Genomic DNA, 115,343 nt, shown 5'->3' on the forward strand with positions numbered 1-115,343 from the left:
TGCGGGCCAGCACATTGAAGTACTCGGGCCAGTAGGCCTGCCCCACCGCTTCAAACATCTCGATCGACACAATGGCGTCATACGGGCCGTCGTCGATGTCGCGATAATCTTGAAGACGCAGGTCGGTGAGTTGCGCCAGCCCGGCATCGCGTAAACGCTGCTGGCCAAATACCAGTTGTTCGGTCGACAAGGTCACCCCGGTAAGACTGGCGCGACGCTCGGCGGCAACGGTTTCGGCAACAGCGCCCCAGCCACAGCCAATTTCCAGTACGCGCTGGCCCGGCTGCACCCGCACCTCGTCGAGGGCACGACGAATTTTGGCGCGCTGGGCGTCGGCCAGCGACTGCTGGGTGTTGCCATTGAACCAGGCCGACGAGTAGTTCATGGTGGCATCAAGCCAATGGCAGTAAAACGCATTGCCCAGGTCGTAATGCGCATGAATATTGCGACGACTGCCGCTACGACTATTGCGGTTAAACAGGTGACGGAAACGGTAAAGCAAACTGCCCCACCACGAGCCATACATGACGCGCTCCATGTGGTCGCGATTCAGGATGAACAGCCGGATAAGGCCCGGCAGATCGTGGGTACTCCAGTCACCGTTGATGAACGTTTCGGCAAAACCAATGTCACCCGACTTAAGCGCCGCAGAAAAAACCGCCCAATTATTTAACCGGACCGCGGCATGAGGCTGCTTGCCGTTACCAAAGCGCCGCTGGCTGCCGTCGGGCAAGGTCAGTTCCAGGGTGCCATGGGCCAGGTTGTTGAGCATGCGCAAAATAGTACGGGCAGCCGCGGGGCCGCGTGTTTTATCCACGGGCGTTTGCGACAACCCGGGCGTACGGGGGTTCAGGGTGTCAGTCATGAGGGGCACTCTTCAGGGGTTTGGTCGAGAACGGCACACGTTTCCAGAATAGCTTGGCAGCCTGCCAATGAATACGGGCAATGATGGCCAAAGTCAGCAACGGCATGGACATCACCGTGCGCCACAGGCTGTTTGGCGTCAGCGGCGTCAGTACGCCGCTGACACTCGTTTGCAGTAAAGGGCCGGCGTCATCGTCGTAATCGATGCGCGCCACCGTACGGGGCGCTTGTGACGGGCCACCTGTGGTTTGCATAAAGCGAAACCGGTAGCCGCCATTGACCTGACAAAACGGCGACACATGAAAGGTTTTTTTGGCGTGAAGCTCTTGCCCCCAGCGCAAATCGGGGCCGGTAAGCAAGTAACAGTGGCGCTGCCCGAATGTGTTGTTGACCTCGGCAACAATGGCCTTAAGGGTACCGTCGGCATCGTGGGCATACCAGAAGCTGACCGGGTTGAATACGTAACCCAGGACCCTGGGATACGTGTGCAGCCAGACTTCGCCATCGGCCTGTATTCCGACTTGCAACAGCACATCTTCCAGCCAGGCCAGGGCATCGGGGCCACCGTCACCATGATCGGTGTCGTAGAAACTTACCCACCCGCGCTGGTTGCGCTTTAACCCGGCCACCGGCGTGTGGCGCCAGCTGCGCATGGGCAGCATCAAGAACCAGGTTTTGTAAGCAAACGCGTTGCGCGCGGGCCGCAAGCGGGTATGACGCACCACGCCTTTACCGATTTTTGCCACCGACGGCGGTATCGCGGCCGCTGCCATGGCGGCGGTGCCGGGGGACACCGATTGAAGGGGCGAGGTCGCGGCGCGCACGATGTTAAGCCGCCTGCAAAAGGTTGGCAGCGGCCCGCCAGCGCGCCTGCAGGGCCTGCGCTACGGCCAACCCCGATTTCAGGCCGTCTTCGTGAAAGCCATAGCCTGTCCAGGCGCCGCAGAACCAGGTGTGGTTCTCACCCTGAATGCCTGGCAGCTTTTCTTGGGCGTCGCGCGCAGCCAGGTCAAACGCGGGATGCGCATAGTTAATGTGGGCAATAACCTTGGCCGGATCGGGTTGACGAATCGGGTTAAGCGACACAATAACGTCTTGCGCAAACGGCAACGGCTGCAGCCGGTTAAGCAAATAGTGCAAACAAACCCCGCCCTGACCCTCGCCGTCGGCGGTATCCCGATGTTCGTAGTTCCAGGCAGCCCAGGCCAAACGCCGCTTGGGCAACAAGGCCGTATCGGTGTGCAGCACCGCATGGTTATCTTGGTACGGGATCGCCGACAAAACGGCTTGCTCTGAAGCACGCGCGTCTTGACCCAGGATGCGCAACGCCTGGTCAGAGTGACAGGCAAAAATCACTTCGTCGAAATGCTCGGCATGTGCCGGGCTGAAAACCGTTACCCCGGCGCCCGGACCATTACGACGCACCGCCGTCACCGGCGTATTAAGCCGAACATCGGGAATCGACGTCAGCATGCGCTGCACATACTGACGCGCGCCCCCGCTAACGGTGTACCACTGCGGGCGATCGTTAACCTGAAGCAGACCGTGATTGTGGCAAAAGCGAATCAAGGTAGACACCGGAAATTGCAGCATTTGCCCGGCCGGGCACGACCAGATGCTGCTGATCATGGGCAGCAAATACCAGCGACGGAATGATTCGGTGTAACCCCGATTGTCCAGAAAGTGCCCGATGCTCTGGGTGAGCTCGACCTCGTTGCCGGTTTCGGCCAGTCGCGTAGCTTCTTTATTAAAGCGCAAAATTTCGCGCAGCATAAGCCAGAACGATGGCTTGAATATATTGCTTCGTTGGGCGAACACGCCGTTAAGGTCAGTTCCGCACCACTCCAGCCCGCCCTGCTCGGCCTGAACCGAAAACGACATGTCAGACGGCGCCGTTGGCACATCGAGCGTTTTGAAGAGTTCGACAAGCTGCGGGTACGTCCGGTGATTAAAAACCAGAAACCCGGTGTCGACCCCGTGCGTGACAGGCTTGCCGTTGGCATCGTTAAGCGTGACATCAACAGTATGTGTATGCCCGCCGGCATAGTCGGCGGCCTCAAACAGGGTGACGCGGGCGCCCTCGCCGGCCTGGGCAAGCGACCAGGCGGCACTTAGGCCGGATATGCCGGAACCAATGACGGCAACATGCTTCATACAAGACTCCTGTCCCTGGACAAAACCATAAATGTCCTAGTCAAAGTTAAATGTCTTCACTATATTAACGATAAAATTCGCTTTTAACAATATTTTGTCCAAGACAATATTAATTGATATCATATATGTCCAAGACAAACCTGCGCACAGACCCGAATCCGCCATGAGCCCACCAGACAACACCAATCAGTTGATGCTTAACATCACCGCCGTCGAACGCGACACCCGCATCGGCAAAGACGCTTTGCGGGTCTGGGAAAAGCGCTACGGCTTCCCGACGCCCAAGCGCGATATCAATGGCGAGCGCCTGTACCCGCCCGATCAGGTTGAGAAGCTTCGGGTCATCAAACGACTGCTCGACGCCGGGCATCGCCCCGGGCGCATCGTTTCATTAACGCTGGAAGACCTGCATCGCCTGGGTGAAGAACTGCGGGAAAGCGACGTTGCAAAGCCCGCCGCGGCCAACGTCGCCCCCGAACAGCAGAACGAAATCCAGGACATCATCACGCTGCTCAAATCGCACGACCCGGCACAAATCCGGCGTCGGTTCTCTCAAACCATCATGCGGACCGGGCTGTCGCAGTTTGTGCTCAAGGTGGCGATCCCCCTTATGCACGAAATCGGGGAGGCCTGGGCCAGCGGCGAGCTGCACATTTTTGAAGAGCACCTATGTAGCGAAATGCTGGAAACCAGCTTGCGTACAGCCATGGCCTCGGCCCCCGAGGCTAACCAGCACAGCCGCCCTCGCGTATTGCTGTCTACATTCCCCGGAGAGAGCCACAGCCTGGGCCTGCTGATGGCCGAAGCCATCTTCCAGGTCGAGGGCTGCGCCTGCATGAGTCTGGGTGCGCAGACCCCACTGCACGACCTGGTCAACGCAGCACGCGCACACCGTGCAGACATCATCGCCATCAGTTTTTCAGCCGCCAGCAATCCTGGTCATGCCACCGACGGGCTAACTGAACTGCGCACCATGCTGCCGGCCAACATCGAGCTATGGGCCGGCAGCCCCCACCCTGTCTTGCATCGTCGCGGGGTGCCCGGTGTGCAACTGCTTGCCGATCTGGAACACATCCCCGTGCAACTACAACGCTGGCGCGCCCAAGACCCAATCCGGCCCGATATACTGTCAGACTGACATGACTCGGGTTTCGCACGGTGGCTAAACATTCTTCACGCTGGAAGTTGTTCCTGGGGCTTGGCCTGGTCACAGCCGTTGGGCTATGGGGCTGGCGGGCATGGCAAGGCCCCGTGGTCAATGGCTATCAGGTCGAAGCCGCCCCGTTGGTACAACAGGTTGTGGCCACCGGGCGTGTCGTGGCCAACTCGCGAGCACAGGTAGGCAGCGAAATAACCGCCGTTGTTGTCGAACGCCGGGTGCGCGAAGGCGACCGCGTGGGTCGCGGTGATGTCTTGCTGGTGCTGCGTGCCGACGCCCTGAAGGCCCGCGCCGAAGAGGCCCGGGCTGCGCTGGACTTGCTGCGCACCGCACAACGTCCGCAGGCCCAGGCCAGCCTGGCGCGCACCGAATCTCAGCTTGCCCAGGCAAAACGCGAACTCGACCGCCGCAAAAAACTGCTCGATACACGCGCCGTCACCAAAGAAGATGTTGAACAGGCCGAGAACGCCGTGGCCATTGCGCTTGCGGCGGCGCGCCAGGCGCGCATCGACGCCCAGGCGCTTGCACCTGATGGCCTGCAAGAATCTATTTTGCAAGAACGCCTGCGGGCTGCCGAAGCCGACCTGGCTAAAACCATTGTGCGCGCGCAATTCGACGGCACCGTACTGACACGCAACGTCGAACCCGGAGACCTCGTCCAGCCAGGTAAAACCTTGCTGGAAATCGGTACCGACACCAACGCAGAATTGCTGGTCCCCATCGACGAGCGCAATCTGGGTGTTTTAAAGGTCGGCCAGCCGGCCACCGTGATTGCCGACGCCTACCCGGATAACCCCTTCCCTGCACGCATCAGCACCATTGCACCCGCGGTCGACCCCGAACGCGGTACCGTCGATGTCCGCCTGCAGGCCACACCAGAGCCTGACTTCTTGCGCCAGGACATGACCATCACGGTCACCATTACCACCGGCGAACGCGACGCTGCCATTGTCGTGCCCAACGATGCGCTGTTCCGGTCGGTCAATGGCACGACGGCGGTATGGCGTTATGAAGACGGAAAGCTGGCACCAGTTGACGTAACAACAGGCTTGCGGGGGCAGTCGTTAACCGAAGTTACCGAAGGCCTGGCGCCCAAAGACTTGATTGCCCGGGCCGGGGCCGCCTTTGAACCGGGCCAACGTGTGCGCCTGAACATCACACCGCTACCCGACACAGCATCGACCCGGCCGGCGTCTACGGCAGGCGAAACCCCCATGAAATTCAACTAGGCGCCGACATGCACTGGCTGGAAACCACGGTCGCCATCAAGTTCCTGCGTCAGAACATGACTCAGACCTTGCTGATCCTGGTGGGCATTGCCGTTGGGGTCTCGGTCATTGTGTTCATCACCACCCTCATCAATGGCTTGCAAGAAAACATCATCGATCGCACATTGGGTACCCAGTCACATATCAGGGTCGAGCCGCCCGACGAGCGCAACCTGATTGCACCGCTGGGCAACAACACACGCCGTCTGCTGCTCGAAGACCCTCGCGCCCAGCGGCTGCGCTCTGTCAATAACTGGCTGGCCGTCCAGCAAACCCTCGACACCCTGCCCGAAGTCACAGCCGTCTCCCCCGTCATTTCCGGGCCCGCCTTTGCGCGACGCGGCAACGTACTGAAGTCGGTTTCACTGGTCGGTATCGACCCGCAGCGCTATCAAAAAATCATTCCGGTACAAGACGACATCATCGACGGCGAATTTCGGGTGGGTGCCGGTGACGCCGTCATTGGCGCGTTACTGGCCCGCGACCTGGGCATGCGAACCGGCGGGAAATTGCGCATCGAATCGGGAGACGGCCGCACGGCGACCGTCACCATTGCAGGTATTTTCGAACTGGGCGTACGCGAACTCGATCTGCGCTACGTCTATCTCGACCTTAAACAAACGCAATCGCTGCTCGACCTGCCCGGCGCCGTCACCGTTATTGATGTGACCGTCAACGACCTGTTCCAGGCCGACCAAATTGCCGTGCGTATCGGCCGCCTGACCGGGTTAAAAGCAGAAAGCTGGATCGAAACCAATGCCCAGCTCATGAACGCCCTAAGCTCGCAACGGTTGTCGACCACCATGATCAGTTTCTTTGTGGCCATGTCGGTTGCATTCGGCATTGCCAGCGTTCTGGCCATCAGTGTGACGCAGCGCACGCGCGAAATCGGTATTTTGCGAGCCATGGGCATGCAGCGCGGCCAGATGCTGCAGGTATTTTTGGTGCAAGGTGCCGTGCTGGGGTTGGCCGGCTCTGCCGCCGGGTCGGCCGCAGGCTACGCGCTGGTGTGGTCATTCAACACCTTCGGCCCCAAGCTGTTTTATATCCCGCTCATGCCCAGCCTGATTCCAACCACCATGCTGGCGGCCATGGTTACCGGCGTACTGGCAGCCATGGTGCCGGCGTGGCGGGCCGCGCGACTAGACCCCGTCGAGGCGATACGGTATGTCTGACATGGCCCAACCCGTACTGGCCCTTGAGGCCCTGAAAAAGTCGTACAACATTGGCAAACCCAACGAGCTCGAGGTATTGCACGGCATCGACCTGAGCATCAAGCGAGGCGAGTTTACTGCGCTGGTTGGCCCGTCCGGGTCGGGTAAAAGCACACTGCTTAACCTGCTGGGCCTGCTCGACCAGCCCACCGCGGGCGAGCTGTACCTGATGGGCCAACCCACGCGCACCATGGACGACGAAACCCTGACTGCCATGCGCAGCCGCCATATCGGGTTTGTTTTTCAGTTTCACCATTTAATACCCGCGTTTAATGTGCTGGATAACGTGCTGATGCCGATGATGATCCGGCATGGTCGACCGAATGCCGAGATGCGCGAGCGCGCCTTACAACTGCTTGACCAGGTAGGCTTGCTTAAGTTTACCGACCGCAAGCCGGGCGATTTATCCGGCGGTCAGCAACAGCGCGTGGCCATTGCGCGTGCCCTGATGACACGCCCCGACTTGATTTTGGCTGACGAGCCCACCGGCAACCTCGATACGCAAACCGCGGCCGGCGTGTTTGACGTCTTCAGGCAATTTAACGAAGCCTATGGGTGCGCGGTACTGATCGTCACGCACGACCCGCGGTTATCGGCCACTTGCGACCGAACCATTACGCTCATTGACGGAAACATCGCTTCGGATGTACACGAGCCAGGAAACACCGCCCAGACTAGCAAACCAGGTTAACCCGACGGGGTTAAGCCACAGGCCACTGAACGCCGTTGCGCTGAGCGCAAGACTCGAACAAAGGCTTGCTGAACAAGTAACCCTGCATCAAGTTAATGCCTAAATCGCGCAGACATTTGTACTCGTCAACAACCTCAACCCCTTCGGCCACCAGCGCAATATCGAGTTCGGCGGCAATGTCGGCAATGCCCCGCACAATGGCGCGACGCGCCTTGCTTTCGTGAATATTACGCACCAGGCCCATGTCGAGCTTGATGATATCGGGGTGGAAATCGGCCAACAAGTTAAGGCCCGCATAACCCGCACCGAAGTCATCAATAGCCGTTTTAAACCCAATGCGTTGGTATTCGGACAACACCTGGGCAAGCCACTTGCCATCGTTCACCTGTTCGCCCTCGACCGTTTCGAAAATAATGCGGTCGATGGGAAAATTGAACTGCCGCGCAGCCTCGAGTGTAGTGCGTATGCACAGTTCGGGCTTGTAGATGGCATTGGGCATGAAGTTGATAGACAGCTTTGACGGCAAACCAATACTGGCAGCTGTTTTAATGGCCTTGACCCGGCAGGCCTGGTCGAACTGATAGCGGTTGTCTTCGTTGACCTTGGACAACACCGAAAACGCCGACTCGCCCGCCGCCCCGCGCACCAGGGCTTCGTGTGCATAAACGTCTTGTTTACCAACGTCGAGAATGGGCTGATAGGCGTAACTGAACTCGAAGTCTAGGGGTTTGCCATCTCGGCAGGCGGAACAGGGGCGTACGGTCATGGGCGCGGTGCTTCCTTAAGCGGGCAATATTATGAAACCGATGATAACAAAAGACCGCGTCCCGTCACGACTGTTACACCGGTTGATATGTAACCATAGCGGGCCCTTGACGCCCGCCCAGGTTAAACACCCCCATCACATCCAGCAAATGCCCGGCCTGGTGGCTCAGGCCGCCGGCAGCCGCCGCCGATGCTTCAACCAGTGTGGCATTTTGCTGCGTCAATTGCGTCAGGCCCGCCACGGCCACATTCACCTGGGCAATACCGTCGGTTTGCTCTTGCGTCGCACGGCTGATCTCCTGGATCAGGTCAGCCACCTGGCTAACCTCGTGAACGATGTCCGACATGGCGCGGCCGGCCTGCTCGACCATATGACTGCCTTCATCGACTTTTTGTCTGCTGTCCAGAATAAGCTGCTTGATATCGCGGGCCGCCGCCGCGCTTTTCTGGGCCAACCCGCGCACCTCGCTGGCCACTACAGCAAAACCACGTCCTTGTTCGCCGGCACGGGCGGCTTCGACCGCCGCATTCAAGGCCAAAATATTCGTCTGAAAAGCAATCGTGTCGATCACCCCGATGATATCGACTACCCGGCGTGAGGCCTGGCTGATGTCGCTCATGGTTTGCACCACTGCATTGACCACCTCACCGCCATGCTGTGCCGACTGCCGCGCCGTGAGCGCCATATTGGCGGCCTGCTGAGCCACGCCGGCATTGCTGGCCACCGTACTGGCCAGTTGCTCCATGGCGGCGGCCGTTTGTGTCAGGCTGGCGACTTGCTCGTCGGTGCGCCGTGCCAAATCGGTGTTGCCACCAGCAATTTGGTGGGCCCCCTGGGCAATACTGTTGCTACTGGCATGCACCTGCCCCACAGCCGCGCTTAGCGCCAAACGCATGCGTTCCATGGCCAGCATCACGCTGCCCGACCGGGCCCGCCGCACATCCACCTCGGTGGCCAGGTCGCCATGGGCCACGGCGTTAACAACGCGCACGACGTCGGCGGGTTCGCCCCCCAACTGCCGCACCAGACCGCGCGTCAGCAACATCCCCAAAACAATCGCCAGCAAAGCACCCAGGGCCGTCAGCGCACCCAATCGCACAACCGCATCGTCGTACACGACCGTTGTTTGGTCGGCCAGAGCGGCAGACGTATTCTGCTTGTTCATGACCACCATGTTGACCATCATTTCGGCTATTTCGCCTTGCATGACGGCATTCGCCATTGCCGCCTCGTAGGCCGCCACCGACGACACGTCCATTTCCGCCGCCTCAAGCTGACGGGCAAAGGCCTCGAGTGCGTCGGCATAACCGGCGACGGCTTTCGTCGCATCTACCACCGTGGTCTGCTCGTCGGGCGTACGCGCCAGCTCGGCCAGCTTCTCTATTTCTACAGCGGCGCCCTGCAGGTGGTCGCGCATAGCGTACACCTGACCAATACGCGCCCCTTTGTCGGATGCCAGCAACGCCGCGCGTGCGGCACTGCCCGCCGCCACCAGACGCAACTGGGTTTGCGACGCATGACGAATACCCGCAACTTCTTGCGAATACATGAGCATGGCCATTTGATTGACCTGACTGGTGGCCTGCAAACCCAACGCGCCGATAAGCGCAGCGATAGCCGCCACGGCCAGAAAACCTGCAATTAACTTGACGCCAACGCGCCAACCTCGAAACCAACGCATAAAAAGCCCGTACGCCTTTGAACTAAAACGGGCTTGATACTAGCGGGCCTAGGTTGCAGGAATTTGACGGCCGGACAAAGAACCGGCCAACAGGGCAAAATTGGACAAAAAAAGGCCGACGGGGCAAAGACGGCTAACGCAGCACCAGCATGGACACCGGGCTGGTGCGCAACAGCGTAGACGTAGTGCTGCCCATAATGAGGTGACGGATACGCGAATGACCATAGGCACCCATGACCAACACATCGGCCTGACACTCAACGACATAATCGCGGATGACCTGCTCGGCCTCGCCTGGCCGAACGGCTTCGGTGACGGCAAAGCCTTCGCTTTCAAGGGTTTCGCGGGCCAAGGCCAGGCTGTCACGCACCGACGCGCCCGGGTCACCGGCAACCAGCAAATGGCAGTCCAGCCCTTTAAGCAACGGGCTGCCCGCCACCATTTGCACCATCTTCGTGGCGGTCGCGCTTGCGTCGAAAGCAATTACAAAGCGTTCTGGCGCCTTGTAGGCCCCGTTAACGACCATCACCGGACGTTGCAGGCTGCGCACCACCCGCTCGGCATTCTGGTCAAGGTACCAACGCGACACCCCTGCATGTTCGTGCTGGCCCATCACGACCAGACGGGTTTCGGGCTCCAGGTCGAGCAAGGTTTCGGCCAGCGCCCCGTGACGCTGCAAGGTATCGACTGCCGACACGCCCGCACTTTCGGCGCGCTGACGCGCCGCCTGCAAAATCTGGCGGCCATGCTCCTGGGCCAATTTGCTGCGCTCTTCATCGAGTGCGCTAAGCTGTTCCAGCAGGCTTTCGTGGCTGTCAATGCCAATGGCGCCGCTGTAATCACTCACGCTGGCGCGCTCGGGGTGGCGGTCAAGCACATGCAGAAACTCGAGCTTGACGTCCAGCAAGCGCGACGCCCAGATCGCAAAATCGCAAACCACCGCCGCACGGGGCGAATCATCAATACACGCTACAACTTTGTTCATGGTGTTCTCCTTAGTGCCCCATCAGGCGATCTATGGCGCCGGGCTTGTCGTGAATGGCAAACTGGTCGACCAGCGTTGCCGAGGCCGCGTCAAGCCCGATGACCCCGACGTCGGCCCCCTCGCGGCGAAACTTCAGGACAACGGCATCGAGAGCGCTGACAGCAGTGATATCCCAGAAACAGGCCCGACTGACGTCGATACGCACGCTTTCGATGGCCTCTTTAAAATCGAACGACTTGCCGAAAGTATCGGCTGACGCAAAAAACACCTGCCCGACCACCTGATAAACACGAGTACGGCCTTCGTTTTCGGTACGGGACTCGACCCGTAAGACACGGCCCACTTTGTGCGCAAAGAATATGCCGCTAAGCAACACCCCGACAAAAACGCCTTTGGCCAGATCGTGCGTTGCCACCACGACCGCAACCGTTGCCACCATCACGATACTGGACGTTTTAGGATGCGTAAACAGTTCGCGTAACGACGACCACTTAAAGGTACCGATAGAGACCATGATCATCACGGCCACCAGCGCCGCCATGGGAATCTGGCTGACCCACTCGTCGAGAAACACCACCAGAATCAGCAAGACCACACCTGCGACAAACGCCGACAGGCGCCCACGCCCGCCGGACTTTACGTTAATGACAGACTGACCAATCATGGCGCAGCCGGCCATACCCCCCATCAACCCCGACGCGATATTGGCAAGGCCTTGCCCCGTACACTCGCGATTCTTGTTGCTGGCAGTATCGGTCAGTTCGTCAACAATCGACGCCGTCATCATGGACTCGAGCAAACCGACAACGGCCAGCGTCAGCGCATACGGGAAAATAATCTGCAAGGTTTCCAGCGTTAGCGGCACATCCGGCAGCAGGAACACCGGCAAACTATCGGGTAGCTCGCCCATATCGCCCACGGTTCGAATGTCGAAACCAAAATACATTGACACGGCCGTCAGCAGCACAATGCACACCAAGGGCGATGGCACCGCCCGCGTCAACAAGGGGAACAGATAAATAATGGCCAGGCCAGCCGCCACCATGGGGTAGACCATCCAGTTCACATTGATCAGTTCCGGCAACTGGGCCATAAATATCAGTATGGCCAAGGCGTTAACAAACCCCGTCACCACCGACTTCGACACAAAGCGCATGAGCGCCCCCAGGCGCAACCACCCGGCAAAAATTTGTAATACGCCGGTTAATAACGTGGCCGCCAGCAAATACTCCAACCCATGCGATTTGACCAGCGTCACCATCACCAGCGCCATCGCGCCCGTCGCCGCCGAGATCATGCCCGGGCGACCGCCAGCAAACGCAATAACCACCGCAATACAGAACGAAGCGTACAAACCGACCTTGGGGTCGACACCGGCAATAATAGAAAACGCAATAGCTTCGGGAATAAGCGCCAGTGCAACAACCAGCCCGGACAGCACATCACCACGAATGTTCGAGAACCATTCGTCTCGCATTTTTTGGAACGACATTGGAAACAGCCTGAAAAAGCAGCACGCCGCGGCGCACACGCGCCATGCGGTCGGCAAAGAAAATGGGAATATGCCCACAAAAAGCAGGGGCCTGAAGCTGGAAGAAAAGCGCCGTAAAAATGACGGCGGAGTCGTGCGTTACATGGGTAGACGACGTGACTGGAAGTTATGCAGAGCAAAAATTGTACACGACGCAGCTTTGGGGCTTCCCACGCGCAGCTTTCCCAACCTAGCGCTGCGTATCGTCGGTTTCGTAGTCGGGCAATGCATGACCGCAGCTTTTGCAAAACTTTGCATCAGCATCAAGCCCACTGGCCAGGCACTCGGGGCAGGTACGTGTGTTGACGTGCGGCCAGAAACGCTGCGCAGTCAGTTCCGACGAAATAATGCCGGTAGGTACGGCCAAAATGCTCCAGCCAATAAGCATGGTAAACGACGTAATAGCGCGGCCCACATCGGTTTGCGGCGTAATGTCGCCAAAACCAACCGTTGTCAGGGTTGTAATGGCGAAGTAGATAGACGTAGGAATGCTGCTGAAGGGGGTGCCCGGGCCGCCCTCAATAACATAAAGCAGCGTACCGTTCACGGTAACCACAATGGCCACCACCGACAAAAAAATAATGATTTTCCGGCGGCTGGCCAACAACGCCTGCCCCAACAACGAATACTCGCGCACATAAGACGCCAGTTTCAAGAGCCGGAAAATGCGTAACAGCCTGAGCAGGCGCAGGTCGAACAAGGCGTGCAACTCGGGCACAAACACGGCGGCATAACTGGGCAAAATGGCCAGCAAGTCGACCACGCCATAAAAACTGCGCGCGTAGCGCACGGGCTGTTTAACACAGGCCAGACGCGCCACATACTCAATCGTAAACAGCGCCGTAAAGAGCCACTCGATTGTGGTCAGCGCCCCGCCGTATTTCAGCCGCACGGCTTCGATGCTGTCGAGCATGACCACAGCAACACTTAACAAAATGGCCGCAATCAGTAAAAAATCGAACCAGCGCCCGAGCCGGGTATCAGCCTCGAAAATAACGATAAACAATCGATGACGAAAGCCATCTTCATACCCCTCGAACTGCGGGGCCAGATGTGAACGCGACGACGTGTTTTGGGAAACTGGAGTGTGTTTAGTCATGAGTCATGCAGCAAAACAGGGTCGGCAAACAGGCCGCACTTTATTGCGGTTGCAACGTCAGTTTGCGCTGAACGTCTAGCGCCTGTTTGGGCCAGTATGTTTTGATATAAGCCAGACTGGCACGGATTTCGTCATCGGACAAAATACCTGCATAAGCGGGCATATCGCTTTCGTAGCGCGGCGGCGCGGTAACACCGGGCACGAGCCCGTTTTTGACAATATCGAACAGCACGGCGTCGGGGTGATGCCAGGTATGGCCGGAGATATCGTGCGGCGGCGCGGGCAGGCGGCCATTGGCCAGGCGCGTACGCCAATTGGGCTGGCCTTCGAGTTTTGCCCCATGGCAGGCGGCGCACTGCGCATGGTAAACGCGTCGGCCCAGGTCGACCATCGCGTCGTCAGACGGGTCGATATAGCCGGCAGACGCCGGCTTGAGCCACACGCCATACGCCCACACAGCCGCCAGCACCATTAAGGCCAAAACAACCAGCCCGGCCCCCATTTTCCTGATAGACACCCACACCCCCTACGATTTTGAACCGACCACACCAAAGCGCTCGGCAATGACTTGCAGGCTTTCAGCCACATCATCTTCAACCTGGATGGCAGCCTTGATGAATGACTCGATAAAGTCGAAAGCACGCTGCCGCCCGGCATTATCGACGCCCGCCAGTAGATCGGGCAAGGTGTCCAGCGCCTGCGGGGTATCGATGAGCACCAGAAAGCCCTGCTTGCGCACCATGCGTTTAAAGTCGGGCAACGGCATGTCGGACAGCGCGTGCGCGCGGCGCAAGCGGCGCGCCATATTGAAACTGCGCTCGTCGAAACTGCCCACATGGCGGCTGATATAGACGATGGAACGCACGATGGCCTCGTTGACGCCCCCTTCGGACATTTGCCGGCACAAGGATTCGACCTGTTCGCGAACCATGCGACGATGCTCTGCCGAGGTGCCCGGATGCGGCCGGGGGTGCGCATCGCGCGCCACACCCTGACCAAACACGGCCTGCATCCAGGGCGAGCCATACACTTGCATGAAGGTCTGCTCTATGGCCTGATCGCGCACGTCGCGCCACGTATCCAGGGCGGACTCAATCGCCGCAGAGGCGGCTTCTTGCCACTGCCAGAACAGGTTATCGGCAGACACGGGCTTGCGCTCGGCGCGCACCCATTCGGCCTGACGCGCCACATCCCGGGCCCAAGGGTTTTCGTCGGAGGACATTTCGTAGGATACGCGCAGCGGGTGGCGCGCGGCCAGCGCACCAGCGCGCGCCGGCGTGGCCCAGGCCTTGACCCAGGGCTGCACAAAGCTGCGATACAAGCCCAGATTAAGACGCGACACGTTATCGACCGCCGCAAACTTCCAGTCATCTTCGGGGTTGTTGTCGACAATGCGCCGCACATCGTCGAGATGACGGCGCTGAAACGACAATACATAGTTGCCAAACGCCAGATCAGGGTTCAGTGTGTTGTCGTCTTTGTCATGAATGACCGCTTCATATATGCCCGACGGCAAGATATCGATAAGATCGACATTGGCAGCGAATTCTTGATGCTCTTTGGCGGCCACTTTACCCGAAACAAAAATGCCCAAATGCCCGATGCTGTCGTGCACGGCATAAATAATAGTCTGGTTGTGCGCGTAAATTTCTTCGTCGGCCTGGTACAGGTCGGGGATCCAGCCCAAGGCTTGCGGCGGTGGGGTAATGTTGTCGCCGCGCGAGCAAAACACCACAATCGGCGAACGGATATTACGCAGATCGATGCGAACGCCTTCGTCGGTCACGATACCTGCGGTGGCCAGCCGGTTGCCCACAAACAGGTTGTCGACAATAAACTGGATTTCTTCCTCGGTCAGGTAAACATACCCGCCCCAGTACTTTTCAAAGCCCAGATAGCGTTTAACCTCGGTGTCGATTTGAGCATACAAATGGTGCTGCTTGCTCCATAACGTGTTGGCCGGGTTCAGGTTTTCGAAGTTTTGCACCAGCCAGGCGCCGTCGAACTTGCCCGCGCCCAGGTCGCTGGTTAATGCGGCCAGCCACGTACCCCCCAACATGCCGCCGGTATAGCGCATGGGGTTTTGCCCGCGCCAGCCTGCCCAGTACGACACGGGTGCGCCAGCCACAATAATAGGGCCAAAAAGTTCGGGGTATAACGCCGCCGTCATGAGCACCTGCCAGCCCGCCTGGCAGTTGCCAATGACTACCGGCCTGCCTTCGGCCTGGGGCTGCAGCGCGATAACTTTGCGTAAAAAAGCCGCTTCGGCACGCACCACATCGAACACAGTTTGGCCTGGCACCGGGTCGGGCAGGAAACCAATGAAGTAGCACGGATGCCCTGCCCGCATGGCCACGCCAATTTCACTTTCGGCCTTGAAACCACCAATGCCCGGGCCATGCCCGGCGCGCGGATCGACCACCACGAACGGCCTTTTTTTAGGGTCGATGACCATGCCGGGCTCGGGCAAAATGCGGCACAAGCCGTAATTGACCGGGTCGGGCAAGTCGCGCCCGTCCATCACGAACTCGAAGGGCACACTAAGCACATGTGGTGTTTTTTCTTGCATGTGGGCGCGATACTGGTTGCCGCGCTGACGCATGACATCGGCGTACAACACCGAACGCTGCCAGGCGTCGGTAAAGTAATCGGTGGCTTGCTGGAACAGATCGTTGGCTAGCATATGAACAGGTCTCCGGCCTTTTGGGCGAGTAAGGGTGTCATGCCATCTGGCTTAGGGTACGCCGGAATCGGCCCAGGGCAATGACAAAGAACAGTGTACCAATGGCGGCCAGGGCCAGAAACTGTGGCCAGACCACATCGAGCCCTGCGCCACGAAACAAAATAGCCTGGCCCAACTGCACAAAATGGGTGGTGGGCGCCGCCAGCATGATGTCCTGCACCAACACGGGCATGCTTTCGCGGGGTGTCGTGCCGCCCGACAACATTTCAAGCGGCAACAACACCAGCACAAATAGCAAGCCGAACTGCGGCATGCTGCGGGCTAACGTCGCCATGAAAATGCCCATAGACGTCATGGCAAACAAGTGCAGTGCCGAACCGGCCAGAAATAGCGCAACTGAACCGCCCACCGGCACCTGCAACGCCCCTTGCACCACAAACACCAGCGACAGCGCCGACGCCACCAACACAACCAGGCCCATGGACCATATTTTGGACAGCATAATCTGCGCCGGTGTCACCGGCATGACAAGCAAATGCTCAATCGTGCCGTGTTCGCGCTCGCGTATTAGGGCCGCGCCGGTCAAAATAATCGACAGCATCGTAATAATGTTGATGATCTCGTTCAGGGCGCCAAACCAAGCCCGCTCCAGCGTGGGGTTGAACCGCATGCGCAAGGCCAGGTCAACAGGCAACGTCGATACCGTGCGATAACGCTGTACGAATGCGTTCACTTCGTCTGACACGATTTGCTGAATATAGCCGCTACCGGTAAAGGCCTGCGACATGCGGGTCGCATCAACGTTAAGCTGCACAACCGGCTGACGGCCGGCCAGCACATCGCGCTGAAAGTCGGGCGGAATATTCAGGACAAAGGTGTACCGGCCCGCATCCAGCCCGGGGTCAACTTCATTGATGTCGATCCGCTGGGGCGGCGCAAACTGCGGGGGGTAAAACGCGGCAAAAAGTCGCCCCGACAAGGGGGACTGGTCTTCATCGACAATGGCAACAGGCGCATTGTGCAAGGTGTCGGGCATGGCCGTAGCCGCGGTATAAATAGAAAAAGTAAACGTGTAGACGATTAAAACCAGCATGACCGGGTCACGCCAAAGACTCCACAATTCTTTAACGCCCAGCCGGTAGATCGTCTTTATGCCGTTCATGCCCGGCGCCCCTTGTACACACACCCGCCCGAATAACAGTGCCTCATGTCAACGCTCCTGCTTGCGCAACAAGGCAATAGCCAGCAACAAAATAACGGGCACCGACAACGCCAATGGCCACAAGGCATACCAAACGTCGACAAACCCCAACCCCTTGCTGAAAACACCCCGGCTGATCAGCAGAAAATGGGTGGCCGGGTAGACCTGGCCAATCAGGGCGCCCGGCCCCTCGAGTGAAGACACCGGATTCAGCAACCCGGCAAACTGGATGGCGGGCAGTATGGTGCCAATCATGGTTAAAAACATGGCGGCTATTTGCGAGCGCGTAAAGCTCGAGGCAAACAGCCCGAACCCGGTCGCAAACGTCACATACACCAGCGCCGCCAGGGCCAGCACCCAGAAGCTGCCGGTCACCGGCACACCAAACAGTGTCACAGCCAGCGCGACCATCAGTAGAAAATTAAACATCCCCAACACAATGTAGGGCAGTTGCTTTCCCAGCAAAAATTCGCTGCGTCGAACGGGCGTAACGTAAAAATTAATCATCGAACCCAGCTCTTTTTCACGCACCACCGCCAGCGCCGTCAACATGGCCGGAATCATCAGCAGCAAAAGCGGGATAATGGCCGGCACCATGGCCGGCAAGCTTTTAACGTCGGGGTTATAGCGAAAGCGGGTCTCGATGGAAAACGGTGCCAGGGAGGCAGCACTTTGCCCCATTTGCTGACGCGCCTGCTCAACCAGCCAGCCTTGATGCAACCCCTGGACATAGCCGCGCACGGTTTCGGCCCGCTGAGGGTTGGCGCCATCTACCCACGCGCCAATATCCACTGTATCGCCGCGCTTCAGGTCTCGTGCAAAGCCGGTGGGGATTTCGACCGCCAGGGCCAGCTCGCCGCTGCGCATTCGACGGTCGAGCTCGTCATAATCGGTAATGGGGGGCCGTTCGATAAAGTATCTCGAACCGGCCATATTCAGATGATAGTCGCGACTTAACGAGGTCTGGTCGCGGTCAAGCACCGCAAAGGTCAGGTCTTCGACATCCATACTGATGCCGTAACCCATGATCAGCATCAGTATCAAAGTACCTGCCAGGGCCAGCAACCGCCGCACGGGGTCGCGCTGCAATTGCAATGACTCCAGGCGTGCATACGTGAGCAGGCGCGACATACTGAAGCCCGGCGCCCCGGCCTGGTCTTGCGACTGCAGCGGCTGATTTGCCGCGGCGCTGCCCATAGCGGCATCGGCGGCCGGCACCGCTTCGGCCGAGGGCGCCGAAGCCTTTTCAAGCGAGGACTCACTGCGCTTTACGGGTGAAACAGGCGAATCCGGCACTGGACTTTTTGCCGCCGCCTCGGCCTGAACCGCCGCCTCAAGGTAATGAATAAAGGCCCCTTCCAGCGACGCCGTCCCGCTGCGCTCAACCAACACCGCCGGCGTGTCACTGACCAGCACCTTACCGGCATGCATGAATGACATACGATCGCAGCGCACGGCCTCATTCATGAAGTGTGTAGAAATAAACAACGTGACGCCGTCGTCTCTGGCCAGGTCAATCATCAGCTGCCAGAACATGTCGCGGGCGATGGGGTCGACGCCAGATGTGGGCTCGTCGAGAATCAACAATTCGGGGCCATGCACCACCGCCACGGCCAACGACAACCGCTGACGCACCCCCAGCGGCAATGACGCCGGCAACGCATGCAGCACGTCATTAAGCCCGAATCGGTCGGCCATGACTTGCACGCGCCCGGCTATATCGGCCTCGGGCACGCTGAACAAGCGCGCGTGCAGTACCAGGTTCTGGGCAACCGTCAGTTCGCTGTACAGCGAAAACGACTGCGACATATACCCCACCCGACGACGCGTGGCGACATCGTTTGAGTCGATTTCACGCCCAAACAACCAGGCCTGGCCTTCAGTGGCCGGCAGTAGCCCCGTCAGCATTTTCATGGTGGTCGACTTGCCGCAGCCGTTGGACCCCAGAAACCCGAAGATCTCACCGCGACGAATGGTAAAACTGACATGGTCAACAGCGACGAAGTCACCAAATTTCATGGTCAGGTCGCGGGCTTCGATGGCGACCTGGGTCGGCTGGCCCTGCGCGGCCGGCCGCAATACAACGGGGGCATAACCCCGGCGGCGATCTTCAGGCAACAACGCAACAAATGCTGCCTCAAGCGCGTCTGTCGATGTCATTCTTTTAATCTCGGCCGGCGCACCCGTGGCCAGAATGCGCCCGCCATCCATCGCTACCAGCCAGTCAAATCGCTCGGCCTCTTCCATATAGGCCGTGGCCACCACCACGCTCATGCCGGGGCGGTCGTTGCGAATCCGATCGATCAGATCCCAAAACTGGCGTCGCGCCAGCGGGTCTACGCCGGTGGTGGGTTCGTCAAGCACCAGCAGGTCGGGGTCGTGAATCAGGGCGCAGCATAACCCCAGCTTTTGTTTCATGCCGCCCGACAGCTTGCCCGCCGGACGCGTCAAGAAAGGAAACAGCCCGGTGTCGCGCGTCAGCGCATCGATGCGGCGGCGACGCTCGGCCGCATCGTGACCAAAAAGACGGCCAAAGAATTGAAGATTCTCTTCGACCGACAACGTGGGATACAGGTTTTTGCCCAGACCCTGCGGCATATAAGCAATGCGCGGGCAGACTTGATCGCGATGGGCAGCATTGGCCATATTGCCGCCCAATACCATCACGTCGCCGGTCTGGATAATGCGGGCGCCAGCCAAAAGCGCCAGCAAACTGGATTTTCCAACGCCATCCGGGCCGATCAGCCCCACCATCTTCCCGGCCGGAATGTCGAGCTGGATATTATCGAGCGCCACCACTTTGGCATAGCGCAAAGAAACGCCTTGCAGCCGGGCCAGCGTCATGATGTCGGCCTTACTGAACGTTAACCGTCAGCGCCTCAGGCCAAGGCGTGTCGGCATCAATTTTGAGCCATGCAACGCCCGGCAAACCTGTTTTGACTTGCTCGAGATGGCGACGCAACAGCCCCGGATCGATCTGGGCCTTGACCCGGAACATCAGTTTTTGCCGCTCGCTGGCCGTTTCGACGGTTTTGGGGGTGAACTGCGCGACGCTGGATACATACGACACTTTGGCCGGAATGACATAGTCCGGCGCGGCGTCGAGCACCAGGCGAACGTCGGCGCCAAGCGCCACGCGGCCGGCAACGGTTTCGGGCAGAAAAAAGGTCATATAGACGTCGGCCAGGTCAACCAGGTTAAGCACCTTGCCCCCTGCCGCCAAAACTTCGCCGGGCTGGGCAATGCGGTACTGAACGCGGCCATCGCGAGGGGCCTTCAACACACTGTCGTCGATATCGGCCTGGATGCGTTTGATGGTGGCTTGCGCCGCCGCAACCGCCGAACCCGAACTGATGACCTGTGATTGCGCCGCATGTACAGCGGCTTGTGCTGCCGCGACCTGGGCGCGCGCGGCTTCGAGGACCGCCTGTGCGCCCACAACGGCGGCGCGATGTTCGTCGAGGGTTTGACGCGAAGTGGCGCCGCCTGCCACCAGTTTTTCGGTACGCGCCAGGCTTTGTCGGGCAAGGCCAAGCTCGCTCTCGCGTTGGGCCACCAGCGCCAATGCTGCCGTGCGGTCGCTTTCGCGCGCCGCCACTTGCGCCTGCGCCGTTTGCACATTATTGACGGCTTGGTCGTGCAAAGCCTGCGCTTCGGCACGCTGGGCCAGCAAGGTGTCAGTTTGCATATGGGCCAGCGCATCGCCCGCCTGCACAAAACTGCCTTCGTTCACCAGAATATCAACCACGCGGCCGGGCTGCCGGGTGGCAACGTCGACCTCGGTGGCTTCGATGCGACCATTGCCACTGACGAAAGCCTCGCCATAACCTGCCGCCTGCAATGAGCGCCAGTAATATGCGCCTGCGACTGCCACGAGCAGAGCGGCCATCACCCACGCCCACAATTTGTTGAGCAAACCTCGAAGCGCCATATACGTTTCCCCATGTGTTAGCGCGTAGTATGGCGCAAGGTGCGCAGACAAAACAATCGATCAAATCACCCCGATGTGATGCACGTCAAACAACACAACATTGGGTGCCTGCCGCAGCTATGCAAAGGTAGCAAATGTCTGCTGTCGAAGACCATATAAAAACCCCCGGGGCGTGCCCGGGGGTTTTTATTGACTGGCTAAGCGCAGCATTTAAAACAGCTTAAAACTGATGGCTTAACAATACCTGGAAGACATCTAGGCCGGGATTGGGACGTTTAATGCCGGCGTTTGAAAAGTGCGAATAACGCAGACCCAAACGGGTGTTGTCGCCCAAATAGGCGCCAAACCCGACGTGTTCGCCAAACTGGAACTTGGTTGACATGTCTTTATCGGCAAAACGGCTACGCGAGAATAGGTTGGCGCTTACGCCGGCTTCGATATAAAACGCGTTGTTGACGCTCCAACGCACAAACGGCGCGGCGCCCAACTGCCACATGCTTGAAGGCTCGCGTGAACCGCTGGCGCGCCATAACGAACCGCTGACTTCGGCCAACAGATCTAGACGACTATTATTGCCTTCGAACTGATAGGTATAAAACGAGGGAGATTCCCAAGCCACTTCGTACCGCTGGTAATGGTTGCCTGCGCCGGCGCGCACACTAATACCGTTACCCGACATTGGCTCGGCAACCGCCGGCAAACACAATACAGAAGTAGCAACCCCGGCCAGCAGGGCTTTGGCACCATGGCGCACGAATTTACGCATGAGCTATCCTTGAAAGCATACACAAAACAGAAATCGGGCCGAAGCACGGCCGCAGACTGGAACGGCCGATCTTAGCATGCACAACAAGAAAAACGGGGTGTAAGCAGGGGTTACAGACCTGATCCCGGGCTTTCCCTAGGGATAGGTGTCGGGAAAATCTGACGGTTTCATGACCCGGTCGAGGAGCGCGTCGGGCGCCATGGGACGCCCGAGCAAATAGCCCTGCAGGTAATCGCACCCCAACTGCGAGAGCACCTCGAATTGGGTTTGGGTTTCGACGCCTTCGGCCACCACTTCGAGGCCCAGCGTTTGAGCCAAAGCCGCAACCGCACCCACAATGGCGCGATCTTCAGTTTCGGGCGCCAGGTCGCGCACAAACCCCCGATCAATTTTGAGCTCGTCAACGGGCAAACGCTTTAAGTACAGCAGGCTTGAATAGCCCGTACCGAAATCGTCGATGGCAATACGTACGCCCAAGTCGCATAAACGCTGCAAAATCACGATACTGGATTCGGTATCGTGCATGGCCGTGGACTCGGTGATTTCGAGGGTGAGCGACTGCGGTTTAAGCCCGTAACGATTCAGTAAGGTACGAACCGTTGCCACCAGACCGCTATGACGAAACTGCATGGGTGACAAATTGACCGCCACCGAGGCCTCGACCCAGCCGTCGTCTTGCCATTCGCGCACCTGACGGCAGGCGCGGTCGAGCACCCATTCGCCAATGGGCACAATAAGGCCAGTGCGCTCGGCTAACGGAATGAACCGGTCGGGCGCCACCTGGCCGTGTTCGTCGTGCCACCAGCGCAGCAAAGCCTCGGCCCCGGATATTTTTCCGGACGCCACATGCAACTTGGGTTGATACGCCAGACTGAGTTCGTTGTTTTCGAGGGCCTTGCGAAAATCTTGCAACAGGCTAAGCTGCTGCTGCACATTGGCATGCATGGACGCTTCGAAGAAACTGTAGGTATTACGCCCTGCGTTTTTGGCATGATGGCGCGCGGCATCGGCCTGCGCAAGCAGGTCGTGACGTTCGTTGCCATCGTCGGGGCACAAGGTAATACCTACGCTAGCCGACACATGGATTTCCTGGCCGGCCACATGAAACGGCTTTTTAATGAAAGACAGTACCTTGTGCGCCTGGGTGGCGGCATCGGCCGGCTCGACAATTTCCATCAGCAAAACGAACTCGTCGCCGGCCAGGCGTGCCAGGGTATCTTGCCCCCGAATATGCGACTGCACCCGGCGCGCGACCTCGAGCAGCAGGCGATCGCCCACATGATGACCATAAGCGTCGTTCACCACCCGGAAGCCGTCGAGGTCCATCATGAGCAAGGCAAAGCGCCCGCCGTCGCGCCGCACATTAACCAGTGCACGGTCTATGCGGTCTTCGAGCAAGGTGCGGTTGGGCAAACCGGTAAGGCTGTCGTGAAGCGCCAGATATTTAAGTTCGCGCGTGGCCTGGCTAAGAGAGTGCGTTTGCGACTGCGCGCGCATGTCGAACAACGACACCAGCAATGCGCCCCCCAGCACAATGACCGTGATGACGATTGTCATGCCGGCCAAACCTTGCGTATTAAAGCCCGACACCCCTGCGGCAGACTGGACATGGGCCGGAAACTGCGCCGCCGCCATACCGACGTAATGCATACCGGCAATAGCCATGCCCATGATGGCAGCCGCACCAACGCGTTGCAGCCAGACTTTCCGGCCGTCGCCTCGCAATTTGAAGGCCGCCCACAGTGCGGCGACCGACGCCCCGTAGGCAATAAGCAACGACGCAACGAACCATCCTGGGTGATACTGAATAGCCGGGTGCATGTGCATGGCCGCCATACCCAGGTAGTGCATACCGGCAATACCTGCCCCCAAAAACAACCCGCCCACCAACAGACGCGGTAGTGGCAACGACGGGCGGCAGACGATCCAGAGCGCAAAACCCGACGCCACGATGGCCAACAGCAAAGACAGGGCGGTAAGCAAAGGGTCGTAGCCCACCGGGATAGGCAAACTGAACGCCAGCATGCCCACAAAATGCATGGCCCAAATACCCAGCCCCATAGCCAGCGCACCACCCACCAGCCAGCCCCCCGCCTGGGCACCACGCGCAGAGGCGACCCGCGCCGCCATATCGAGCGCGGTATAAGCCGCCAATACGGCGACAAACAACGACCAGAGCACCAATGAAAAGTTATAACTACTTACGAGCATGGGACCTGCACTTGGGTAGATGCCCTGCATAAGCGCAGGAGCAAATAACTTGTTTACGGATTGGGCTGCAAAAACTTAAGACAAAACGCGTTGCCCGTTACAATATTTTGATAGATTCTGACAAGATACGGGCCCGGGTCGCCCATACGTGCCCTTAAATGCATACGCCCCAGAAGAGGCTGTTTAACCTGTTCTGGGGCGTAAAAAATTTGGTGCCAAGCGTGTGCCAGCTGCCTATAAGCAAAGGCAAAATATTTTCATACGGGGTAACTACTACCTGGGTGTGGGTAGCGACTACCTAATTGGCCAAATGCCGCGATTAGGCAACTGCGTGCAAACGCGTACCCACCGCACCCGACGTAGCCAGCTTGGGCTCGAGCGGCGCCATAATTTGCTGCATGACCTGGGTTTGCGATTCGAGTGTTTTACGCAGCAACAACATTTGCTGGTTTTGCTGGGCTGTAGCGCCTTCGAGGGCCAACGCCGTATTTACGACGGCTTCAACAGACAGATCCATTACCGGTATCCTTTAGGAGGTATTTGGAACCCATTGTAGGTAAAACGGCCTATAAGGTAAAGCCATAACCGGACAAACATCCAAACTTCATGAACATTTCTACCCAACAGGTACTGGCCGGCCCTATCCTCAGGCGCGTTGAAACACAACGCCTTGTGTTCTGGATGGCCACCCAGGCATCGTGCCGGCTTCGCCTGCAGCTGCATAGCCCCCAAAACAAAACACTGACCCTTGAGCCGCAACGCCAGCAGAACGAAGTGCAAGTGGGCACCCATTGCTTCATACAACTGCTTGATATTGAACTGGATACGCCGCTTGCCGAAGACCAGTTCATTGCCTACGACATTGAATGGTGCCGTGCCGACGACGACCACTGGCACAGTACAGTCGCCGAAGACCCGGAACTCTGCATGCCGGGGGAACCCTTCCCGAAGTTTGTACTACGCAGCCGACTGGACCGCATTTTGCACGGGTCGTGCCGCAAGCCGCACCACCCCGTAGACGACGGGCTGCTGGCGGCCGAAAGCTGGTTGCGCGAACGCGGCGACACACCCGAGCGCTGGCCCGCAGCACTCATGATGACCGGCGACCAGGTGTATGTGGACGACGTTGCCGGCCCGATGCTGACAGCTATTCATCAATTAATTGACACACTGGGGCTTTTTCACGAGACCATCGAAGGGGCTCTGGTTTCCGACAGCGAAGCCCTTTTCGCCAGCCAATACAACTACTACCACCGCAACGACCTGCTGCCCGACGTCCGCAGTAACGAACCGCTTCAGAAGCACTTCTTCGAGGGCGCCAGAAAGCCGGTGTTTACGACCAGCAATGCCGATAATCACCTGGTTACCCTGGCCGAAGTCATTGCCATGTATTTGCTGGTGTGGTCGCCCGAAACCTGGAAACCGCTGGCCCACGGCGCACCCGAAGGGCTGACCCCCGAAGAAGCCGAACGTTACCAGCGCGAGCGTGAACCCCTGGCCAGATTCGTGGCCGGCCTGCCCAAGGTCAGACGCCTGCTGGCGCACGTCCCTACGCTCATGATCTTTGACGATCACGACATTACTGACGACTGGAACCTGACCGCAGACTGGGAGCAAACAGCTTACGGGCACCCGTTTTCGAAGCGCATTATTGGCAACGCCCTGATCGGCTACCTGCTGTGCCAGGGCTGGGGCAACAACCCCGACGCTTTCGAAGGCCTGACGCTAAAGCGCGTAAAGCAATGGTCTGCAGCCCCCGAGGCAGCACAACAAGACGCACTGATTGACCACTTGCTGCATTTGCACCGATGGGACTACACCCTGCCTACCAGCCCGAAGCTTGTCGTGATGGACACACGCACGCGACGCTGGCGCTCGGAACGCGACCTGCGCCGGCCTTCGGGCCTGATGGATTGGGAGGCGTTGTCGGAACTGCAAAACGAACTGCTGCACCACGATGCTGTCGTCATGGTGTCGCCGGCCCCCGTGTTTGGCGTCAAGCTGATCGAAGTCATACAAAAAGTATTTACCTGGATTCGCAAGCCGTTGCTGGTCGACGCCGAAAACTGGATGGCCCATCGGGGGACGGCCAACGCGATTTTGAATATTTTCGGGCATACCCGCACACCCGCCAACTTTGTGATTTTGTCGGGCGATGTGCACTATTCGTTCGTGTACGGCGTAAAGCTGCGTTCGCAACGCGGCGAGCCGCATTTATGGCAAGTGACCAGCAGCGGCATTAAAAACGAGTTTCCGCGTAAATTGCTCGATACGCTCGACCGCTTAAGTCGCTGGCTCTATTCGCCCAGGTCCCCGTTAAACTGGTTTACCAAACGCCGTCGCATGAAGGTTTCGCCCTTCAAGCCGAAGACGGCATCGCACGGCGAGCGATTGCTGAACCAGGCCGGCATCGGGTATGTGCGCTTCGACGAAGCGGGCCGCCCGACCAAAGTGGTTCAGATCAGCCACGACAAGCGCACACCATTTTGTCTTGACCCCGGTGATTGAGAGACGCACCATCCGTAGGACAGACGACTCAAAGCAAAAAGGCAACGCAAATTAGGAACTTTCGACAGCACCAGTCCCAATCGCCGCGTCAGTCACAGTCGCAGTCGCAGTCGCAGTCGCAGTCGCAGTCGCAGTCGCAGTCGCAGTCGCAGTCGCAGTCGCAGTCGCAGTCGCAGTCGGCATTGATATTGTCACGCTTTTTAACAGGGCAAAGCTTACAAACACCTTTATTATTCAAAACTGTTTGACGTGCTTCATAGACCTTTTCCTTGCGGAGACCTGCATGAACCGTATTCCAGACGCCGACCTGAACAGCCTGCTGCCGCCACTGACGCTCAACCGTCGCGGTTTTATTGCCACCGCCCTGGCCACGGGCTTTACCCTGGCCGCCGGCCCGATTATGGCCAAGACCGCGATTACCACCGATACCAACGGCCTGACCGCAGGCGAGATCAGCATTCCGGTCAGCGATGGCAACATGCCCGCCTACCGTGCGATGCCGGCCAATGCACAAAATGCTCCAGTCATTCTGGTGGTCCAGGAAATTTTCGGGGTTCACGAATACATTAAAGATGTGTGCCGCAGGCTTGCCAAAGCGGGCTACATGGCCATTGCACCAGAACTGTACGCCCGCCAGGGCGACCCCTCAACGTACACCGAAGTCCCCAAACTGTTTGCCGAAATTGTCAGCAAGGTTCCCGATGCCCAGGTCATGAGCGACCTCGACGCCGCGGCGGCGTGGGCGGGTAAAAATGGCGGCAACACGCAAGCCCTGGGCATTACCGGTTTTTGCTGGGGTGGGCGCATTGTGTGGCTGTACAGCGCGCACAGCCCGTCGGTGAAAGCCGGCGTGGCATGGTACGGCCGCCTGGTCGGCGATAAAACCAACCTCACGCCCAGCCACCCCACCGACGTTGCGGCCAAACTGAATGGCCCCGTGCTTGGGTTGTACGGCGGCGCAGACGCCGGCATCCCGCAGGACACGGTAGACGCCATGAAAGCAGCCCTTGCCCAGGGAGATGCTGCCGCCAAGGCCTCGAAATTTATTGTGTACCCCGATGCCCCGCACGCGTTTCACGCCGACTACCGCCCCAGCTACCGCGAGGCGGCGGCCAAAGATGGCTGGCAACAGGCCCTGGCCTGGTTCGATCAGCAGCTTAAATAGCAACCGCAGCACACCCATTGCCGCAGCACCGCCCCTGACACAAGGGGCGGCCTGCCCCCGAGTGCCATGCCGGCAAACGCCAGGCGCTTGTTATATCGATAGCCGCAACGCCAATGTCGCCAGGGTAACCAGCAATACCGGCACGGTTAGCACGGCCCCTACCCTGAAATAATAGCCCCAGCTGATCAGCACCCCGCGACGCGCCAGCACATGCAACCACAGCAACGTGGCCAGGCTGCCAATTGGCGTCATTTTCGGGCCCAGGTCACTTCCCACCACATTGGCAAACACCATGGCCTCGCGAATGGCGCCCTGTGCCTGACTGGCGTCGATAAACAACGCACCAATCAAGACCGTGGGCAGGTTGTTCATCAGGGCCGACAACACAGCACTCAATAACCCCGTACCCAGCGTGGCCACCCACAACCCTTGCCCCGCCAGGATATTCTGGACGTCGGTGACCCATTGCGTCAGGCCGGCATTACGCAGCCCATAAACAACCAGATACATCCCCATGGAAAACACCACAATGTGCCACGGTGCCGTGCGTAATATGTGGCGGGTGCTGATGACCCGGCTGCGCCCCGCCACCAGCAATAACAGAAAAGCGCCCACCGCCGCCACGGCACTGACCGGTACGCCCAAGGGCTCAAGCCAGAAAAACCCCACCAGCAGAAACACCAGCACGAGCCAACCTGCCATGAACACCGGCCGGTCGCGTACCGCTGAAGCGGGCGAGTGCAGATGCGTCAGATCGTATTGCCGGGGGATATCTTTGCGAAACACCAGCATCAGAACAAGCAGGGATACCGCGACAGACACCACATTGACCGGCACCATGACAGAAGCATAGCGTCCGAAGCCGATATTGAAATAATCGGCTGAAACAATATTGACCAGATTTGAAACCACCAAGGGCAAACTGGCGGCATCGGCAATAAAGCCCGCAGCCATGACGTACGCCAGCGTTGCAGCAGGCGAAAACCCCAACGCCATCAGCATGGCCACGACGATGGGGGTAAGAATCAAGGCAGCGCCATCGTTGTTGAAAAAAGCGGTAACGACGGCGCCCAGCAACACTATCAGCACAAAAAGGTAGCGGCCGTTGCCGCGCCCCCGGCGCGCCATATGCAGCGCAGCCCACTCGAAGAACCCGGCGGCGTCGAGCAACAGGCTGATAATGACCACAGCAATAAAACTACCCGTAGCGTTCCAGACAATGGCCCAGACGGTGACGATGTCGTTCAGCGACACCACGCCAGCCAGCAGCGCCAGGACAGCCCCCAGGCTTGCCCCCCAACCAATCCCCAGCCCACGTGGTTGCCAGATAACGAGCACCAGCGTCACAACAAAAATAAGTGCGGCGGGCCACATGGCTCAGGCGTAATGCCCACGCAAATACTCGACCACATCGACCTGGGAGCCGCTGAACACAATACGTGCGCTTTTGCGTTCGCGTTGCGAGGCATACATAGGGTCGTAGTAGTCGTGCAGCAACCCGGCGATCCAGACCCGGTGCAAGTCAATCGTGCCCCGGGCGTGCTGGGCGGCCAGGGCCTCATCCATTTGCCCGGCCAGCCGCTGATAGCGCTCGTGCCCCAGCCGCTTGACGATATTGCCCAGACTTTGGCGCATGCGCTGCGAAAACGCCTCAAACCCATGCTCGGGGCCATGCGCAGCAATAAATTCGTCCGCCAGGCTCACCACGTAATCGCGCAAAATGCGTTCAACCCGCGACTCAAAAGTGTCTTCCAGCCACACCACCGGAAACGCCTGCATGGCCTGATGCAACGGCAGCGGCAACGCACAACTGCCGATCAGCCTGCTTTCGTCTTCAAGCACAAACGTATGCTGCCCGCGCGCCTGACGCTTTAACAGGTCAATTGACAGGGCATTTTCGAAACTGATTTGCGCCGGTTGTGGCGCCACCCGTTTGCCAAAGCTCGACCCCCGATGATTGGCCAGGCCTTCGAGGTCGACCGCGTTATCCAACTGACAGAGGACATCGGTTTTGCCCGACCCCGTCATGCCGCCCACCACAACAAAACGACACTGAGCAATGGCTTGTTCCAGCACGCCCATAAGATAGGCGCGCATGGCCTTATAACCCCCCACAACGCGAGGGTAATTAATGCCGGCCTCGGTCGCCAGCCATTCTTGGCTGATACGCGAGCGCAACCCGCCCCGAAAACAATACAAGTAACCGTCGGGATTGGCCCTGGCAAACGCCGCCCATTGTTCAATGCGCTGCGCCTTGACCTTGCCTGACACCAGTTGATGACCTAGCTTGATAGCCTCATCTTGACCTTTAAGCTTGTAGCAGGTGCCTACTTTCTGGCGCTCGATGTCATTCATGAGCGGCAGGTTAACGGCTCCGGGGAAGGCACCACGCCCGAACTCCACCGGTGCGCGTACGTCCATCAGGGGGACGCCACTTAGGAATAACGCCCTGAAATCATCGATATTGGCGCGCGTCACTTAAGCACTACCCCATGACTGGCCCGCGCGACGAAACGGCCCAAAGGGGATAGCGACAAACCCAGCCCGGCGGCGACATCAAGAAAGGCCGCATTGGCATCTGGCGAGACTGCCACCAATAGGCCGCCGCTGGTTTGCGGGTCGCACAACAAATGCTTTTGATCGTCGGTAAGCGCCGCCACACCATGGCCATAGCTGTCGAAGTTGCGCAGCGTACCGCCTGGCACGCAGCCCTGCCCAAGATAGTGGTCAATGCCTTCGATACGAGGTACGAGAGTGGCGTCAATTTCTGCGGTCAGCCCACTGCCATCGGCCATTTCAAGCAAGTGCCCCAACAGCCCGAAACCGGTCACGTCGGTCATTGCCTTGACGCCGTCGAGCTGGCCAAAGTAGTAACCGGCGCTGTTCAACGTACACATCAGGTCGCGCGCACGGCCCACGTCTTGCGGGCGCAACTTGCCTTGTTTTTCGGCCGTGGTCAAAATGCCAATACCCAGCGGCTTGGTCAGATAAAGCAGACAACCTTCGGTAGCGGTGTCGTTACGCTTAAGCTGAAGCTTGTTGACCAGCCCGGTCACCGCAAGCCCGAATATCGGTTCGGGCGCGTCGATGGAGTGACCACCCGCCAGCGGGATACCCGCGTCGTCGCACACCGCGCGCCCACCGCGCACCACTTCGCGCGCCACTTCGGGGGGCAACACATTAACCGGCCAACCCAAAATAGCAATGGCCATAATGGGCTTGCCGCCCATGGCATAAATATCGCTGATGGCATTGGTGGCCGCGACGCGGCCAAAGTCGAACGGGTCATCGACAATAGGCATAAAAAAGTCGGTCGTCGACACTACCCCTTGCTCGTCGTCTATGCCATACACGGCTGCATCATCGCGCGATGCATTACCCACCCATAGGCGCGGGTCGAGGTTTTGCGCACCACTACCCGCCAGAATGACGTCGAGAACTTTAGGTGAAATTTTGCAGCCGCAACCAGCACCATGGCTGTATTGGGTAAGACGAACGGGATTTGACATGGCACACCTGAGCAGTAAAACCGGGGCTATTTAGCCGAAGCCCCGATTTTACAAGCTTGGATATGCAAGCGGGTGTCGTCTGCCGACGCGAACGCAGCGCCGGCAGACCAGGTTGGCACAAGCCTTGCCTGATAACGCGCTTGCTAGTGCGACCCCAGGTATGCCCGTTGCACCGCCGGGTCATCGCGTAGCTGTTCGGCCGTGCCCTCGCCTACGATGCGACCGGTTTCGATCAGGTAACCCCGGTCGGCAATTTCGAGACTGAGCTTGGCATTTTGCTCGACCATCAAAATACCCACACCCAGCTCTCGAACGCGGTCGATAGCCCGGAAAAGCTCTTGGCACATGAGCGGTGACAAACCCAACGAGGGTTCGTCGAGCAACAACACCTTTGGCGCAGACATGAGTGCGCGCCCCACGGCCACCATTTGCTGCTCGCCGCCGCTCATGGTGCCCACGCGCTGCGCCAGGCGCTCGGCCAGGCGCGGAAACAATTCGAGCACGCGTTGCAAGTTCTGGGCCTCGGCCGATCGGGCTCGACGCGTCAGCGCCCCCAGTTGCAGATTTTCGCGAACGGTCAGGTCGACAAACACACCGCGCCCTTCGGGCACAAGGGCCAGACCGTGTTCGACAATATGATGGGCAGGCACCGACAGCAGCTCGGTGCCATCGAGCCTGGCGCTGGCGCCGGGCAAGGGCTTGAGCATGCCGCCCAAGGCCCGCAACATAGAAGATTTGCCGGCGCCATTGGCGCCCAAAATGACGACCAGCTCGCCCGCGTTGACCGTAATGGCTGCGTTATCGAGGGCCTGATGCTTGCCGTAACGCACCGACAACTGACTGACTTCAAACATGAGGCGCTCCGAGGTAGGCGGTAATGACTTCTTCTTGCGCAAGCACGGTTGCCGTTTCGCCTTCGGCCAGCTTGCTGCCCGCAAACATAACCACGCAGCGATCGCACAAAGCACGAACGGCATCCATCACGTGCTCGACCAGAATAATGGTGAGCCCCTTGGCGCGCAGGTCGCGAATAAGCTGAATGCCTACCTGAAGTTCGGTGGGGTTCAAGCCCGCCAGCCACTCGTCAAGCAACAACAACCTGGGCTTGAGGGCCAGCGCACGCGCCAGCTCGAGCCGCTTCTGGTCGATGTAAGTCAGGTCGCCTGCGGGCGTTTCGGCAAACTCGCGCAGGCCGACGGTGTCTAGCAAGGCCATGGCCTCGTCGTAGGCTGCGGCCCCAAACTTGTGGTCGGGCCGGAACGCCATGCCGGCCTCGACGTTCTCGCGACAGCTCATGCCGCCCAGCACCCGCACCAGCTGAAAGGTGCGCGCCACGCCCAGCCGGGCAATTTGATGCGGCGCCATACCAACCAGCTCGTCGGAGCCCAGCAAAATACTGCCGGAATCGGCCCGGAGCGCGCCGGAGATGAGGTTCATGGCAGTAGTTTTGCCCGAACCGTTAGGGCCCAGCAACCCCAGAACTTCGCCTTGTTGAACGTCAAAGCTCAACCCGTCGACGGCTTTCAGCCCGCCAAATGATTTTCTTAAATCGCGAATTTTCAGCAAGGTCATGCCTGCCCCCCTTTTCCGCCCCGGCGCGACGCGCGCAACCAGCCGCGAACCAGTTCAAGTAAGCCATTGGGCACCAGGTAAACAATGACCAGGAACGTGACCCCAAGCAAGACTGCGAAGTGATTGGGGAACTTGGCGGACAAGACCTCGAACAAGGCAGTAAGCGGTATGACACCGGCCAATGGCCCCAGCAGATGCCCCACGCCCCCGAGCAGCGACATAATGAGCACCTGGAACGACACAATGGGGTTAAACACAATGGCGGGGTCGATGTATGTCCAGCGTGGCGACATGACGGCACCGACAAGGGTCATGAAGGTGGCGCTGATCACAAACAGCAAAACCTTGGCCCGCGTGGTGTTGATGCCCAGATGCCGCGCAACGTGCTCGTCTTCGCCGATAACGCGCAGCGCCAGGCCCAGGCGCGAACGGCGAATCAGCCAGCCGGCAAACAACGCCAGCGACAGCAACGCCAGCAACTGCCAGTAAATTTGCTCTTGGGTGATGTCGAGAAAGATATACCGGCCGATAGACTTGGTGATGTTGACCTCGTACCAGGTGACCAACTGGCGGATCAGCTCGGACAAACCGAAGGTGAAAATCACAAAGTGCACGCCCGACAGGCGCAACGTAGACAGCCCGACAATAAGCGCCAGCACAATGCCCACCAGCGCAGCGACCAATAGCACGCCGCCCCAGGGCAGGACTTCGGACAACACGGCGACGGTATAGGCGCCAATACCAAAGAAGGCTGTGGTGGCCAATGAAATATAACGCGTGGGGCCCGAGAACAGCGTCCAGGCCGTGGCCAATGCACCGTACTGCAGCACATTGATGGTGTACGACAAGAAATACCCGCTTTCTACAAACAGCGGCAATGCGGCGACCACCAGCAGCACCAGTGCCACCGCCACAAACCCGGGCGAAAAGACTGTGGGTGCGCGACTCATTTACCGGCCCTCCCGAAAATACCCTGGGGACGCAGCAACAGCACCAACAGGAAAATACCAAAGGTTGCGGCCATGGTCAGCCCCGGATCGACGAAGCGAGAGACCAGGGTTTCGACAAACCCCAGCAAAAAGCCGGCCAGCAGGCAGCCCAGCAAATTGCCAACGCCACCCATAATGACAATAACCAGCGCTTTCATGGTGAACGCTACACCCATGGACGCACTGAACGGCAAGAACATACTGACCAGCACACCAGCCCCGACCACCAGCGCGCCGCCCAGCGCAAATGCAAAAGCCGCCATGGCGCGCGGGTCGATGCCGACCAAATGCGCGAACCGTGGCGCATTGGCCATGGCACGCAACGCCGTACCCCAGCGCGACCGCACCAGCACGGTATACACCAGCAACCCGATAACGACGGCCGCACACGCAGCCAGCAAACGGTTAGCCGCCACGGCCGTGCCCAGCACATTGACCGGCATGGCCAGATATTCGTAGCTGTAATAGCTGCCGCCAAAAAGAATAAGCACAATGCCCTGCATCACGAACAAAATGCCAAACGTGGCCAGAATGCTGTCGACCTCGAGTGCGTCGGCATTGGGCGCCCGCTTGACCAGCGGCGTCAGCAAAATTTGGTACACCAGCCACTGCACCACGAAACCAGCCGGCACCACCATGGCCAGCGCGTATAACGGATTGACGCCCAGGCTGGTCACAAACCAGTAAGCCAGAAACGCAGCGCCGATCATGAATTCGCCATGCGACAAATTCATGATGCGCGCAACGCCGTACTGTAGCGTCAGCCCCATCGCGATGAGCGCATACAGCCCACCCAGCATCAGCGATGTGAGAACGATTTCAACAAACAACATAGGATTCACCTGTAAAACAGCCGGGCCAGGCCGGCCCCGCTGTTTTTATGGAATGACAGGAAACATAGGCACCGGGCCACGCCCGATGCCTATGACCGCACTACCCGATTACTTCTTCCATTCGGGTTTGGGGATGATGACCGGCTTGGCGCCAGGCAAGTTTGCAGGACCAACACCCTGGAAAACGCCGTTTTGCCATTGGCCCACTGTAAAGATGCCGCGCAGTTGGTTGTTTTCGAGTTTGATGGGCCCGAGAATGGTATCGAACGTGCCGGTTTTCAGCTCTTTCTGGATGGCCGCGCGGTCGATTTTGCCGGTACGCTCGATGGCTTGCTGCAGCATTTGCAAGCTGGCGTAGGTAACCTGGCTACCCCAGTAGTCGGCGTCTTTGCCCTGCATTTCTTTGTGGCGGGCACGGTAGTCCATAACGGCTTTCGAGTCGCCGTTGATGCCGCCCACGCTCATTTGGCCCTCAATGGCTTCGGCGCCATACTTGCCCTTGAAGAACGGGAACTGTGTACCCACGCCGGTGTAGAACACTTTAGGGTTCAGACCAACAACACGTGCCTGGTCGCTGATCAGGACGGTATCGGGCGGGTAAGAATGGGCAATAAAGCTATCGGCGCCGCTGGACTTCACCTCGTTCAGGAGCGATGAGAGGTCGGAGCTGCCGACAGGGTAGGTTTTATCGAGCACGATCTCGAAGCCATGTTTGGCCGCAGCCTTGCGGGTCGCAGCAGCCGAGTCGACGCCAAAGCCGTCGGCAACGCTGATCATGGCGATTTTCTTGCCGATTTTGCCATCTTTGTTGGCATTGGCCAGAACATCGAGGAGCGCGTCAGCATACATGCTGGCCGAGCCCAACAGGAAGAAGTGACCGGGCCAGCGCTTGGCGAACTGATCGGCCTTGTCGGTAAGGTTGGTCGTACCCACCTGCGGATAGCCGTGCTTGTCGAACAATGGCGCAACCGCCAGGTTGACTGCCGTACCCCACGGCGGCAGCAACAAGTCAACCTTGTCTTGCGTAATTAAGCGTTCGATGCGCGCACGGCCTCTTCGGTGCTGGAGCGATCATCGTATTCGACGACTTCAATAGGTACTTTTTTGCCATAGGCGCTAAGCATGATGCCGCCATTGGCATTGACCTCTTTGACCCACATTTCGTAGTTGGGGCGCACGGTGGTGTCGCCGCCGGGGGCATTGGGGCCGCTTTTAGCCAGCGAATACCCGATACGAATGGATTTGGGCGCTTCTTCGGCGAATGACGGTGCCGCCATGCCGACCATTGAAAGGCTGGCCGCAAGGGCCAACCGGGTTGTCCATTTTCTTACTGTCATTGTTGTCTCCGGGTTGTGGGCATAGTTGTAACCTGACGCCTGGCGCTGCCCCTGGCTGGCCCAGGCGTTGAAACCACAAAGCTTAAGCAGCAGCCGTGTGAGACTGACCGACAAGGCGCAAAACCTCGTTGACCACCGCATCGGCAAATTGCTCGTCGTTAAGATGGCAGTCGAGCTTTTCGACGGTGACATTTGACGGCATTGCCGCTTTGACCGCGTCATAAAAGACAGGACATAAAGAAGTGTCATGCAGGTATCCCTCGGGACTGTCATGATGGGAAAAACCCTGTAAAGGCACCAGTACAGACACTGGACCTTTGGCTTCGGTTTTGACCAGGCCGGCCAAGTGATTGGCGAGTTTTTGCAACTCTTCGGCTTCGGTTCGTACTGCCGTCAGTGCACGGTTGTGAATGTGATAGCGCTTGCCCGGAAACTGGCGCTCGGCCATGTCGATAGGGCCGGACACCATGAAGTCGGCATTACCGGGGGCAAAGACCACCGGCACCCCTTTGCGCAACCCTGCCTTCGAACGCTCTGGGCCGGCACTGCACAAGCCATTGTTCAGGAAGTCGTTATGTTCAACCACCGAGGTTTCAAGTACGGCCACGATGTCGCGCTCGGCCGCCAGTTTATCGAGCGCCTGACCGCCGGTGCCCAAGGTGTGAAACACCAGAACTTCGTAGCCTTTGTCTTCAAGCTGCTTGCGGATGCGTACCGTACAACGGTCGATCGTGCCCAAAGTACCCATCAGCACCACAGGCTTGTCGGACGCGGCCTTGGGCGTGTAAGCCTTGGCCATGGCGGCCACTGAAATGGCGGCATTGCGGAAGACTTCGCGGGTGATGCTGTTGAGCCCGGCAATGTCGCACACCGGGTTGAACATATTGATGTCCATAGCGCCCACAAACGGCTGTGTAAAGCCCGAGGCCATGGTGGACACCAGCACTTTGGGCAAGCCGTAGGGCAGCGCTTGCATGACCGCGCTACCCAGCGTCGAGCCCATGGAACCGCCAATGGCAATGACGCCACTGATAGGCGTGGCCGCGTGCAGGGCGAGTGTCGACTTGATAGCCCCTTCGATCATCACTGCCTGGCACCTGCCTTCGTGTTTCACGTCGCGCACTTCCTGTATGGTTTTACCGGCGGCACCGGCAACCTGCTCGGGGGTGATTTCGGCGCCCGGCGTGACCGAGCGACGAATACTGGCGTCGAGGTGAATGACGTCAACACCCTGCGACTCGAGTGTTTGACGTACAAATTGCGCTTCGGTCGCCTTGGTGTCGAGGGTGGCGATCAAAAGGACTTTCGGTTTCGTGGTCATCGTTGTCTCCTGTTCCACATTTACCTGAATGGCCGCCCTGGCTGTTTTTATGCTCTTGGGCCGCCACGTTTGAACTATTCCGTATTTAACGTTTTGGCTAATTCAATAAAGAACCCCATGCTTTGCGGGTTGGCCATGGCATCTGGATGCGCCACTTTTTCGGCCGGCGACCCCAGCAGCAAGCGGCGTACCGGAACTTCCATTTTTTTACCTGTCAGGGTGCGCGGGATATCGCTGACCTGATAGATTTTGTTGGGCACGTGACGCGGCGACGCCTTGGTACGAATTTGCTCGGCAATGCGCGCACTCAGTTCATCGGTCAGGGTCTCGCCGTCGTGAAGCACCACAAATAGCGGCATGAACGATGGGCGCCCCAGGTATTCGAGGTCGACGACCAGGCTGTCGCGCACTTCGGGAACCGCCTCGACCACACGGTAAATTTCGGCCGTCCCCATACGGATGCCAAACCGGTTGATGGTGGAGTCGGACCGGCCGTAAATAATGCTGGTGCCGCGCGGCGTAAAACGAATCCAGTCGCCGTGCCGCCACTTGCCGGGGAACACGTCGAAATAGCTGTCGAGGTAACGGGTGTTGCCCGGGTCATTCCAAAAGTACACCGGCATCGAGGGCATGGGCTGGGTGATGACCAGCTCGCCGACCTCATCAACAACAGGCTCGCCCTGCTCATTAAAGGCATAGGCTGCTACGCCAAGTTCGCGGCATTGAATTTCGCCCGAATACACCGGCAGGGTTGGCGCACAAGCCACAAAGCCGGAAGCAATATCGGTACCGCCGCTGATGGACGCCAGCCATAGGTCGGACTTGATGTTGGCATAAGCCCACTCGAACGCATCGGTGGGCAACGGCGAGCCGGTGGCGTTAATTGACCGCAGGGCAGCAAGACGGGCAAACGTATTGGGCTGCAGGTTGTCTTTCATGCAGTTGATCAAATACGCCGCACCACAACCAAACAAAGTAACGCCGTAATCGTCGATAAACCGCCACAACGACGGGTTGTCGGGCCATGCCGGGTTGCCGTCATACAAAATCACGGTCGCGCCCACCAGCAAACCACCCACCTGCAGATTCCAGACAATCCACCCCGTGCCGCCCAAAAACAGCAAGCGGTCGCCTTCGCGCAGGTCGTGCTGCAACGCCATGGTTTTATGGTGGGTCAGGATAATGCCGCCATGACTGTGCACGATGGCTTTGGGCAGACCCGTGGTGCCCGACGAATACACAATCCATAGCGGATGCGAAAACGGCACGCGCTCGAACTGCAATGGCGCAGGTTGGGCGACCATATCGGCCCAACTAATGCGGCCGGGCCACGAAACACCGCCTTCGCGATCAGCCATAGGGCCGGGCACATGCACCACTTGCTTGACAGTGGGCAATGACTCAAGCAACTCGGACACCAACGCCGCGCGGTCGTGCTGCTTGCCGTTGTAGCTGTAGCTGTCGATCACAAAAATCAGCTTGGGCTCAATTTGCTGAAAGCGGTCGGTGACAACACGTACACCCATATCGGGCGCGCAGCTGGACCAGACGGCGCCAATGCTGGCACACGCCAGGAACGCCGTCACGGTCTCGGGGCGATTGGGCATGTAAGACACCACGCGGTCGCCCTTGCCAATGCCCAGGCGACGCAAACTGGCGGCCAATGCGCCAACGTCGCGCGTCAGTTGCGCCCAACTGACTTCTTCGACACCGGTTTCTTCGCGACGCGAAATCAGCGCCGGACGTTGGTCGGTCGCGCGACGAAACACATGTTCGGCATAGTTCAGCGACGTGTTGGGAAACCATTGCGCGCCCGGCATGGCGCGATCGCCCAGCACGGGTTGCACGGTACCGTCGGCCTGAACATCAAAGTATTGCCAGATTGACAACCAGAAATCGTCGAGGTGATCGACGGACCATCGCCACAGGGCCTCGTATTCGCCCTTGGGCACGGCAAATGTCTTTTCGAGCCACGTTTGGTAATGATCAAGGCGCGACGCCTGGATTTGTTGGACACTGGGCTGCCAAAGCAACCGGGGGGTCTGGGTAATTTCACTCATCGAATCATCTCCAGCAAGTCGTTGACGCCGGCGATAGAAAAATGCGGCTGCTGCCCGGGGGGCAAACGATCGATATCTTCGGGCGTTGCCAGCCCGGTATGCACGGCCACCGATACGGCACCGCCTTGCTGGGCCATCGCGTTCTCGAGCGAGAGGTCGTCTCCGACAATGGCGATGCGCGAGGCCTCGACACCCAGAATGCCGCGGGCGACGTCGAACGCGATTGACGCCGGCTTGCCCACGATAACGGCTTCTTTGCCCGTCACGCTGCTGATGGCGGCGGTCAGTGCGCCAGAAATACCCAACGTACGGCCTTCACGGCTGGCCAGATAGGGGGCCGTGGATACCGTGTACAGATTCGCACCGGCCCAGATCGCGCGGCAGGCCGCATCGAGGTCGTCGAGACGGAACTCGGGATGCCAGCCCACCAGCACGGCATCGGCATCGTCGGCGCGCTCGGGCGAAACGACAATGTCGAACCCGGCCTCTTCGAACGGACGCCATACGCCCTCGACACCCAGCACCAGCAAACGCTTGTACTGACGGCTTTTGAACAGCGACACGGCCACTGCAGGCGGCGTGAGTGTGCGCTCGGGCTTGACCAGAATGCCCGCGCTGGTTAAGGCCTTGGCCAACTGTGCCGGCGTTTTGGTTGAACCATTGGTAAACGCCACATACGGGGTTTGACGCTGATTCAGCAAGTTGATGAGCTCGATGGCCCCGGGCAAGGGTTGATACCCCGACAACATGCGGTCGGCCAGTGCCAACGTGCCGTCTATATCAAAAATAAAACCTTCTACCGCACTCAAGTCGTGTAACAACGACTGCGTCATGACATGTCTCCTGCAACGCTGTGGCTGCGCAATTCCATCAGGAAGCCCGCTCGTTCGATACGGGCATGGGTAACGTCCGGTCGCCGGGCCAGTTCGGCCAACAGTTTTTCGACCGGGGTTACCGAAGGATTGTACGTTTGCCGGCTGGGGCCGGCCGCGACCATGGCATCGACCTGATCGGCCGGCATGACAGCGCGCAACAGGAACTCTTCGTCGGACAGGTGTTTGCCAAAACGCTGTCGCAGCTCGGCAACGCCGGGCATGGGCGGTTGAGACAACAATTCTTTGGCGCGCGGCATGTTTTCGATACGATCGCGCACATTAGGATCGACCTCGCCGGGCGGCGTACCAAAGCGCCCCACCACATAGCGAATGACTTCGTCGGGGACGTTGGCGTAGCGCTCGGGCGCCAGTACATTCATGACCGCCATGGTGCCCACGACCTGGGAAAACGGCGTCACCATAATGGGATAACCCAGTTCGGCCCGCACACGTACGACTTCTTCGTAGACTTCGGGCAAGCGATGTTCTTGACGGATTTCGCGCAACTGGCGACGCATCGTGCCAATCATGCCGCCGGGCAGCTGATGCGAAAAGTAACGCTCGTCGTACTCTTGCGGCACCCCGACGGGCAGGCCTTCGGCTTTGGTGAGGCGCGAAAAGTATTCGCTGACTTCGGCCATGGCGTCGAGGTCGAGATTATGCGACACACCGCGGGCTTGCAGATTGTTGACGACATTTTCTACAGCAGGCTGGCTGGTGCCGTTGGCTGCCGGGCGAGCCGCCGTGTGCAAGGTATCGACCCCCAGCGACGGGGCTTCCGGGTAAGTAAACGGCGCCAGACCTATGGTGCAATGCGAGTGCAGTTCGAAGGGCTTGTCACCCAGTGCCGCCTTGATGGCGGGCAGCAAGGTGCGTGCGCGCTCGGGCGTGAGCAAACCGCTGGGGTCTTTAAGGTACACCCGGTTGATGAAAGGCTGGGCGGCCAGTTGGGCCGCCATGTGCGCAAAAAAAGCGTCGTCGTGAATGGGGCTGACGGTATACACCAACGCCCCGACAATTTCGGAGGCCCCTGCCTTGGCAATGGCCTGACAGTTGTCGATGACCGCCTGCGTGGTGTTCATCGGGTCCATCACCATGAACCGCTCGATGCCGTTATTGACCAGCAACTGGTACGACAACGCCATCACCTCGGGGTGAGCGGTTTCCCATGAGATGAACCGCATGCCGGTAGACAAAAAGGTCAGCGGGGTGCGTTTTAAACGTGACTTGAGCAAACGCAGGCGTTCCCAGGGGTCTTCTTTGTGGAAACGCACCGTGACCGCCATGTGCGTACTGGTGCTGAAGTCGAGGGCGTGATAGCCAACGCGGTCGAGCACAGGTGCGATTTGCAGCATCATGGCGGTGGTCAGGCCGGTCGCCCCCCACAGGCTTTGGTTGCCATCGCGCAGGGTGGTGTCAATAAACTGGACGTGATCTTGTTTCATGGTGTTTAACCTTCTTGTGCCATAGCGGCCCGGTCGGCCAGGTAGCGGCCCAAAAAGCCGGTATCGACACCGCCCTCGGTAAATTCGGGTGTATTCAACACATCGAGGTGCAAGGCAATATTGGTTTTAACGCCCGCAATTGCCGTGTCGTTCAGGGCTGCGGCCAGCGCACGTCGCGCCTCGTCACGGGTAGCGCCATAAGCAATTACCTTGGCAATCATCGAGTCGTAAAACGGCGGAATCATTGCGCCTGCCTGCATGTGAGTATCGACGCGAATGCCCGCACGCTGCGGGAACTGTGCGGTGTTGACGCGCCCCGGCGAGGGCTGGAAATCGCGGTCGCTGTCTTCGGCGTTGACACGGCATTCGATGGCATGACCATTTACGCGAACATCGGACTGCACCCAGGGCAGCGCATGCCCCTGCGCCACCGCCAGCTGCGCCTGTACCAAATCGATACCCGTAACCAGCTCGGTGACGGGGTGCTCGACCTGAATACGTGCATTCATTTCGAGGAAATAGAACTGGTCGCGCTGCACATCGACCAGAAACTCGATGGTGCCCGCACTGCGATAACCAATGTATTCGGCAAAGCGCACGGCAGCCGCGTGCAGCCCGGCACGCATGGCGTCTGGCAAGTTGGGCGCCGGCGCTTCTTCGACCAGCTTCTGGTAGCGACGCTGGACGGAGCAATCGCGATCGCCCAGGTGAATGACCGATTGGCCATCGCCCAGCACCTGCACTTCGACATGACGACCTTGGGTGACGAAGCATTCAATATAGACCCGGCCATCACCGAAGGCGGCCAACGCCTCGGCACTGGCCAGCTCGAACAAGCGGACGAGTGCATCGCGATCGTCGGCGCGCTTTAACCCCCGGCCGCCGCCACCGCCCACCGCTTTAATCAGTACGGGGTAACCGATAGTGTCGGCAACGGCCAACGCCTCGTCGAGCGAGGCGACCGGGCCGCCGGGCGTGATGGGGACATTGGCCTTCTCGGCAATCAGCCGGGCCTCGAGCTTGTTGCCCACCCGCTCGATTTGCTCGGCCGTGGGCCCGATGAACACCAGGTTGTTGTCTTCGCAGGCCTGCGCAAACTCGGCACGCTCTGACAAAAAACCATAGCCGGGATGAATAGCCTGGGCGCCGGTAGACAGGGCCGCCTGAATGATCGTGTCGATTTTCAGGTAGCTGTCGGTAGCGCGGCCCGGGCCAATACACACGGTGCGGTCGGCCAGTTGCGCGCCCATGCTGTCGCGATCGGCAGTTGACGCCACCAGTACGCTTTCAAGACCTAAACGCTTGAGCGTGCGCAACACGCGCACGGCGATCTCGCCCCGGTTGGCCACCAGCACCCGACGAATCGGCCCCTGAACGGCGGCTTGATCTGCCTGCATCATGACTTAACCCTGCGTTGCGCGAACGCGCATCAAGACCTGGTCGTACTCGACCAGGTCGCCATCTTTGGCCAACACCTCGACTACCTCGCCGCTGACTTCGGCAGCCACCGAGTTCATGAGCTTCATGACCTCGATGATGCCAATGACCGTATCGGGCTGGACCTTGGCACCGGGTGCGACGAAAGGATCGGCGCCCGGCTTGGGCGCCCGGTAAAAAACACCCAGCATGGGCGCACGCACGTCGATCAGGCCTGCTGCTGACGACGTCGCGGCGCCGGATGCCGCAGGGGCGTTGGACGAGGCAGTTGCGGCCGGCGCGTTATTGCCAGCTGCCGGGGCGGCTGACGCGCCCACTGCAGCCACAGGCGCAGCATCGCTGGCGGACCGAACCGGCGCAGGACTTGCCGATGCCACCGGCTGCGCAGCACCTGCACCGTTGCGACGCAAATCGAGCTTGATGCCGTCGGCCTCGAGGTGGAGTTCATCGAAATGCGAGGTGTTGAGCAACTGAATAATGCGTTGCACATCGTCGTGCGTAAAACTCATGACGGATACTCCGTGGGCACTACGTGCCGGTTAGAACCTGACCCACCCGGAGAACGACGTAAAGTTTTCACAAACCATGGCCTGCCGGCAAAATGCCACAGCATAAGCACAGTACAAGAAACTAGGTAAAAACCCTTAATATCCTTGTATGAAGCGTGTCTCCGAGCGTTTTATGTTTTTTTCAATGTTGCCCATGCCCGGCGCAAGGTGCTAGCATCGCCGAACAAGTTTTCAACAGGTGAAAAGCAGCGCGATGCGAGAGTACAAAGTCAAAACCATTCGGGCGCTTGACCGGGGGCTGGAGGTACTGGATTACCTGCACCGTTCACGCAACGCCAGCCTGCACGACCTGCACCTGGCCACGGGGCTGCCCAAAGCCACATTAACGCGCGTTATTGCTACGCTGGAAGCCCGCGGACTGATCTGGCAGCGGCTGGCCGACGGCGCCTTCATGGCCAGCCACACCTACCAGCCCCGCCCGCCACAGGTCAACGACGAGAACTTTTTGGTTGAGGTAGCCTCCCCTATTCTGGAACGACTCTGTCAAAAGGTGAATTGGCCTTCCATTTTGGCCGTACCCCGGCTTGACCACATGGAAGTGATAGAAACCAACAGCCCGCGCTCGTATTTTTCGCATATTCCACTGGGCCCCATCGGGTTTCGCGTCAATATGCTGCGCTCGGCCACCGGCCGCGCGTATCTGGCCTTTTGCGGCGCAGCAGAACGTGAGGCCGTACTACAGCGTTTGCGCACCAGCAACGAGCCAGGCAACTATTTGGCGCAACGCCCGGAAGCAGTTGCAACCCTGCTGGAAGAAACCCGCAACCGGGGCTATGGCATTCGTACGGAAGATTTTGGCGGGCACTACGACAAAACCCGCCGGGAGTTCAACGACGGACGCGATTCGATTGCTGTCCCGGTTTGGGCGGGCGAAGAAGTCGTGGCGGTGGTCAACCTGACCTGGATGGACAAAGTGGCCAGCGTTGAGCAAATGGTGAAGAAACATCTGGCCCAGCTATCGCAAGCCACCCGGGAAATTTCAGTCAGGCTGATGTCGCACGAGCAGTAAGCACGACCCGCCATTACGGCAAGCGCGTCTGCAACGCAGGCAGGTCGCCGCCATAAAACCTGCAGCAACCGCCCACGACACTGCGTATTCAGCTATGCGCAATGTCTACAACAACCGTCCCCAGCTTCGCGCCCGACTCGACCATTTGATGCGCCTTGACGATGTCATCGAGCGCAAAGCGGGCGGCGACCGAATGGCGCAGCGCCCCAGACTGCAACAGCCCATTGACAATGCCCAGGCAGGCCGCGCGGTCGGCAGCCGGCAAGTCGTAAACCAAAAAACAATGCAGGCTGTTCGAATGCCACAACAAGGTGCGTAAATCGATGGGCAACACGCCTGTTGTGTTCGACCCGTAACACACGTAGCGCCCGTGACGCTTCAGAACGTTTTCAGACAACAACGCTGCCGTTGACGAGAAATCCATGTCGATGATGACGTCGATCCCCTGCCCATCGGTGAGATCGAGCACTCGCCCGCCAACCGCGTCTGTTTTGTAATTGATAATCGCGTCTGCACCGGCCTGTTGTGCGTGAGTAGCCTTTTCGGGGGAACCTGCCGTGCCCAGTACCCGAGCACCCGCCTGAACCGCCAGCTGGGTGACGTAATGCCCCACGGCGTTGCCCGCCCCCGTCACCAGCACCGTTCGACCGGTAAGGTCTTGGGCCAACCGAATCGCCTGAACAGCCGTCAGCAACGGAATACCAAAGCCGGCGGCCGCGGCAAAATCGATGGCGTCAGGCAACGGTACAGCTTGCACGTCGGGCAGCACGACATACTCGGCAGCTGTGCCCCAGGCGCGCGCCCATTGCGCATTCCAGAGCCAAACCCGCTGCCCGAGGCGCGCCGGATCAACGCCCGCCCCGACCTGGTCGATTACGCCCGCACCATCGCTATGCGGCACGATGCGGTCAAAATCAAGCGGACGACGCTGACGAAACTTGACATCGGACGGGTTAACCCCTGACGTATGGACCCGCACCCGGACTTCGCCGGGGCCGGCCACAGGCTGGGGCAAGTCGCTTACCGACAACACATCGGTGGCCGCACCATTTTGCGTATACCAGGCAGCTTTCAAAACGTTTCCCTTATCGTTGCAAAACGATCAGGCCGCTTCAGCCACCCTGCGGGCAATATGCGCCAGCGCCTCTTCGACCTGATCAATCAGTATCAGACATAAGTCACCTGCCCGCAAACGCTGCAAGGCCAGATCGATGGCCACAAACTCGCCATGGATTTCGTCAATCTGACGCGCACGCTTGGCACCGACCAACCCCTGACGCAGCAAGGCCACCACTTCGCCTTCGGCACGGCCGCGCTGACACATGTCTTCGTAAAGAATAACCTCATCAAAGGCGTCACCCAGAATTTCGGTTTGGCGGGTGATGTCTTCGTCGCGGCGATCGCCGGCACCGCTGATGACAACACTGCGATGCGTTGCAGGCAATTGGTCAACGGCCTGCACCAGCGCCAGCATAGCGTCGGGGTTGTGCCCGTAATCGGCAATCACGGTCGCGCCGTTATAGCTGAACATATTGAAGCGGCCGGGCGCGGTTTGCGCATCGTTGACGAACGATGCCAAACCTTTTTGCATGTCTTCGAAGGACAAGCCCAGCGCCCAGGCGGCCGCCATCGCGGCCATGGCGTTTTCAACCTGAAAACCAATACGTCCGTTTTGCGTCAGCGGAATACCTGACAGCGCAAAGCTTTGCTCTGATGCACCCTCGGCCAGGATGATGCGGCCGGGCTCGACAAACACCACCCGTTGGCCTTGCGCACGATGCGTGGCCAGCACAGGGTGGGACGGGTCGGCCGAAAAGAAAATAACTTGGCCCGGGCAATTGGCGGCCATCCCGGCCACAATCGGGTCGGCGGCGTTCAGAACGGCCCTCCCCGTTGGCGCGACGTTCTCGACCACGACACGCTTTACAGCAGCCAGGTCTTCGACCGTTGTAATGTAGTTAAGCCCCAGATGATCGCCCACGCCGATGTTGGTGACCACCGCAACGTCACAGCGGTCAAAAGCCAACCCTTCACGCAGAATGCCGCCGCGCGCGGTTTCGAACACGGCTGCATCAACATAGGGGTGCAGTAATACATGCCGCGCACTGCGCGGCCCACTGCAATCGCCGGTATCTATGCACTGGTTACCCACATAAACGCCGTCAGAATTGGTCATGCCCACGCACTTGCCGGTAACCCCCAACAGGTGAGCGATTAAACGGGTTGTGGTGGTTTTACCGTTGGTGCCGGCCACCGCAGTTATCGGCACACGACCCGTTTCGCCCTCGGTGAACATGGCATCGATAATTGATTCGCCTACGGGGCGAGGCTTGCCAAAAGAAGGCGCCAGATGCATGCGCAACCCCGGTGCGGCATTGACTTCAACAATACAACCATTGTCTTGGGTCAGGGGCTCGAAGACGTTCTGCGCCACAAGGTCAATGCCACAGATATCCAGCCCCACCATACGCGCAGCCGCCACGGCCACTTCGGCCAGCTCGGGGTGCACCTGGTCGGTGACATCGGTAGCGCTGCCGCCCGTACTGAGGTTGGCGTTATTGCGCAGCGTAACCAATACGCCATTTTCGGGGATTGAGCCCGGCGTATAGCCCTGTCGGGCCAAGGTCGCAAGAGCGATTTCGTCATCGAGCCGGATACGCGTCAGCGACGTGCCATGGCCTTCGCCTCGCGCCGGGTCAGCATTAACGGCCTCAACCAGTTCGGCAATGGTGCGTACACCGTCGCCTATGACCTGCGGCGGATCGCGCCGGGCTGCGGCCACCAATTGGTTGCCGACCACCAGCAACCGAAAGTCGTGCCCGGGAAAATAACGTTCGACAATGACGTCATTGCAAATATCGGCGGCGACACTAAAGGCCTGCAACACCGCTTCGCGGCTTTGCAAATTAACAGCCACCCCTTTGCCCTGGTTGCCGTCGCGCGGCTTGACCACGACCGGCAAGCCGACTGCCTGTGCGGCCTCCCACGCCTGCTCGGCCTCTTGCACAATGCGGCCTTCGGGCACCGAAATCCCGGCAGACGCCAGCAAACGTTTCGTCAACGCCTTGTCTTGCGCAATGGCTTCTGCAATGGCGCTGGTGCGGTCGGTTTCGGCAGCCTGGATACGCCGCTGGCGACGCCCCCAGCCAAACTGCACAAGGCTGCCTTGCGTTAGGCGATGATAAGGAATACCCCGGCGGTGCGCCGCCTGGACAATGGCGCCGGTGCTGGGCCCAAGACGCACGTCTTCGTCCATCTCGCGCAAACGCGACAACACGGGCGCCAGCTCGAACGGCGTGTCGGCCAATGCGGCATCGCATAACTCACGAGCGTCATCCAACGCCTGACGCCCAACCTCTTCTTCGGTATATTCGACAATGACCTGGTAAACACCGGGCTCGAAGGTAGGCGCTACCCGGCAAAAAGAAACCGGGCAACCCGCCAACGCCTGTAATCGCAATGCGGCACTGGCCAGTACGTGCGCCATGGATAAGGGTTGCTCCTGCCCGGCGGGCTTCAGCATATCGATGTCCGGAAAGCGGGCACGGATGCGCACCTCGAAACCATCCATGGCCTCGATATCCTGCTCGTTCGAATCGCAGGCCACTACGGCTTCGATCGATGTCTGCCGACCCCAAAGATTCGGGCCACGCAGCGCCCTGATACGTGTAATTTCCATCGACTACAGACCTCGTCAAGGATGAACGGACGGCGAGACGGCCGACCCGCTTTGAACCATGCCTTCGGAAGCGGCATGCCCATAGGTTTGAATACCCGCGCGAATGACCTCGGTTTGCACGCCCAACGACCAGGCCGCTGCAACGGCGGCAAGCACGGACAGCGTCAGTGCTGCAGAGGTGCCGGCATCGGTCACGGGCACCATGGCCAGCTCGGTCAGCACCGACTGCTCGGCGCCGTCCAGCATGACGATCCAGCCGTCTTTGGTGACCACTGCCCGACCGCCATTGGCGCGATGCGCGGCGATGGCCTCGCTGCCTGCCGACATGCCAAAAAGAACGACGCTGCCGTCGCACAAATCAGCCATTTCAAGTACGGCCGGGTCGTCGGCATTCAGCACAGCGGCGCCCTGCTTCTGCACCACATCGACCTGGGTGCGATACACCTTGAACAACTGGTCGGCATCCTCAATGTAAAGATCAGGCAAGGTTTCATCGACGTCGATACCGGTCACTACACCCACACGGCAACGCTCGTAGGCCAGCCCCTCGGTCAGAATGGTTCGGGCACCGTTTTCTATGACAGCCGCCTGAACGGCTGAGTTCAGTAAGGTCCGGCGCGCGCAGTCCCAGCCATCGCAATCGGCTGCACTGACCAGTCGGCGATCAAACACGAGCCCGTCGCTGCAGGCCAGCCCGATGTAGTAGCCCTGCAACCGCAGCAAATGCGTCAAAATGCGCGACACCGTTGTTTTGCCACGGCTGCCCGTGATACCCACCACGGGGATCTGGCCGTTGGTATCGCCCGGAAACAGGTGGTTGATGATGGCCTCGCCAACCGGCTGGGCCTCGCCGGCCGAAGGCTTCAGGTGCATCAGCAACCCCGGCCCGGCATTGACTTCGACAATGGCGCCGCCCTGGGCAGACAACGGCAACGCAATATCGCTGACGACCAGGTCAATGCCCGCAATATCCAGGCCCACAGCCCGCGCCGCAAGCACGACCAGATCGCGGGTTGTGGGGTGTACCTTGTCGGTGACGTCGATCGAGACATTGCCGTTGCGCTGAATAAGGACACGCTTGCCGGCGACAGGCACCGATTGCGCGTCGTAGCCTTGACGGCCAATTTCAAGGCGGGCCGCCGAATCGAGGCGCACAACATTCAGGGGCTGGGTTTCATCGCTGCCCCGACGCGGGTCAGAATTGATCTGAAGCTCGATCAAGGCTTCGATGGTGTTAACCCCGTCGCCAACGACGCTTACCGCGTCGCCACGGGCGGCAGCCACCATCCGGTCGCCCACAACCAGCAAGCGGTGCTCGTCGCCCGGAATAAAACGCTCGACCAGCACGCCGCTGCCTTCATCAACCGCAACGGCATAGGCGGTTTCAATTTCTTCACGCGTGGTCAGGTTGGTAAAAACGCCACGACCGTGATTGCCGTCGGTGGGTTTGACTACCACCGGCAGCCCCAGATCGGTCGCCACCTCCCAGGCCTCATCCACCGAATCAACCTCTTGCCCTTCAGGCACCGGGACACCGCAACGACCCAGAATTCGGCGTGTGAGTTCTTTATTACCCGCAATGCCCTCGGCAATCGCGCTGGTCTGGTCGGTTTCTGCTGTCCAGATGCGACGCTGTGCGGCACCGTAACCTAGCTGTACCAGATTGTGCTCGTCGCTCAGACGGATCATGGGAATGTCGCGATCGTCGGCCGCATTGACGATGGCCTCGGTACTTGGCCCCAAGCGCAAATCGGTCGCAATATCGCGTAATTTTTCAACGATGGCATCGACGTCGTAGGGTTGGTCTTCTATGGCCGCCATGACCAGGTCGCGCGCAGCCAGTACGGCCTCGCGGGTCAGAGGTTCGCACCAGGCGCGAACCACCACCTTGTAGACGCCCCGCACCGATGTTTCGCGCGCACGGCCCAGGCCACCCGGGAAACCCGCCAGCGTTTGCAGCTCTAGAGCAACGTGTTCAAGAATATGCGCCGGCCAAGTGCCGTCGCGCAAACGTTGTAAAAAACCACCACGTTCGCCGACACTGCAGCGGTGCTCAACCAGGCCGGGCAACCAGACTGCCAGACGTTCGTTAAAACCAGGCAAGAGGTTGGAGGGGTAATCTTCGAGCTCGCCGATATCGACCCAGACTTCAAGCAAAGGTCTATACGCCCAGATACTGGGGCCGCGCAAAGAAAACATCCGAAGGATATTGATCTGTTTTCTGGACATGAGAGAAAGCCGGAGGACGGCAAAAGAGACACGCTGGAACCCAGAGAATTCTGGTGCACAAATTAGACTCCTGCCGCTGCAACTGTGCAACAAAATACTCGCGCGGGATCACGTCTGACGCGATAATGTCGCAAATCTGCATAAACCCGCCCTTTGCCCTGGTCTTCGCCGCCTCAAGCACCTTTCATGACTGCCCCCACCTCTATAACCTTGCCCGCAGCCGGGCAGTACACGCGCGAATGGCTCGACCAGATCCAGACGAAACTTCTGGCGGATGAACGCCTGATCGGCTGGATGCCCCTGGACCTGGACGCTGACATGACCTTCCGGGCCGGCATACTGGTACTTACCAACCTGCGCCTGCTGGCGCGGCACACCGGCCAGGATTGGGACGCGCATGCGCTGTCACCCGAGAGCCAACTGGACCACGTCGACCAGCATGGCGTGGGCCACCTCAGCCTGCACAACGGTCAAGCCACCATCGGCCGCTGGCACTACACGTTAAGCCACGGGCCCGCCGCAAGACAATTGCTTGACCTGTTCGCCGCCCGCAAGCAAGGTCTCGCGTCCGACCCCGTTACCGATGACGCGACGACCGCGCAGCCCGAGATCGCCGCACCGGTAAACCTTGTCAGCCCGCCATCAACCTGGGCGCTGTTCCGGCTTTGGCGCTTTGCCCGCCCCTACCAGTGGCCCTTGTTTATCGGGTTTGTGCTCACCATCACTTCAACGGCTGCGGCGCTGGTCCCTCCGTATCTGACGATGCCGCTGATGGACAAGGTACTCATCCCGTTCCAGAACGGCGTGCCTATTGACTGGGCCCTGGTCAAATACTACCTTGGGGGGTTGTTGCTGGCGTCGTTACTGGCCTGGGTACTGGGCTGGGGCCGCACCTACCTGCTGGCCAAAGTCAGCGAACGCATCGGCGCCGACCTGCGCACCACCGCCTACCAGCACCTGCAAACCCTGTCGCTGCAATACTTTGGCGGCAAGCGTACGGGCGACCTGATTTCCCGTATCGGGTCAGAGTCCGACCGGCTCTGCGTCTTTTTATCGTTGCACCTGCTCGATTTTTTAACCGACGTCCTGATGATCGTCATGACGGCCATCATTTTGTTCTCGATCAATCCGTGGCTGGCGGTTGTCACACTCATTCCACTGCCGTTCATCGCCTGGCTCATTCATCTTGTCCGCGACCGGCTTCGCCATGGTTTCGAACGTGCTGACCGGGTCTGGTCAGAACTGACCAACGTACTGACTGACACTATCCCCGGCATTCGTGTGGTCAAGGCCTTTGCCCAAGAAAAACGTGAAGTACAGCGCTTTCGCGATGCCAACGACCGCAATCTGGTCATTAACGACCGGGTCAACCGTTTATGGGCGCTGTTCTCGCCCACCGTTACGTTCTTGACCGAAATCGGATTGTTGGTGGTGTGGGGCTTTGGCATTTGGCTGGTTTCGGTCGAAGAAATCACGGTAGGGGTACTGACCGCCTTCCTGACTTACATCAGCCGGTTCTATATCCGGCTCGATGCCATGAGCCGGATCGTGTCGCACACCCAGCGTGCCGCGGCCGGCGCCAAACGTATTTTCGACATTCTCGACCATGTGTCCAGCGTCCCCGAACCCGTCAAGCCCAAACACCTGACGCGGGTTGAAGGTGGGCTGCAACTGAACCGTATTGGCTTTCGTTACGGCAGCCGGCAAGTCATTCATAACCTCAGCCTCGACATCCGGCCGGGTGAAATGATCGGGCTGGTGGGCCACAGCGGTTCGGGTAAAAGCACGCTGGTCAACCTGATCTGCCGCTTCTACGACGTCACCGAAGGTAGCGTCCGCATCGATGGCGTCGACATCCGCGACCTGCCCATCGCCGAATATCGCCGCCATATCGGGCTGGTGCTGCAAGAGCCCTTCTTGTTCTTCGGCACCATTGCCGAAAACATTGCCTACGGCAAACCCGAAGCCTCGCGTGAAGACATTATTGCGGCGGCCAAGGCGGCCCACGCCCACGAGTTCATTTTGCGGTTGCCCCATGGGTACGACTCGCTGGTGGGTGAGCGCGGGCAGGCGTTATCGGGCGGCGAGCGCCAGCGCATTTCCATTGCACGCGCGTTGCTTATCGATCCGCGCATCCTCATTCTTGACGAAGCAACGTCATCGGTCGACACCACCACCGAGAAGGAAATCCAGACAGCGCTGGACAACCTGGTCAAAGGCCGTACGACCATTTCTATTGCGCACCGGCTAAGCACGCTGCGCAAGGCCGACCGACTGGTCGTCATGGACAAGGGACAAGTGGTAGAAACCGGTCGCCACGACGACTTGCTGGCCAAGAACGGCGCCTATGCGCGCCTGTACCATGCGCAATCACAACTTAACGATCACCCACCGGCATCGGCCGGCAGCGAAAGCCATGACAACGACGAATAACCCGGACCTGGCACGCGATGCGATGGGCCATTTGCAACTGCGCCACGACGGTCAAACCTGTCGGGTATCGGCGGTACGCAACTTCCCCATTACTGCCCCTGCCGAAGCCATTTCGCTGGTCAGCCCCGAGGGCAAGGAGCTGGCGCAAATTGCCCGCCTGGATGCCCTTGATGCGGCCACCCGCGCCCTGATCGAGTCCGACCTGACCCAGCGCGAATTTACGCCGGCCATCCTGCGTATTTTGCGGATATCAAGTCGCGCAACGCCCAGCACCTGGGACATCGACACCGACCGCGGCCCCACCCGCCTGACCCTCAAAGGTGAAGAAGACATCCGGCGCCTGAACGCCTCTACCCTGCTGATCACCGACAACCACGGGGTGCAGTTCTTGCTGAAGTCGCTGTCATCGCTCGACCGGCATAGCCGACGACTGCTCGATCACTTTTTGTAAAAAAATCGGGCCGGTAATACTACCGGCCCGAAATGTTTGGACAACCGCAGAAACAGCTTACGCCGACAGCGCCGGACGCGCGGCCGGTAAAGCCTGACGGCGCTCTTCGTTGACCACGACAATCGCGTCAAGGTCAATCTTGAACGTGGCCACCAGCTGGGCCAGCGTTGCCGCTTGCTCGCGCATGCTGTCGGAAGCCGCCGATGCTTCTTCGACCAAGGCCGCATTTTGTTGCGTTACCTGGTCCATCTGGGCCACGGCTTCGTTCACCTGGCTGATGCCGGTGCTTTGCTCGTGACTGGACGAAGAGATTTCGGCAATGATGTCTGCCACGCGCTTGATGCTGTTAACGGTTTCTTCCATGCTGGTGCCGGCCTCGGCCACCAGACGGTTACCCTCTTCGGTAATCGACACAGCCGAGTCAATCAGGCCTTTGATTTCTTTGGCCGCCTGCGCGCTGCGCTGGGCCAATGAGCGCACCTCGGCAGCTACAACGGCAAAGCCTTTACCTTGCTCGCCGGCACGGGCAGCCTCAACCGCGGCATTCAGCGCCAAAATATTAGTCTGGAACGCAATGCCGTCAATCACACTGATGATGTCCACAATTTGCTTGGCTGATGCATTGATGGAACCCATCACGCCCACGACCTGAGACACCCGGTCGCCGCTTTGCTCGGCCACACGGGCCGCAGTGCCCGACAAACGATTGGCTTCGTTGGCATTGTCGGCGTTCTGTTTGACCGTGGTGGTCAACTCTTCCATGGTGGCGGCCGTTTCAGCCAACGACGAGGCCTGCTCTTCGGTTCGGGCCGACAAGTCGACGTTACCGGCAGCCACCTGGCCAGCGGCCGTCGCAATAGATTCGGCCCCGGAGCGGACTTCGGCCACGACGCCAAGCAGGTTGTCATTCATGCGCTTAAGGGCGCGCAACAAAGTGGCCACTTCGTCGTCACCGCGCACCTCGACGTGACTGGTCAGGTCGCGCTTGGCCACGGTTTCGGCAAAACCAACAGCGCGGCGCAGCGGCAACACGATAGAGCGCGTAATGAAGAGCGCCAGCAGAACTCCCAGCACCAGCGCGCCAATACCCACGCCGATAATCAATGTAATACCTGTCTGATTATCTTTGTTCAATTGCTCGCCGTTTGCCTTGATTCGATTTTGCTGGTTGACCTGCAATGCTTCAACAGCCCCCATATAACGGTCTCGCAAAATTTCCATGTCTTTCTGGAAGAACTGGTTGGCCTCGTCGAAGCGCCCTTCTTGCTGCGCCTTCAGGGCTTTCGCACGGGCATCGCGATACTCGGCACGACGCTGCTGGGCCGCTTCGAACAGGCGAATGCCTTCTTCGCTGGTCAATGCTTTACGCAATTCGGCCTGAATCTCTTCAGAACGTGCGGTAAGGCGCTCGATCTCTTTGGAAAATACCGTGTACTGTTCGGGTTCAACAATGAACGACAAAGCGGCCGTACGTACCGTATTCAGCTCAATCACGCGGTTCCAGTCGCGAATCAGGCGCTCGTTGTTGACACGGACATTAATAATGTCGTCAGCGGTTTCGGTGGCGGCCTGCATGCGCAACACGCCCACTACCGCCAGCACGGCGATCAACAACAGCATGACCAGGAACGCCAGCGACAGCCGGGTTCCGATTTTTAACTTGCTCAATTTATTTCTCCGTGGCGCGCGCCGGCGCCAGTGACAGTGTGTGTCGTAAACTGCTACGTGACGTAGGAGTAACGGCAGAACAGCGCAGATATTTAGATGTTTTTGTAAATAAATCGGCCGTGCGGCCTAGGATACGCCCTAGGCTATTAGGTTGTGCGGCGTACAATTCCCGCATAAACGCGTCGGCCGGCATGACATCACCCGCGCGCCGGCTCTGTTATTTTTTGCTGCAAGGACACAATCATGAGCCAGATGGCGGAACTGGGCACCCACCTGACCGGGCTGGAACAACTGAAAACCATGGCCGAACGCGACATTCGTTGCGGCCTTGGCGAAACACTGGATATTAAAATGACCGAGGCTCACGATGGCCGGGTCGTTTTTGAGGGCACACCCGACGTGCACCTGTACAACCCCAACGCGGTCGTACACGGCGGGTTTATTGCCAGCATGCTTGATTTTGCCTGTGGCTATGTCGCACTCAGCAAGGTAGACCCGGGCTACACCATCGCCACGGTAGAAATCAAAATCTCGTATCACCGGGCCATTACCAAAGACACGGGTCCCATCAGGGCGATCGGGTCGGTAGTAAGCGGCGGGCGGCGCATGATTTTTACCGAAGCAAAACTGGTCGATGCCAACAACAAGTTGCTGGCGTCGGCCACATCTAGTGTCATGGTATTACCTATTACCCAAGAGCCCGCCGCCGAAAAAACGTCATGAGGCCGCGCGGGCCCGGCGCACAAACAGTGCCAACAGCGCAACCCCCACCATCGCGGCAGGGACCAGCGAACCGATATTCAGCCAATACCAACCCTGGGTCGTCACCAGGGCGCCCGAGCTGAACGACGACAGTGCCATGACGATAAACACGGCAAAATTAATGGCCCCTTGTGCCTTGTCGCGCTCTTCGGGGGTATGGGCGCGGGTGGCCAAACTGGTCGACCCGGTAAACAGAAAGTTCCAGCCCACCCCCAGCAAAAACAACGACACCAGATAGTGTTCGAAGGTGACACCCGACAGCGCAATGAAAACACATGCAAAGTTAAGCACAACGCCGGCCGCCATCACCTCGAGCGCACCGTAACGCTTGATGAGCGCTCCGGTAAAGAAACCGGGAGCAAACATGCCAATAACATGCCATTGCAGCACCGTGGCCGTATCGGCAAACGCAAAGCCGTCAACTTCCATGGCCAGCGGCGTGGCAGCCATTAACAGGTTCATGATGCCGTAACCAAAGGCTGCCCCCAGCGCCGCCACAATAAAAATAGGTTGACGAACAATGTCAGACAGGTCACGCCCGGTAGCCTTGGGCGCCTGGGTGCGCTTGTCGTCGGGGAAACGGATAAAACGCATGAGCACCATGGCCAGCACAGCCAATACGGCCAGCGCCAGATACGCCCCCATAAACGGATAGGCCGCCACGTCTTTGGTATAGCGCGCCAGGTTGGGGCCAATAATGGCACCAATCAACCCCCCGGCCAGCACCCACGAAATGGCTTTGTCGCGCAGGCTTAAAGACACGACTTCGGCCGCCGCAAAACGATACAACTGCCCATTGGCGCTGTAATAACCCGCCACGACCGTTGCCGCCACCAACAGCCAGAACTGCCGGGTAAATACCGCCAGCGCGCAGAGCAAGGCCGACACCACAGCCACAAGCAAGCCCAGCTGAAACGACTTTTTGCGGCCAAACCGGCTTTGCGTACGAGCCACAGGCGCTGTCGACAAGGCGCCACCGACCACATACCCCATGATCGGCAGGGTCGCCATCCAGGGGACTGGCGTAAGGTCGAGCCCGACCAGACCATTGATGGCAATGAAGGTCACGTTATTGGTGAAAAAAAGGCCCTGGCAAATAATAAGCAAGACCAGGTCTTTATTGAAAAGACGCGATGAGGAGGTTTGAGACGACATGTAAACGCCTGGATGCGACCGGGCGCATGCATTTTGAACACACTACCCGGCCTTGAGTTAAGCCTTGATGACGCGGCTACGAATTACAAGGCTTTAAGCTGCGCTTCAAGCTGGCCTTTCAGCGAAGGGTCGAGCTTAAGCTGACGGGCCAGTTCGTCAAGGTAGGCCCGCTCCATAAAGCTTTCTTCGTCGACAACCAGCAAACTGGCCAGATAGACTTCGGCCGCCATTTCGGGGGTGGTGGCCATGGACGCCACAGCAGCCGGATCGGCCGGCTTTTGCAGTTCGGCTTCAAACCAGGCACGATCGGCCGGGCTGCCGGCAACGCGAACAACCTCGCCTTCAATCAGCTGGCGCTCTTGCGGGCCGATATGACCGTCGGCCTTGGCGGCAGCAATCATGGCCGCCAGCACCACACGGCTGTGTTGCTCGGTATCGGTGGCAGACCAGCCCAAGGCCGCGGGCGCCGCCGCAACGGGCGCGGCCCCATGCCCCTGAACCGGCGCCGGTGGCACCGGTGCTTGCCCGGCAGGCGCCTGCTTGCCCGACTGCCAGTCTTGATAGGCCTTTAACGCCACTGCACCCAATGCTGCGGCCGCACCGTAGGTGGCTACTTTGCCACCCATTTTTCGGAATTTTTTGTTACCCAGCAGCAAACCCAGCACGCCGCCGGCTACAGCGCCACCGCCAAAGCCGCCCATGCCCTTGCTTTTGGCCATGTCGCCCAACGCACCGCCTGCCGACTGGCCCAAGCCCTGACCGGACTGCAACACCTGCTTCAATAAGTCTTGTACCGACATTGCCCTACCTCTTTAAAAATCGTAGCGGGCGCCCACCAAAAATACGCGGCCACCGGTAATACCCGACACCGATTCGGCCAGACCGCCGCGCTTGGCCGTAATGGCCGCCGTGTTGCGCTCGTAGTAGAACTCGGCAAACAGCTTTAACTGGTCGTTGTATTGATGATCGAACCCAAGGTGCACAATCGTATCACCGTAGTCTTGGACATTGGCCACCATGGCCCGCACCGTATTGGCCCCAAAAGTGTAAGCAGCCATGACATTTACCGCCTGGTTGCCATCGTGCGAGAAGCTGCCCGGGGTCTGGTTGCCCGAGTCAAACCATTCGTACTTGGCCGCAAAATACCAGGGGCCTTCGGTGTGCGAAGCCGCCACGCCGTAAACGCGGTTTCGGCCAAACCCGGCCTGGCCGCGGTCGTCAACCCCTGCCGAAATACGCGTGCCCGCAAAAGGCGCATACGATGCGGTGGCCTGTACCCGGCGATCGTCGATACGCGCGGCTGACCGCCGGTTGCCCGACGGTGCCGAATACGAGCCGGCAAACGAAAGGCCAAGAATTTCGGGGCTGTAGTACGACACGGTATCAGCCACCCGGGACGAGGTATAGGTGGCAAACCCGCTGTAGTAACTATTGAACTGATCCAACGGCGCCGCAATGGCGTTGTAGTAAGGCATCCATTGCTGGCCGTACGTTAGCTTGCCCAGGCGCGTATCCAGGCCCACCTGGGCCAGTCGCAGACGCGCACCCTTGTCCCTGCCTGCCCCGCCCTGGTCGTAAGGATCGCGAAAACGCAGGTTGGCCGTATCGAAAGGCACCTCGACCTGCCCAAACACCGCGAAATTTTGGCTGAAGCGATAGCCCGCCTTAACGCCCAGCCGGGAATACGCATCGCGCAGCCCAACGTAATCGTCCATTGCGCCGCGGTCGTGCGGCCGAACGGCTTCGGCCTGCATGCGCACCGACCCATAAACCTCGGCACTGGCACCCAGCGCGTCGGTTTGGGCCACCGCCGCGCCGGCTGTAAAGCCCAACGCCACACATACACCCGCCGCCATTCCGGCACGAACACGGGCGTAGCAAGTCTTGCCTTTGTTAAAAGTTAATTGGCTCATTTTTTTACCCTTATCTGTATCGTCTAAGGTTTGTCGGCCAGTGCGCGCAAGCGGCGGCGCAGCTCGCGCTCCTGACGCTGCTCTTCGCGCCACTCGGCCCGAATGGCACGCCATAACGAATACACCGTCAAGACAATAACCACAGCAAAAGGCAATGCAAAAACAATGGTGGCGGTTTGCACGGCTTGCACGCCACCGGCCAGCAACAGGCTGGCGGCAATACCTGCAATAAGCAGCCCCCATACAATTTTTACCCGGGCGCTTGGGTCTTGCGTACCGCCCGTACTCATGATGCCCAGCACCAGCGTGGCCGAATCACCCGAGGTGACAAAAAACACCAGCACCAAAATAGTGGCTACCACCGACATCAGCAAGCCAAACGGCAAGGCCTCGAACATGGTGAACAGTGCCGTCGACACATCGGCTTTAACCGCTTCGGCCAAGGGCACCGACGCCCAGATCTCCATGTGCAGCGCCGTACCGCCAAACACCGAAAACCACACAAACCCGGCCAATGTGGGCGCGAACACCGTGCCCAAAATAAACTCGCGGATGGTGCGCCCTTTGGAAACCCGGGCAATAAAAAGACCTACAAAAGGCGACCAGGAAATCCACCAGGCCCAATAAAAGACTGTCCAGCCGCTCACCCAGCCACTGTCGCGAAACGGCGTGGTCCGCAGGCTCATGCGTACAAACTCGCTGGCGTAGGCGCCAAGCGTTGTGGTGAAGGTGTCGATAATGGCAACGGTGGGCCCCAACACAAACACCGCCAGCATAAGCAGCAACGCCAATACCAGGTTGGTATTGGACAACCATTTAATGCCGCGCGACACACCAGTCACCGCCGAAGTCAGGAACAGTACCGTGGTGACGGCAATAATGGCGACCTGAGTGCCCGCACTGACCTGCAAGCCAAATACGGCGTTAAGCCCGCTATTGATTTGCAAGGCGCCAATACCTAGCGACGCTGCCACACCAAACGCCGTGGCAATAACCGCCAGCACATTAACCAGGGCCGACAGCCGCGGTGCCCACGACCAAGGCAGGGCATCGGTAGCCGCGCTGACCAAGGCAGGCTTGCCACGACGGAACGAAAAAAACGCAATAGCCAAGGCCACCACGCTGTAGACCGCCCAAGGATGCAAGCCCCAATGAAAGAAGCTGTAGCGCATGGCGGCATTGGCCGCTTCAGGCGTTTGTGGAGCAATACCCGGCGGCGGCGCACCATAGTGTGAAATGGGCTCGGCCACACCCCAGAAGACCAGACCAATACCCATACCGGCAGCAAACAGCATGGCAAACCAGCTAACGAGGGAGAACTCGGGTTCGTCGTCTTCACTACCCAGTTTCAGGTCGCCATAGCGGCTGAACACCAGCAGCGCGGCAACAACCACCAAGCCCAGCACAACCCATAGGTAAAGCCAGCCAAAGTTAGTGCTGATAGTGCCCAGTAAGTAATTAAATACGCTGCCTAAAGACTCAGGGGCGGCGATGCCCCAGGCAACAAAAAGCAAAATCAAACCCGCCGAAAGCAATAATTGCATTTGGGGTCTCCAGTGTTAAATACTGGTCCATTTTACATTTCGAAGCAAATGGGGTCACCACAAGCAACCCGGGACAGCAATACGCCGGCGTTAGTCTTGTTTTGGCGCCAGCTGCGCAAACCAGGCGCGTGGCGAAATGCCGCGGTCGGGGCCAAGCATCGAGAAGCCACCGTCGACGGGTACGTCGGCTCCGGTCATCCAAGAGGCCTTGTCGGTAGCCAGGAACGATACGACATGGCCAATTTCTTCGCCGCGCCCGACCCGCCCCAAAGGGTGAAAGTGGGCGCCGACAGCGTCAGCAGTTTCGATAGAACCGCCACTCATCGACTCAGTCGAAGGCGACCATGTCCAGGCCGGAGACACCGACAACACCCGAATGCCTTTAGGCGCGAGGTCGACGGCAAAGTTGCGCGTAATTTGCAAAATGGCCGCCTTGGACGCCGGGTAAATGGCCCGGCCTGCCGCGCCAAATTTGCCACCCGTACTGCCCAGATTGATGACCACCGACCCGGGCGCCATGTGCGGCACAGCCTTCTGCGTAAAAATGGCTGCTGAAATCAGGTTGACGTTCAGGGTTTGAAACCATTGTTCGCGCGAGGACGCCAACCCCTGATCGGCGTAACTGCAGGCATTGTTGACCAGCATGTCGATGCGTCCGAACTGCTTGACGGCAAAGTCTACGCAACGGTCGATCGCCTCGTCGGAAGTCACGTCGGTTTCGAAGAAAACAGCACGTTCGCCAATGTCGGCGGCCACTTTATTGCCCGCCTCGGCGCCACGGCCAACCAGCACCACCTGGGCGCCATCGTCGGCCAACACCTTGGCAATATCGGCGCCCAGGCCCTGAGAGGCCCCGGTAACAATGGCGACCTTACCGGCCAATGGCAATTGCAGTGTCTGTGCTTGTGTCAAAGTTTTCTCCTGACGTTGATCTTCCAACAAGGCGTTGCCCGGTCAAATTACATATGCATGTCGAGCATGCCGAAGACGCCTTCGCAGTTGGTGAGGTTGACGCGCTTCAGATGAATCGCCCAACCGCCCGACTCGGTGGCCGCCAGCTTGTGATACACCGTAGCGCCCAACTGACGCGGCTCGGTGCGGTACTCGGTCAGCTGCAAGCTGGAGCGCACAATAATGCGGCCTTCTGCATCAGTGCCATCGATCATGACATTGCCCACCTGGCGGCTGCCGTAGGTAGGCGGATGCTGCGACCAGTTGCGGGCGTGGTTTACACGGCGCACACGCACTTCACGCAGCATGGCGTCTTCCCAGAACAGCGACACATGGTCGAACGGGTTTTCTTGCCCCTGTTTGCGAGGCACCCAGTAGCGCCCTTCCGGCGTCCAGAGCTTCAGCCAGTCGTCAAGCTTGCGATCGTCGAGCAACCGCGCTTCGTGAAACAGAAACTGCTGGATATTGTGGTAGGTCTCCAGCGAAGGAGAAATGCTGGAAACAGGTTCGACGGAAAAGTCAAAAGTACGATCAAGCAGCATGGTGATTACTCCTGTGACTGTGCGCTGTTACCGGACAGCATGTACTGCTTCCAGGCCGCAAACTGGTTACGCATGGGCAACTCGCTGGTGCCATTGACCGACACGGTGCCTTCGGGGGTTTCTTTATCGGTGCCGGCATAACGGTGATGACTGACCCACTCGCCGCCACGGGTCATATTGCCCTCCTGGCAACGGCGATACAGCTCGACGTCGTCGGGCATGACGTTGGACGATGGCGAATTAATGACGTTGGTGTACGTCAAGGCACGGTCGAATACCGAGTCAGGCGCGCCTTTCAGGCGGAACGTCTGGATTTCGATAAGCGTACGATTAACGCTGATGGGGCGAATGACGCGGAACTGCTGGAACACCGTATGGGGCGAGCCGCTGCCGTAGATAACGGTGTTGTGGCGGTTCATCCCCAAAATAGCACGCGCTTTTTCTTCGCCGTGCACCGCAGCCAACGACTCGAAGTGCGCGCGCGAAACCGGGTCGCGGGTTGCCGCAGCCGGGTCGAAAATGGCTTCCATGTAGCCGTGGCCGTTCTTGTAGGCGCGCAGCTCAAGCTTTTCCCAGAACTCGTAAGGCTCACCGTTGCCGTCCATAATCAGCAGTTCGAACGGCATTTCACCCAGATGCTGGGCTTCGTCGCGTGCAGCCATGAATGACGATTCATGCGTGATGGGCGCGTGCATGGTGTCGTGCAGGTTCTCGTAGAAAACCTTCCAGTTGGACAGCTGCATCACCTGGAACACACCACCCACAACCTCAACCTCGCCCTCGGGCGCGCGGTCGCACAGGTTATCAATAGAAGAAGCGGCGCCATCCAGGAAGGTCACCAGATCGGGGCCTTCGGCCGACTGGCTGGCAAACACAAAGCCGCGATAAGAATCGACGCGCGCCAGCGGTCGCATGGAAAAATCGGGGTGAGACTTGTCGAACGTCGTGCCTTCCATGCCATTGCGCAGCGGCACCGACAACAACGAACCGTCGAGCTTGAATGTCCAGGCATGGTAAGGGCAGCGGAAAAACTTCCCGGCACAGCCATCGCCCTGGGCAACCAGTTGCGCCCCTTTGTGCGGGCAACGGTTGTAAAGCACATTGATCTTGCCATCAGTGCCGCGCGTCATGATCACGTCTTGGTCACCGATGCGCGTGGTGTGGTAATCGCCGGGGTTCTTCACCTGGCTTTCATGACCAACGTAAATCCAGGCCTGGCCGTAAATGCGGTCCATTTCCAGCTGAAAAAGCTCGGGATCGGTGTATACCCGCTTATGTACGCTGTCTGAACGAACCAGACCCGCAATTTCCTCGTTGCTGATGCTCATGTTGTCCTCCAAACGGTTCAAGAGTCATTCCGTAGGAGGCAATTTATTACGCAGCGAAAATGCGCAATAGCCGTTACTTGCAGCCGTTGTCCGCTTATGGCAGTGTGGCCTGACCATACCGGGATTAACCCTGTTTTTTGCATGATTCGGATAAACCATTAGGGGCGCCTGCCTATTTCGGATAGTGACACCCGGCGAATTCAACAAGAATGGCCACCTTGCAGCTTTACCTTGCAGCGCACGTTCGCCTGCAGCAACAACCCCCTCAACATGAGCACATGCACACATGAGCACCCTATCCATTATTGAACAACTCATGAATGGCATCGGCCTGGGGCTGATTCTCTTCATGATGGCGGCGGGCCTGACCATTGTGTTCGGCGTGATGGACACCATGAATCTGGCCCACGGCTCGCTATTCATGTTTGGCGCCTATTTTGCCGCAACAGCCTATGGCGTCACCGATTCGTTCACGCTGTCCGTCCTTATCGCAGTGGCACTGACCATGCTGGTCGGCCTGCTGCTGGAAACCACCCTGATCCGCCGGCTGTATACCCGCAACCACATGAATCAGGTCGTGGCCACATTCGGTGTCATTCTTATTTGTAATGACCTGGTCAAGTACGTTTGGGGGCCTGCGCCTATCATGGCCGCCACACCACCCTCGCTGGCCGGCTCGGTCGAACTGATCGGCGGGCTTGAATACCCCGCCTTCCGGCTGCTGATTATTGCTGTCGGCATCGTGGCCGCCCTGGCGCTTTACTTCATGATGACGCATACGCGGCTAGGCATGCTGGTACGTGCCGGCGCCTCGAATCGCACCATGACCCAACTTATGGGCGTACCGGTGCGACGCGTGTTCTCGCTGATCTTCATCCTGGGCGCTGCCCTGGCCGGAATTGGCGGCGCCATGGTCGGCCCCGTCACGGCCGTACAGGTCGGCATGGGCGACTCGTTCATGATCCCCGCGCTGGTCGTTATTGTTATTGGCGGCATCGGGTCGATCCGCGGCGCATTTATCGCCGCCCTGCTGGTCGGCATCGTCGACACCGCCGGGCGAGCCTTCATTCCCGGCCTTATCGAGCTGGTGGCCTCGCCGGTTGTTGCCGCCGACGTGGGCCCGGCCCTGGCCAGCGTTCTGATGTATATCCTGATGATTGTTGTGCTTGGCTGCAAACCATCCGGACTTTTCCCCGCACGAGGATAATTCATGCCCAGTCACAACACCTCAAAGTCGTCCGCCTGGGTGCCGCTGCTCGGCATCGTTTTGCTGGCCGCCTTCCCTGTTTTCTCGCAGTACCTGGGGCTTGACTACTACACCGGGTTTGTCATGCGCCTGCTGATCTCGATGATCATCGTGACCAGCCTGAACTTCTTGCTGGGCTACGGCGGTATGGTCGCCCTGGGGCATGCCGGGTTTATTGGCGTTGGCTCTTACGCCATGGTCGCCCTGATCGAGGCCGGCATCACGTCGGTCTGGTTGCTGTGGTTCGGCGCTACCGTTATTACCGCGATTTGGGCGGCGCTAATCGGTCTTATCGTTTTACGCACACGTGGCATCTACTTCCTGATGATCACGCTGGCCTTTGCCGAAATGGTTTATTACATCGCGGTATCACTGCGCCAATACGGCGGCGACGACGGCTATATTTTGTCGACCCCGCTCAGCTTTGGCCTGGGCTTTGACCCAATGGACACCAACACCTTGTACGCCGTGGTATTGGTCATGTTCGTGTTGACCTTTGCGTTCTTCAACCGCATGGTCGACTCGCGCTTCGGCAAAGCCATTATGGGTATTCGCGACAATCCGGTACGCATGCAGGCACTGGGTTACCCCACGTTCAAGCTGCAACTGCAGGCGTTTGTCATTGGTTCGGCCGTTGCCGGGTTGGGCGGCGCCATGATGATGACGCAAAACGGCTTTATCAGCCCAACCACAATTCACTGGACACACTCCGCCGAGCTGATGGTAATTGTTGCCCTGGGTGGCATGGGCTACAAATGGGGCGCCATTCTGGGCGCTGGCTTGTGGGGTATCTTGAAAGAGTTCTTGCCACAGCTCACCGAATACTGGCACTGGCCCATGGGCTTGCTGGTCATCCTCATCATTCTGTATGCACCCAATGGCCTGTGGGCACTGTTCAGCCGCGAACAAGGCCAACAAAGCGGCGGGCTGTTTAAATTTATCCGGAGGCAGGCATGAGTCTTTTTTCTGCGACCGGTCTGGTCAAAAGTTTCCATAGTTTGCGGGCCACCGACAACGTCGACATCTCAGTCAACGCCAATGAAGTCCACGCGCTTATCGGCCCCAACGGGGCAGGCAAAAGCACCTTGGTCAACCTTATCTCGGGGCTGTTGCCCGTCGATGCCGGGCTCATCACGCTGGACGGACAAGACATTACCCGCTTGAAGGCTCACGAACGTGTGCACGCGGGTTTGTCTCGCTGTTTTCAGGTAACCAATCTGTTCAAAGAGATCAGCGTCATCGACAACCTGCGCCTGGCCATCCAGGCCCACGAAGGCAACAACTTCAAGGTGTTCGGCGTGCGTAACCACGAGGCGGCGCTGAACGAAAAAGCGCGGGCCTTGGGGGCCAAAGTCGGCATTGAAGGCGAAAGCGTGCTGAACAGCATGGCCGGCAGCTTGCCCCATGGCGCGCAACGACAGCTGGACATTGCCCTGGCACTGGCCGCCAACCCCAAGGTACTGCTGCTGGATGAGCCCATGGCCGGCATGGGCCCCGACGAATCGGCACGTGTGGTCGAACTCATCAAAGGCCTGCGTCAGCACATGGCAATTTTGCTGATCGAACACGACATGGAAGCCGTGTTTCAACTGGCAGACCGCATTTCAGTGTTGGTTTACGGCAAAGTCATCACCTCGGGGACAGTCGATCAAATCCGCAACGACCCGAAGGTTCAAGAAGTTTATTTAGGCTCGGAGACCGTCGCCCATGGCTGACAAACACTTGTTAACCTGTAAAAACCTGCACGCAGGCTACGGCGCCAGCCAGGTCTTGTTCGGCATGGATTTCACCATCGACGAAGGTGAGGTCATTGGGCTGCTGGGTCGCAACGGCATGGGTAAAAGCACCACACTAAAAAATATTGTTGGCTTGCTTAAACCCACACAGGGCGAAATCTGGTGGGAAGGCAAGGCGTTAAATACCATGGCGCCCGACGCCATTGCCCGCCTGGGTATTGCGATTGTGCCCGAGGGCCGACAGTGCTACCCAAACCTGACCGTGCGCGAACACCTTGTGGCGTTTGCCGGCAACCGGAACGGCAGCGCCAACCAATGGACGCTGGAGCGCATTTACGACCTGTTTCCCCGCCTGGCCGAACGCAGCCAGCATATGGGCGGACAATTGTCGGGTGGTGAGCAGCAAATGCTGGCTATTGGCCGGGCATTGTCCACCAACCCGCGCCTGTTGATTCTTGACGAAGCGACCGAAGGGCTTGCCCCGTTGATTCGTGAAGAAATCTGGCGCTGCCTGGACTTGCTGAAACAAGAAGGTCAAACCACGCTGGTGGTCGACAAGTATGTCGACAAGCTGGTGGGGCTGGCCGACCGCCACATTATTCTGGAACGCGGGAAAATCGTCTGGACGGGCTCGTCGGCCGAACTGGACGCCGACCGCAGCCTGTGGGTGCGCTACATGGGCGTTTAACCCGGCGGCCTAGTTGCGGTTTAGCATTGGCATCGCGCCGCCCGGCAAGGCTGCCGGAGGGCGCGATGGCTTGAACAGGCGCCTAAACCTGGCCCTGGTTCAGTTCGCTTACATTGGCTACCCTGGCGACAAACGCCAGGCTGCGCAACGCCGCCTCATGAAACTCGGGTGACCCGGCGGCGCAGGCATCGGCTGCAATGGTGACTTCGTAGCCCCGATCAGTGGCGTCGCGTACGGTGTGCTCAACGACTGAATGCGTTGCGACGCCCCCCACAATCAAATGCTGCACATCAAGCATGCGCAAAATATTGTCCAGGCACGTTCCGGCAAACGAGCTGATGCGCTGATGGGTGACCACAAACTCGCGCGCGTTGTTCAACGGCTGCAGGGGCGCCAGGAATTCAGCCCCCCACTCACCGTCCTTGACCGCGCCAAGCTCGATGGTTTTCTGAAAAATAGGCGTATTACGGGGGCAATCGGCATAGTCGGGACGAAAGGCAATGCGCACGTGCACCACCGGCAGTTGCTGCGCGCGCGCAAACGCCAGCAAACGTGTGGCGCCGTCAATCACGCGCTCGCGCACATTTTCGTCGTTCACGCCCACCCGGATTTTGCCATCCGGATGCAGCACTTCGTTCTGGTAATGCAAGGCCAACACAGCGGTTCGTTCATTCATGGTTTTCCCCAATAGGTCGAGAGCTCAATTGTGATGAAACCGAGTCTAGCGCCTTGAATCATGCGGCACTATCCGGAAAAAGAGCCTGAAACAGCCAAAAATGGCACTGCTAAAAACGGATAGCGCAACAAGGGCGTCTGCCGATTGTGGATATTGCGCCGTGCGCGCTTTGCCTAGACTTGAAGCGCTTCAACCACTCAACGCGCAAGGAAAATCATGAAAAAATCAGCTATAGCTCGTGCAATGGTGTTTTCCGCAGCCTTGCTGGCCGCTGCCGGCGCCCAGGCTGCCGACGAAATCAAAATCGGCTTCTTGACCACATTGTCCGGCCCCGGCGCCGGCACAGGCCAGGATATCCGCGACGCCTTCTTGCTGGCCATTAAAATGAACGGCGGCAAATTAGGCGGTCTGCCTGTCAACATCAGCGTCACCGACGACCAGAACAACCCGGTCGCCGCACGTCAAACCGTCGAGCGCTACATCAAGCGCGACAAAGTCGACGTGATCACCGGCCCCGTATTCTCCAGCGTTGTGCTGCCGATTCTGCCCACCATTTTGCAGAACGATACGGTTTTCCTGAGCACCAACACCGGCCCCGCAGACTATGCCGGCGAAAAGTGTGACCCCAACTTCTTTGCCGTATCGTGGCAAAACGAAGACGTGCCCCAGGCAATGGGCGCATTCGCTTCGTCTAAAGGCTACAAGCGCGTCGCCATGATCGCCCCCAACTATCCCGGCGGCCGCGAATCGCTGCAAGGCTTCAAGCGCAAGTACACCGGCGAAATCGTCGACGAGGTCTACACCAAAATGGGCCAGCTCGACTATTCGGCCGAAATCGCCAACCTGAAGAACGCGAAACCTGACGCCGTGTTCTACTTCCTGCCGGGCGGCATGGGCATTAACTTCGTCAAGCAATACAACGCGTCGGGCTTGCAAAAAGATGCCCCATTGTTGACCCCTGGCTTTACGGCCGACACCGAGAACATTGCCGCACTGGGCAAAGACCTGGTAGGTACATACAACTCGTCGCAGTGGGCCCACGACCTGCCCAACGAAGCCAACAAAAAGTTCGTTGAAGCCTACCAGAAAGAGTATGGTCGTCTGCCCAGTATGTACTCGTCACAAGGTTACGACGCTGCCATGCTGATCGACGGCGCTGTTCGCCAGATCAACGGCAAAATCGAAGACCATGATGCTTTCCTGAAAGCACTTAAAGACGCGAAGTTCGAGTCGGTGCGCGGCAAGTTCCGCTTCAACAACAACCAGTACCCCATTCACGACATCTACATGCGTCAGGTCGTAGAAGACGCCCAGGGCAATATCCAGAACAAACTGGTCAGCAAGGTCCTGGACAACCACCGCGACCCGTTCGCCAATCAGTGCCCCATGAAGTAACACGAAGGAATTTTCTGCAATGAGCATGTCCACAACCACCGAAGTACTGAAGTTACGCGTGTCCTCTGCGGACATGCTCACTGCCGATATTCGCCAGTTGTACCTTGAACCCGCGGTCAACGGGCAGGCCCTGCCTGCCTTTACCGCGGGGGCACACATCGCACTGCAAGTATCATTACCAGACGGCAAGACCGACTGGCGCGAGTACTCTCTGGTCGCCCTGAACGACACGGCCGCACAGGCCCCCGTTGGCTACCAAATAGCCGTTCGCCGCGAAACCAGCGGACGCGGCGGCTCGCAATTTGTACACGAAAGCATCAATGTGGGCGACGTGCTTGACGTACGCGCGCCCCGCAATCAGTTCCCGATGGAAAACGCCAACACGTCCCGCGCGGTATTGATCGCCGGCGGCATTGGCGTCACCCCTATTGCCAGCATGGCCGCACACTGCCGCCAGGTTGGCCGCCCCATTAGTGTTTATTACGCGGGCCGCAGTCGCAGCCTGATGGCCTATCTGCCCGAGCTGACCGAGCTGGCCGGCCCCGATTTGCACGTTCACGCCGACGACGAGCAAGGCAAGCCACTGGATGTCGCCGGTATTTTTGCGCGGCTGCAAGCCGAGGATCACGTTTATTTCTGTGGCCCCACGCCCATGATCGACGCCATTCTTGCGATGGCCGAAAAACAAGGCTGGCCACGCAACCAGATTCACTTCGAACTGTTCAGCGCACCACCGGCCGAAGACGGCGACCACCCGTTTGAGGTTGAACTTGCCCAAAGCGGCAAAACGCTGACCATCCCCACCGACAAGAGCATTCTTGACGTTCTTATCGATGAAGGCTTCGACCCGCTTTACGACTGCAAACGCGGCGAATGCGGCGTGTGCGCCACCGACGTCCTGTCGGGCGACATCGACCATCGCGACTACATCCTTACCGCCCGCGAGAAAGAGGCCGGCAACATCATGCACACCTGCGTGTCACGATGCAAAGGCAGCAAGCTGGTACTGGATATGTAACCCCAAGGCGACCAAGGGGGCAGCACTTGGCCGCCCGCACGTTTGTCAGGTTGCCTGACCAAGAAAGGCGAATAACCCTTTTAATATCATGGATATAGCGGATCAAAACCGCGGGAAGTCCCTGATAGCCGTACAGATACTTTATGTTTAAAGTGTCTAGTGTGGCAGAGTGGCGCCACCTTTCTTCAGCCGTCTCAAACCACCGGGCAAAACCGTGCAACACTTGGCAAACCTCAACCTTTCCAGGCTACACGATCATCTCGTCTTCCACTCCGACTGCCCGTCCGAAGTGCGAAGCACGCTGGGCAGCATTCTTAGCGAGCACGATCTTACCCTGGGCGAAGGCAAAGTCGACACCACGCTGTTTCAGCGCCGTCTTAATGACATCAGCGTCATGAAACTTACCTACGGTGCCGAAGTCAATGTCAAGGCCAGCCCCTTCAAAGGGTTTTCGCTGGTGCAAACGCCCCTGCGCGGCTCCTTCGAGGTCGAAATTGCCGGGCGACGCAAAACGTTTGGTCAGGGCGACGTTGCGGTCCTGTCACCCCAGCACGATCTGGGCATCCATTGGCAAGAAGGCAGCGAACAGCTCATTCTTAAAGTGCCGCACCACCTTATTAGCCGTCGCTTTAACTCCGCGTCCCAAACCTCGGCCAACAGTATGGGTACAGCGTTTGCGTCACCGGCATTCAAACTCGACGACAGCCTTAACCTGATCTGGCATTCGCTGGTTCAACAGGCCATAGACCTCCCCAACAGTAATATGGGGCTCAGCAATATGTGGCTCGAACACTTCGAGCAAACCATTGCCTTGTTTTTGCTTACGCACCAAACGGCCGAAGCGGGCAAACCCGAGGTCAGTCAATATGCGCCGGCGTCGGGTAGCGCCTGTAAAAACAGCCTGGCCCCGCTCGAACGCATGGAGGCCTATATCCGCCAGCGGCTGTGCGCTCCTATATCGTTGGTCGACCTGGCCAGCGCCGCCGGCCTAAGCCCAAGGTCGTTAAACGCACTGTGCCACCGGTATCATGGCGTCTCGCCCATGGTGTTGCTGCGCAATATGCGCCTTGATGCCGTGCGACACAAACTGCAAACCAGCCCCGGCGCCAACGTCACCAATATCGCCCTTGACCACGGCTTCGGTCACCTGGGCCGGTTCTCGGCCTACTACCGCGAACGCTTCGGCGAACTCCCCCGCGACACCACCATGCGGCAGTTTTTGCCCTGTATGTAAAGCCTTGCCAGCCGCCATTACGCCACGGCGGTGGGTAAACCAATTGTCGTCAAACCAAAACCAACCGTCACAAACCCGGAAAGCGGTCAATTCTCGACAACGGAATATTCGGGTCAAAGATCTTGAAACGCAGGCCGGTTACGCCCATAGCGGCCAAACGCGCCGCATGCATATCTTTGTAGGCGTTCAGGGTTTCCAGATTTTCAAAGCAGTAAATACCGCCGGCTTCGCCGGTTTCGGCGTTTTCGGTCCAGAGCTTCCAGACCAGACCCGGTTCGTTGGCAATACTCTCGGCCAGCCCTTTCAGCATCTCGCTCATCTGAGCACCAAACGGGCCCGTGGTAGGGAAGTCGACTTGCAGGATTTTCATGATGATCTCCGAAATACAGAATGTTGGCCGACGCGGCTACGCTTGGCTCACAACTGTTAAATGCCGAGCGTAAAACCACGTTCAAAAACATTACCAGAAATCAGCTTGCCGCAGCGAACTACAGGTGCCTCAATGCGGCAAAAAGTCAAAATACACCTCAGGGAAAGGCTCGTTTTCAAGCGTGAAGTGCCACCACTCTTTGGGGTAGGGCTTGAAGCCATGCTTTACCATTAACGCCTGCAACAACAGGCGGTTGGCCCGTTGCTGAGGCGTAAGCCCGGGGTGCTCGGGCCAGGACTCAACACCAAAAAAATCGAATGCCGATCCCATATCCAACACCTGGCCGCTATCGCGCGCAACCAGCGTCAGGTCGACCGTACTTCCACGGCTGTGCCCCGAACGCAGGGCAATGTAATCCTCTTTGAACAAGTTCTGTTTGTCGACTTTTGGATAAAAAGCTGGTTTGGTTCTAACGTCTGACAAATCTTCGGCCCATCGCACAAAGTCATCTACCGCCCGTTGGGGACGATACGCATCGAACACCAACAAGCATAAACCAAAGGGTTTAAGGTCGGCCTGAACGCGCGCCAACGCTTGCGCAGCCGACGTCGAAAGTACCGCCCGCGCGTTGTCATAGCCAGCGGCGGGACGCCCAAGAAAATTATTACCCCCGGTATAGCGCAAATCAATACGTATTTCGGGGATAGTGTCCTCGAGATAGACAAAACCTGCAGGCAGAGCCGCGTGGACCAAACCCGCAGACAACATACCCAGCATCAATGCAAAGCGTACCTTTATCGAACACAAAAATCTCAACATGGTCACCCTGTATGGCGCGGTTCAATCGCTCCAAATAACACCAATGTCACATCAGGCCGCACTAGCACCACTCGCATGCGTAGCCACACGGTTACGCCCGTTGGCTTTCGCCTCGTAGACCGCGTCATCGGCTTGTCGCAACAGGTAATGGTAGTCGGGGTGCCCGGTGTGCGAAGCCAACCCAATGCTTACCGTAACGGCAAGCACCGTGCCGTCGGGAATAAGAAACGGATGCTTTTGTACAGCTTGACGGACACGGTCGCACAATAAGCCGGCCTGCTGGATATCCAGGTCGACCAGTACCAGTAAAAACTCTTCGCCGCCCATCCGGAATAGAAAGTCGCCACCGCGACAATGCTCACTTAGCACAGCAGCAACCTGCTGAATAACCTGGTCACCCGCTTCGTGACCATAGTTATCGTTAATCCGTTTGAAATGATCAATGTCGATGACCGCCACCGCAAAGCCACTCCCAGACTTACGGCTATGCTCGATTTCGCGGGCCAGCACCGTCGGCAAAAATTTGCGGTTAAGCAAACGCGTCAAGACATCTTTGCCCGATTCCAGTTCAAGGCTACGGGCAAACAAGCTGCCAAGGTGCAGTTGAATATTTCGCGCATGATTGCGGATTTCACGGACGACATCACTGCGCCCCTGTGCATCGACCGCACCTTCAGTTTCGAGCGCCACCAAACAAACATTATCAATCGCATCAATGCTCTGAGCGATGACATCGGCCTCGGGAACGCCCTGAAATGCATGTATGCCTTTATGCCTGAACCACAAGCCAAACTCGGACTCTCGAACGCGCACCAAGCGGGTTGAGGCATTACCCAGTACAGTTTCATACATGACCTGGCTTTCCCAATCGAGAAGCGCAGCCTTTTGGCGCTCTTTCTCTGTCGCCAAGTTTTCGGTAATGGAAAACAACCGATATGCCTCGCTTGACCGCGCCTTTCGCGCGCTCGAGCTGGCGTAGGCCTGACTCATGACCTCCATCGCCAAATCGATCTTTGCCCCAAAAAAGCGACACGCCGATAACTTGAATGCATCGTCGTCAGGCGCAACACGATCAAGATAGGCATTGAATGCCCGCTTCAGAGAGCGCGCGCCCCTTAAAACAAGCGCAACAGGAATATCGACCCGCGCATGCACCTCGCCGATTTTGTGCTGATCGGCATATAAATCGTCGGCGGCTTCAGCGCTAACAGGCCCGAAAAGACGCGTCAACCACAGTATCAGTGATGCGCGCAATCGCGTTCTGACTTGCTCGTGATCAAGGAACTGCTGCGCCTGCGGATCCTTCAGCATGGTGTCATAGAACTGACTGGCGAGGCTGTCGGCCTGCTGCAGAACGATGTGCTCGACGCGTTCAGGAACGCCTGGCCCGGCAAACTCATTAAAAAGCGCCCACTCGCGCCGAAAAATATCCAACAACATAATGACAACCTATAAACTTTCGCCAACTGTAACGCACCTGGCGAGCCTTCCCGAAAATAACAAAAAATAAAGCACGAAAGCATCGCTACACTAACGAAAAACACACAAAACCTGGGAGCCCGATAAATATGCCCGACGCAAAACACGACGACACCAAGCCCAAAGGCAGCGCCCTTCGACAAGACATTCGCAAGCTGGGTAAAACCTTGGGCGACGTGATTCGCGAATCGGACGGCGTCGCCATCTACAACGTCGTCGAAAAGCTGCGCCGATCTGCCGTCACCTTCAGACGGGAAGGCAACGCGGCCGACAGCCGCGCACTGACCCAGGCCATTGGCAAACTCAGCCCCAAAGAAGCGTCGTCCGTCGCCCGCGCCTTCAGCTATTTCTTGCAGTTATCGAATATTGCCGAAGACCGCGACCAGAACCGACGCCACCGTCAGGCGGTTCTTGCCCCCGAAACGGCCGTTCGCGGCAGCCTGCAGCATGCACTGCAAACCCTGCAGGCGCGCGGGGTTGGACGACAGCGACTTGAAAAGTTCTTGCGCCAAACTTGCATTGTGCCTGTGCTTACCGCCCACCCCACCGAGGTACAACGAAAAAGCACACTGGACCTGCACCGCGAAATTGCCCGCCTGCTGGCCGCAGATGACGGCAATCTGTCGACCATTGAACGTCAGGTTACCGAACAACAGTTGCTGGGGCTGGTCGCCACGCTGTGGCAAACCCGTATGCTGCGCTGGCAAAAACTGACGGTAATTGACGAAATAGACAACGCACTCAGCTATTACAACAGCAGCTTCTTAACCGCGATTCCCGAGCTTTATCACGAGCTGAACCTGCGCCTGAACCCACCCGGAAAGTCAGCTTTCAATGCCCGGTTCCCAACGCTGCCCCCGTTCCTGAAAATGGGTAGCTGGATCGGCGGCGACCGCGATGGCAACCCCAACGTAAATGCCGACACGCTGGAGCAAGCATTGCTGCGCCAATCGGCCATTATTTTGCGCCACTACCTGCAAGAAGTGCACAGCCTGGGAAAAGAGCTTTCGATTTCGACATCTTTAGGCAGCGCCGACCCGGCTCTGATGGCGCTGGCCAATGCCAGCCAGGACACCTCGGAACACCGCCTGGACGAGCCCTACCGCCGGGCCCTGATTCATATTTATGCGCGCCTGGCGGCCACCTCGGTCGCCCTTACCGGGCGCCAGCAAGCCCAGCGGCCAACCTACCCCGCCCAGGCCTACGACAGCCCGCAGGCCTTGCAGGCCGACCTGACCCTTATCGCCGACTCCCTCGATAAGCACCATGGTCACGTTATTGCAACCTTGCGGCTTTCCGGGCTTATTCAAGCCATCAGCGTGTTTGGCTTTCATCTGGCCACGCTGGACCTTCGTCAAAGCTCTGATGTGCATGAGCGCGTGTTAACCGAGCTGTTTACGGCCGCTGGCGTTCACTGGAACGGGCGGCCCGTTAATTACGCCCAGCTCGACGAAACTGACAAACGCGCTTTGCTGCGGGCCGAACTGGCCCAAACCCGCCCGCTGGTCTCGCCCTGGGTCACCTATTCTGACGAAACCGAAAAAGAACTGGCCATCTTGCGCATGGCCGCCGTGTGCCGCAAAAAGTACGGGGCCGGCGCCATCCAGCAAGCCATCATTTCGCACACCGAATCGTTAAGCGACTTGCTGGAGGTGCTGGTACTGCAGCAAGAAACCGGACTGATTACGCCGCCTGCGCCAAACCAGCCGGCCCCCATCCCCGACGGCCTGATGGTCACACCGCTGTTTGAAACCATCCCCGACCTGCACATGGCGCCCGAGATCATGGCGCAATGGCTCGACTTGCCTGAAGTACGCACCCGCATCAACGGCGCACACGAAGGCATTCAAGAGGTCATGCTGGGCTACTCAGACAGCAACAAAGACGGCGGCTACCTGACCTCTAACTGGTCGCTGTATTGCGCCGAACGCCAACTGGTACAGGTATTCAAAAAACGCAAAGTCAGGCTGCGCCTGTTCCATGGCCGGGGCGGCTCGGTGGGCCGTGGCGGCGGCTCAAGTTACGAAGCGATCCTGGCCCAACCGCCCGGTACCGTCAACGGCCAGATCCGTCTGACAGAACAAGGCGAAGTCATCCAGGTCAAGTACAAAGACGCCAAGGTCGGCCGCTGGCACCTGGAAAACTTCGTCGCGGCGACACTCGAGTCCAGCTTAACGCCTACCACCTCGGCAGCCCAGGTCGAAGACCAGAACATGGCTCGTTTCGGTCATGTCCTGCAGTTTATGTCCGATGTGGCCGAGCGCACTTATCGCAGCCTGGTCTACCAAACGCCCGGCTTCGACACCTACTTTTTTGCCTCAACCCCCATACTGGAAATCGCCGGCCTCAATATCGGCTCACGCCCGGCCTCACGCAAAACAACGCAAACCATCCAGGACCTGCGCGCCATTCCGTGGGGGTTCTCGTGGGCGCAATGCCGGCTGATGATCACCGGCTGGTTCGGGTTTGGGTCGGCACTGTCGGCCTACATAGACCAAGGCTGCGAGGGCAGCCCCAAAAGCGCGTCGGCGCGTTTGGCGGTACTGCAAGACATGGCCCGTGACTGGCCCTTCTTCAAGACCCTGCTGTCCAACATGGAACAAGTCCTGGCCAAGACCGATCTGGACATCGCCCGGCATTACGCAACGCTGGTTCCCGACACCCAGCTTCGCGACACCGTCTTCGCGCGCATCGCTGCCGAGTTCAAGCTGACCTGCGACCGCTTTACGCAGGTTTGCGGCCACACACTGCTGGCCAACGATGAAATACTGCGCGATGCCTTAAGCGAACGGTTTGCCTACATCGACCCGCTCAACCACCTGCAGGTCGAACTACTGCGCCGCGACCGGCAACGCCGTCGTCGACCCGCCAAAGACGGCAAAGAAGACAGCAGCCAGCGTGCCATCCACATGACGATCAACGGCATCGCCGCCGGGCTGCGAAACTCAGGCTAACGACGGGGCAGATGAGTAGCAACGTCCGGCCAACAGCATGGGCAAAAGCAAGCTGTCGTGACATAATCAAACCGTTCGTGCCCTATTGCTTTTGCCTGCGCACGAACGGTCCCGCACACCGTACGGTGTCGGGTAGGTCAACTCCATCGAGACAACCATGATGCGCAAAACTACCTTGCTCATTGCCCTGGTCAGCCTGGGCGCACTGGCGGCATGCCAAAGCCCGTCGGGCTCGCACAGCCGTGGCGGTAATTCCGAATTTAACTGCATTGCCGGTACCGTAGGCGGCGCCGTCATCGGCGGCCTGTTGGGCAGCACCATTGGCGGGGGCCGCGGCCGTACCGCAGCAACTGCCGTTGGCATTGGCGCCGGGGGCTACATTGGCAACCAAATGGGGTGCAAATAATGAAAGCGTTAACACCACTTAAGCCGGCAGCTTTGCTGGTGGCCAGCCTGCTGGCGCTGGGCACCGCCCAGGCGCAAAACGCCGCCCGGCAATCGCCCCTGACACCAGAACACTTTGCCGCACTTGACCGCAACAACAGCGGCGGCGTCAGCAAAGAAGAATACGAAACCTTCATGCGTGAATCGTTTCAGAAAATGGACAAAAACGGTGACAACCGCCTGACACCGGCCGAAACCAGCGACGTACTGACCGCCGAACAATTTGCCGTGGTCGATGCCAACAAGGACGGCACCATTACACTGGACGAATTCATTGAACACGTGATGCGCGACTTTGATCGTTACGACTACGACAAAGACGGGCAGTTAAAGCCTTAAGACTATCCAGAAGCGCCTGCCAGGCGCCTGTCCGGCGCTCTGCTTACCTTAACGGAAACATCTGAATGCTCGACCCCCGCGCGGATAACGTCAAAACACGTACCCCACTCACACAGGCCTTGACGACCAAATTCTCAACCCTTGCGCTGATTGGCGTACTTGCGACCAGCGGGGTTGCAGGCGCAACCGAAACAGGTCGCATCAAAGTCACCGACATTAACACCACCACTCACCCATTCACCACCCTGCACTGCGCACGCCAGCCGCTTCAGGTGCGCTTCTTTGGCAACCTGGCCGAAGTGGTCATCAATAACCAAAGCCGCATCCTGGTTCAGGCCATATCGGCGTCGGGGGCACGCTATGTCGCCCCCAACGACGACACCACCGAGCTCTGGGGGAAGGGGCCCTTTGCTACCGTCACGTGGTCGGGGCAGACCCTGCCACTGTGCGCCCCGGCCGGCGCCATTATTCCGCCGTTCCGGGCATCGGGCAACGAACCATTTTGGGCCATCACCTATAACGGCTGGCAGGTTACGCTGACACGCCCCGGTCACCCCGACCAAACCCGTGATGCGCAAATCTCGGAAACCACAAGCCGAGGGCAAACACTTCAGGCGGGCCAAGGGCCGCACGCCTGGAAAATCACCGCCTCGGACAGCGTGTGTACCGACACCATGACAGGTATGCCTCACCCGCAAACGGTCACCTTAAACCAGGGCGATCAAACCTACACGGGCTGTGGCGGCGCCCCTGAACGCCTGTTGCAGGGCGCCACCTGGCGCGTCACCCACATCAACGACGCGCCCGTCAGTGCCACGTCATCGGCCGAAATTACGTTTTTGCCAAACAACCAACTTGCCGGCAACAGCGGCTGCAACCGGTTCTTTGGCAGCTACACGCTTACCGGCGAGTCGTTAACGGTCAAAGGCCTGGGCAGCACGCGCATGGCCTGCGCCCCGAACGATATGGCGCTAGAGGACCGCTTGTTGCAGAACTTAAGCCAACTAGAAGGCTTCACCCTCGACGAGCCTGATGTACTGACCCTGCGCACCGCCGGCGGGGCGATACGCGCCACCACGCGACCGCTATGAGCTATGCCTCTGCGCGCCAAAGACCCCATTTACTGAGTATCCGCTGCGACCCAAGGTCCTGACGCGCCCAAGCAGGGCCCTGGCCGAACCCAATTAAGCCTGCCGCCCTCAGGTTGCCGGGCCGCTCTCTTCGGGGACCACTCTAAGATAGTTATAGGCCGCGCAATAGTGCGGCCTTTGTCTTGCGGCTGACTTTGGCGGCTCGAAAATATGGATGGACAACACTGCGTTGTTTACATCGCGCACATCGTGGGTTTGAAACTGTGCATACAAATAGGTGTTGTCGTCGCCGCACAAGGGGTTGCCGTTACGCAAATATACCGGCCGCTTCAACCGCGACACCGGCACGCGCTTGTGATCGATTAAGCGCAGGCGGTAAAACGGCAAGCCGGTAATTTCAAGGCTGCCGCCTGGGCGGCCAATGTCTTTTGTGGGTTCTATCCGGTAACGTGTCGTACCGTCAAACACCAACACATTACCTTGCAAAGACACGTCGCCGGTAATGGCCACAGCCGTTTTACTTAACGCCGACCAGTCACCCAGCGCCGGTTCGGGCAACACGAGGTTACGCGGCGCCGACGCAGGCTTACCCCCGGCGACCTGCAACGTTTGCCGCTGCCCCGAGGCCGGCCCGGACGGTCGGGTATCGGTTGCCTGAGCGGCAGCCGCCCCCCATCCAAGCTGGGCCAAGCACATCGCTGTCAATAAAAAACTTCGCATTCTTCCACTCTTGTTAAGGGACATGTCTTGCGACAAATGCCGCATTGCCGGCATGACCACCGCCGCCGTACTTTGCCCAACCTGGCCCGCATTGGACAAGGGTTGTCTGAAACCGGATAGCCTCGGCCCATATGCCCCCGCTACTGTATCGACAAGGCGGCAAGCATCACTTTAATTGCCCCAACCCCTTACCGCACCACCCAGGGAGACCACAATGAACACCGTTGTTTACGACACATATTGCGAAGACGTTATAGGCCGCGCCAATGTTCGGGATACCCCCGAGCTGGTGTCGTACTACAAAGACCTTGAACGACTGGGCACCGCAGCACTTTGGACAGTAGCCAACAAAATCGAGCCCTGGGAACCAAAATCGGCGTCAGTCCCGATGCTTTGGCGCTACCGCGACTTACGCGAACATGTTCTCAAGTCGGTAGACCTGGTAACGCCGGAGCAGGCTGGCCGGCGCGTCATCTACTTCGAAAACCCCGGCCGTAAAGAAGAAGCGGCCGCCGTGGGCTGGCTGTATTCAGGCCTGCAAGTCATGCATCCCGGCGAAAACGCATCGGCCCACTGGCACTCGTCGTCGGCACTACGCTTCATTATGGAAGGTCGTGGCGCCTACACCATTGTAAACGGTCACAAAATGACACTCGGCGCCAACGACTTCGTCATTACCCCCAACGGGTGCTGGCACGAACACGGTGTAGAAGAAGGCGGCCTGCCTTGCATTTGGCAAGACGGGCTGGATATCCCGTTAGCCAATGCCATGGAAGCCGGGTTTTATGGCGTGCACCCGGACCTGCACCAGGCCATTGGTTACCCCGTCGACGATGCAGTCAGCATCTGGGGCGCACCCGGGCTTACGCCCAATGGTGTGAAATGGAATCAAAATTATTCGCCGCTGTTCAAGTACCAGTGGGAACCGACGTACGAAGCGTTGGCGCGTTACAGCAAGGCCGCCGACGGCAGCCCTTTTGACGGCCACCTGATGAACTACACCAACCCGTCAACCGGCGGGCCGGTCATGGCCACCATGGGGGCCAGCATGCAGTTGCTGCAACCCGGCTTCGTGGGCAAAGCTCACCGACATACCGGCAGCTTCTTGTACCAGGTCGCCAAAGGCAGTGGCTACTCCATCATCAACGGCCAACGCTTCGACTGGCAAGAGCACGATGTCTTCTGCGTACCTGCGTGGGCGTGGCACGAACATGTCAATGCATCGCAAACCGACGATGCCTGCCTGTTCTGTTTCAACGACTTGCCAGCGATCCAGAGCATGGGCTTTTACCGTGAGGAAGCACTGGCCGACAACAGCGGCCACCAACCTGTCATCACCTGAGGTTTTCGTGCCGCTCACGCAGCGCCCGCAGCCGTGATCGCGCTGCGGGCAGACCGCCCCGCCCGGCGCTATACTGAGACAAGGTCACCAGACGGCGTCGGAGGCGGACATGCCCACGAACATGACAAGTTGGACCCAGGCGTTACTGGGCAATCACATGCTACTGGCGTCGCACGACGCCGAAGAGGTACGCACGCGGGTGGCCGCCCTGCTCAATGACCATGTTCTGGAACCCGGCGGCGCCACCCTGGCCGCCAAGCTGCATGGCGTGCAGGCCGATGCCCTGAGCCTTTGGCGTCTGGAATACGGCGAGGCCGTATCCGTCAAAGAAACCCGGCCGGGCGGCGAGTTCCTGATCGTGCAGTTACCGCTTACCGGTACTGTCACCGTCCAGTGCGACGAAGGCCAATGGTCGGTCAGCCCAGGCACCGGGCTGATCATGCCTTCCAGCGTCCCGCACCAGCTATCCTGGGAGGCCGGTGCCGCACAGATCATTCTTAAAGTGCCGCTGCAACGCCTGCACGAACAATACCGTGGTCTGACGGGTACCACTGCACATAGCCCCTTGCGCTTCGACCGCAAAATAGCGCTGAAGGCGACCGACGGCGAGCAATGGAGCGCCTTGTTGCGTTATTTTTGTGAACAAGTCGCACAACCCCATGCCATGGGTTGGCTAAAAGTCAAAACCGCTGAAGAGGCCCTGATCCGCCATTTGTTATGTGCGCAATCGGCCACACTGCGCGAACACTTTCTGGGGGAAGACAGTATTCAGGTGCCCCAGCGCCTGCAGCGCGCCCGCGCCTACATCGAAGCTCACCTGAGCGACGACATCACGCTAGACGACATTGCCCGGCACAGCAACACCAGCCCACGCACACTGACACGCATGTGCCGCCTGCAGTATGGTGTCAGCCCCATGCAGCTGGTGCGCGACCTGCGCCTCGACCAAATCCGGCAAGCGCTCATCAATGCTACGGCCGACAACTCCGTCTCGGAAATTGCCCTGCGCTGGGGCTACACCCACCTGGGCCGTTTCGCAGCCGCCTACCGTCAACGTTTTGGCGAAGCGCCACACGACACCCTTCAAAAGAAACGGCGCGGCATGCAGCCGTTTGAGCGCAACGACGGGCCCGACGCCAACCAGAATCATCGGCACTAAACCAGCGTTAGAATGGCGGGCACTGCTTAACCCTACAGGACCCGGTAATGCCCAATATTCACCACATGCCCATCGAAATCGGCTTCAAGCACTGCGACCCCGCCGGTATTGTGTTTTACCCGCGCTACGCCGAAATGCTGCACGACACCGTTGAGCATTGGTTTAATCATGGGCTGAAAATAGGTTTTAACTACCTGCACACCACGCGCAACATGGGTATCCCCATGGTCAATTTGCAGGTTGATTTTCGTATCCCCAGCCGGCTTGGCGACGTCCTCGACAGCCAGTTGGTCGTAAAGAAACTGGGTCGCACGTCGATGCAGATGCTGGTGCGCATTTGCAGCCCCGACAACGACGTGCGTGTCGAAGGCCGCTTGACGGTTGTCTTTGCCAGCCTGGGCAAGATCAGCTCGGTAGAAATCCCGGAAGATTTCAAAGCCCTGATTTTGCCCTACGTACATGAAAGTGCCGAGGCTTAAGCGACTTTAGATAGGGCCAGCCTCACACACATCGCTTTGACCTTAACCAGGTAAACGAACAGTCACTTCAATTTCAATTAACAGCCCCGGTACGGCCAGGCCCGTGACGCCGATAATGGTCTGCGCCGGGTGCTCGGTGCTGCCCTGCACGGCTTCAATCGCAGCGGTAATCACCTCGTACTGGGTGGGGTGCAGCGTATAAATGGTGCGCCGAACCACATCGTTCCAGCCGGCATTAACGGCTTTTAAGGCGACTTCGATATTGCGCATGGCCGCCTGGGTTTGCGCACCCAGGTCATCGCCCCCGACGATTGAAAAATCGGGGGCCAAAGCCACCTGCCCGGCAATGTAGGCAACACGACCCGGCTCTGCAACCGTGATGTGGCTGAACCCTGGCGCAGGATGAAGTTCGGGGGGGTTAATAAGTTTGCGTGACACACTTGCCTCCTGAATATGACATGGCGCCCGTGAATCGGGCGCGCCAGGCCACTATTGCCTTGGAAGCAGGTTCTGTCAAGACGGAGGCGGTTTTAAAACAGGGCAATGCGCTGGCGCCGCCGGCCGCCAGCAAGTCATGCAATGATACTGACTGTCGCCCCAACTGCCCACATGCCGGCCCGGTACTGAGCAGACTAATGGCCTTTGCCAGCCAGACGATCCATGCCGGCGTAAAACAACCCCGAAAACAAGAATGTGACGTGGATACCGACCATCCAGGCCAAGTGCCGGTCAGACAGGTTGTCGACATTCATGAATGCCTTCAGCAGCTCAATACCCGAAATCGCGACGATTGAGCCGATGAGCTTCAACTTCAGGTCGGAGAACCCGATATGGCCCATCCACTCCGGGCGATCCTGGTGGCTGTGCAGGTCATCCATTTTCGAGACGAAGTTTTCATACCCGCTGAACATAATGATGATCAGCAAATTCATGATGAGCGCAATGTCTACCAGTGACAGCACGCCAATAATCAACTCGCCACCCGTCGCCGTCATGATGTCGGCGAACAGCACCCAGATTTCTTTGGCGAACTTGAACAGCAGGATGACCAGCGCCAACGCCAAGCCAAGGTAAACCGGCCCCATAACCCAGCGGCTGGTAAACAGAAGGTGTTCGAAGGATTTTTCCAGGCGTTTCATGATGGGAAAAGGGAAATGAAGGGCGCCTATTTTAGCGCGTTGCCCGCCGGCAAGCGTCGTTTGTCAGTAACCGGAAAAAGGCCTGGACGCGGTTATTTAACGCTGAAGATTGAAAATAAAATCTGGCCGAATTGTGCGCCATGGAACTCTCGACACGGGACGATAAAAGACTCCAGCGTCATCTCAAAGAATCTGACCTACCGCCAGGCAAAACATTGAGCAGCTTCCAGTTCGACGCCGTTACCGGCTTTCTGCCATCCCATTGGCAAACGCATTTGAAATTTGAGCCACTGGCTCATTATTACTTTGCGCGCGACACCATCTGCGTGGTCACATGAAACTGCGAAGCTCCTTCCCCCAGCGTGATGACATAAGGCAATGACACGAACCCACCAGTAGATCACACATCAGCTCGACTTCGGTCGATAGATGAGCTTACCTTGATCCTGCCGAACTGCTCCTTCAATGCGCGATGGCTCTCGTTGTAAAGTCTGCTCATGCTGGTCCTTTGTGATTTGTATAGAAAAAGGAGGCGAACGCGCATTGGCGCCCGCCTCCTCTTGCTTTCATGTGGCCGAACTGAACGAGCAGTCGGCTCAAAGCGAACGGTTATCAGCTCTCTTTGTGGCCGTTGACCCGCTCATGTTGAACCAGCGGCTTTTGTAAAGACAGACTGGGGGCTTCCAGGCTATACGTTAAGCCAGGTCCGGTAACCTGCGATACTGAGGAGAAGACTTCCTCCGACTCAATATGTTTTCCTATATCCTTCAAGCGTTTGACGGGGGACTGCGCCTGGTTGTTGAACTGCAATGAAAAAACATCGGGCCGGGAATAATGGCCCACAGGGTCTGCGGCCTGTTTAGCCATCGTGATTTGTGCCAGATCGATCTCGGCGTAGAGGATCCCCTCCCCATCCGCAGGCAGTCGCTCGGCTAATGGTCGACCGTCCGGTCCGAATATTTGAGCGAACCCTCCGCCATAGCCGATAAGCTTTTCGTGCATTTCGTTTTCGCAGAAAAACTCAAGTGCGGCTTTTCCCACAACCTGAGTCGAGCACAATACGAACGTTTGTCCTTCCATTGCGTACATTTGAGTGGCGACAAGCTGTGCTTCGGAACTGAAGGCGAACACTTCAGGCTGATATAAGGACATCCCAGGCCATGCCGCGATATGGATCTGTTCATGCATCGCGTACATTGCGTATTTGGTTGGGGTCTGGAAATGTTCCCAACAATTCAGAGCGCCGACCCTACCGAGAGGCATATCGTGAACTGCGATGTCCGATCCGTCACCTTCGCCATAGACAGTACGCTCTACATGAGTGGGTTTCAGTTTTCGTCTGTGAGAAACGATCTCCCCTTTTTCATCAATAATCAGTTGGCTCATGTAGAGACTGCCACCATCGCGCTCACTGAATCCGATCACCACACATATATTATTGTTCTCGGCAGCTTCCTGAATCCGGGTGATCAACGGGCTGTCAATTGGCAGGGATTGTTCATGATAGCGAGTGGCGAATTTGCCCATCCCCGCGAAGGGGCTGTCCAACCAGATGTGATATGGATATCCGGGAATAAAAACTTCAGGAAATGCGATGATCTGAGCGTTATTGTCGGCTGCTTCTTTTATCAGACCGATAGCCTTCTCGACGGTAGCCGCGGCATCAAACCAGACGGGCTCAGCTTGAACCGTAGCCGCTTTGAACTTATTGGTATAAGTCACCATAATGATTGTCTCCCTTGTATATACAGAAAGCTGATTTAACAAAACTGCCGCTTCAATTTAGACGGAACTGCCGAAGATCAGTTGTCGTTTTTTACAGGTAACATTGTCGGATCATGACAAGCAAAAACGATGTACTGGCTAACGCCTCGCCAACGGCTTTGGCGGACACACGCGCCAGCTAAATAGTCAGCCCTGAATAATCCGTAAAGCCAATGGCAGCGCGGGTTTCAAGGTAATTCTTGTGGTTTGGGTTTGCAGGATTTGAGATAATGTGGGCACGTTTTCCTACAAATTTTTCCGGTGTTTTTATGGGTCCTAAGCCGATTACTCCAGGATCAGGCGAGTTGTTCCGCCAGACGCTGCGCGAGCAGATCAACCTGAAGCATCCCTTGGTCAAGCTGGCCGATTTGATCGAATGGGAACGCATCGATGCGGTGTGTGCCAGTCGTTTCACGTCCGGACGTGGCCGCCCGGCCACCTCGCCGCGATTGATCGCCGGTCTGCTGTATCTGCAACACGCGTTTGACCTCTCGGATGACGATGTCGTGTGGGGCTGGGTCGAGAACCCGTATTGGCAAGTTTTCACCGGTGAAACGTACTTGCAAATTGAGCCGCCGATTGACCCAGAAGGCTTTGTCGTGGGGGCACGTTCCATGCCTGGCAACCCTTACGATGGTCACACATTGCCCGAGGCGTTGGAGCAGGCCAGCATTCTGGGCGACACGCCCATTCATACGGCCGTTGTTGACCGAGGCTATCGAGGAGTGGAGGGGTATCGGGCACCCGGATATTACGATCAGGCCAGCGCCGAGGCATCACCAAAGGCTTGAAAGCGATGATAAAACGCCGAAGTGCGATTGAACCGACGATCGGCCACATGAAATCGGACGGAAAACTGGACAGAAACTGGCTCAAGGGTCGGCTTGGTGACGCCATCCATGCCATTCTGTGTGGTGCCGGCCACAACATTCGCCTGCTGCTGCGCCGGCTGCGGCTTTTTTACGCCTTGATGCTGGTGTGGTTGGCGAGTGGATTGAATGAAAAAAACGGGATGGCGGCGTGATTACTGCCTTCGGTTGAGGAAAAAGCTGAGTTATTCAACTCCAACTAAATAAATGCCTGCAACGCAGTAGCACGCACAGAAGACCGGGCAGCAGACTCTGCCCGGCTCAAAAAATCATCGATTCACCCGAACATGTATCAGCTTTCCGTTGATAGAGGTCACAAATTCGGCGTGACCTGCCGCCGTAATTCCCGCGGCGTGGTTTTATAGTGACTTTTGAACACCCGATTAAAGTAGGGGATATCAAGAAAACCCCATTTACGGGCGATCGCAGCAATTGTTATATGACGCGACCTTGGGCTAATAATGTCTTCTTTAATACGCTCAAGGCGTTGGCGTCGAATCACATCGACAACTGTGCAGTGGTACTCCTTAAAAATTCTATAAAGTTGGCGCACTGACAGCCCATGCTCACCCGCTATGTTTGCTACACAAAGCTCAGGGTCCGCCAAGTTGGACGAAATATAGTTATTGATTCGCCGAAACAATACTTCGTCATAAGCAGGCGGTACGTTGCAACTGATTAACTGATCGTCGATGCACAAGTTCAACAAGCCCAAGGTATGGTCAAGCAGCGAGGCTCTATGCTCAAAAGAATGGTGACGCGCCTCGTTGGCGATACTCATCAGCAGCGCCGCCGCGATGTGCGTGACGCCGGTTCGTCCCATCAATGTCGTCGCCGTTATGGAATCGATTGCTCGATTAGTCAGCGTAAACATATCGCGCGGGAACTGGAAGACAGCCATTTCCCAATCATTGGGAAAGACGATGTCATAGGGCCGCCTGGTGTCCCAGAGTACAAAGTCACCACGGCGCAATAGCGCCTGCCGATCATGTTGCTCGATCACTGATGAGCCTTGTAGTTGCAGGCCAAGCATCAGGTAGTCGTCGTCATCTTGAGCGATGAGCTTGGGTGTGCGAGAAATGCGTTGGGGCCTAGAGCCCGACGTCACGATCCGTACGTTTCCAAGCTGGCTAAGCGCTACCCTACCGACAAAGTTATCGTGCGGAGCAATCTGTATGCTTAGTGGCACATAATTGCGCCACACCACGTCGTTCCATATCGAGATACGGTCGCGAGGGGCCAATTCTTTGGAACGGTAAAGGACATGTGTATCCATGAGGAATCTCCTCGCTCTGGAAGCCCGGCTTGGTTATGCGGGTTGGCATGGCGATGCGGTGTTTGCCGCTACAAGTAGCGCCCCGGCTTTGAGTGTGCCGAGACAATTCAGCATACGATACTACGCTTTTTCGCCACGCATCAAACGCAAAATTTATAGCAGCAGGGAATTGGCACGTCAGGATATCTTTGACTATATAGAAATGTTTTACAACCCGATTCGGCGGCATGGTTATGCAGCCAACCTTTCGCCGGTAAACTACGAACGGCAATATTTTTCTGAGGCAAAAAATAGTCTATAAAAGGCTGGCCGATTCAGCCTAAACACCCAAGTACCGAGCAAGAAGCTCGTTTTGGCTGGACAAGGCAGCGCTGTCTTTCTCTTCCACAACCACGCCTTTTTCCAATACGACACAGCGGTCGGTGTTAGCCAGGGTTGTTGCAAGACCAAGGCATTCAGGTTCGCAAAGGCACGATTGTGGACGCCACGATTATTGAAGCGCCCAGTTCGACCAAGAACGCCGCAGGCGCTCGTGACCCCGAGATGCATCAGACCAAAAGGGCAACCAATGGCACTTTGGGATGAAGGCGCACATTGGCGTGGACTTGCACAGCGGGCTGGTGCACACCGTGGTGGGGACGGCGGCCAACGAGCACGATGTCACCCAAGCGGCTGCATTGCTGCATGGGCAAGAGCAGCTGGTGCTGGGCGATGCCGGTTACCGAGGCGTCGAAAAGCGGTACGAACATCAGGGGCGCGGTGTTCAGTGGCACATTGCCATGCGCCCGGGCAAACGACGCGCGTTGGGTACCAGCGCATTGGATCGATTGGCCGACTCGTACGAGCGTTTCAAGGCCAGCCTTCGTGCCGGGGTCGAGCATCCGTTTCGCGTCATCAAATGTCAGTTCGGCTTTCGCAAGGTGCGTTATCGCGGATTGGCGGAAAACACGACCCACGTGAAGATGTTGTTTACGCTGTCCAACATCTGGATGGCACGCCGCCATTTGATGGCGGCGGCAGGATAGGTGCGCCCAAAAAGCGCCAACAGACCCGGTTACGGGCCTGTTCGGGGTAGAAACACCCCGAAAGTGGCGATTATTTGGGTAGCTTTTAACCATTTTTCGGATTTTTGCCGTCAGGTCGGTTTTGCCGCGTTCTGAACTGGCTTATTCAGACCTTACTTAGCTGGATTATGTAACTGCACAGGGTAGAAAGTGGATCCGCAGAGAAGTCTCTGGAACCGCTACGTTACTACCGCCTCCAAGACCTGCTAAGTACAACGACGGGTCTCAGCATTACATGGATCAACCAATGTCAGGATATGCGTGATCTAGCGATATGCAACATGAGAGTTTGGCGCAGCGCATTAACAAGAGGCGAGAATGGCAGGCTCACCCGGATTTTCAGCCTTTTACACAATAGCTGAGCGATGTCAATACGGCGGCACCACCAAAAAACAACAAAAGGGCGAAGATGGCTGAAATTTGATGTGTTTTGACTGACGTTAGCATCAATAAAAGATCGACAGACTTTATTCCCTTCCGACAGACTTTATTTTCAATCTTCAACGCGCCCGGCCAATTCGCATCCTTACTCCACCGTCACACTCTTAGCCAAATTCCGGGGCTTGTCTACGTCGGTGCCCCGGGCACACGCGGTGTGATACGCCAGCAACTGCAGCGGTATCGTGTGCAAAATCGGTGACAGCTTCCCGTAGTTTTCCGGCATACGAATCACATGCATGCCGGGGCTGCCGACAATTTTGGTGTCAGCGTCGGCAAAGACATACAACTCGCCGCCTCGGGCGCGTACTTCTTGCATATTCGACTTCAGCTTTTCAAGCAGCTCGTCGCGCGGGGCGATGGTAACGACCGGGATCTGATCGGTTACCAACGCCAGCGGGCCGTGCTTGAGTTCGCCCGCGGGGTAGGCTTCGGCGTGGATGTAGCTGATTTCCTTCAGCTTCAATGCGCCTTCAAGCGCAATGGGGTAATGCATGCCGCGCCCTAAAAACAGCGCGTTTTCTTTGCTGGCGAAACGATCGGCCCAGGCCATGATTTGGGGCTCGAGGGCCAATACTGCCGAAATGGCCACGGGCAGGTGACGCAGGGCTTTCAGGTAGTCGGCTTCCTGGGCGTCGGTCAGGCGGCCTTTTACCTGGGCCAGCGCCAGTGTTAACAAGAACAAACCGGCTAACTGGGTGGTAAACGCCTTGGTCGATGCGACGCCGATTTCGACACCCGCGCGGGTAATATAAGCCAGCTTGCACTCGCGCACCATGGCACTGGTCGACACGTTGCAAATGGTCAGGGTGTGCGTCATGCCCAGCCGCTGGGCATGCTTCAGGGCCGCCAGGGTGTCGGCGGTTTCGCCCGACTGGGTAATAGTAACGACCAATGTGCGCGGGTTCGGCACGCTGTCGCGGTAGCGGTATTCGCTGGCAATTTCGACGTTGACGGGGATTTTTGCAATGGACTCGATCCAGTAGCGCGCGGTCAGGCCGGCGTAGTAGCTGGTGCCGCAGGCCAGAATCAGTACGTTGTCGATGTCATTGAAAACTTTATACGCGCCGTCGCCAAACAGTTCAGGCGTGATGGTCTGAATGTCTTGCAAAGTATCGCCAACCGCGCGGGGTTGTTCGAAAATTTCTTTTTGCATGTAGTGGCGGTATGGGCCAAGTTCGGCCGCGCCGGTGTGAATGTGCACGGTGTGGACGGCACGGTCAACAGGCTGGCCCTGGGCGTCAATAATCCACACGCGCGACAACTGCAGGTCGACCACATCGCCGTCCTCCAGGTAAATGATCTGGTCGGTGGTGCCGGCCAGCGCCAGCGCGTCTGAAGCCAGAAAGTTTTCGTTTCGACCTACGCCAACCACCAGGGGCGAACCCTGACGGGCACCCACAACACGGTGGGGTTCGTCTTGGCAAAATACGGCAATGGCGTACGCACCCTCAAGACGCCGCGTCGCTTGCTGGACGGCGTCGAACAGATCGTCGGTATAGAGGTGATCGACCAAGTGGGCAATAACCTCGGTATCGGTCTGGCTTTCAAACACATAGCCGGCGGCCTCAAGCTCGGCGCGCAGTTCGTCGTGATTTTCGATAATGCCGTTATGCACCAGCGCAATGCGGGCGTTGCCGCGGCTTTGCCCGGAAAAGTGCGGGTGAGCATTATGGGTGGCTGGCGCACCATGTGTTGCCCAACGGGTATGGGCAATACCCGTAAACCCTTGTAACTGGTCGGCGGCAATTTCACGTTCGAGTTCGGCCACACGCGAAGTGCTGCGCGCGCGGCGCAACTGGCCATCGGCATGCACCGCAACCCCGCACGAATCGTACCCGCGGTATTCAAGCCGCTTCAAACCTTCGACCAAAACAGGGGTGACATCACGTTGCGCCACGGCGCCGACAATACCGCACATAAACTGAACTCCTTAATGAGATCCTGTATTGTGCGCAATACAACGAGAAATTAAATTTCTTATTAATCATTAATATGAAATAAAATTTCAAGATAACATCTACATGAAATTTTATTTCATAAATACGGTACAAAATATGTCTGGCACAAGCACCGAACTCGATGACCTGGATCTGCGCATACTAAATGTCCTGCAATCAGACGCCAGCCTGACCAACCAGGCCCTGGCCGAACGCGTACACGCATCACCCCCAACCTGTTTACGCCGGGTCAGGCGCCTGACGGCGGCAGGCGTTATTGAAAAGCACGTCGCGATTTTGAACACCGAGGCGTTGGGCACCGGCCTGACCGCCATTTGCGAAATCACGCTCGACATACAAACGGCAGACCACTACGCCGCGTTTGAGGCGCTGGTGATTCAAGAGGACGCGATACTGCAGTGCTACCGGGTATCGCCCGGGCCAGACTTTGTCGTGGTGGCGCAGGTCACCGACATGCCGGCCTACCACGCACTGGCGCATCGGGTGTTTACCTCGCAACGCAATGTGCGCAACGTGCGTACATTTTTTGCCACGCACCGGGCCAAATTCGACACCCGGGCCTTGCTGCCCCAGCCTGGCCCCAGGCGGCCCTGAAAGCCTTACGCCGTACCAGACGAATCGCGCACGCCATCCGGCGCACACACGCGCAAGTACAAGTCTGCATAGCGTTGCGCCATCTGGCCCACGTCGTGCTCAGCCCAGACATAGTCATAAGCACGCTGCGTAACACAGGCGCACAGCTCGGCATCGTCAAGCAGCTGCGCAATACCCGCCGCCATGGCGCGGTAGTCGGCGACATCGCACAGCACGCCCCGGCCGTCAGCCAAAACTTCTTTTAGGCCGCCCGCCCGCGTGGCCACCACAGGCACGCGCTGGTAAAAAGCGTCAAGCACACTGCTACCCAGGGCCTCGTGCGTGGAAGACAACGCAAAGACGTCGAACAAACCGTAAAGCGATTCAACGCCGGACACAAAACCGGCAAAGACATAATGAGAGCCCAGATTAAGCTCGGTGACCAACTGACGAGCCGCAAACGAAACGTCACCATCAGCCCCAAAATGAACAAACATGACGTCGGGGTGCGTTTTACGCAAGTGATGCGCCGCCCGAATCAGCGTCAGCGGATCTTTCTCGCGCGTTAAGGCGGCCGTGGTTCCCACCACGCGACGACCATGTAAACCATACCGTTCACGCAAGGCTTCGATATGCTCGGCATTGGCAACCGCGGGTTCGGCGGCGCTACGGATAATGGACACGTCCAGCCCCAAACGCCGGGGCTCGGCGGCGGCCGCTTCGCTAATCGCCGCAAACCCGTCAACGCGGCGCCACTTCCAGAGCGTTTTGCGCAGCTTTGACGAAGACACCGGAAACGCTGTGCGTCGCGTAAATACAATACGACCGCGCAATAACGGCTTTAACACGGCCAGCCAGGTCAGCGTATTGGCGGTCTGGGCATGCAAGACATCGAAATGCCGGCCACGAACCAGCAAAAATGCCAGCAATGCAGGCACGGCGCCCGCCCCATGCACCACAAAGCCGCCCTGGCGTGCGGCCTGGGCCAAGGGCTCACCTTCGCGGGCCAATAACTGCACGTCGTGCCCCAGCAGCCGCAATTGCTGAAGACAATACAGCGTTTGGCGTTCGCCACCGCGCCAGCCGCGCTCGAAGTTCAGCAACAAAATACGCATGACGGACCTGACCGCTACAAAGACAAGTCGGGCGCACGACTGAAATAACGCGCCACATTGATACCCACTGCGCCCAGCGCCAGCACAACCCCCACTGCCAACGCCACAGTAGCCCCCACCGGCCCGCCGAAGTGAAACGACAAGGCCGCCAGGGCCGTACCAACACTTTGGCCAAACACGCGTGTGGTGGCCTGCAAGCCACCCGCCGCACCGCTTCGGCGGCGCGGCGCACCAGACAGCAAGGCCCGATTATTGGGCGACTGGAAGAAGCCAAACCCCAAACCCCCGACCAGCATGGGCACCCAGCCCCAGAACAGGCTGGTACCAGACGGCAAAAGGACGATCCAGAACATACCAACGGCCGCCAGCCCGGCCCCGATGATACACAGTATGGCCACCTGGAAGCGGTCGGACAAATAACCGGCAACAGGCGCCATGATGGCCGACCCGATGGCCCAGCCCCCCATTAGCACGCCCACATGCGCATAGCTGTACTGCATGATGTTGATGAGATAAAACGGCAAGGCCACAAACGCCGCCATATGCGCGGCAAACAACGTTGCCGACGCCCCTACGGCAAACGCAACGGGCTTGATGCGTAACAAGTCCAGCGGCACGACAGGGGCCTCTTGCTCGCGCGAATGCCGGTACAACAACCAGGCAGACACTCCTGCCACAACAAGAAAAATGACGGCCCACAGCACAGACGACACCAGCATGTCGAGCCCGATGACGAACAGACCAAACGCCAGCGCGCTAAGCACGCACGCCAGCCAATCGAATGGGCGCACCGTACGCGGCACATCGGGCAAGAACCGGACGCCAAAATATGTGGCCAAACACAACGGCACATACATTAAAAACATCCAGTGCCACGAAGACCACTCGATGATGAATGCACCAATGGTCGGCCCAAGTACCGCCATAACGGAAACCATCAGGGCGTTCAGGCTGACGCCAAAGCCCAACTGACGACTGGGGTAAATATTGCGCACCAGCCCGCCAAACAGGCACATGAGCATTGAGGTACCAATAGCCTGAATGACCCGCGCCGTGAGCAACATCGTGAATGAGTTGGAAAACGCAACCGCCACGGCCCAAAACATGAACAGCGTAATACCCACCACAAACATACGCCGGAACCCAACCCGCTCGGCCAGCGCCGACAACGGCAGCAAGGTCACCAAAATGGTAACGCTGTAGGCAATCATCACCCACACAACCAGGCGCGGCGCGATGTTCAGGTCGGCCGCAATGGCCGGCAGGGCCACATTGGCCATGGTGACATCGAGCGAAGCAATGGCCAGGCTGACCATCAGGGTCATAATTGCCCACAACCGACGGGGCATGGGCAAACCGTCGGGTGTTGCGGCCGGCGATGCCGAGGTGTCGACCGGATCAGTTACAGACAATCGGACCTCAGGACTTTTTGACGGGGCGCTGCCACCCGGGCACCGACGCCTGCTTGCTACGCGACAAGGTTAACTGCCCGGCCGGCGCATCTTTGGTTAGGGTTGTACCTGCGCCCAACGTGGCGCCCTTACCCACCCGCACCGGCGCAACCAACTGCGTATCAGACCCGATAAAGGCATCGTCTTCGATGATGGTTTGAAACTTGTTGACGCCGTCATAATTGCAAGTAATGGTACCGGCACCGATATTGACGCGATCGCCCACCTGGGCGTCGCCAATATAGGCCAGATGATTGGCTTTCGAGCCTTGGCCCAGCCGGCTTTTCTTGATTTCGACAAAATTACCTACATGGGCGTCGTTGCCGATATCGGCCCCGGGGCGCAACCGCGCGTATGGGCCCACACGCGCCTGGCTGCCGACACGCGCGTCGTCGATGTGGCTAAAGGCATCGATACGGGTCCCTGCGGCAATATGGGCCTGGCGCACAACGCAGTGCGGGCCCACCTGTACCCCGTCTTCCAAAACAACATCGCCCTCGAACACACAGCCGACATCGATGAAAACATCGCGACCGCACTGAAGCGTACCGCGCACATCGAAGCGCGCCGGATCGGCCAACGTCACGCCTTGCTCGAGCAAGCGGCGCGCCTGCTCGGCCTGCCAGATACGTTCGAGCTGGGCCTGCTGCACGCGGCTGTTGACGCCGAGGGTTTCCCAGGCGGCTGACGGGTGTGCGGCACCCACCGGCACGTTGTCGGCCACCGAAAAGCCCACAATATCGGTTAAGTAGTATTCGCCCTGGGCGTTATCGTTTTTTAGCTGCGACAGCCAGCGCTTAAGTTGCACGGTCGGCGCCACCACAATACCGGTGTTTACTTCGGTAATGGCAAGCTCTTGGGGCGAGGCATCTTTATGTTCGACAATGCGCTGCACCTGACCGGCAGCGTCGCGCACAATACGGCCATAACCCGATGGGTCGGGCAGGTTTTCGGTCAGCACCGCCATGCCTTGGCCGCGCGCGGCCAACAACTTGTGCAGCGTATCGGCCTGCACCAGCGGCACATCGCCATAAAGTACCAGGGTGGCGCTTTGGGCATCGTCGTCTAGCAGCGGCACGGCCTGCATCACCGCATGGCCTGTACCCTGTTGCGGGCTTTGCAAGACAAAATCAAGGTCGGCCTGGTCGGCAAAGGCCGCCTTGACCGCGTCGGCGCCATGCCCGACCACCACAATAATACGCTTGGGGCCCAGCAACCGGGCCTGCCCAAGCACATGGGCCAACATCGGTTTACCGGCAATGGGATGCAGCACTTTAGGCAGGCTGGACTGCATGCGCTTGCCCAGGCCGGCCGCCAAAATAACAATATTCAGCATGTAACGTTACGAATAAGAGAGATCAGGATGAAGCCTTGGTGCGTGCTGCACGCTTGCGCGGCGCGGCACGACCAGAGGCGGTGGTTTTTTTTGCAGATGCGGATTTGCGGGCGGCACGCGGTTTGGGTGCGCCTGCAGCAGGCGAAGCCGCCGCCATGGCGGCCAAGCCGGAAGAAACGCTGGACGAGGTTGACGCCTTCGTCGCCGCATCGGTTGCCGCCTGGGTTGCGGCACTCACGGCACTTTCGGCATTTTTCATGCTGGCCGCCGTTGCCGAAGCCAGGGTGTCGAACTGCTGCTGAAGCATATTCCACCAGTTGTCGCCCGACCCGCTGGTTACCGGATCGGAGGACGCCGCACCGGCAGTGTCGGCACGCGGGGCCTCGGATGCCGGCTTGATTTTGGCTTGCCCGGAAGGTTTCAGCCCCAGTGCGACCTCGAGGGCCGAAGGGGCATCGTCGTTGCCGGCCGCCGCAGGCGACACAAACGACTTCAGGGTGGCGATGGTGGCGCGTTGCACTTCCATCCCCTGAATAGTGCTGCCCAGCATTGACAAGTTCATGCGCAGCCAGTTTTCGACCGTACGCAATTCGGTAATGCGGCGATCCAGCTCTTCGAGACTCATGGGCGGGGCGGCAACCGTACCCGCGCTCAGCGCGCCGGCCCCGGCACCCGCCAGGTTTTGCCAGGCCTGTCGCATCATTTCCATACTGGCCATCATGGGGTTTTGCGCCATGTCGCCCGATTGCCCAAAACCCGGCAATACAAAAGGATTGGTATTCGTCATGATGCCCCCTGCTATAAGTAGTGATGCCCGTGAGTTAAACCCGGTAAAACAACGCCTGTGGCGCCCAACTGAAACCATTTTACGCAGAATGCCGTACGGCAGGGCAAGAATGCCATAGCGTACAGCAACGCATCGCGGCCGCAAGCAAGAAAGCACCTTGTCACCCGTTATGTACGCAAACGCGCCATCAGGCTGTCGAGCACCACCAGCTCGGCCTCAAGGGTGAACTCATCGGCCAAAATGCGGGCCCAGACGTCTTCGATGTCGAGCGCCATGATTTCACTCACCTCGCCATCTTGGTTGACCGGTCTGACCTCAGCATCAAGCACGCACTCGCTGACCAGCGCGTCTTCGACCTGATATCCCTCGGGCAAATGACGGTTCATACGAGTAATGACGCGAACCGGCGTACGCCCGCCCAACACCTGAGGCGCCAGGCCCGCCTCTTCATAGCTTTCGCGCAGCAATGCCGTATCGAGCGACTCTCCGGCGCCTGCCAACCCGCCAACCAGCGTGTCAAGCATGTCGGGGTCTGTCGTTTTAGTGGCCGACCTGCGAGCCACCCATAACCGGCCGTCTGGCGTCCAGGCGTTAAGGTGAACGGCGCGCGTCAGCAACCCCAGCGGACGCAGGGCGGCGCGTTCTATAACCCCCAGCACCTGGCCTTCGCCCACCACATCGAGCAGCTCGTTACGCCAACCCCGTAAACAGCCCGCATCTTTTAAGGTATGTGCAACGGTTTCGAGCACCTGGTTCAGGGGCAAACCCCGCGCGGCCAAGGCATGTATGTGGACGGCTTCGGGGGTAATGGCCACACCCGGCAAGCCCGCCAGCGCAAGGGTTGCGCGCGCCGTAACCCAGCCAGAAACCCGGCCGGCGACGGTAAGGGGGCGCGCACCTGCAGGCGGCAGCTGCTGTATGCGTTGCTGCAGGGCCTGAAACCGGGTCGTCAGGGCTGCAAGAAATGACGATGACGGGGTAAGATTCATGACGCGATTGTAGTGTAAGCCGCCGCAATTACCCCACGACTTGCGCAGGTTCGTTATAATTCCGCGGTTTAAGAGCAATTCAATGGGGCAGGTGTTTTCATAGGCCGTGGTTCTACGCGCCTGCCATCTGATAATTGTGCACTCGCCGCAGGCCAATTAATTAACGGCCTATTAATTAAAGTTGCCAACGGGCGAACGCACACCGTATTTCGAGGTCAGCATGATGAAGTTGAGAGGGGTACTGGGCGCCGGGGCTTTGCTGTTCGCAGGCATTGCTGGTGCACAGGTTGCAGATATGCCCGGGGGGCCAAAGGTTAACCAGCTTAACCTCACCCCTGGGGTCACACAAATCGCCAACGACATTGCATGGCTGCACTGGATGATGCTCATCATCTGTACAGTCATTTTCATTGGTGTTTTCGGGGTCATGTTCTACTCCGTTTTCAAGCACCGCAAGGCGCGTGGCGCTGTACCGGCCAAGTTCCACGAACACGTGGGTGTCGAAGTTGCCTGGACAGTCGTCCCCTTCCTCATCGTTATCGGTATGGCCCTGCCTGCAACCCGCACGGTCGTCGCCATGAAAGACACTTCCAGCGCCGACGTCACCGTCAAGGTTACCGGTTACCAATGGAAGTGGGGCTACGAATACCTCGACGGCGCAGCCCAGGGCGTAGAGTTCATGTCGAACCTCACCACCCCCATGGCTCAGCGCATGGGCAAAGAAGCTCCCGGCGAGTTCTACCTGATGGAAGTCGATAACCCGCTGGTTGTGCCTGTAGGCAAAAAAGTGCGTATCGTGCTTACCGCCGGCGACGTCATTCACTCCTGGATGGTGCCCGAACTGGGCGTCAAGCAAGATGCGATCCCCGGCTTCCTGCGCGATACCTGGTTCCGTGCCGATAAAATCGGTACGTACCGCGGCCAATGCGCCGAACTTTGCGGTAAAGACCACGCCTACATGCCTATCGTTGTCGACGTCGTCTCTCAAGAAGACTTCGACAAATGGGCCGCCGAGCAGCAAAAAGCGCTGGCCAGCGCTGCCGACGACCCCACCAAAGAATGGACCAAAGAAGAGCTCATCGCTCGTGGCGAAAAAGTCTACACCGCCGCTTGCGTAGCGTGTCACCAGGCTACCGGCAAGGGCAACCCCCCGGCATTCCCTGCACTCGACGGCAGCGCTGTTGTCATGGGCCCGGCCAAAGCGCAAATTCTTACGGTATTGAACGGTGTCAACGGCACGGCCATGGCCGCTTTCCGCGACCAGTTCAACGACGTAGAAATCGCTGCAGTCAGCACCTACATCCGCAATGCCTGGGGCAACGCGGGTAAAGGCCAAGACCCTGTCGTCCAGCCTTCACAAGTTACGGCATTGCGCTAACCCTTGTTGGCACGTGTAATCAAGTTCACAAGTTTTTCTGCCGGGGTGGCCGCGCTGCCCCGGGAAAAGTAGGAAGGAGTCCATCATGAGCAGTGTTACTGCCGATCACGCCCACGGGCACGATGACCACGCCCACGGCGCCCCGCACGGGTGGCGTCGCTGGCTGTTCGCCACCAACCACAAAGACATCGGGACGATGTACCTCATCTTCTCGTTCATCATGCTGCTCGAGGGCGGCACGCTGGCCCTGTTGCTGCGTACCGAATTGTTCTCGCCCGGCCTGCAGTTCTTCCAGCCCGAGCTGTTCAATCAGTTCACCACCATGCACGGCATCATTATGGTGTTTGGTGCCATCATGCCGGCGTTCGTAGGCTTCGCCAACTGGATGATCCCGCTGCAAATCGGCGCATCCGACATGGCTTTCGCCCGCATGAACAACTTCAGCTTCTGGCTGTTGCCCGTCGGCGCCATTCTGTTTACGACATCGTTCTTCGTGCCTGGCGGCGCAATGGCGGCCGGCTGGACAATGTACGCACCGCTGACCCTGCAAATGGGTATGGGTATGGACCTTGCCATTTTCGGCGTCCACATTTTGGGTGCGTCGTCCATCATGGGCGCCATCAACATTGTGGTTACCATCCTGAACATGCGCGCACCTGGCATGACCCTGATGAAAATGCCGCTGTTCTGCTGGACATGGCTGATTACGGCTTACCTGCTTATCGCCGTAATGCCCGTACTGGCCGCTGCCGTCACCATGCTGCTCACCGACCGTCACTTCGGCACCGCGTTCTTCAACGCTGCCGCAGGTGGTGACCCCGTTCTGTACCAGCACGTGTTCTGGTTCTTCGGTCACCCCGAGGTCTACATCATGATCCTGCCGGCATTCGGTATTGTGTCGGCTATTGTGCCTGCCTTTGCCCGCAAGCCGCTGTTCGGTTATGCCTCAATGGTTTACGCTACGGCCGCTATTGCGATCCTGTCGTTCCTGGTCTGGGCACACCACATGTTCACCACAGGCATGCCTGTTACCGGCCAGTTGTACTTCATGTACGCCACCATGCTTATTTCGGTGCCTACCGGCGTCAAAATCTTCAACTGGGTGGCCACCATGTGGCGCGGCTCCATGACTTTCGAAACCCCCATGCTGTTCTCGGTGGGCTTCATCTTCGTGTTTACGTTGGGCGGCTTCACCGGTCTTATTCTTGCCGTAGCACCTATCGACATCGCCGTGCACGACACCTACTACGTTGTGGCTCACTTCCACTACGTGCTGGTTGCCGGTTCGCTGTTTGCCTTGTTCGGCGGCGCCTACTACTGGCTGCCCAAATGGACAGGCCGCATGTACGACGAGCGCCTGGGTAAATGGCACTTCTGGATGACAATGATTTCCTTCAACGTCACCTTCTTCCCCATGCACTTCCTGGGCTTGGCTGGTATGCCCCGCCGCTACGCCGACTACGCCGCGCAGTTCACCGATTTCCACCAAATCGCCACCATCGGCGCCTTCTGGTTCGGTCTGTCGCAGTTAATCTTCGTCTACGTTGTGCTCAAGGCTTACTCGGGCCGTGGCGAAGTCGCTTCTGCCAAGCCCTGGGATGGTGCCGAAGGCCTTGAATGGACAGTGCCTTCGCCTGCACCGTTCCACACCTTCGAAACTCCGCCTGTAGTCAAGTAATCAAAGGTTCGAAATGACACCAGAACAACGCCGCCGCAACCGTATTACCGGGCTGATCCTCGCCGCCATCGTCTTCGCGATCATGGGCTGGGTTATTGTCCGCGGCGGCATTGGCTAACATTTCAACTAAGGTATCGGCATGACCAACGACATCCGCGAACTTTCGCAACGCAAGCTTAATTTCTTCCAGACCCTCAAAGCGGTACTTTGGGGGTTCCTGGGCGTACGGAAGGGCAAGGGTTACACCGAAGACATCGCCAAACTCAACCCGGTCCACCTTATTATTGCGGCCGTTCTCGGCACAGTTTTGTTTGTGGTGGGCTTGGTTATGGTGGCACAATGGTTCGTCGCTCAGGCCGTTTAACGTATTTGTACAAAATCCAATAATTCGTAGGAGAACACCATGAGTGCAAGTCACTCGGCAACCGGCAACAAGGCGCCTTACTACTACGTGCCAGCCGATTCCGCACACCCGGTGCGTGCCAGTGTCGCCCTGCTGATCGTCCTGATCGGCGCGGCGTTGTGGGTTAACAGCATTTCCTTCGCCCCCTGGCTGGTTGGCGCGGGCTTGTTAATGCTGTTTGTTGTTTTGTGGGGCTGGTTCGGCGACGCTATCCGCGAATCCGAAGGCGGTCTTAACAGCCAGCGCGTCGACCACTCGTACCGCTGGAGCATGGCCTGGTTCATTTTCTCCGAGGTCATGTTCTTTGCCGCGTTCTTTGGTTCGCTGTGGTACACCCGCGAAATCACCACGCCTTGGCTGGCCAACATCGACCACCAAAACATGCTGTGGCCCAACTTTTCGGCCACCTGGCCTAACATGGGCCCTGCAGGCGTCGTAGAAGCCTTCCAAACGGTCGGCCCCTTCTGGCTGCCTACCATCAACACGGCATTGCTGCTTACCTCGGGCCTTACCCTCACTATCGCCCACCACGCCATCCGCGCCAATCATCGCGGCAAAACAGCGTTCTGGCTGGCAGCCACCATCATTCTGGGCTTCATCTTCGTGGGCGTTCAGGCTTACGAATACATGCACGCCTATGCCGACCTCAACCTGCGCTTCGACTCGGGCGCCTACGGTTCGCTGTTCTACATGCTCACCGGCTTCCACGGCTTCCACGTTATTCTGGGCGCTACGATGCTGCTGGTCATTTTCTTCCGCGTCATGAAAGGCCACTTCACGGCAGACCAGCACTTCGGCTTCGAAGGTGCGGCTTGGTACTGGCACTTTGTTGACGTTGTATGGCTGGGCTTGTACCTGTTCGTTTACTGGTTCTAAGTATGGCCATAGCCCGGGCTCAACGCCCGGGCACAAAAAAACCGGCAGCCTGCCTTGCAGTGCGCCGGTTTTTTTATGGCGGCAAACTTAAACACGCCTTTGCTGCAACTTACCCGCAACAAGCAACACGAAGCCGCCCCTGCAGCATACTGCCGCTTGTGCCACACATGGTTTACTGCGGCCGCAAACCAAAGCCCGTGCTTTGAATCCAGCCCATATAGTTGGCGAACAAAACAAACAAAAACAAGGCAATAGACAAGCCGATACGTACGGTAAGGGCGTTAACGGTACGATTGCTGCCGCCTTTGTCACGCATAAGATACAAAAAGGCCGACGCCAGGCTGGCAATAATGCCCAGAAACGCCAGAATCACAATAATGCGCATGCGCTGCCCCCTTTGAAGAAACTATAATTATCGCAGACATGGCCCAATCCCCCTTTTCTTTTCGTATCGTTTCCGCCCTGGTCGTACTCGCGGTGGTTGCCGTTGTGTGCGGCTCGCTGGGCCGTTGGCAACTGGGCCGTGCCGCCGAACGCGAAGCCCTATTGGCCAACATTACCGCTGGGCAGGCGCAACCGCCGCTGGCTCTGGGGGCCAACACGCCGGTGGCACAAATGGCCAACTGGCGCCCTGCCACGGCAACGGGGCAGTGGCTGAACCGCTACACCATACTGCTGGCCAATCGTAACCACGAAGGGCGTCCTGGTTATTGGGTGGCCACGCCGATGCTAATCGGCCAAGACGCCCATCTGCCTGAGCCAGGCGCAAAGGCACTGCTGGTGCTGCGAGGCTGGATTCCTCGTCCGCTGGGCGCCGGCAGCGCACTGCCACCGCTCGAAGCGCCCCCCGGCATCCACACCATTACCGGCAGCCTGCGCGACCGTGTCCCACGGATGTTCGAGCTGTCCGGCGCCGATAACAACGCCCTTACCGTATTGTCGTCGGGCACCACCGGGCCGGCCAAGCCACCCGAAGTCCAGAATCTCGACCTGGCCGACGTCGAAACCGTAACTGGCTTAAAATTGGTGCCGGCTGTACTGCAACAAACCTCCGCCGCTTCACTAGAAGACGGCACCCCTCTTATTCAGAACTGGCCCACCCCGTCGGTCGACGCCGACAAGAACCGGGGTTATGCCATTCAATGGTTTGCATTTGCCGCTATCGCACTTGGCGCCTGGCTGGTTATTGCCTGGCGTACTTTGCGCGCGTGGCGCCGGCACGTATAACGCTGCCCTAACGCATGACAAAAGGATTACCCCGTGGTTAGCACTACCCCCGAATCGTCACCCAAGGCTGCGCCCAAGCGCTCTATCCAGCCCCTGATCTGGATCGTTGTATTGTGCATGGCGCCCATCGTGTTTGCGCTGCTGGCTTACTACGTACCGGCACTGGGCCTGCGCCCAGGCGAAACCAGCAATTACGGGCAACTGGTTAACCCCCAGCGGCCCACACCACCGGCCGAACAGCTTGGCCTGACGACGCTCGACGGCAAGCCCTTCGACCTGGCCAGCCTGCACGGCAAATGGGTGCTGGCTACGGCCGACCAAGGCGCCTGCCCCGAATCCTGCGTCGAAAAGCTGTTTATCTTGCGCAACTCTCATGCCAGCCAGGGCAAAAACGTCGATCGCGTCACGCGCATCTGGTTCATCACCGACAACGCCGAGATCCCGCAAATTGTGCAAGACGCCTACGTCGGTACTGTGTTCGTGCGGGCAGACCCTGCAAAACTGGCCACCTACCTGCCCACCAACACCGTCACATCTGCCGGGGCATCGGTCGCCGAAACCCTGGCACAGCCCATGTGGGTGATCGACCCCCTGGGCAACCTTATGCTCGAGTTCCCGCCCGACGACGGTACCGCGCCGCAAGAACGAGGCCCTCGTGTACGTAAAGACATCAGCAAACTGATCTACAACTCGCGCATTGGTTAATCATGATCGACGCCATCAAAACCCGCTACCGCAAGCTGGTTTTCTTCACCTGGTTTTTAACCCTTGACCTGATCATGTTTGGCGCCTTCGTGCGCCTGACCGACTCTGGCTTGGGTTGCCCCGACTGGCCCGGCTGCTACGGCAAAGTCACGCCCATTGGCGCGTCCGACCACATTCGTGCAGCCGTCGAGGCTATGCCCTATGGCCCGGTCAGTTTTCCCAAAGCCTGGATCGAAATGATCCACCGTTACGTGGGCGCGCTGTTAGGCTTGCTGATCATTTTTATCGTGATCATGGCCTGGCGGCACCGCAAAGTGCTGGGCAACACACCGCGCCTGGCTATCGTCACCCTGGTTGCCGTGTGCATTCAAGGGGCGTTCGGCGCCTGGACGGTCACGCTCAAGCTCATGCCTATTATTGTTACCATCCATCTATTGGGCGGCATGACGCTTCTGGCACTGATGACCTGGCTGGCCGCGCGCGAAAAATCACATCCTCCGATCTCGTCAGCCGCGGCGCGCTGGCACCCCTGGATGGTCGCCGGCTTCATTTTGATATTCGCCCAGATTGCACTGGGCGGCTGGGTCAGCACCAATTATGCAGCGCTGGCGTGTATGGACTTCCCTACCTGCAATGGGCAATGGGTACCGCCTATGGACCTGCACGGCGGCTTCTCGCTCATTCGCGCATTGGGTGAGCTACCCTCGGGCGAGATGATTTCGCAACAGGCCCTGACCGCTATTCATTGGGTACACCGTAACTTTGCTTTTGTAGTGTTTGTTTATATGGGCCTGCTGGCGCTTAAATTACGCCAGGAACCCGGCCTGCGCACCCCGGCCACGGCCATTTTGCTATTGCTGCTGGCACAATTGTTTACCGGCCTGACCACTATTTTCTTCGAGTGGCCCTTGCTGATTGCCGTGCTGCACAACGGCGGCGCCGCCGGGCTGGTTCTGTTCAGCACAACCTTGCTGGTTCGTCTGGCGGCCACCCGTCAGACTACAATAGCGTCATGAGTACTGCATCATCCCTTCCTTCGTCCGGCCTGTGGCGGCAATACTGGGTATTAACCAAGCCCCGGGTTACGCAACTGGCGGTGTTTTGCGCCATTATCGGCATGTTCCTGGCCAGCCCGGGGTTGCCGCCCTGGCAACCCGTGGTCGCCGGCACCATCGGCATCTGGTTGCTGGCCGCTGCCGCCTTTGCCATCAACTGCCTTATCGAACAAGAAGTCGACGCCAAAATGCAACGCACGGCGCGGCGGGCAACGGCGCAGGGCACGATTACCAACCTGCAGGTGCTGGTGCTGTCGGGTATTTTGGGTGGTGTCGGCATGCTGGTGCTGTACCACTGGGTCAACCCGCTAACCATGTGGCTGACCTTTGCCACGTTTGTGGGCTATGCCATTATTTACACCATTATTCTTAAACCGCTCACGCCACAAAACATTGTCATTGGCGGGTTGTCGGGCGCCATGCCGCCCGCTCTGGGTTGGGCGGCAGTGGCCAATTCGGTGCCGGCCGAAGCCTGGGTGCTGGTGCTGATTATTTTTATCTGGACACCCCCGCACTTCTGGGCGCTGGCGCTTTACCGCAACACCGACTACGCCGAATCGGGCCTGCCCATGCTGCCCGTCACACACGGCCAGCAATTTACGTTGCTGCACATTTTCTTGTACAGCCTGGTTTTATTTGCAGCCACCATGTTGCCCTTCATGATCCGCATGAGCGGCCTCATTTATCTGGCCTGTGCCGCTGTGCTTAGCGGGCTGTTTGTCTGGTATGCATGGCAACTGTATCGCAACTATTCCGATACCCTGTCGCGCAAACTGTTTCGTTTCTCGATTTTGTACTTGTCGCTGTTGTTCCTGGCGCTGCTTATCGACCACTGGGTACTACTGCTGTAATGACGACCACCACATTCAATCGACGCTCGTTACTTAAGCTGGCAGGCGCCCTGGGGTTGACCACATTGCTGGCGGCCTGCGGCCCCGACCCGAAACCTCAGTTTCATGGGTCCGACATCTCGGGCACCGGCCTGGGCAGCGACCTGAACATGGTCGACCATACAGGCCAGCCTCGTACCCTGGCCGACTACAAAGGTAAAGCGCTCGTGGTGTTCTTCGGGTTTACGCATTGCCCCGATGTTTGTCCCACTGCGCTGGCACATATCTCACAATCGTTGTCGTTGCTGGGCGATCAGGCCAGCGACGTTCAGGTCATTATGGTCAGCGTCGACCCCGAGCGCGACACGCCCGAAATATTGGCCAACTACGTCAAAGCCTTCAACCCCGGCTTTGCCGGGCTGACCGGGACAGCAGATCAGCTAAAAGAAACGGCACGCTCGTTTAAAGCGTTTTATGCCAAAGTGCCCGACCGCAGCAACAACACCTACACCATGGACCACACGGCGTCTTTCTATTTGTTCGACAAAAGCGGTCAAGCACGTGTTCTGGTCAACGCCACAGCCCCGGCCGACCAACTGGCGGCCGACATAAAAGCATTGTTGTAATTCCCAGCGCCGCCTACCCGACTCATCCCCAAACAATCAAAACGCCCGTAACCACCGCCGAGGCGCGGGCATAAAAAAGGGGACGCCGAGGTTGGCGTCCCGCTAAAAACCCGCTTCAGAAGGGAGGGGATTGAGAGAAGCAGAAGCGGTCACAAGACACTGGACACAACGAGGTGAATGTCAACAATGTCTTATAAGGTTTAGGCCTTACGACCGGCATTTGGTTCAGTCAAACACCCGATGAAAATGTATTTTTTTGTATCTACGCAAAGGCAGCTACTTGGCCCATGTCGGGCACAGCACCCGGCCCTTAAACCGGCCGGGCAATGGCCTGCGCATTTAACCTGCCAATGCAGCGCGCATTTTTTTGAAGGCTGCCGCCTCGATCTGGCGGATACGCTCGGCTGAAACGCCGTATTCGGCCGCCAGTTCGTGCAGCGTTGCGCCGCCGTCGTCTTGCAGCCAGCGGGCCTCGACAATGCGTCGGGAACGGGCATCAAGCATTTCAAGGGCCTTGCCCAGCCCTGGGCCTTGCAGCGCATCGGCCGCACGGCGCTCTAGCACGTTAGAAGGTTCTTGCATGCCGTCGTCAGACAAGTACGAAACAGGGGCGAAAGCATCTTCGTCGTCTTGCGGCGCTTCGAGGGCCAGTTCGCGCCCCGTCAGACGGACTTCCATCTCGCTGACGTCTTCGGGACGCACATTAAGTTCGCGCGCAATGGCATCGACCTGGGCCGGATCGAGCGTTTGGCCGTCGGGGCGCATTCTGCGCAAATTAAAGAACAGCTTGCGCTGGGCCTTGGTGGTGGCGATTTTGACCATACGCCAGTTGCGCACGATGTATTCGTGGATTTCGGCTTTGATCCAGTGCACGGCAAACGACACCAGCCGCACGCCGCGGTCGGGGTCGAAACGTTTGACCGCCTTCATCAGGCCGATATTGCCTTCCTGGATGAGGTCGGCATGTGCAAGGCCATAGCCCAGGTACTGGCGCGAAATGGACACGACCAGACGCAGGTGCGACAAAATAAGCTCGCGCGCGGCGTCGAGGTCGGCCGCATCGCGCAAACGCTTGCCCAATTCAGTTTCTTGCTCGGCAGAAAGCACGGGCAAACGATTAACCGCTGCAATATAGGCCTCGATAGTGCCTAGTGCACCGGGGTTCGAGATGGCCGCTGTTAACGCTGTATTAGACAGTGCCAAAGATTGCGATGGGTTCGTCATTTTGGTGTGCAGTCCTGATCCTTGGAATAGGTAACTTTTATATTAGCACTCTGTGCGGCCGAGTGCTAACGCGGTTACCAATATGACCACCGGCCACAGAAAAAAGTTCAAAAAAAGCGCTCACACAACACGCCGAAGCGGCTGTGTGAGCGCGAGGCTCTCTCTCATTAGCCATACTACACACGAAGTTTGAAGACTTCGTGAAAGCTATTAAGCAATATCTGTGCCACATCGCTTGCCACAATAGCCTTACAGAGAGCAGACCACGCCCGAGCGCCAATTTGCCGGCCTGCAGCACTAAAACGCCCCAATCTGGGTCAGCCCCGCCCCACGATCTGCACCTCAAACCAACGCTCGACATCGATGCAGGCCTGCCACACGCGCCCATACGCCGGTTACAGGCGAAGTCACGCCGACAACATCCAGAAGATAACGATTGATGGCTCATCACACCCAATCTCAATAATAATAGTGATGATAACCATTCTTATTTAATATATAATCGGTGCCAGTTAATACAACAGGTAAAACGCAGGGCGCAACCTTATGTTGACGCGACTGCATTGCCGTTAAAAGCGGCTGCATTACATCACCCGAACCCACCTACTGCGCCTTGGGCGCCTGTTTTTGAATTAAATGAACGCCGTCGCCAGCAGCAAGCCCCGCAGCAAAAACGCCTGGATGAAAACCATGCACCAGTGGCACTGGGTCAGTGCCGCCATCAGCCTGGCCGGCCTGATCCTGTTTTCAATTACCGGGGTCACCCTGAACAACGCGGCTTTATTCGAAGGCAACGCCAAAACCACGCAGCGCGAACTGGTACTACCCACCGACATGCACAACGATTTGCAGTCGTGGGCAAATACCGTCGCTGAAGCACACGCGTCGGGCGCAACGTCGCCGCCTGTCGGCCACCCCGTTTTACCGGCCAACCTCGAAAACTGGCTTGACCAGGCGCTGGGCATTCGTATTGCCGGGCGACCGGCCGAAGTGTCGGCCGACGAAGTGTATGTGTCGCTGCCCGAGCCCGGCGGCGATGCCTGGCTGGCCATTGACCTGGCCACCGGAGACCTGGAATACGAACGGATACACCGCGGCGCGATTGCCTACCTGAACGACCTGCACAAAGGGCGCCATAGCGGGATAGCCTGGCGCTGGTTTATAGACATACTGGCCGTCGCCTGCCTGGTCTTTGCCATTACCGGACTGGTGCTGCTGAAGATCCATGGCAAGAACCGCCCCATGACCTGGCCCGTCACCAGCGCCGGTGTGGTCATTCCGGTACTGCTTATGCTGCTTCTGGTGCACTGACAGCAAGCCGCCTAATGCCCCATGCCCTACACAACACACCAACAACCAACAACCAACAACCCGGTTTTAACCGACCCAACGCAAACCCAAAGCCCCTGACCCAGAGACCCGTAATCATGGCACTTCCTGTTAAAACCGCCGCCACCACCGCTATTTTGCTGACCTCGCTGATGGGCGGGCACAGCGTAGCGGCCGACCTGGCACTGAATATCACCCTGCCCAAAATTGACACCGCCGAATACCACCGCCCTTATGTCGCGGTCTGGCTAGAGGGCGACAACCGCAAAGTCGTTCGCGACATTGCCGTTTGGTACGAAAACAAAAAGGCCGATGGTGAAGGCAAAAAATGGCTGAAAGACCTGCGCCAATGGTGGCGCATCAGCGGTCGCACCCAAGGCGAACCCGACGATGCCGTCACCGGCGCAACCCGCCCGGTGGGCGACCACACCATTAATGTGCCGGCCACAGCCGCCGCGCTCAAAGACCTGCCCCCTGGCCAGTACGAGGTCGTTGTCGAGGCCTCTCGCGAAAAAGGCGGCCGCGAGCTGATCCGGCTGCCGCTGGCCTGGCCACCCACAGTGGCACAGCATCAGGCCACTGAGGGCAAACACGAACTGGGCGCTGTCGCCTTGCACGCCAACCCTTAACGCAATTCACCCTTTGGAAGAGACCGTCTTATGAAGAAACTGCTCGCCCTGTCGCTGCTGGCGGCCACCCTGACCGCTCCTGCCGCAAACGCTCACGATTTCTGGCTGCTGCCCTCGTCTACCGTACTGTCAGGTGACAAGGCCTGGGTTACCGTTGACGCCGCCGTCAGCAACGACAAATTTCATGTTAACTACCGCCCCTTGCAACTGGGAAATTTGCACATTACCAGCCCCAGCGGCCAGTCGGTACAGGCCCAAAATACCTTTACGGGCCAGATGCGCAGCGGCTTTGATGTTGAACTGACCGAGCCCGGCACCTATCAGTTGGCCATTGTCAACGCCGGCCTGGCCGCCTTCTGGAAAGAAGACGGCAAAAACAAACGCTGGATGGGCAGCCCCGAGAAACTCGCAGCCGAAGTTCCGGCCAACGCCGAAGACCTGCGCGTCACGCAGCGCCATGGCCGCATCGAGACCTTTGTCACCCGCGACAAACCCACAACCATTAAAGCCGACGACAAGGGCCTGAGCCTGCGTCCGCTAACCCACCCCAACGACCTGTATGCCGGTGAAACCGCCAACTTTATTGTTTTGCTTGACGGCCAGCCTGCCCAAAATATTGATGTAGAAGTGGTGCGCGGCGCACAGCGCTACCGTAATCAGGTCGAAGAAATCCTCGTCAAAAGCAACGAAAGTGGCGAGATTGAAATCACCTGGCCGCAAGCCGGCCAATACTGGCTGCACATCGAGCACAGCGACGACAACACCAGCGTAAAACAAGCCAAGACCCGCAACCTGTCTTACACTGCCACCCTCGAGGTCTTGCCCCAGTAAAACCTGCCGGTTAACCATCAAACACGTTTTATGGCGTCAACCTTTGCCCGGTACAAGTCACCGGGCATACCGGCGCCACACCAACATTGGCGCCATATGAACGACTGGATACGCCTGCAAGGCAAGAGCATGGGAACGACCTGGGCGGTGGACATCGGCCCCCGTGCTGTCGTGCGCCGCCCGGCCAACACACCGCTTGGCAGCCCCAGCCCTGCCGGCACGAGCCTAACCGGGCCGCACCCCGCGTCGGCTATCCAGGGTAACTTGCAGGCGGCGCTAGACAACATCGTCGAGCAAATGAGCACCTGGGACGCCGGCAGCACCATCAGTTGCCTGAACCGTGCACAGCCGGGCTGGTATCAGATAGAACCCGAGTTTTACACAGTGATGGAAGCCGCCCTGCAGGTGGCAGAAATGACCGAAGGGGCCTATGACCCCACATTGCATGAACTGGTGAACCTGTGGGGCTTTGGGCCGGCGGGCCCCTGCGTTCGCCCCCCTGCGCCCGCAACCCTACGCAGCGCCCTGCTGCGCAGCGGGTGGCGCAAAACCGCACTGAGCCCTGAATACCGCGGCGTCTGGCAGCCCGGCCGCTTGCAATTTGACCTGTCGTCTATTGCCAAAGGCTACGGCGTTGACGCGATGGCGCAAACACTAGACACCCTGGGCTACACCCACTACCTGGTTGAACTGGGCGGCGAGCTGAAGGCGCGCGGCCACAATGCCGAAGGCAAACCCTGGCAAGTGGGTATCGACGAAATTCACCTGCCCATTACATTGACCAACCATGCGGTAGCCACATCGGGCGACTACCGGCGCCACTTCGAACACAATGGCAGGCGCTACGCCCACACGCTGGATGCGCGCACGGGCCAGCCCCTGCAGCACGCGCTGGCTGCCGTCACCGTTATACACAAACAATGCGTGTTGGCCGACGCCTGGGCCACCGCCCTGCTTTGCCTGGGGCCCGAAGCAGGGCCGATGATGGCCCAGGACTACGGGCTGGCGGCGTTATTCGTTGAGCGGGCAAAAACCGATTTCAAGGTCTGCTGGTCAACCGCGTTTGCCCAAAAAGCAGGGCTGCCAGAAGAAAACGACGTCGAAACGCAGTAGATTCTTTAAAGCTTAATTTGTAATTTTCGACCAAGCCTAATCAGTAATAATGGCCCGCAACAAACCAACCATGCGGTCGGCATAGTCGGGGCCCAGCTTGGCCAGCACACGCTGCTGATGCGCCATAGCCTTGTCGCACAAACCACTGATAAGTAGCGTACCCTTGGGGGTAATGCGCACCACCGTCTGGCGGCGGTCGACACGCGACGTTTCGAGGGTTACCAGCCCTTGGGCTTCCAGACGAGGCAGCACCTTGCTAAGCGTAGGTTGCTTGGTAATGGCCAAACGGGCCAAATCGCCCACCGTTTCGCCTTCGGCCTCAAACAAACTGCCCAAAATGCGCCATTCGGTTACCGTCAGCCCGGCTTTGCGTACTTCAACATGAAATTCGGCAGAAATATTATGGCTGGCCAACGCCAGCACCGAAGCCAGATATCGGTGCACGAAACGCACAGGCTCTTTAGGCCCGGCCTTTGGGGCGTTGACATCAGCCACCTGAGCACCTTTATTCATAAGAGACAACAATTCGGAAAAAGGGGAAAATCGTATGCCAGCGAAACCCCTACGTCAAGACGACTAATGGTTTACCCTGATACTCAAACGACTGATTTTTTTATTAAATATTGCCAATACATGAATTTTCATGTTTTTTTGAAGGCACGTCGCATCCGCGCAACCGTCTTCAAGTAAAGGACACCACCATGGCAGAACGTTCATTCAAGAAAGAAGTCCAGCAGCTTCGCATCGGCGCTGGCGAAGAATTCCGCGGCGAAGGCATTTTGGCCGTGACCAAGGGCCTGTTGCAATCGGGCGTAGGTTACGTCGGCGGTTACCAGGGCTCGCCTATTTCCCACCTTATGGATGTGCTTGCCGACGCGCAAGACATCCTGGAAGAACTGGGCGTGCACTTTGAAACCAGTGCCTCTGAAGCCACAGCCGCTGCAACGCTGGCCGCATCGGTCAACTACCCCATTCGGGGTGCGGTCACCTGGAAATCGACAGTTGGTACCAACGTCGCCTCTGACGCGCTGGCCAACCTGGCCTCGGGCGGTGTCACCGGCGGCGCTCTGGTCATTGTGGGCGAAGACTACGGCGAAGGCTCTTCGATCATGCAAGAGCGCACCCACGCGTTTGCCATGAAATCGCAGCTGTGGCTGCTCGACCCCCGCCCCAACCTCGACAGCATGGTCAACTTCGTCGAACACGGGTTCCAGTTGTCGGAAGCCAGCAACACGCCGGTCATTTTGCAATTGCGTATCCGTGGCTGTCACGTTCACGGCCGCTTCATTGCCAAAGACAACCAACGTCCCAAATTTACACTGGCCGAAGCGTTGGCCAACCCCAAACGCGACTTGTCGCGCATTGTGCTGCCACCGGCAGCCTACGTGCACGAGCACGAAAAAATCAAACAACGCTGGCCAGCGGCGGTCAAGTTCATTAAAGACAACAAGCTTAATGAACACTTCGACGGCGACGTCAAAGATCTGGGCATTATTTTGCAGGGCGGCCTGTACAACGGCGTGATTCGTGCCTTGCAACTGCTGGGCCTGGCCGACAACTTCGGCAACAGCCGCATCCCGCTGTACGTGATGAACGTCACGTACCCCATGATCGACGACGAAGTCACCGAGTTCTGTAAAGACAAAAAAGCTGTCTTGCTGTTTGAGGAAGGCCAGCCCAACTACATCGAGCAAGGCATGAACATGGTCTTGCGCCATGCCGGTATCGACACCATTTTGTCGGGTAAAGACGTACTGCAACTGGCCGGCGAATACACCACCGCCGTCATGCGCGACGGTCTGCAAAAGTTTCTGGCCGCCCAGCGCCCCGAACTGTTGCCCGTTATCGACGTCGAGCCCACCCCGGCGCCCGCTGCGGCCGCCAACGGCAATGGCGCCATGGAAGTGGCCGAAGTCACACGCCCCAAACCCGTGGTCAAAGAACAGCCCATCTCGTTCCAGCGCATGTCGAAAGACATGGCCGAAATCGTGCCGCTTCGCCCTGCCGGCTTCTGTACCGGCTGCCCCGAGCGCCCAATTTTTGCCGCGCTGTCGCTCACACAAGAAAAGCTGGGCGAACACCACATCGCCTGCGACATTGGCTGTCACCTGTTCTCTATTTTGCCGCCCTTCAACCTGGGTTCTACCACCATGGGTTACGGGCTGGGTACGGCCAGTACAGCAGCGTTCAACGTCAAATCCTCCAAACGCTCCATCTCGATGATGGGCGACGGCGGCTTCTGGCATAACGGCTTGTCGTCGGGTATTGGTAACGCCGTATTCAACAAATACGACGGCGTCATCATCCTGATCGACAACTACTACTCGGCCGCGACCGGCGGGCAAGACATCTTGTCGTCACGCGCCGAAAACCCCAACCGCGCCACCAACAACCCCATCATCGAAGCCGTCAAAGGCGTCGGCGTTAAATGGGTCAAGGTCATCGAACGCACCTACGACGTCGCGCGCGTTCGCGACACACTCGAAGAAGCGCTTACCACCGAAGTCACCGGCCCCAAAGTCCTTATTCTGCAGTCCGAGTGCATGCTGAACAAGCAGCGCCGCGTCAAGCCGCAGTTCAACAAGGCCGTCAAAGAAGGCAAGCGCATGGTCAAAGAGCGCTTCGGTGTCGATTCCGACGTCTGCACTGGCGACCACGCCTGCATCCGCTTGTCGGGCTGCCCGTCGCTTACCATCAAAGACAGCGGAGACCCGCTGAAAGAAGATCCGGTCGCCTACATCGACAACAGCTGCGTCGGTTGCGGTAACTGCGGCGAAGTCTCGCACGCCGCCGTACTGTGCCCGTCGTTCTATCGGGCCGACATTGTGCACAACCCCACCCAGTGGGATTTGTTCAAAGCCAAAGTCCGTCAACGCGTCATCGGCTTCCTGCAAGCCCGACGTAACCAGCGCCTGACCCAATACTCTTTGTAAGCCTCGACCATGACAACAACACAATTGCACGACGTAACCCCCATCAAGATCGCAATCCTGGCCATGGGTGGCCAGGGCGGCGGCGTGCTGGCCGACTGGATTGTCGACATGGCCGAGCACGCCGGCTGGTGGGCCCAGACCACATCGGTGCCCGGCGTTGCTCAACGTACTGGCGCCACAATTTACTACCTCGAACTGCTGCCCGAAGAGGCCGTCAAGGCAGCAGGCCGTCAGCCGGCGCTGGCGCTAATGCCCACCCCGGGCGATGTCGACCTGATCGTCGCCTCCGAACTGATGGAAGGCGGCCGCGCCATCCAGCGCGGCCTGGTCACCCCCGACCGCAGCACCCTTATTGCTTCGTCGCACCGCAGCTACGCCATTGGCGAAAAATCCGCCCCCGGCAACGGCATCGCCGACCCGAACAAGGTCATTGAAGCCGGCCGCACAGCCGCCAAACGCTTCATGTGCTTCGACCTGCAATCGCTGGCCGAGCAAGCCGGCAGCGTGATCAGCGCCAGCCTGTTCGGCGCCATCGCCGGCAGCGGCACGCTGCCCTTCAGCCGTGCCGACTACGAAGCCACCATCGAGCGCAGCGGCAAAGGGGTTAAGCCCAGTCTTAAAGCTTTCGCGCTGGGTTTCGACGCTGCCCAGGGCGCACCCGACTTCCCGGACTTCATCGACACCACTCGTCCGGTACCTGCCGTACCGCAAACTGCGGCCAACGCACGCGTCAAGCAATTGCTCGACGACATTCGCACAAACTTTGCACCTGCCGCACAACCCATGCTGGTGGCCGGCCTGCGCCGCACGCTCGAGTTTCAAGACCTGGCCTATGGCAAAGAGTATCTTGAGCATATGCGCGGCATTCACGCCCTCGACAAGCAATACGGCGGCGATGCCAAGCAGTGGGCGCTTACCAGCGCTGCAGCCCGCTACGTTGCCGTTGCCATGGCCTACGACGACGTCATTCGGGTTGCCGACCTGAAAACCCGCGAAGCCCGTTTCGAACGCGTACGCGAAGAGGTACTCGCAAAGCCCGACCAACTGGTCTACACGACCGAATACAT

Annotated in this window: 102 protein-coding genes and 3 pseudogenes (2 of these 105 cut by a window edge); 45 read left to right on the forward strand and 60 right to left on the reverse strand. The window is 58.5% G+C overall.

Going from position 1 to position 115,343, the window contains the following annotated elements; genetic code table 11:
* The 3 genes in view from GTU67_RS08280 to GTU67_RS08290 are tightly spaced (at most 55 nt apart) and all read right to left on the reverse strand, a layout consistent with a single transcriptional unit that may run on beyond the window.
* Window positions 1-865 carry the 5' portion of an SAM-dependent methyltransferase gene (locus GTU67_RS08280; RefSeq protein WP_185779621.1) on the reverse strand. 380 nt of this gene lie to the left of the window's left edge, so 865 of the gene's 1,245 nt are visible here — the first part of the coding sequence; its start codon is at window positions 863-865; the stop codon falls past the left edge of the window.
* Window positions 858-1,637, reverse strand: a complete 780-nt coding sequence (locus GTU67_RS08285) for a DUF1365 domain-containing protein (protein WP_185779725.1) — start codon at window positions 1,635-1,637, stop codon at window positions 858-860. Before GTU67_RS08285 ends, GTU67_RS08280 begins: the two co-directional genes overlap by 8 nt.
* Window positions 1,638-1,692: 55 nt before the next feature.
* The gene (locus GTU67_RS08290; RefSeq protein WP_185779622.1) at window positions 1,693-3,018 is read right to left on the reverse strand and encodes an NAD(P)/FAD-dependent oxidoreductase; all 1,326 of its coding nucleotides are present in this window, start codon (window positions 3,016-3,018) and stop codon (window positions 1,693-1,695) included.
* A gap of 163 nt (window positions 3,019-3,181) precedes the next feature.
* Here GTU67_RS08290 and GTU67_RS08295 point away from each other — a divergent pair, with 163 nt between their 5' ends.
* Genes GTU67_RS08295 through GTU67_RS08310 form a run of 4 tightly spaced genes read left to right on the forward strand, consistent with a single transcriptional unit; the run spans window position 3,182 to window position 7,350 of the window.
* Window positions 3,182-4,156, forward strand: coding sequence for a MerR family transcriptional regulator (locus GTU67_RS08295; protein WP_185779623.1), 975 nt, complete (start codon window positions 3,182-3,184; stop codon window positions 4,154-4,156).
* Window positions 4,157-4,176: 20 nt separating this feature from the next.
* Entirely contained in the window at window positions 4,177-5,406 is a 1,230-nt protein-coding gene (locus tag GTU67_RS08300; RefSeq protein ID WP_185779624.1) for an efflux RND transporter periplasmic adaptor subunit, read from the forward strand.
* A gap of 8 nt (window positions 5,407-5,414) precedes the next feature.
* On the forward strand, window positions 5,415-6,620 hold the full coding sequence (locus GTU67_RS08305) for an ABC transporter permease (protein WP_185779625.1): 1,206 nt from the start codon (window positions 5,415-5,417) through the stop codon (window positions 6,618-6,620).
* Window positions 6,613-7,350 (forward strand): ABC transporter ATP-binding protein, encoded by a 738-nt coding sequence (locus tag GTU67_RS08310; protein ID WP_185779626.1) that lies wholly within the window; start codon window positions 6,613-6,615, stop codon window positions 7,348-7,350. The genes GTU67_RS08305 and GTU67_RS08310 overlap by 8 nt, the downstream gene beginning before the upstream one ends.
* Window positions 7,351-7,360: 10 nt before the next feature.
* On the opposite strand, the gene GTU67_RS08315 is transcribed toward GTU67_RS08310, so the two are convergent.
* The 13 genes from GTU67_RS08315 to GTU67_RS08375 form a co-directional block, all read right to left on the reverse strand.
* Window positions 7,361-8,116, reverse strand: coding sequence for an EAL domain-containing protein (locus tag GTU67_RS08315; RefSeq protein WP_185779627.1), 756 nt, complete (start codon window positions 8,114-8,116; stop codon window positions 7,361-7,363).
* 73 nt (window positions 8,117-8,189) lie between these two features.
* Window positions 8,190-9,797 carry a methyl-accepting chemotaxis protein gene (locus GTU67_RS08320; protein ID WP_185779628.1) on the reverse strand — a complete coding sequence of 536 codons (1,608 nt, stop codon included), beginning with the start codon at window positions 9,795-9,797 and terminating at the stop codon, window positions 8,190-8,192.
* Window positions 9,798-9,930: 133 nt separating this feature from the next.
* Window positions 9,931-10,782: a universal stress protein gene (locus tag GTU67_RS08325; RefSeq protein WP_185779629.1), complete on the reverse strand. Its 852-nt coding sequence runs from the start codon at window positions 10,780-10,782 to the stop codon at window positions 9,931-9,933.
* Window positions 10,783-10,792: 10 nt separating this feature from the next.
* A complete protein-coding gene (locus tag GTU67_RS08330) occupies window positions 10,793-12,274 on the reverse strand; it encodes a SulP family inorganic anion transporter (protein WP_185779630.1) in 1,482 nt (493 codons plus the stop codon).
* Window positions 12,275-12,503: 229 nt separating this feature from the next.
* On the reverse strand, window positions 12,504-13,412 hold the full coding sequence (locus GTU67_RS08335; protein WP_185779631.1) for an ion transporter: 909 nt from the start codon (window positions 13,410-13,412) through the stop codon (window positions 12,504-12,506).
* A gap of 40 nt (window positions 13,413-13,452) precedes the next feature.
* On the reverse strand, window positions 13,453-13,884 hold the full coding sequence (locus GTU67_RS08340) for a c-type cytochrome (RefSeq protein WP_346727009.1): 432 nt from the start codon (window positions 13,882-13,884) through the stop codon (window positions 13,453-13,455).
* Window positions 13,885-13,938: 54 nt separating this feature from the next.
* The gene (locus GTU67_RS08345) at window positions 13,939-16,095 is read right to left on the reverse strand and encodes a DUF3141 domain-containing protein (RefSeq protein ID WP_185779632.1); all 2,157 of its coding nucleotides are present in this window, start codon (window positions 16,093-16,095) and stop codon (window positions 13,939-13,941) included.
* 37 nt (window positions 16,096-16,132) lie between these two features.
* Window positions 16,133-17,257, reverse strand: a complete 1,125-nt coding sequence (locus GTU67_RS08350) for an ABC transporter permease (protein ID WP_185779633.1) — start codon at window positions 17,255-17,257, stop codon at window positions 16,133-16,135.
* Between the two features lie 48 nt (window positions 17,258-17,305).
* A complete protein-coding gene (gene rbbA, locus GTU67_RS08355; RefSeq protein WP_185779634.1) occupies window positions 17,306-20,140 on the reverse strand; it encodes a ribosome-associated ATPase/putative transporter RbbA in 2,835 nt (944 codons plus the stop codon).
* Window positions 20,141-20,150: 10 nt separating this feature from the next.
* Complete coding sequence (locus GTU67_RS08360; protein ID WP_185779635.1) at window positions 20,151-21,227, reverse strand: HlyD family secretion protein; 1,077 nt, start codon at window positions 21,225-21,227, stop codon at window positions 20,151-20,153.
* A gap of 220 nt (window positions 21,228-21,447) precedes the next feature.
* Window positions 21,448-21,993 (reverse strand): acyloxyacyl hydrolase, encoded by a 546-nt coding sequence (locus GTU67_RS08365; protein WP_185779636.1) that lies wholly within the window; start codon window positions 21,991-21,993, stop codon window positions 21,448-21,450.
* A 135-nt stretch (window positions 21,994-22,128) separates the two neighbouring features.
* The gene (locus tag GTU67_RS08370) at window positions 22,129-24,204 is read right to left on the reverse strand and encodes a putative bifunctional diguanylate cyclase/phosphodiesterase (protein WP_185779637.1); all 2,076 of its coding nucleotides are present in this window, start codon (window positions 24,202-24,204) and stop codon (window positions 22,129-22,131) included.
* A gap of 319 nt (window positions 24,205-24,523) precedes the next feature.
* Complete coding sequence (locus tag GTU67_RS08375) at window positions 24,524-24,721, reverse strand: hypothetical protein (RefSeq protein WP_185779638.1); 198 nt, start codon at window positions 24,719-24,721, stop codon at window positions 24,524-24,526.
* 89 nt (window positions 24,722-24,810) lie between these two features.
* Between GTU67_RS08375 and GTU67_RS08380 the strand changes: the two genes are divergently transcribed.
* Together GTU67_RS08380 and GTU67_RS08385 are read left to right on the forward strand one after the other, a co-directional pair.
* Window positions 24,811-26,712 (forward strand): metallophosphoesterase family protein, encoded by a 1,902-nt coding sequence (locus tag GTU67_RS08380; protein WP_185779639.1) that lies wholly within the window; start codon window positions 24,811-24,813, stop codon window positions 26,710-26,712.
* A gap of 283 nt (window positions 26,713-26,995) precedes the next feature.
* On the forward strand, window positions 26,996-27,877 hold the full coding sequence (locus tag GTU67_RS08385; protein WP_185779640.1) for a dienelactone hydrolase family protein: 882 nt from the start codon (window positions 26,996-26,998) through the stop codon (window positions 27,875-27,877).
* Between the two features lie 90 nt (window positions 27,878-27,967).
* Here GTU67_RS08385 and GTU67_RS08390 read toward each other — a convergent pair whose 3' ends face one another.
* The 15 genes from GTU67_RS08390 to GTU67_RS08455 all read right to left on the reverse strand — a co-directional run bounded on the left by GTU67_RS08390 (window position 27,968) and on the right by GTU67_RS08455 (window position 43,764).
* A complete protein-coding gene (locus GTU67_RS08390; protein WP_185779641.1) occupies window positions 27,968-29,251 on the reverse strand; it encodes an arsenic transporter in 1,284 nt (427 codons plus the stop codon).
* Window positions 29,252-29,254: 3 nt separating this feature from the next.
* A complete protein-coding gene (gene mnmH / locus GTU67_RS08395) occupies window positions 29,255-30,355 on the reverse strand; it encodes a tRNA 2-selenouridine(34) synthase MnmH (RefSeq protein ID WP_185779642.1) in 1,101 nt (366 codons plus the stop codon).
* Window positions 30,352-31,386, reverse strand: a complete 1,035-nt coding sequence (gene selD, locus GTU67_RS08400; RefSeq protein WP_185779643.1) for a selenide, water dikinase SelD — start codon at window positions 31,384-31,386, stop codon at window positions 30,352-30,354. The genes mnmH and selD overlap by 4 nt, the downstream gene beginning before the upstream one ends.
* 143 nt (window positions 31,387-31,529) lie before the next feature.
* Window positions 31,530-32,240, reverse strand: a complete 711-nt coding sequence (locus GTU67_RS08405; RefSeq protein WP_185779644.1) for an ABC transporter ATP-binding protein — start codon at window positions 32,238-32,240, stop codon at window positions 31,530-31,532.
* Window positions 32,233-32,958 carry an ABC transporter ATP-binding protein gene (locus tag GTU67_RS08410; RefSeq protein WP_185779645.1) on the reverse strand — a complete coding sequence of 242 codons (726 nt, stop codon included), beginning with the start codon at window positions 32,956-32,958 and terminating at the stop codon, window positions 32,233-32,235. The genes GTU67_RS08405 and GTU67_RS08410 overlap by 8 nt, the downstream gene beginning before the upstream one ends.
* On the reverse strand, window positions 32,955-33,908 hold the full coding sequence (locus tag GTU67_RS08415) for a branched-chain amino acid ABC transporter permease (protein ID WP_185779646.1): 954 nt from the start codon (window positions 33,906-33,908) through the stop codon (window positions 32,955-32,957). Before GTU67_RS08415 ends, GTU67_RS08410 begins: the two co-directional genes overlap by 4 nt.
* Window positions 33,905-34,780 carry a branched-chain amino acid ABC transporter permease gene (locus tag GTU67_RS08420; protein ID WP_185779647.1) on the reverse strand — a complete coding sequence of 292 codons (876 nt, stop codon included), beginning with the start codon at window positions 34,778-34,780 and terminating at the stop codon, window positions 33,905-33,907. The genes GTU67_RS08415 and GTU67_RS08420 overlap by 4 nt, the downstream gene beginning before the upstream one ends.
* Window positions 34,781-34,888: 108 nt before the next feature.
* Window positions 34,889-35,785 (reverse strand): ABC transporter substrate-binding protein, encoded by an 897-nt coding sequence (locus tag GTU67_RS08425; RefSeq protein WP_249417640.1) that lies wholly within the window; start codon window positions 35,783-35,785, stop codon window positions 34,889-34,891.
* A gap of 23 nt (window positions 35,786-35,808) precedes the next feature.
* Complete coding sequence (locus tag GTU67_RS15380) at window positions 35,809-36,117, reverse strand: ABC transporter substrate-binding protein (protein ID WP_249417641.1); 309 nt, start codon at window positions 36,115-36,117, stop codon at window positions 35,809-35,811.
* An 82-nt stretch (window positions 36,118-36,199) separates the two neighbouring features.
* Window positions 36,200-37,438 carry a Tm-1-like ATP-binding domain-containing protein gene (locus GTU67_RS08430; protein WP_185779648.1) on the reverse strand — a complete coding sequence of 413 codons (1,239 nt, stop codon included), beginning with the start codon at window positions 37,436-37,438 and terminating at the stop codon, window positions 36,200-36,202.
* 74 nt (window positions 37,439-37,512) lie between these two features.
* Window positions 37,513-39,498, reverse strand: coding sequence for an acetoacetate--CoA ligase (locus tag GTU67_RS08435; RefSeq protein WP_185779649.1), 1,986 nt, complete (start codon window positions 39,496-39,498; stop codon window positions 37,513-37,515).
* Window positions 39,495-40,331 carry an HAD-IIA family hydrolase gene (locus GTU67_RS08440; RefSeq protein ID WP_185779650.1) on the reverse strand — a complete coding sequence of 279 codons (837 nt, stop codon included), beginning with the start codon at window positions 40,329-40,331 and terminating at the stop codon, window positions 39,495-39,497. The genes GTU67_RS08435 and GTU67_RS08440 overlap by 4 nt, the downstream gene beginning before the upstream one ends.
* Window positions 40,328-41,818 (reverse strand): biotin carboxyl carrier protein, encoded by a 1,491-nt coding sequence (locus GTU67_RS08445; protein WP_185779651.1) that lies wholly within the window; start codon window positions 41,816-41,818, stop codon window positions 40,328-40,330. The genes GTU67_RS08440 and GTU67_RS08445 overlap by 4 nt, the downstream gene beginning before the upstream one ends.
* A gap of 5 nt (window positions 41,819-41,823) precedes the next feature.
* On the reverse strand, window positions 41,824-43,218 hold the full coding sequence (locus GTU67_RS08450) for an acetyl-CoA carboxylase biotin carboxylase subunit (RefSeq protein ID WP_249417642.1): 1,395 nt from the start codon (window positions 43,216-43,218) through the stop codon (window positions 41,824-41,826).
* A 3-nt stretch (window positions 43,219-43,221) separates the two neighbouring features.
* Window positions 43,222-43,764 carry an acetyl-CoA carboxylase biotin carboxyl carrier protein gene (locus GTU67_RS08455; RefSeq protein ID WP_185779652.1) on the reverse strand — a complete coding sequence of 181 codons (543 nt, stop codon included), beginning with the start codon at window positions 43,762-43,764 and terminating at the stop codon, window positions 43,222-43,224.
* 253 nt (window positions 43,765-44,017) lie between these two features.
* On the opposite strand from GTU67_RS08455, the gene GTU67_RS08460 reads away from it, so the two are divergent.
* Entirely contained in the window at window positions 44,018-44,833 is an 816-nt protein-coding gene (locus tag GTU67_RS08460; protein ID WP_185779653.1) for a helix-turn-helix domain-containing protein, read from the forward strand.
* An 88-nt stretch (window positions 44,834-44,921) separates the two neighbouring features.
* On the opposite strand, the gene GTU67_RS08465 is transcribed toward GTU67_RS08460, so the two are convergent.
* Genes GTU67_RS08465 through GTU67_RS08475 form a run of 3 tightly spaced genes read right to left on the reverse strand, consistent with a single transcriptional unit; the run spans window position 44,922 to window position 50,741 of the window.
* Window positions 44,922-45,908 (reverse strand): NADPH:quinone reductase, encoded by a 987-nt coding sequence (locus GTU67_RS08465; RefSeq protein ID WP_185779654.1) that lies wholly within the window; start codon window positions 45,906-45,908, stop codon window positions 44,922-44,924.
* 27 nt (window positions 45,909-45,935) lie between these two features.
* The gene (cphA, locus tag GTU67_RS08470; RefSeq protein ID WP_185779655.1) at window positions 45,936-48,512 is read right to left on the reverse strand and encodes a cyanophycin synthetase; all 2,577 of its coding nucleotides are present in this window, start codon (window positions 48,510-48,512) and stop codon (window positions 45,936-45,938) included.
* A gap of 15 nt (window positions 48,513-48,527) precedes the next feature.
* Window positions 48,528-50,741, reverse strand: coding sequence for a cyanophycin synthetase (locus GTU67_RS08475; protein WP_185779656.1), 2,214 nt, complete (start codon window positions 50,739-50,741; stop codon window positions 48,528-48,530).
* Window positions 50,742-50,927: 186 nt separating this feature from the next.
* Between GTU67_RS08475 and GTU67_RS08480 the strand changes: the two genes are divergently transcribed.
* Together GTU67_RS08480 and GTU67_RS08485 are read left to right on the forward strand one after the other, a co-directional pair.
* Window positions 50,928-53,174 (forward strand): cyanophycin metabolism-associated ABC transporter, encoded by a 2,247-nt coding sequence (locus tag GTU67_RS08480; RefSeq protein WP_185779657.1) that lies wholly within the window; start codon window positions 50,928-50,930, stop codon window positions 53,172-53,174.
* Window positions 53,158-53,625, forward strand: coding sequence for a cyanophycin metabolism-associated DUF1854 family protein (locus GTU67_RS08485; protein ID WP_185779658.1), 468 nt, complete (start codon window positions 53,158-53,160; stop codon window positions 53,623-53,625). Before GTU67_RS08480 ends, GTU67_RS08485 begins: the two co-directional genes overlap by 17 nt.
* Window positions 53,626-53,682: 57 nt before the next feature.
* Here the strand turns inward: GTU67_RS08485 and GTU67_RS15530 are convergent, their stop codons facing one another.
* Window positions 53,683-55,293 (reverse strand): methyl-accepting chemotaxis protein, encoded by a 1,611-nt coding sequence (locus GTU67_RS15530; RefSeq protein ID WP_185779659.1) that lies wholly within the window; start codon window positions 55,291-55,293, stop codon window positions 53,683-53,685.
* A 243-nt stretch (window positions 55,294-55,536) separates the two neighbouring features.
* Between GTU67_RS15530 and GTU67_RS08495 the strand changes: the two genes are divergently transcribed.
* A complete protein-coding gene (locus GTU67_RS08495) occupies window positions 55,537-56,016 on the forward strand; it encodes a PaaI family thioesterase (RefSeq protein ID WP_185779660.1) in 480 nt (159 codons plus the stop codon).
* Here the strand turns inward: GTU67_RS08495 and GTU67_RS08500 are convergent.
* The 7 genes from GTU67_RS08500 to GTU67_RS08530 all read right to left on the reverse strand — a co-directional run bounded on the left by GTU67_RS08500 (window position 56,011) and on the right by GTU67_RS08530 (window position 63,488).
* A complete protein-coding gene (locus tag GTU67_RS08500; protein WP_185779661.1) occupies window positions 56,011-57,210 on the reverse strand; it encodes an MFS transporter in 1,200 nt (399 codons plus the stop codon). The two genes, GTU67_RS08495 and GTU67_RS08500, sit on opposite strands and share 6 nt — an antisense overlap.
* 83 nt (window positions 57,211-57,293) lie before the next feature.
* Complete coding sequence (locus GTU67_RS08505; protein WP_185779662.1) at window positions 57,294-58,010, reverse strand: tellurite resistance TerB family protein; 717 nt, start codon at window positions 58,008-58,010, stop codon at window positions 57,294-57,296.
* Between the two features lie 12 nt (window positions 58,011-58,022).
* The gene (locus GTU67_RS08510) at window positions 58,023-59,123 is read right to left on the reverse strand and encodes a porin (RefSeq protein WP_221893323.1); all 1,101 of its coding nucleotides are present in this window, start codon (window positions 59,121-59,123) and stop codon (window positions 58,023-58,025) included.
* A gap of 23 nt (window positions 59,124-59,146) precedes the next feature.
* Window positions 59,147-60,667: a BCCT family transporter gene (locus GTU67_RS08515; RefSeq protein ID WP_185779663.1), complete on the reverse strand. Its 1,521-nt coding sequence runs from the start codon at window positions 60,665-60,667 to the stop codon at window positions 59,147-59,149.
* Window positions 60,668-60,757: 90 nt separating this feature from the next.
* Window positions 60,758-61,579, reverse strand: a complete 822-nt coding sequence (locus GTU67_RS08520; RefSeq protein ID WP_249417643.1) for an SDR family oxidoreductase — start codon at window positions 61,577-61,579, stop codon at window positions 60,758-60,760.
* 47 nt (window positions 61,580-61,626) lie between these two features.
* On the reverse strand, window positions 61,627-62,160 hold the full coding sequence (locus GTU67_RS08525) for an aromatic-ring-hydroxylating dioxygenase subunit beta (protein WP_185779664.1): 534 nt from the start codon (window positions 62,158-62,160) through the stop codon (window positions 61,627-61,629).
* Window positions 62,161-62,165: 5 nt separating this feature from the next.
* A complete protein-coding gene (locus GTU67_RS08530) occupies window positions 62,166-63,488 on the reverse strand; it encodes an aromatic ring-hydroxylating dioxygenase subunit alpha (protein WP_185779665.1) in 1,323 nt (440 codons plus the stop codon).
* A 286-nt stretch (window positions 63,489-63,774) separates the two neighbouring features.
* On the opposite strand from GTU67_RS08530, the gene GTU67_RS08535 reads away from it, so the two are divergent.
* From GTU67_RS08535 to GTU67_RS08550, 4 genes are read left to right on the forward strand one after another with little or no spacing between them, the layout of a single operon-like run.
* Entirely contained in the window at window positions 63,775-64,695 is a 921-nt protein-coding gene (locus tag GTU67_RS08535; RefSeq protein ID WP_185779666.1) for a branched-chain amino acid ABC transporter permease, read from the forward strand.
* A gap of 3 nt (window positions 64,696-64,698) precedes the next feature.
* Window positions 64,699-65,691 (forward strand): branched-chain amino acid ABC transporter permease, encoded by a 993-nt coding sequence (locus GTU67_RS08540; RefSeq protein WP_185779667.1) that lies wholly within the window; start codon window positions 64,699-64,701, stop codon window positions 65,689-65,691.
* A complete protein-coding gene (locus GTU67_RS08545; protein ID WP_185779668.1) occupies window positions 65,688-66,449 on the forward strand; it encodes an ABC transporter ATP-binding protein in 762 nt (253 codons plus the stop codon). The genes GTU67_RS08540 and GTU67_RS08545 overlap by 4 nt, the downstream gene beginning before the upstream one ends.
* The gene (locus GTU67_RS08550; RefSeq protein ID WP_185779669.1) at window positions 66,442-67,158 is read left to right on the forward strand and encodes an ABC transporter ATP-binding protein; all 717 of its coding nucleotides are present in this window, start codon (window positions 66,442-66,444) and stop codon (window positions 67,156-67,158) included. The genes GTU67_RS08545 and GTU67_RS08550 overlap by 8 nt, the downstream gene beginning before the upstream one ends.
* A gap of 82 nt (window positions 67,159-67,240) precedes the next feature.
* Here GTU67_RS08550 and GTU67_RS08555 read toward each other — a convergent pair whose 3' ends face one another.
* The gene (locus GTU67_RS08555; protein ID WP_185779670.1) at window positions 67,241-67,834 is read right to left on the reverse strand and encodes a cysteine hydrolase family protein; all 594 of its coding nucleotides are present in this window, start codon (window positions 67,832-67,834) and stop codon (window positions 67,241-67,243) included.
* Window positions 67,835-68,050: 216 nt separating this feature from the next.
* Between GTU67_RS08555 and GTU67_RS08560 the strand changes: the two genes are divergently transcribed.
* The 3 genes from GTU67_RS08560 to GTU67_RS08570 all read left to right on the forward strand — a co-directional run bounded on the left by GTU67_RS08560 (window position 68,051) and on the right by GTU67_RS08570 (window position 71,481).
* Window positions 68,051-69,229, forward strand: a complete 1,179-nt coding sequence (locus GTU67_RS08560; protein ID WP_185779671.1) for an ABC transporter substrate-binding protein — start codon at window positions 68,051-68,053, stop codon at window positions 69,227-69,229.
* Between the two features lie 19 nt (window positions 69,230-69,248).
* On the forward strand, window positions 69,249-70,247 hold the full coding sequence (locus GTU67_RS08565) for a PDR/VanB family oxidoreductase (RefSeq protein ID WP_249417644.1): 999 nt from the start codon (window positions 69,249-69,251) through the stop codon (window positions 70,245-70,247).
* 214 nt (window positions 70,248-70,461) lie between these two features.
* A complete protein-coding gene (locus tag GTU67_RS08570) occupies window positions 70,462-71,481 on the forward strand; it encodes an AraC family transcriptional regulator (RefSeq protein ID WP_185779672.1) in 1,020 nt (339 codons plus the stop codon).
* A gap of 67 nt (window positions 71,482-71,548) precedes the next feature.
* Here GTU67_RS08570 and GTU67_RS08575 read toward each other — a convergent pair whose 3' ends face one another.
* The 3 genes from GTU67_RS08575 to GTU67_RS08585 all read right to left on the reverse strand — a co-directional run bounded on the left by GTU67_RS08575 (window position 71,549) and on the right by GTU67_RS08585 (window position 74,110).
* The gene (locus tag GTU67_RS08575) at window positions 71,549-71,851 is read right to left on the reverse strand and encodes a monooxygenase (RefSeq protein ID WP_221893324.1); all 303 of its coding nucleotides are present in this window, start codon (window positions 71,849-71,851) and stop codon (window positions 71,549-71,551) included.
* A 129-nt stretch (window positions 71,852-71,980) separates the two neighbouring features.
* A complete protein-coding gene (locus GTU67_RS08580; RefSeq protein WP_185779673.1) occupies window positions 71,981-72,670 on the reverse strand; it encodes a M15 family metallopeptidase in 690 nt (229 codons plus the stop codon).
* 51 nt (window positions 72,671-72,721) lie between these two features.
* The gene (locus GTU67_RS08585; protein ID WP_185779674.1) at window positions 72,722-74,110 is read right to left on the reverse strand and encodes a diguanylate cyclase; all 1,389 of its coding nucleotides are present in this window, start codon (window positions 74,108-74,110) and stop codon (window positions 72,722-72,724) included.
* Between the two features lie 128 nt (window positions 74,111-74,238).
* On the opposite strand from GTU67_RS08585, the gene ppc reads away from it, so the two are divergent.
* From ppc to GTU67_RS08605, 4 genes are all read left to right on the forward strand, one after another.
* Window positions 74,239-77,103, forward strand: coding sequence for a phosphoenolpyruvate carboxylase (gene ppc, locus GTU67_RS08590; RefSeq protein ID WP_185779675.1), 2,865 nt, complete (start codon window positions 74,239-74,241; stop codon window positions 77,101-77,103).
* A gap of 157 nt (window positions 77,104-77,260) precedes the next feature.
* Window positions 77,261-77,509, forward strand: coding sequence for a glycine zipper 2TM domain-containing protein (locus GTU67_RS08595; protein WP_249417645.1), 249 nt, complete (start codon window positions 77,261-77,263; stop codon window positions 77,507-77,509).
* The gene (locus tag GTU67_RS08600; RefSeq protein ID WP_185779676.1) at window positions 77,509-77,886 is read left to right on the forward strand and encodes an EF-hand domain-containing protein; all 378 of its coding nucleotides are present in this window, start codon (window positions 77,509-77,511) and stop codon (window positions 77,884-77,886) included. The genes GTU67_RS08595 and GTU67_RS08600 overlap by 1 nt, the downstream gene beginning before the upstream one ends.
* Before the next feature lie 65 nt (window positions 77,887-77,951).
* Window positions 77,952-78,977, forward strand: a complete 1,026-nt coding sequence (locus GTU67_RS08605; RefSeq protein WP_185779677.1) for an META domain-containing protein — start codon at window positions 77,952-77,954, stop codon at window positions 78,975-78,977.
* 108 nt (window positions 78,978-79,085) lie between these two features.
* Here the strand turns inward: GTU67_RS08605 and GTU67_RS08610 are convergent, their stop codons facing one another.
* Window positions 79,086-79,697 (reverse strand): hypothetical protein, encoded by a 612-nt coding sequence (locus tag GTU67_RS08610; protein ID WP_185779678.1) that lies wholly within the window; start codon window positions 79,695-79,697, stop codon window positions 79,086-79,088.
* 214 nt (window positions 79,698-79,911) lie between these two features.
* Here GTU67_RS08610 and GTU67_RS08615 point away from each other — a divergent pair, with 214 nt between their 5' ends.
* From GTU67_RS08615 to GTU67_RS08625, 3 genes are all read left to right on the forward strand, one after another.
* Window positions 79,912-81,039 carry a cupin domain-containing protein gene (locus GTU67_RS08615; protein WP_185779679.1) on the forward strand — a complete coding sequence of 376 codons (1,128 nt, stop codon included), beginning with the start codon at window positions 79,912-79,914 and terminating at the stop codon, window positions 81,037-81,039.
* Window positions 81,040-81,160: 121 nt separating this feature from the next.
* Window positions 81,161-82,198 carry an AraC family transcriptional regulator gene (locus GTU67_RS08620; RefSeq protein ID WP_185779680.1) on the forward strand — a complete coding sequence of 346 codons (1,038 nt, stop codon included), beginning with the start codon at window positions 81,161-81,163 and terminating at the stop codon, window positions 82,196-82,198.
* 47 nt (window positions 82,199-82,245) lie between these two features.
* Window positions 82,246-82,677 carry an acyl-CoA thioesterase gene (locus GTU67_RS08625; protein ID WP_185779681.1) on the forward strand — a complete coding sequence of 144 codons (432 nt, stop codon included), beginning with the start codon at window positions 82,246-82,248 and terminating at the stop codon, window positions 82,675-82,677.
* Window positions 82,678-82,719: 42 nt separating this feature from the next.
* Here GTU67_RS08625 and GTU67_RS08630 read toward each other — a convergent pair whose 3' ends face one another.
* On the reverse strand, window positions 82,720-83,115 hold the full coding sequence (locus tag GTU67_RS08630; RefSeq protein ID WP_123659672.1) for a RidA family protein: 396 nt from the start codon (window positions 83,113-83,115) through the stop codon (window positions 82,720-82,722).
* A gap of 194 nt (window positions 83,116-83,309) precedes the next feature.
* Window positions 83,310-83,816: a TIGR00645 family protein gene (locus GTU67_RS08635; protein WP_093969930.1), complete on the reverse strand. Its 507-nt coding sequence runs from the start codon at window positions 83,814-83,816 to the stop codon at window positions 83,310-83,312.
* Between the two features lie 15 nt (window positions 83,817-83,831).
* On the opposite strand from GTU67_RS08635, the gene GTU67_RS08640 reads away from it, so the two are divergent.
* Complete coding sequence (locus GTU67_RS08640) at window positions 83,832-84,035, forward strand: hypothetical protein (protein ID WP_185779682.1); 204 nt, start codon at window positions 83,832-83,834, stop codon at window positions 84,033-84,035.
* A 393-nt stretch (window positions 84,036-84,428) separates the two neighbouring features.
* Here the strand turns inward: GTU67_RS08640 and GTU67_RS08645 are convergent, their stop codons facing one another.
* Window positions 84,429-85,541 carry a carbon-nitrogen hydrolase family protein gene (locus GTU67_RS08645; protein ID WP_185779683.1) on the reverse strand — a complete coding sequence of 371 codons (1,113 nt, stop codon included), beginning with the start codon at window positions 85,539-85,541 and terminating at the stop codon, window positions 84,429-84,431.
* A 308-nt stretch (window positions 85,542-85,849) separates the two neighbouring features.
* On the opposite strand from GTU67_RS08645, the pseudogene GTU67_RS08650 reads away from it, so the two are divergent.
* Window positions 85,850-86,604 (forward strand): annotated as a pseudogene (locus GTU67_RS08650) (transposase).
* A 158-nt stretch (window positions 86,605-86,762) separates the two neighbouring features.
* On the opposite strand, the gene GTU67_RS08655 reads toward GTU67_RS08650, so the two are convergent.
* Window positions 86,763-87,725: an AraC-like ligand-binding domain-containing protein gene (locus tag GTU67_RS08655; protein ID WP_185779684.1), complete on the reverse strand. Its 963-nt coding sequence runs from the start codon at window positions 87,723-87,725 to the stop codon at window positions 86,763-86,765.
* 136 nt (window positions 87,726-87,861) lie between these two features.
* On the opposite strand from GTU67_RS08655, the pseudogene GTU67_RS08660 reads away from it, so the two are divergent.
* A pseudogene (locus GTU67_RS08660) lies at window positions 87,862-88,026 on the forward strand (IS3 family transposase); the annotation flags it as partial.
* Between the two features lie 131 nt (window positions 88,027-88,157).
* Window positions 88,158-88,750 (forward strand): annotated as a pseudogene (locus tag GTU67_RS08665) (IS5 family transposase); the annotation flags it as partial.
* Window positions 88,751-89,315: 565 nt separating this feature from the next.
* Here GTU67_RS08665 and glmS read toward each other — a convergent pair.
* Window positions 89,316-91,148, reverse strand: coding sequence for a glutamine--fructose-6-phosphate transaminase (isomerizing) (gene glmS, locus GTU67_RS08670; RefSeq protein WP_185779685.1), 1,833 nt, complete (start codon window positions 91,146-91,148; stop codon window positions 89,316-89,318).
* A gap of 136 nt (window positions 91,149-91,284) precedes the next feature.
* On the opposite strand from glmS, the gene GTU67_RS08675 reads away from it, so the two are divergent.
* Window positions 91,285-91,782, forward strand: coding sequence for an Lrp/AsnC family transcriptional regulator (locus GTU67_RS08675; RefSeq protein ID WP_185779686.1), 498 nt, complete (start codon window positions 91,285-91,287; stop codon window positions 91,780-91,782).
* Between the two features lie 5 nt (window positions 91,783-91,787).
* On the opposite strand, the gene GTU67_RS08680 is transcribed toward GTU67_RS08675, so the two are convergent.
* The 5 genes from GTU67_RS08680 to GTU67_RS08700 all read right to left on the reverse strand — a co-directional run bounded on the left by GTU67_RS08680 (window position 91,788) and on the right by GTU67_RS08700 (window position 97,439).
* Window positions 91,788-92,876, reverse strand: a complete 1,089-nt coding sequence (locus tag GTU67_RS08680) for a glycosyltransferase family 4 protein (protein WP_185779687.1) — start codon at window positions 92,874-92,876, stop codon at window positions 91,788-91,790.
* A gap of 14 nt (window positions 92,877-92,890) precedes the next feature.
* A complete protein-coding gene (locus GTU67_RS08685) occupies window positions 92,891-94,225 on the reverse strand; it encodes an MFS transporter (RefSeq protein WP_185779733.1) in 1,335 nt (444 codons plus the stop codon).
* A 70-nt stretch (window positions 94,226-94,295) separates the two neighbouring features.
* Complete coding sequence (glmU, locus tag GTU67_RS08690; RefSeq protein WP_185779688.1) at window positions 94,296-95,663, reverse strand: bifunctional UDP-N-acetylglucosamine diphosphorylase/glucosamine-1-phosphate N-acetyltransferase GlmU; 1,368 nt, start codon at window positions 95,661-95,663, stop codon at window positions 94,296-94,298.
* 22 nt (window positions 95,664-95,685) lie between these two features.
* A complete protein-coding gene (locus tag GTU67_RS08695; protein WP_185779689.1) occupies window positions 95,686-96,450 on the reverse strand; it encodes a PhaM family polyhydroxyalkanoate granule multifunctional regulatory protein in 765 nt (254 codons plus the stop codon).
* Window positions 96,451-96,617: 167 nt separating this feature from the next.
* Window positions 96,618-97,439, reverse strand: a complete 822-nt coding sequence (locus GTU67_RS08700; protein ID WP_185779690.1) for an NUDIX hydrolase — start codon at window positions 97,437-97,439, stop codon at window positions 96,618-96,620.
* Window positions 97,440-97,659: 220 nt separating this feature from the next.
* Between GTU67_RS08700 and coxB the strand changes: the two genes are divergently transcribed.
* The 5 genes from coxB to GTU67_RS08720 all read left to right on the forward strand — a co-directional run bounded on the left by coxB (window position 97,660) and on the right by GTU67_RS08720 (window position 101,774).
* The gene (gene coxB / locus GTU67_RS08705) at window positions 97,660-98,817 is read left to right on the forward strand and encodes a cytochrome c oxidase subunit II (RefSeq protein WP_185779691.1); all 1,158 of its coding nucleotides are present in this window, start codon (window positions 97,660-97,662) and stop codon (window positions 98,815-98,817) included.
* Between the two features lie 85 nt (window positions 98,818-98,902).
* Window positions 98,903-100,495, forward strand: a complete 1,593-nt coding sequence (gene ctaD / locus GTU67_RS08710) for a cytochrome c oxidase subunit I (RefSeq protein WP_185779692.1) — start codon at window positions 98,903-98,905, stop codon at window positions 100,493-100,495.
* Window positions 100,496-100,508: 13 nt separating this feature from the next.
* Window positions 100,509-100,613, forward strand: coding sequence for a cytochrome oxidase small assembly protein (locus GTU67_RS15215; RefSeq protein ID WP_216820796.1), 105 nt, complete (start codon window positions 100,509-100,511; stop codon window positions 100,611-100,613).
* Between the two features lie 21 nt (window positions 100,614-100,634).
* Window positions 100,635-100,859 (forward strand): DUF2970 domain-containing protein, encoded by a 225-nt coding sequence (locus GTU67_RS08715; protein ID WP_185779693.1) that lies wholly within the window; start codon window positions 100,635-100,637, stop codon window positions 100,857-100,859.
* Between the two features lie 39 nt (window positions 100,860-100,898).
* Window positions 100,899-101,774: a cytochrome c oxidase subunit 3 gene (locus GTU67_RS08720; RefSeq protein ID WP_185779694.1), complete on the forward strand. Its 876-nt coding sequence runs from the start codon at window positions 100,899-100,901 to the stop codon at window positions 101,772-101,774.
* 172 nt (window positions 101,775-101,946) lie between these two features.
* Here the strand turns inward: GTU67_RS08720 and GTU67_RS08725 are convergent, their stop codons facing one another.
* Window positions 101,947-102,159: a twin transmembrane helix small protein gene (locus tag GTU67_RS08725; protein ID WP_185779695.1), complete on the reverse strand. Its 213-nt coding sequence runs from the start codon at window positions 102,157-102,159 to the stop codon at window positions 101,947-101,949.
* A 38-nt stretch (window positions 102,160-102,197) separates the two neighbouring features.
* Between GTU67_RS08725 and GTU67_RS08730 the strand changes: the two genes are divergently transcribed.
* From GTU67_RS08730 to GTU67_RS08750, 5 genes are all read left to right on the forward strand, one after another.
* A complete protein-coding gene (locus GTU67_RS08730) occupies window positions 102,198-103,001 on the forward strand; it encodes an SURF1 family protein (protein ID WP_185779696.1) in 804 nt (267 codons plus the stop codon).
* Between the two features lie 117 nt (window positions 103,002-103,118).
* Window positions 103,119-103,706: an SCO family protein gene (locus GTU67_RS08735; protein ID WP_249417657.1), complete on the forward strand. Its 588-nt coding sequence runs from the start codon at window positions 103,119-103,121 to the stop codon at window positions 103,704-103,706.
* A 5-nt stretch (window positions 103,707-103,711) separates the two neighbouring features.
* On the forward strand, window positions 103,712-104,722 hold the full coding sequence (locus tag GTU67_RS08740) for a COX15/CtaA family protein (protein WP_185779735.1): 1,011 nt from the start codon (window positions 103,712-103,714) through the stop codon (window positions 104,720-104,722).
* Entirely contained in the window at window positions 104,719-105,612 is an 894-nt protein-coding gene (gene cyoE / locus GTU67_RS08745) for a heme o synthase (protein ID WP_185779697.1), read from the forward strand. The genes GTU67_RS08740 and cyoE overlap by 4 nt, the downstream gene beginning before the upstream one ends.
* Complete coding sequence (locus tag GTU67_RS08750) at window positions 105,612-106,217, forward strand: SCO family protein (RefSeq protein ID WP_185779698.1); 606 nt, start codon at window positions 105,612-105,614, stop codon at window positions 106,215-106,217. The genes cyoE and GTU67_RS08750 overlap by 1 nt, the downstream gene beginning before the upstream one ends.
* Before the next feature lie 339 nt (window positions 106,218-106,556).
* On the opposite strand, the gene rpoH is transcribed toward GTU67_RS08750, so the two are convergent.
* Window positions 106,557-107,441: an RNA polymerase sigma factor RpoH gene (rpoH, locus tag GTU67_RS08755; protein WP_185779699.1), complete on the reverse strand. Its 885-nt coding sequence runs from the start codon at window positions 107,439-107,441 to the stop codon at window positions 106,557-106,559.
* A 636-nt stretch (window positions 107,442-108,077) separates the two neighbouring features.
* On the opposite strand from rpoH, the gene GTU67_RS08760 reads away from it, so the two are divergent.
* The 4 genes from GTU67_RS08760 (at window position 108,078) to GTU67_RS08775 (ending at window position 111,343) form a co-directional block, all read left to right on the forward strand.
* Entirely contained in the window at window positions 108,078-108,752 is a 675-nt protein-coding gene (locus tag GTU67_RS08760; RefSeq protein ID WP_185779700.1) for a PepSY-associated TM helix domain-containing protein, read from the forward strand.
* A gap of 116 nt (window positions 108,753-108,868) precedes the next feature.
* Window positions 108,869-109,399 carry a DUF2271 domain-containing protein gene (locus tag GTU67_RS08765; RefSeq protein WP_185779701.1) on the forward strand — a complete coding sequence of 177 codons (531 nt, stop codon included), beginning with the start codon at window positions 108,869-108,871 and terminating at the stop codon, window positions 109,397-109,399.
* 30 nt (window positions 109,400-109,429) lie between these two features.
* Window positions 109,430-110,230, forward strand: a complete 801-nt coding sequence (locus tag GTU67_RS08770) for a DUF4198 domain-containing protein (RefSeq protein WP_185779702.1) — start codon at window positions 109,430-109,432, stop codon at window positions 110,228-110,230.
* A 96-nt stretch (window positions 110,231-110,326) separates the two neighbouring features.
* Complete coding sequence (locus GTU67_RS08775) at window positions 110,327-111,343, forward strand: FAD:protein FMN transferase (RefSeq protein ID WP_249417646.1); 1,017 nt, start codon at window positions 110,327-110,329, stop codon at window positions 111,341-111,343.
* A 36-nt stretch (window positions 111,344-111,379) separates the two neighbouring features.
* Here the strand turns inward: GTU67_RS08775 and GTU67_RS08780 are convergent, their stop codons facing one another.
* Complete coding sequence (locus GTU67_RS08780) at window positions 111,380-111,856, reverse strand: MarR family winged helix-turn-helix transcriptional regulator (protein WP_185779703.1); 477 nt, start codon at window positions 111,854-111,856, stop codon at window positions 111,380-111,382.
* A gap of 188 nt (window positions 111,857-112,044) precedes the next feature.
* Here GTU67_RS08780 and GTU67_RS08785 point away from each other — a divergent pair, with 188 nt between their 5' ends.
* Together GTU67_RS08785 and GTU67_RS08790 are read left to right on the forward strand one after the other, a co-directional pair.
* On the forward strand, window positions 112,045-114,276 hold the full coding sequence (locus tag GTU67_RS08785) for a ferredoxin family protein (RefSeq protein WP_185779704.1): 2,232 nt from the start codon (window positions 112,045-112,047) through the stop codon (window positions 114,274-114,276).
* Between the two features lie 9 nt (window positions 114,277-114,285).
* Window positions 114,286-115,343: the 5' portion of an indolepyruvate oxidoreductase subunit beta family protein gene (locus tag GTU67_RS08790; protein ID WP_185779705.1), read on the forward strand. 493 nt of this gene lie beyond the right edge of the window; the window shows 1,058 of its 1,551 coding nt (coding positions 1-1,058); the start codon lies at window positions 114,286-114,288; its stop codon lies beyond the right edge, outside the window.

This window comes from Pusillimonas minor (genome assembly GCF_014237865.1).
Taxonomy (GTDB): Bacteria; Pseudomonadota; Gammaproteobacteria; order Burkholderiales; family Burkholderiaceae_B; genus Neopusillimonas; species Neopusillimonas minor.

Coding starts and splice junctions, on each gene's coding strand:
- GTU67_RS08445 (WP_185779651.1), bottom strand. CDS start 41,818: ATGAAACAAGATCACGTCCAGTTTATTGACACCACCCTGCGCGATGGC.
- GTU67_RS08725 (WP_185779695.1), bottom strand. CDS start 102,159: ATGCGCATTATTGTGATTCTGGCGTTTCTGGGCATTATTGCCAGCCTG.
- GTU67_RS08720 (WP_185779694.1), top strand. CDS start 100,899: ATGAGTGCAAGTCACTCGGCAACCGGCAACAAGGCGCCTTACTACTAC.
- GTU67_RS08360 (WP_185779635.1), bottom strand. CDS start 21,227: ATGGCGCTTCGAGGTTTGCTCAACAAATTGTGGGCGTGGGTGATGGCC.
- GTU67_RS08450 (WP_249417642.1), bottom strand. CDS start 43,218: ATGATGCAGGCAGATCAAGCCGCCGTTCAGGGGCCGATTCGTCGGGTG.
- GTU67_RS08460 (WP_185779653.1), top strand. CDS start 44,018: ATGCGAGAGTACAAAGTCAAAACCATTCGGGCGCTTGACCGGGGGCTG.
- GTU67_RS08475 (WP_185779656.1), bottom strand. CDS start 50,741: ATGTCCAGAAAACAGATCAATATCCTTCGGATGTTTTCTTTGCGCGGC.
- GTU67_RS08620 (WP_185779680.1), top strand. CDS start 81,161: ATGACAAGTTGGACCCAGGCGTTACTGGGCAATCACATGCTACTGGCG.
- glmS (WP_185779685.1), bottom strand. CDS start 91,148: ATGTGCGGTATTGTCGGCGCCGTGGCGCAACGTGATGTCACCCCTGTT.
- GTU67_RS08320 (WP_185779628.1), bottom strand. CDS start 9,797: ATGCGTTGGTTTCGAGGTTGGCGCGTTGGCGTCAAGTTAATTGCAGGT.
- GTU67_RS08770 (WP_185779702.1), top strand. CDS start 109,430: ATGAAGAAACTGCTCGCCCTGTCGCTGCTGGCGGCCACCCTGACCGCT.
- GTU67_RS08595 (WP_249417645.1), top strand. CDS start 77,261: ATGATGCGCAAAACTACCTTGCTCATTGCCCTGGTCAGCCTGGGCGCA.
- GTU67_RS08550 (WP_185779669.1), top strand. CDS start 66,442: ATGGCTGACAAACACTTGTTAACCTGTAAAAACCTGCACGCAGGCTAC.
- GTU67_RS08455 (WP_185779652.1), bottom strand. CDS start 43,764: ATGAGTTTTACGCACGACGATGTGCAACGCATTATTCAGTTGCTCAAC.
- GTU67_RS08330 (WP_185779630.1), bottom strand. CDS start 12,274: ATGTCGTTCCAAAAAATGCGAGACGAATGGTTCTCGAACATTCGTGGT.
- GTU67_RS08365 (WP_185779636.1), bottom strand. CDS start 21,993: ATGCGTAAATTCGTGCGCCATGGTGCCAAAGCCCTGCTGGCCGGGGTT.
- GTU67_RS08505 (WP_185779662.1), bottom strand. CDS start 58,010: ATGTCGGTACAAGACTTATTGAAGCAGGTGTTGCAGTCCGGTCAGGGC.
- GTU67_RS08495 (WP_185779660.1), top strand. CDS start 55,537: ATGAGCCAGATGGCGGAACTGGGCACCCACCTGACCGGGCTGGAACAA.
- GTU67_RS08750 (WP_185779698.1), top strand. CDS start 105,612: ATGACGACCACCACATTCAATCGACGCTCGTTACTTAAGCTGGCAGGC.
- GTU67_RS08290 (WP_185779622.1), bottom strand. CDS start 3,018: ATGAAGCATGTTGCCGTCATTGGTTCCGGCATATCCGGCCTAAGTGCC.
- GTU67_RS08640 (WP_185779682.1), top strand. CDS start 83,832: ATGAAGGGCGCCTATTTTAGCGCGTTGCCCGCCGGCAAGCGTCGTTTG.
- GTU67_RS08540 (WP_185779667.1), top strand. CDS start 64,699: ATGCCCAGTCACAACACCTCAAAGTCGTCCGCCTGGGTGCCGCTGCTC.
- GTU67_RS08285 (WP_185779725.1), bottom strand. CDS start 1,637: ATGGCAGCGGCCGCGATACCGCCGTCGGTGGCAAAAATCGGTAAAGGC.
- cyoE (WP_185779697.1), top strand. CDS start 104,719: ATGAGTACTGCATCATCCCTTCCTTCGTCCGGCCTGTGGCGGCAATAC.
- GTU67_RS08605 (WP_185779677.1), top strand. CDS start 77,952: ATGCTCGACCCCCGCGCGGATAACGTCAAAACACGTACCCCACTCACA.
- GTU67_RS08555 (WP_185779670.1), bottom strand. CDS start 67,834: ATGAATGAACGAACCGCTGTGTTGGCCTTGCATTACCAGAACGAAGTG.
- GTU67_RS08390 (WP_185779641.1), bottom strand. CDS start 29,251: ATGTGGCCCGCCGCACTTATTTTTGTTGTGACGCTGGTGCTCGTTATC.
- GTU67_RS08345 (WP_185779632.1), bottom strand. CDS start 16,095: ATGCTAGCCAACGATCTGTTCCAGCAAGCCACCGATTACTTTACCGAC.
- GTU67_RS08695 (WP_185779689.1), bottom strand. CDS start 96,450: ATGACGAATACCAATCCTTTTGTATTGCCGGGTTTTGGGCAATCGGGC.
- GTU67_RS08635 (WP_093969930.1), bottom strand. CDS start 83,816: ATGAAACGCCTGGAAAAATCCTTCGAACACCTTCTGTTTACCAGCCGC.
- GTU67_RS08655 (WP_185779684.1), bottom strand. CDS start 87,725: ATGGATACACATGTCCTTTACCGTTCCAAAGAATTGGCCCCTCGCGAC.
- GTU67_RS08535 (WP_185779666.1), top strand. CDS start 63,775: ATGAGCACCCTATCCATTATTGAACAACTCATGAATGGCATCGGCCTG.
- GTU67_RS08415 (WP_185779646.1), bottom strand. CDS start 33,908: ATGAGTCGCGCACCCACAGTCTTTTCGCCCGGGTTTGTGGCGGTGGCA.
- GTU67_RS08420 (WP_185779647.1), bottom strand. CDS start 34,780: ATGTTGTTTGTTGAAATCGTTCTCACATCGCTGATGCTGGGTGGGCTG.
- GTU67_RS08730 (WP_185779696.1), top strand. CDS start 102,198: ATGGCCCAATCCCCCTTTTCTTTTCGTATCGTTTCCGCCCTGGTCGTA.
- GTU67_RS08680 (WP_185779687.1), bottom strand. CDS start 92,876: ATGCGTATTTTGTTGCTGAACTTCGAGCGCGGCTGGCGCGGTGGCGAA.
- GTU67_RS08485 (WP_185779658.1), top strand. CDS start 53,158: ATGACAACGACGAATAACCCGGACCTGGCACGCGATGCGATGGGCCAT.
- ppc (WP_185779675.1), top strand. CDS start 74,239: ATGCCCGACGCAAAACACGACGACACCAAGCCCAAAGGCAGCGCCCTT.
- GTU67_RS08600 (WP_185779676.1), top strand. CDS start 77,509: ATGAAAGCGTTAACACCACTTAAGCCGGCAGCTTTGCTGGTGGCCAGC.
- GTU67_RS08780 (WP_185779703.1), bottom strand. CDS start 111,856: ATGAATAAAGGTGCTCAGGTGGCTGATGTCAACGCCCCAAAGGCCGGG.
- GTU67_RS08435 (WP_185779649.1), bottom strand. CDS start 39,498: ATGAGTGAAATTACCCAGACCCCCCGGTTGCTTTGGCAGCCCAGTGTC.
- GTU67_RS08545 (WP_185779668.1), top strand. CDS start 65,688: ATGAGTCTTTTTTCTGCGACCGGTCTGGTCAAAAGTTTCCATAGTTTG.
- GTU67_RS08575 (WP_221893324.1), bottom strand. CDS start 71,851: ATGAAAATCCTGCAAGTCGACTTCCCTACCACGGGCCCGTTTGGTGCT.
- GTU67_RS08610 (WP_185779678.1), bottom strand. CDS start 79,697: ATGCGAAGTTTTTTATTGACAGCGATGTGCTTGGCCCAGCTTGGATGG.
- coxB (WP_185779691.1), top strand. CDS start 97,660: ATGATGAAGTTGAGAGGGGTACTGGGCGCCGGGGCTTTGCTGTTCGCA.
- GTU67_RS08340 (WP_346727009.1), bottom strand. CDS start 13,884: ATGGTGCTGGCGGCTGTGTGGGCGTATGGCGTGTGGCTCAAGCCGGCG.
- GTU67_RS08430 (WP_185779648.1), bottom strand. CDS start 37,438: ATGACCACGAAACCGAAAGTCCTTTTGATCGCCACCCTCGACACCAAG.
- GTU67_RS08335 (WP_185779631.1), bottom strand. CDS start 13,412: ATGACTAAACACACTCCAGTTTCCCAAAACACGTCGTCGCGTTCACAT.
- ctaD (WP_185779692.1), top strand. CDS start 98,903: ATGAGCAGTGTTACTGCCGATCACGCCCACGGGCACGATGACCACGCC.
- GTU67_RS08510 (WP_221893323.1), bottom strand. CDS start 59,123: ATGAGCCAATTAACTTTTAACAAAGGCAAGACTTGCTACGCCCGTGTT.
- GTU67_RS08480 (WP_185779657.1), top strand. CDS start 50,928: ATGACTGCCCCCACCTCTATAACCTTGCCCGCAGCCGGGCAGTACACG.
- GTU67_RS08410 (WP_185779645.1), bottom strand. CDS start 32,958: ATGACCTTGCTGAAAATTCGCGATTTAAGAAAATCATTTGGCGGGCTG.
- GTU67_RS08385 (WP_185779640.1), top strand. CDS start 26,996: ATGAACCGTATTCCAGACGCCGACCTGAACAGCCTGCTGCCGCCACTG.
- GTU67_RS15215 (WP_216820796.1), top strand. CDS start 100,509: ATGACACCAGAACAACGCCGCCGCAACCGTATTACCGGGCTGATCCTC.
- GTU67_RS08310 (WP_185779626.1), top strand. CDS start 6,613: ATGTCTGACATGGCCCAACCCGTACTGGCCCTTGAGGCCCTGAAAAAG.
- glmU (WP_185779688.1), bottom strand. CDS start 95,663: ATGCTGAATATTGTTATTTTGGCGGCCGGCCTGGGCAAGCGCATGCAG.
- GTU67_RS08785 (WP_185779704.1), top strand. CDS start 112,045: ATGGCAGAACGTTCATTCAAGAAAGAAGTCCAGCAGCTTCGCATCGGC.
- GTU67_RS08305 (WP_185779625.1), top strand. CDS start 5,415: ATGCACTGGCTGGAAACCACGGTCGCCATCAAGTTCCTGCGTCAGAAC.
- GTU67_RS08565 (WP_249417644.1), top strand. CDS start 69,249: ATGAGCATGTCCACAACCACCGAAGTACTGAAGTTACGCGTGTCCTCT.
- GTU67_RS08380 (WP_185779639.1), top strand. CDS start 24,811: ATGAACATTTCTACCCAACAGGTACTGGCCGGCCCTATCCTCAGGCGC.
- GTU67_RS08735 (WP_249417657.1), top strand. CDS start 103,119: ATGGCGCCCATCGTGTTTGCGCTGCTGGCTTACTACGTACCGGCACTG.
- GTU67_RS08375 (WP_185779638.1), bottom strand. CDS start 24,721: ATGGATCTGTCTGTTGAAGCCGTCGTAAATACGGCGTTGGCCCTCGAA.
- GTU67_RS08645 (WP_185779683.1), bottom strand. CDS start 85,541: ATGGTGACTTATACCAATAAGTTCAAAGCGGCTACGGTTCAAGCTGAG.
- GTU67_RS08525 (WP_185779664.1), bottom strand. CDS start 62,160: ATGCTGCTTGATCGTACTTTTGACTTTTCCGTCGAACCTGTTTCCAGC.
- GTU67_RS08530 (WP_185779665.1), bottom strand. CDS start 63,488: ATGAGCATCAGCAACGAGGAAATTGCGGGTCTGGTTCGTTCAGACAGC.
- GTU67_RS08585 (WP_185779674.1), bottom strand. CDS start 74,110: ATGTTGTTGGATATTTTTCGGCGCGAGTGGGCGCTTTTTAATGAGTTT.
- GTU67_RS15380 (WP_249417641.1), bottom strand. CDS start 36,117: ATGACAGTAAGAAAATGGACAACCCGGTTGGCCCTTGCGGCCAGCCTT.
- rpoH (WP_185779699.1), bottom strand. CDS start 107,441: ATGACGAACCCATCGCAATCTTTGGCACTGTCTAATACAGCGTTAACA.
- cphA (WP_185779655.1), bottom strand. CDS start 48,512: ATGGAAATTACACGTATCAGGGCGCTGCGTGGCCCGAATCTTTGGGGT.
- GTU67_RS08405 (WP_185779644.1), bottom strand. CDS start 32,240: ATGTTTGAAGTCAGTCAGTTGTCGGTGCGTTACGGCAAGCATCAGGCC.
- GTU67_RS08325 (WP_185779629.1), bottom strand. CDS start 10,782: ATGAACAAAGTTGTAGCGTGTATTGATGATTCGCCCCGTGCGGCGGTG.
- GTU67_RS08685 (WP_185779733.1), bottom strand. CDS start 94,225: ATGCCCCGTCGGTTGTGGGCAATTATGACCCTGATGGTCAGCCTGGCC.
- GTU67_RS08760 (WP_185779700.1), top strand. CDS start 108,078: ATGAACGCCGTCGCCAGCAGCAAGCCCCGCAGCAAAAACGCCTGGATG.
- GTU67_RS08765 (WP_185779701.1), top strand. CDS start 108,869: ATGGCACTTCCTGTTAAAACCGCCGCCACCACCGCTATTTTGCTGACC.
- GTU67_RS08370 (WP_185779637.1), bottom strand. CDS start 24,204: ATGCTCGTAAGTAGTTATAACTTTTCATTGGTGCTCTGGTCGTTGTTT.
- GTU67_RS08560 (WP_185779671.1), top strand. CDS start 68,051: ATGAAAAAATCAGCTATAGCTCGTGCAATGGTGTTTTCCGCAGCCTTG.
- selD (WP_185779643.1), bottom strand. CDS start 31,386: ATGTCAAATCCCGTTCGTCTTACCCAATACAGCCATGGTGCTGGTTGC.
- GTU67_RS08500 (WP_185779661.1), bottom strand. CDS start 57,210: ATGTCGTCTCAAACCTCCTCATCGCGTCTTTTCAATAAAGACCTGGTC.
- GTU67_RS08295 (WP_185779623.1), top strand. CDS start 3,182: ATGAGCCCACCAGACAACACCAATCAGTTGATGCTTAACATCACCGCC.
- rbbA (WP_185779634.1), bottom strand. CDS start 20,140: ATGACGCTGGCCCGGCTGCAAGGCGTTTCTTTGCGCTATGCCAAAGTG.
- GTU67_RS08515 (WP_185779663.1), bottom strand. CDS start 60,667: ATGCAATTATTGCTTTCGGCGGGTTTGATTTTGCTTTTTGTTGCCTGG.
- GTU67_RS08675 (WP_185779686.1), top strand. CDS start 91,285: ATGTCTGGCACAAGCACCGAACTCGATGACCTGGATCTGCGCATACTA.
- GTU67_RS08315 (WP_185779627.1), bottom strand. CDS start 8,116: ATGACCGTACGCCCCTGTTCCGCCTGCCGAGATGGCAAACCCCTAGAC.
- GTU67_RS08440 (WP_185779650.1), bottom strand. CDS start 40,331: ATGACGCAGTCGTTGTTACACGACTTGAGTGCGGTAGAAGGTTTTATT.
- GTU67_RS08615 (WP_185779679.1), top strand. CDS start 79,912: ATGAACACCGTTGTTTACGACACATATTGCGAAGACGTTATAGGCCGC.
- GTU67_RS08715 (WP_185779693.1), top strand. CDS start 100,635: ATGACCAACGACATCCGCGAACTTTCGCAACGCAAGCTTAATTTCTTC.
- GTU67_RS08625 (WP_185779681.1), top strand. CDS start 82,246: ATGCCCAATATTCACCACATGCCCATCGAAATCGGCTTCAAGCACTGC.
- GTU67_RS08775 (WP_249417646.1), top strand. CDS start 110,327: ATGAACGACTGGATACGCCTGCAAGGCAAGAGCATGGGAACGACCTGG.
- GTU67_RS08580 (WP_185779673.1), bottom strand. CDS start 72,670: ATGTTGAGATTTTTGTGTTCGATAAAGGTACGCTTTGCATTGATGCTG.
- GTU67_RS08350 (WP_185779633.1), bottom strand. CDS start 17,257: ATGAACGGCATAAAGACGATCTACCGGCTGGGCGTTAAAGAATTGTGG.
- GTU67_RS08700 (WP_185779690.1), bottom strand. CDS start 97,439: ATGAATCTTACCCCGTCATCGTCATTTCTTGCAGCCCTGACGACCCGG.